Genomic DNA, 115,343 nt, shown 5'->3' with positions numbered 1-115,343 from the left:
ATGCGGGCCCCCGGCGAGGCACCCGGCATGTACGCCCTGGAGTCCGCGCTGGACGAACTCGCCGACGCGCTCGGCATGGACCCGGTGGAGCTGCGCGTACGCAACGAACCGCGGCGGGAACCGGAAAGCGGCAAGCCGTTCAGCAGCCGGCACGTCGTGGAGTGCCTGCGCGAGGGCGCCCGCCGCTTCGGCTGGGCCGGCCGCGACCCGCGCCCCGGCGTGCGCCGCGAAGGCCCGCTGCTCGTCGGCACCGGCGTGGCCGCCGCCACCTACCCCGTCCAGGTCGCCCCGTCCACCGCCTCCGCCGAGGCCCGGCCCGACGGCACCTTCGTCGTCCGGGTCAACGCGGCCGACATCGGCACCGGGGCCCGTACCGTCCTCGCCCAGATCGCCGCGGACGCCCTCGGCGTACCCCTGGACCGGGTGCGCACCGAGGTGGGCCACAGCGATCTGCCGCCGGCCCCGCTGGCCGGGGGGTCCTCCGGCACCGCCTCCTGGGGCTGGGCCGTGCACGAGGCGTGCGCCCGGCTCGCCGCCCACCCCGAGGAGGGGCCGACGGTCCGCGCGGACACCACCGGGAAGGCCGACGCCGACAGCCCCTACGCACGGCACGCGTTCGGCGCCCACTTCGCCGAGGTCGCCGTCGACACCGTCACCGGCGAGGTCCGGGTCCGCCGGCTGCTCGGCGTCTTCGCCGCCGGCCGGATCCTCAACGCCCGCACCGCACGCTCCCAGTTCACCGGTGCCATGGTCATGGGCCTCGGCATGGCCCTCACCGAGCACAGCACCCTCGACGCAGCCTTCGGCGACTTCCCCGAGGCCGACCTCGCCTCCTACCACGTGCCCGTCCAGGCCGACGTCCCGGACATCGAGGCCGACTGGATCGACGAGGACGACCCCCACCTCAACCCCATGGGCAGCAAGGGCATCGGTGAGATCGGCATCGTCGGCACCGCCGCCGCGCTCGGCAACGCGGTCCACCACGCCACCGGCATCCGCTTCCGCACCCTCCCCCTCACCCCCGACCGGATCCTCGCCGCCCTGCTGTGCGAGGGGTGACGGTGACCGGCCCCACCTGGGAGTACGAGGGCTACCGTCCCGCGGAGGAACGCCTGCGGGAATCCCTGTGCACCCTCGGCAACGGCTACTTCGCCACCCGCGGGGCGCTGCCCGAGTGCACCGCGGACGACGTCCACTACCCGGGTACCTACGCGGCCGGCTGCTACAACCGGCTCACCTCCGAGGTGGCCGGGCGCCGGGTCGAGAACGAGGACATGGTCAACCTGCCCAACTGGCTGCCCCTGCGCTTCCGGCCCGCGGGCGGGAACTGGCTCACCCCGGACTCCGCCGCCGTCACCGAGCACCACCAGGTCCTCCTGCTCGACCCCGGCCTGCTGGAGCGCCGCACCCGCTACGCACTCGACGACGGCACACTCCTCGTCCGCCAGCTGCGCCTGGTCCACCTGGACGAGCCCCATCTCGCCGCCCTGCGCACCGAGTTCACCGCCACGGGACACCCGCTCGAGCTGGAGGTGGAAGCCGCGCTCGACGGCAGCGTCACCAACGCCGGTGTGGCCCGCTACCGGGACCTGGACGGCCGCCACCTCACCCACGTCCAGGTCGGCACCTCCGCACCCGGCACGGTCTGGCTGCGCTGCCGTACCCGCACCTCCGACATCGGCTTCGGGCTGGCCGGCCGGCTGACCGCCGACGCGCCGGTCACCCACGCGAACGAGGTCCACCGCGCCGTACAGCGCCTGCGGCTGAGCCTGCCGCCGGGCCGGGCCGTCACCGTCGACAAGGCCGTCGCCCTGCACACCTCCCACGACCCGGCCATCAGCGACCCGCTGCGCGCCGCCGTCGACCGGGTCACCGCCGCGCCCGGCTTCGCGGAACTGCTGGAGACGCACCGCGCGGCCTGGGAGCAGCTGTGGCGGCGCACCGTGCTCGACGTGCCCGGCGAGGCGGGCAGCATCCTGCGCCTGCACCTGTTCCACGTGCTCCAGACCCTCTCGCCGCACACCGCGGACCTGGACGTCGGCGTCCCCGCCCGCGGACTGCACGGCGAGTCCTACCGGGGCCACGTCTTCTGGGACGAACTCTTCGTCCTGCCCTACCTGAACCTCCACCTCCCCGAGGTCTCCCGCGCCCTGCTCCGCTACCGCCACCGCCGCCTCGACGCCGCCTGCCACGCGGCCCGCGACCTCGGCCGGCGCGGTGCGCTCTACCCGTGGCAGAGCGGCAGCGACGGCCGCGAGGAGACCCAGCAGCTGCACCTCAACCCGCACTCGGGCCGCTGGCTGCCGGACCACTCCCGGCTCCAGTACCACGTCGGCTCGGCCGTGGCCTACAACATCTGGCAGTACTGCGAGGCGACCGGCGACACCGACTTCCGGCACGGCGAGGGCGCCGACATGTTCCTCCAGATCGCCCGCTTCTGGGCGGACTCGGCGACCTGGGACGACCGCCTCGGCCGGTACCGGATCCGGGGCGTGATGGGCCCCGACGAGTACCACGACGCCTACCCCGGCGCGGACCGGCCCGGCCTGGACGACAACGCGTACACCAACGTCACCGCCGCCTGGGTGCTCACCCGCGCCCTGGAGCTGCTGGACGCGCTGCCCGAGCCGCGCCGCCGTGAACTCGCCGAGCACACCGGTCTGGCCGAGGACGAGCCCGCCCGCTGGGAGGAGGTCTCCCGCCGGTTGCGCATCCCGTTCCACGACGGGGTGATCAGCCAGTTCGAGCGCTACGGCGACCTGGCCGAGCTGGACTGGGACGACTACCGCAAGCGGTACGACGACATCCGGCGCCTGGACCGGATCCTGGAGGCGGAGGGCGACACCGTCAACCGCTACAAGGCGTCCAAACAGGCCGACGTCCTGATGCTCGGCTACCTGTTCTCCTCCCGCGAACTGCGCTCCCTGTTCCAGCGGTTGGGGTATCCGCTGGACGAGCACACCTGGTCCGCGACCGTCGACCACTATCTGCACCGCACCAGCCACGGCTCGACCCTCAGCGGCCTGGTCCACGGCTGGATCCTGACCCGCGCCCGCCGCGCCGCCGCCTGGGGCTTCGTCCAGGACGCGCTCCGCGGCGACATCGCCGACCTCCAGGGCGGCACCACCGGCGAGGGCATCCACCTCGGCGCGATGGCCGGCACACTCGACCTCGTCCAGCGCGGACTGACCGGCCTGGAGACCGGCGGCGGCGCCCTGTGCCTCGACCCCGTCCCGCTGCCCGAGCTGTCCTCGTACGGCTTCACCATCCGCTACCGCGGGCACTGGGGCGTCCGGTTGCGCCTGCGCAGCGGCCTGCTGGAGATCGACGTGCCGGCCTCCGGCCGCTCGCCCATCGGCATCCGCCTGCGGGACCGGGCGCTGCCCGTGCGGCCGGGTGAGACCGCCCGGCTGGTGCTGCCGGACTGAGACGTTCGCTCGCATACGCGTTCGGCGTGGCGCGAACTGGCGGCGAATCATTGCAAAATTCCCGGACATACGCATAAATGTCGTCCACCGCTTCGAGATGTCACCGGCAGACGGGGCCACAGGATGAGCACGGACGACCGCGTCGCGGTGACGCCCGGGATCGCGCGACTGCACGCGTCGCCCGGACGCGCCGGTCCGGGCCGGCTCGGACTGGTGACCAACCACACCGGGGTCCTCCCCGACCTGCGCCCGGCCGCGACCGCGCTGCTGGAGGCCGGCGCGCGGCTGGTGGCCCTGTTCGGTCCCGAGCACGGGCTGCACGGGACCGGCCAGGCCGGCGAGGGCGAGGCCGCCCGGACGGACCCCGCCACCGGCCTGCCCGTCCACGACACCTACCGGTGCGGCGGCGAGCGCCTCGACCGGCTGCTGCTCGACAGTGGCGTCGACGCGCTGGTGTACGACCTCCAGGACATCGGCGCCCGGTTCTACACCTACGTGTGGACCATGTTCGACCTGATGGTCTCGGCGGCCCGTACGGGCGTGCGGTTCGTGGTCGCCGACCGGCCCAATCCCCTCGGCGGACTCGTCAGCGAGGGACCGCTGCTCCAGGAGGAGTGGGCGAGCTTCGTCGGGCGCGCGGCGGTACCCGTCCGGCACGGCCTGACCTGCGGCGAACTCGCCCGGCACCTCAACGCCTCGGCCGTGCCCCGGGCGGCGGGCCGTGCCGCTGACCTGACGGTGATCGAGGCCGTCGGGTGGCGGCGCGCCATGGACGCGGAGACCACCGGCCTGCCGTGGGTCGCGCCCTCGCCGAACATGCCCACGCCCGCCACCGCCGCCGTGTATCCCGGCACCTGTCTGTTCGAGGGCACGAACCTGTCGGAGGGCCGCGGCACCACGCAGCCCTTCGAGATCGTCGGGGCGCCGTACATCGACGCCCGGTTCGCGCCCTCGCTCGCCGAACTCGCCCTGCCCGGAGTGCACTTCCGTGATCTGTGGTTCGTACCGGCCTTCCACAAGCACGCCGGACGGCCGCTGCGCGGGGTCCAGCTCCACGTCACCGACCGCCAGGCGTTCACGCCCGTGCGCACCGCGGTGGCGATGCTCGCGGTGCTGCGCCGGCTGTACCCGGACGGCTTCGCCTGGCACACCGCCGACGCCGGCGCGGAGGGCACCGGGCACCGCCACTTCGTCGACCTGCTGTGGGGGTCCGACCGGTTGCGGCGCGCCCTCGACGCGGGCGACGACCCGCTGCCGCTGTGCGCACCGGCGGCGCCGCCCGGCCGGTGGGCGGGCGACGACCTGCTGCTCTACCGGTGAGCCCCGCCGCCGGGGGACCGCGTGCCGGGCCCTGTGTCGAGACCGCGTGCCGGAACCCCTGCCGGGACCACCCGCCGGGACCTCCTGGTGCGACCACCTGCCGGGACCACCCGTCCCGGCCGGCGCCGTCCGCGACCTGCGTATGGAAGGACAACCCCGTCGATGACCGATCGCACGACGACATCCCGGGCCGGGACGCGTGGCTTCCGCGCGGGCGACGGACCGCGGCTGGTGGAGGCGTGGTGCCGCAGCGCGCCGGCCGACCCCGTCACCCCGGAGCGCTTCCGCTCCCTGGTGCTGCTCGACGCCAACTTCGACCCGGAGGGACTCCGGGTCGCCGTCGACGGCGACCGGCTCGTCGGCGCGGCCTACGCCGTGCGCCGTCTGCGCCCGATGGCCGGCACCGACCTGGAGCCGGAGCAGGGCTGGATCCCGTTCTTCTTCGTCGACCCCGCCGCCCGCGGGCGCGGTCTCGGCCGCCGGCTGCTGACCGACGCCCTGGACTGGCTGCACCGCCACGGCCGCACCCGGGTGGACTTCTCCTCGTACACCCCGCACTACGTCTTCCCCGGCCTGGACGCCGAGGCGTACCCGGAGGCGGCCGGGCTCCTGGAGTCCCTGGGCTTTCGCACGCTGTACGAGGCGGCGGCGATGGACCGCGGTCTGGTCGGCTACCGCGTCCCGGAGGACGTCGCGCGCCGCCTGGCCGGACTGACGGCGCAGGGCTACCGGTTCGCCACGCCGTCCGACGACGACCTGGTGGACCTCCTCGCCCTCGCCGGCGGCCACTTCGGCCCCGACTGGGCGTGCACGATCCGGGACTGCCTGGCCGCGGGCACGCCGCTCGACCGGATCGTCGCCGCCCGGGACCCTTCGGGCCGCATGGTCGGCTGGGCGATGCACGGCGCCTTCGAGTCCGTGGACGAGCGCTTCGGCCCGATCGGAGTGCTGGAGGAGATGCGCGGCACCGGACTCGGCGAAGTCCTCCTCCACCTGGTCCTGGAACGGATGCGGGCGCGCCGTGCGCACTCCGCGTGGTTCCTGTGGACCGGCGAGCGGTCCCCGGCGGGCCACATGTACCGCAAGAGCGGGTTCAGCACGACCCGCAGGTTCCGGGTCATGCGCCGGGAGGCCGCCGGATGACGCCGGCCCGCCGCACCGGCGTCATCCGGCCACCGACCCGCCCACGCGGCCTGAGCCGCCGTCACTTCGCGCTCGCGCTCCCCTCGGCGCTCCTCGCCTCCGGATGCGCCGCGCCGCACCAGGGCACCGGACGGCCCGGCGACCCGATCGTCCTCACCCTGCTCTCCCACTACGCGAGCGGCGAACTCAAGGCGGCCCTCCAAGGGCCGGTCGACGAGTGGAACGCCACCCACGACCGGGTCAAGGTGCGGACGAAGGCCGTCGAGTTCACCGACCTGCTGACCACGTTCATGGTCCGGCAGGCCGCGGGCCAGGGCGCGGACATCCTCCACCCGTATTGCCTGTGGAACGGCCAGCTCGTCCGGGCCGGCGTCCTGCGCCCCGCCCCACCCGAGCACGCCGAGGAGATCAGACGCGGCTACGGCGAGGCCGCGGTCGGCGCCGCCTCCGTCGGGGGCGAGGTCTACGGCTATCCGACCGAGATGCAGACCTACGCCCTCTACTACAACAAGCGGCTGCTGCGCGAGGCCGGCGCCGCCGGCCCCCCGCACACCTGGCGGGAACTGGAGGAGACGGCCTACCGCACCGCCCGGCGGGACCGGTACGGCAACACGCTCGTCCAGGGATTCGGGCTGTCCACCTACGACGACTCCACCACCGTCGGCCAGACACTCGCCCTGCTCAACGCAGCCGGCGGACGGTTCGTCGCCGCGGACGGCAGGAGCACCGCCATCGACTCGCCGGCCGGGCGGGCCGTGTTCGGACTGGAGCACCGCCTCGTCACCCGCGGCGCGAGCGCCCCCGGCGTCAACGTCTACCAGGCGTTCCCGTCCGGGCAGGTGGCCATGGTGGTGGGCGCCGGCTGGTGGACCGGCAGCCTGAAGTCCCTGATGGGCAGCGCCTACCGGGACGTCGGCGTCGCGCCCGTGCCGGTCCCCGAGGCGCACGACGAACGCGCCACGCTCTGCACCGGCTTCATGCTGGGGGTCAACACGGCCAGCAGGTTCCCGCGCGAAGCCTGGCAGTTCCTGAGCTGGCTCAACGCCCGGAAGGCGGGCGTGAAGGGCGCCTCGAAGGGCGCGAGAGCGACCCGGATGAGCACGCTTCAGGTGTCGGTCGGCTCCCTGACCGGCCGCGCCGACGACATGCGCACGCTCCTCGGCGCGGGCGGCGACCCGAACCTGCGCCCGTTCCTCGACGCGCTGGCGTACGCGGTGCCGGAGCCCAACGTGCCGGGCGCGCAGCAGGCCAAGTCGCTGCTGCGGAAGAACATCGAGGCGCTGTGGACCGGTCAGCAGTCCGTCGACGAGGCACTGCGCACCACCCGCCGGCAGGTCGACCAGGAGGTGGCGCGCTCATGGTGAACACCCTGGCGCCGGAGACGACCGAGCGGGCCCCGCACCCCACGCGGGCCGCCGCCGGCGCCCTCGGCGGCCGCGGCCGGGCCCGGCGCCGCCAGGCCGTCGTCGCCTACCTCTTCCTGGCGCCGGCGCTGCTGTTCTTCGCGGTCTTCCTGGCCCTGCCGCTCGGCTTCGCGCTGCTGCTGTCGATGTCCCGCTGGACCGGGTTCGACCTCGGCGACATCGACCCGGTCGGCCTGGACAACTTCACCGGCCTCTTCGCGGACGGATCGACGTTCCTTACGCCGATCCTCACCAACACGCTGCTGTTCGCCCTGGGCACCGTGGCCCTCGCGCTCGCCGGCTCCCTGCTCGTCGCCACCTGCATCGACAAGCTGCGCTTCCAGGGGCTGTGGCGCACCCTGTACTTCCTGCCGATCGTCACGACCGTCGTCGCCGTCGGCAACGTGTGGAAGTACATGTACGAGCCGGGCGGCCTGGTCAACGGCGTCCTCAACGCCCTCGGGCTCGGCTCGGTGGCGTTCCTCCAGGACCCGGACACCGCGCTGCCCGCGGTCGTGGTCGTCCAGGCCTGGGCCTCGGTAGGCTCGGCGATCCTCGTCCTGACCGCCGGGCTGAAGTCCATTCCCGGGTCGTACTACGAGGCCGCCGCACTCGACGGCGCCGGCCCCGGCACCGTCTTCCTGAGGATCACGCTGCCGCTGCTGCGCCCGGCCCTGCTGTTCGTGTGCGTCACCCAGTTCCTCACCGGGCTCCAGTCGTTCGCGCTGATCATCGTGATGACCAAGGGCGGCCCGGGCGACGCGACCGACGTGGCCGCGCTGGAGATGTACCGGCAGGCCTTCAGCCACGGTGACTGGGGCACCGCGAGCGCCGCCGCGTTCGTGCTGTTCACGGTGGTCCTCGCGATCACCCTGGCACAGTTGTGGATCTTCCGGCGCAAGGGGGAGGACGCATGAACCGCCGCCGCTTCCCGTGGCTGTCGTACCTGCTGGTCGCAACCGGCGCGGTGCTCACGGTGGTGCCGTTCCTCGACATGGTGATGACGTCCTTCAAGGGGCCCGGCGAGGCCGGCACACTGCCGTACCGGTTCCTGCCCCGGGCCTTCGACCCGTCCAACTACCGGGCGGCGGTCGATCAGCTCGACCTGCCGCTGCTCTTCCGCAACAGCGTCGTCGCCACCGCCCTGATCACCGGATCGGTGCTGCTCACCTCGTCGCTCGCCGGCTACGCGCTCGCCAAACTCCGCTTCCCCGGCCGGGACTTCGTCTTCCGGCTCGTGCTGTCGACGATGATGTTCCCGCCGTTCCTCTTCTTCGTCCCGCACTTCCTGATCCTGGTGCACTGGCCGCTCGCGGGCGGCAACGACCTGCTCGGGCGCGGCGGGGCGGGCCTGACCGTCAGCATCGTGGCGCTCGCGATGCCGTTCCTCGTCAACGGCTTCGGGATCTTCCTGACGCGCCAGTTCATGATCGCGATCCCGGACGAGGTCCTGGAGGCCGCGCGCATCGACGGCGCCGGCGAGTTCGCCGTGTGGTGGCGGATCGTCGTCCCGCAGACCAAGCCGGTCGTGGTGACGCTCGGACTGCTGACCTTCGTGGACGCCTGGAACGAGTACATCTGGGCGCTGCTCGTCTCGACGGCCGACCCGGACGTGATGACCCTGCCCGTCGGCATCCAGCTCCTCCAGGACCACGTCGACCCGACCCGTACGATGCCCGTCGTCATGGCCGGACTCGTCCTGAGCGTCCTGCCGGTCCTGATCCTCTTCCTGCTGCTCCAGAAGCACTACATCCGCGGCGTCATGCTCAGCGGCCTCAAGTAGGAACGGCAACCCGGGGAGCACGGCCCGGTCACGGCCGGGACACACCGCCGTCCGTGATCTCGACGGCGGTGACCGGCGGGACCACCATGGAGGAACGGTCGAGGACGAGGGGAGCCGCCGGAGATGAGGGTGACCGACGTGCCCTTGCGCGTCCTGGCCGTGGACGACGAGAGACCCGCGCTCGACGAGCTGCTGTACCTGCTGGGGGAGGACCCGCGGGTCGGTACGGCGGTGCCCGCCCTGGAGGCCACCGAGGCGCTGCGCCGGCTGAGCGGGGCCATGGCGGAGGGCCCGGACGGCACACAGGGCTTCGACGTCGTCTTCCTCGACATCGACATGCCCGGCCTGAGCGGCCTCGAACTGGCCCGGCTGCTGGGCGGGTTCGCCGCGCCGCCGCTGGTGGTCTTCGTCACCGCGCACGAGGACTTCGCCGTGCGCGCCTTTGACCTCAAGGCCGTGGACTACCTGCTCAAGCCGCTGCGCAAGGAGCGCTTCGCCGAGGCGGTACGACGGGTCGCCGAGCTGGTCCGGGCCGGGCAGGGGCCCCGTCCGGCCGTGCTCGCGCCCGCCGCCCCCGCCGTCGGCGACCAGGTGCCCGTGGAGCTGGGCGGGGTGACCCGGTTCGTGCCCCTCGCCGACATCACCTATGTCGAGGCACAGGGCGACTACGCGCGGCTGCACACGGGCCGCGGCAGCCATCTGGTGCGGATACCGCTGTCCACCCTGGAGGAGCAGTGGCGCTCGCGCGGATTCGTCCGGATCCACCGCAGCCGTCTCGTCGCCCTCGGCCGGATCGAGGAACTCCGGGTGGAGGGCGGCAACCTGACCGTCCGGATCGGCGACCGGGTCCTCGCCGTCAGCCGGCGCAACGCCCGGGAACTGCGGGACCTGCTGGCCGGCCGTGCGACGGACCGCGTCCGCTGAACCGGGCGGGGGCCTGGCCGGGTCCGCCGAGCCGGGCGGGCACCTAGCCGGGTCCGCCGAGCCTGACGGACGCCCGTCCGCGTCCGCCGAGCCGGGCGGGCACCGGGCCGGGTAACCGTGCGGTCGCCTCAACCAGGCCTGTCCCACCAGTAGTTGCCGTCCCGCCGGGGCCGCCGGGCCCGTGTTAGGTTGGGTCGATGGACGCAGGACGCCCCACGCGGGCCGAAGCGGCCCGTGCCGCGGACGACGGCCCGGCCTTCCCCGCCCGGCACGGCTCGTTCTCGGTCGGTCTGAGCTTCACGGTGCCGCGGGCCGAGGTCTTCCGCGGGTTCGCCGACCCATCCCTGCGGAGCCGCTGGTTCCGCCTGCCCGGCGGGTCCGCCACCGCCGAGCACGCACTGGACTTCCGGGTCGGCGGCGGCGAGGAAGCCCGTAACGTCTTCGTCTCCGCAGACACCGAGGAGCGCCTCGCCTACCGCTCCCGGTTCCTGGACATCGTTCCGGACACCCGGATCGTCCACGTCTACGAGGCCGAGGTCGACGGCAGCCGCCGCTGGATCTCCCTCGTCACCGTCGAACTGTCCGACGAGGCCGGCGGCTCCCGCCTGACCTGGACCGAGCAGTACACCTGGCTCGTGCCCACGGGAGACGGCACCCAGGACGCCGCCCATCTGCGCGGCGGCACCCGCCTCCTGCTCAACGGCCTGTCCACGGTGGTGAACCCGGACCGCCACGCCGGCCTGTCCGCGCGCGGGCAGGCCGACGGTGCGGCGTCGGGCAAGCCGGGCGGCTCAGCCCCGTAGCGCCGGCGCCGTCCCCCTGACGAGGTCGGCCGCCTTCTCCGCGGCCATGACCGTGGGCGCGTTGGTGTTCCCGCGCGGCACCGCCGGGAACACCGAGGCGTCGACGACCCGCAGGCCCGACACGTCGAGCACGCGCAGCTCGGGGTCGACCACCGCGCCGATGGCACAGGTCGACGTCGGGTGGTACAGGGTCTGCCCGGACCGCTGTGCCCAGGCGAGGAGGTCCGCGTCGGAGTCCGAGGCCGCCGGAGCGTCGCCGTACGGCCCCGTCACGAGGTCGGCCACCGCCCGCTGCGCCGCGATGTCCAGCGCGAGCCGGACACCGGCGACGAGACACGCCCGGTCTTTTGCCGTCGTCAGGTAGTTGTGCACGATCCGGGGTGCCACGTCCGGGCGCGATGAGCGCAGGGTCACCGCGCCGCGGCTGGTCGGGGCGAGCACGCACGGGCCGAAGGCGAAGCCGTGCTCGGTGGCCGGACCGAGCCCCTCCTGGTGGAACAGCACGGGGGCGGCGTGGAACTGGAGGTCCGGTGCGTCCAGCGCGTCACGGCTGCGGAAGAAGCCCCCGGCCTCACCGATGTTGGAGGTCAATGGGCCCCGCCCGGCACTCTCCAGGAGCGCCGCGTTGTCCGGGCTCGCCGCGCTGATCAGCGACTCCTGATCGGTGCGGAAGTTGAGCAGCGTCATGTAGTGGTCCTGGAGGCCCAGGCCGACCGGCAGATCGCGGATGACGGTGATGCCGAAGGCGGACAGGACCGCGGCGGGCCCGACCCCGGACAGCATCAGCAGCTTCGGGGACTCGTAGGTGCCGGCGGACAGGATCACCTCGCGCCCGGCGCGGATCACCTCGACGGTGCCGCCGCGCTCCACCTCCACGCCCGTCGCCCGGCCGCCCTCGATCACCACGCGGTGCGCGCGGGAGGAGGGGAGCACGGTGAGGTTCGGCCGTGCGAGGGCGGGGCGCAGATAGGCCACGGCGGTGCTGCAGCGCAGTCCGTCGCGCTGGGTGAGCTGGTAGCGGCCGACGCCCAGTTGGGTCTCCCCGTTGAAGTCGTCGTTCGCCTTGTGGCCGGCCTGCTCGGCGGCCCGTACGAAGGCCGACGCGAGCGGGTGGCCGGATCGGCCCTCGCTGACCGTCAACGGCCCGCCGACGCCGTGGAATTCGTCCTCGCCGCGCTCGTTGTCCTCCGCGCGCCGGAAGTACGGCAGCACCTCGTCGTACGACCAGCCGGTGGCCCCGGCCGCGGCCCAGCCGTCGTAGTCGGCACGGTTGCCGCGGATGTAGATCATCGCGTTCATCGAGCTGCAACCGCCGAACATCCTGCCGCGGGGCAGGTAGGTCCGCCGGCCGCCGATGCCCGGCTCGGGCTCGGAGTCGAGGTCCCAGTCGAGGTCGCTCTTGAACAGCTGGGGGAAGGCGGCCGGGACATGGATCTCCCGCGCGGAGTCGGGGCCGCCCGCCTCGATCACCGCCACCCGCACCTCGGGGTCCTCCGACAGACGTGCCGCCAGCACACAGCCCGCGGACCCGGCGCCGACGACGACGTAGTCGTACTCGCTCATTCCATCCCCTTTGCTCGGAAGGCACTGCTGAAGAGGTGATCGAGAGGCACTACCGAAGAGGCAAGACCGAAACGGCGATACAGGGAAGGCGTTTTCACGCCCCGCGGTTGCAGGACACACGGGAGGAACCGGAGCCGGCCGGCCGACGCTCGCCGCTGCCCGGCCCGTGGCGGACGTCGACGTGACCGACGGGGGAACGGCCGGCCCCGGCGGGGCCCTCCGGGGGCGGACCGCGGTCTCCGCGCCCGGCCAGGCGGCAGCCCCGGGAGCCGGGGCGGGGCGGACCGAGGCCGTGGGTGATCGGGACGGGTCAGCTCAGGTCGGGCCGAGGCCGTGGTGATCGGGTCAGTTCAGGTCGGGCCGAGGTCGTAAGTGATCGGGGCAGGTCGGTCGAGGCCGCCGGTGATCCGGGTGGTCAGCTCAGGCCGAGGCCGCGGGCGATCAGGCCGCGTTGCACGTCGTTGGTGCCGCCGCCGAGGAACGCGAGGACGGACAGGCGCAGGCCCTGCTCGAAGATGCCCCCGCCGGGCGCGTCCGGCGCGCAGAGGGCCGCCGCGGGGCCGAGGATCTCCAGCGCGTCGCGGCTGAGCCGCTCCGCCACCTCCGCGGCCAGCACGCCGGCCATCGCCGAGGTGAGACGTGCGGTGTGCACGGCGCTGGACTCCGCCTTCGCGGCGGCCTCGGCGAGCAGCAGGTTCACCGCCTGGACCCGGACGGCCATGCCGCTCAGCCGGGCCCGCCCGTCCGACCCGGACGGGCCCGCCGCGCCGTCCGGATCGGCGCGCACGGTTGCCAGCAGCTCGTCGAACTGCCGACGGGACATCCCGGCGAGTTCGGTGGCCAGCAGCAGCCGTTCGCTGGTGAGCGTGTCCGTGATGACCTGCCAGCCGCGGTTGACCGGGCCGATGCGCGCGGAGTCGCTCACCCGGACGTCGTCGAAGGTCACCGTGGAGCAGACCTGCCCGGACAGAGCCCGGTGCGGCTCCGTCCGGATCCCCGCGGACGCCATCGGGACCATGAACATGCTGATCCCGGCCATCGGCGGCTTCGCGTCCACGTCCGTGCGCACGGCGAGCCAGATGTACTCCGCCGTGTGGGCGTTGCCGATCCACGCCTTCGTCCCGTTGATCACCCAGTCGTCGCCGTCCCGCACGGCGGTCGTCGTCAGCGACGCGAGATCGGAGCCCGCCTCGGGCTCGCTGTAGCCCAGGCAGAAGGTCAGTCTTCCGTCCCTGATCCGGGGCAGGTACCTCTCCTTCTGCTCGGCCGTCCCGTGCTTGACGACGGGTGCGCCGACCACCGAGACGGCCCCCATCGCGTTGGCGACCGGCAGTTGGTGGTAGGCGGTCTCGTCCTGTAGCGCGAGCTGCTCGGTGAGGCCGGCCCCGCGGCCGCCGTCGGCGGCGGGCCAGGTCATGCCGAACCACTCGCGCGCGGACATCGCAGCCACCACGGCAGGGTCGTCGTCCTCGTCCAGCAGCCTCACACGGGAGCGGTGTTCGGCGCAGAAGGAGCGCGCCTGCTCGCGCATCGCCGCCGCCTGCGGAGTGGAATCCACGGCCGGCAGACCCGTGGCGGACCCGATCAGGATGTCGGCGACGGTTCCGCGCGGTGCCGGACAGGTGGGCAGCAGCGCGATGTCGGCGTGGACCCGGCGGAAGAGCCAAGGGGCGTCGTGTCCCTCGAAGTACCCGCCCGCCCCGAGGGTCTGATGGGCGCTGATCTGGATGCGCGGTGCCACTGCGGCCGCATGGGACACCGCCAGCTCCGTGGCGAGGATCCGGTCCGGTGCGTCGCCGGCGTGCCTGCGCACGGCATCCTCGATGAGGAGTTCACCCGCGACGAGTTCGATCTCCCGGGTCGCCGTGCGCTGCTGGACCGCGCCGAACCCGCCGATCGCCCGGCCGAACTGCCGGCGGACCTTCGCATGGGCGACGGACTGCTCGTGGGACCGCCGGGCGGCCGCCGTCGCCCGTACCGCCAGGCCCAGCCTGAGCAGGGAGAGCGCCTGGGCGGCCCGCTCCGGATCGACGTCGACGACGGCCTCCGGTCCGCCCAGGTGCAGCCGGGACCAGGCGGGCTGTGCCAGCCCGGGCTGCGGGACGGCGAACTCCACGGGCCGTACCGAGGCGCGTCCGCCCGCGGGCGGCAGGACCAGGACGTGTGAGGCGGCCGTCCCGCATTCCGCGAACTGCACCGTCCCGGCCGCCGGGTCCCCCGCCGCCACCAGGATCCGGACGTCCCCGGCGGCGATGCCGGCCACGATCTCCGGGGCCGTCGTCAGCAGGCCCGCGGCGACGAAGCCGTCCATCACGGGCAGCGGGCAGGCGGCCGCTCCGGTGGCCCGGACCAGCGCGACGGTGCCGGCGAGGCTGCCGCGGTCGAACCAGCCGAGGGCCGCGGCCGGTTTCCACAGCCGGGCCAGGGCGGCCTCGTCAGCCAGATCGGGGAAGTGCCACTGCCGGGTCAGCAGTTCGGTGGTTTCATCCATGCTGAGCATTCGCCCGTCCCGCCTGCGGTGTCCGCTGCCACGCCGTCGAATCGAGCGTAGGGAGACGGGCCGATGCCGGGCAATGCGGAAGCGGCACGATAAGGGTTTTCTAGGGGTTCGCCGCACCGGGGCCGGGGATAAGGTCGGATGCGCCTCGAGGATCGGCTGTTTGTGCTGCGCTGAGGAAGGTGATGGCAGTGGAATATACCGACGGCGACAGTTGGTTCCGCGTCTACCGGGAGGCGCCGGAAGGCGTACGCCTCTTCTGTTTCCCGCACGCGGGCGGTGCCGCCAGTTACTTCTTCCCGTGGTCGAGGTCGCTCCCGGCGGACATCGAGGTGCTGGCCGTGCAGTACCCGGGCCGCCAGGACCGCCGCAGCGAGCCCTGCATCCGCGCCGTTCCCGAACTCGCCGACCGGATCCATGCGGCGATCCGGCCGCGGCTGGCACAGCCGTTCGCGTTCTTCGGCCACAGCATGGGAGCGGTCCTCGCCTTCGAGGTGGCGAGCCGGATCGCCCGGGACGAGGGCGTCGCACCGGCGCATCTGTTCGTCTCCGGCCGGCGGGCGCCCTCCCGTGTCCGGCACGAGGAGCTGCACCGGGCGGGCACGGCCGCGCTCGTCGCGGAGGTGCGCGCACTGGGCGGCACGGACCCACGCGTCCTGGCGGACAAGGACCTGCTCGACCTCGTCCTGCCGACGATCCGCGCCGACTACACGGCCATCGAGACGTACCGGTTCGACTCCGCACCGCCGCTGTCGTGCGATGTCACCGCGATGGTCGGCGACAGCGACCCGAAGGCCTCCATCGACGACACGGCGGCCTGGTCGCAGCACACGCTCGGCCGGTTCGACCTGCGAATCTTCCCGGGCGACCACTTCTACCTGGACGAATGCCGGGCCGGAGTGCTGGACGTCATCGCGTCCGCGCTGTCCGGGGCGCGACAGGAAGCGGGCCGGGGCCGGCCCCGCGGCGAAGCGCGCCCCCGCGCCACGTCGACGGGGGGCTGATCCCGCGCTCTTGGCGCGGCGACCCGGCTGCCGCTGCGTGGGGCGGCGAACCGGCGATCCGGTGCGGAACACGGAGGCGCGCATTGGCGCGCCTCTCGGCATTTCCGGGCGGGATCTCGTGCGGACAGTACGTCGATTGCGTCCCGGCTGACACCCCTACCGTACCCCTAGGCGGGTCCGCCTTTCATAAGGGTGCGGTAAGGGTTGGGGTCCGCCCGGCAGGAACCTACCGTTGCCGAGTGTTCGGACCAGAATAATCAAATGTCGCGGCACCGAAACTTTCTGGGTGCGGTCATAGGGGTGGGATTGAATTGGCACCGGTCGAATACACACCGGAAAACGTCTGATGGACTTCGAGCTGTCACCGCTTCAACGTGAACGGTACGCCGGCATAAACGCGGCTGTCGCAGAGCGTTTCGCCGAGCATGAGACGTGCACCGACCCGGAGCTGGTGCGGCTGGCCTGGAAGGACGCCGCGAGCATCGGCCTGACGGGGATGTGCCTTCCCGAGGAGCACGGCGGTGCGGGCCTGGGGGCTCTGGACACGGCGCTGGGCCTGGAGGCGTTCGGCCGCTCCTGCTCCGACATGGGTCTGGTCTTCGGGGTCGCGGCGCACCTGCTGTCTTGCGCCGTGCCCGTCTGGGAGTTCGGGACGGACGCGGCCCGCGAGCTGCTGGCGGGCATGGCGGCGGGCGACGTGATCGCCGGCAACGCCATGACCGAGGACGAGGCGGGTTCGGACGTCGGACGGATCCGGACCACCGCCAAGGGCTCGGGCGACGCATACGTGCTCGAAGGGGAGAAGTCCTTCGTCAGCAACGCCCCGATCGCGGACGTGTTCGTCACCTACGCGGTCACGGATCCGGCCGCCGGTTTCCTGGGCATCTCGGCGTTCGCCGTGCCGCGGGAACTCGACGGCGTCGTCGTCGGTCCGCCGCTGCCCAAGATGGGGCTGAACGGCTGCCTGGCGGCGCGGGTGCGGTTCGAGGACTGCGTCGTACCGGCCCGCTACCGGCTCGGGGCCGAGGGCAGCGGCGGGGCCATCTTCCAGCACTCCATGGCCTGGGAACGCGGCTGCCTGTTCGCCGGCTACCTGGGGCTGATGGAGCGCCAGCTCGCCGAGTGCGTCGGCCGGACCACCCGCCGGCGCCAGTTCGGGCGCAAGATCGCCGGGTTCCAGGCCGTCTCGCACCGGATCGCCAGGATGCGGCAGCGGCTGGAGAGCGCGCGTCTGCTGCTGTACCGCGCCTGCTGGCTGCTGGACCAGGGCCGCACGGACGTCGGCGCGATCGCGATGGCGAAGACCGCCGTGTCCGAGGCGGCGGTCGCCAACAGCCTCGACGCCATGCAGCTGTTCGGGGCGTCCGGCTACCTGGCCGACGCCGGGATCGAGGAGCAGTTGCGCGACTGCCTGCCCACCACCGTCTTCTCCGGGACGACCGAGATCCAACTGGAACTCATCGCGAGGGAGGCAGGGCTGTGACCCTCCACCAGCTCGTCATCGAGGCCGCCGCACGCCGGCCCGACGCGCAGGCCGTGAGCGGGCCGTCCGGTTCCTTCACCTACGCCGAACTCGACGCCGCCGCCGACGCGATCGCGGCCAGGCTCGGCCGCCAGGGCGTCCGGCGCGGCGACCGGGTCGTGCTCTGGGCGGGCAAGAGCCCGGCGACGGTGGCGGCGATGCAGGCGGTCCTCCGGCTCGGCGCCGCCTACGTGCCCGTCGACGGCAGCAGCCCGGTCGCCCGGGTCGCGGCCATCGCCCGGGACTGCGCGGCGCGCGTCGTCGTCACGAACAACGCCCGGATCCCGCGGATCTCCGCCGAACTCGGCGAGGAGGCCGGCTACGAGGGGCTCGACGGCCCCTACGATCCGGCACCGCCCGTCGACACGGCCACGACCGACTCGGACCTGGCGTACATCCTGTACACATCGGGGTCGACCGGCACGCCCAAGGGCGTCTGCCTGACCCACGGGAACGCCCGGGCGTTCGTCGACTGGGCGCACGACGTGCTGGCACCGGGGGAGGACGACCGGTTCGCCAACCACGCGCCGTTCGCCTTCGACCTGTCGGTGCTCGACCTTTACGTGGCGTTCCGGGCCGGCGCGTCGGTGCACCTCATTCCCCCGGAGCTGTCCTTCGCGCCGATGCAGCTGGTGGAGTTCCTCCACCTTCGGCAGATCAGTGTCTGGTACTCGGTGCCGTCCGCCCTCGCGGTGATGATGCGGCACGGCGGGCTCCTCGACCGTCCGGCGCCCGAGTCGCTGCACACGGTGCTGTTCGCGGGCGAGCCGTTCCCCATCGCGCAGCTGCGCGACCTGGCCGCGTGGACCGGGGCGCGGATGATGAACCTCTACGGCCCGACCGAGACCAACGTGTGCACGTACCACGAGGTCACGAAGGCGGACCTGGACCGCGACCGGCCGGTGCCGATCGGTGTCGCGGCCGGCGGCGACCGGGTCTGGGCGGTGCGCGGCGACGGCGGGGTCGCGGCAGCGGGCGAGGAGGGCGAACTCGTCGCGGACGGCCCCACGGTGATGGCCGGCTACTGGGGCCATCCGCCGCAGAGCGGTCCGTACCGCACCGGCGACCTGGTCCGGGTGCTGCCCGACGGCTCGTTCGACTACCTGGGGCGCCGCGACCAGATGGTGAAGATCCGCGGCCACCGGGTCGAACTCGCCGAGGTCGAGTCGGTGCTGGAGAACCACGCCGACGTCGCGGAGGCCGCCGCGGTGGCGGTGGGCGAAGGAGTCGACACCCGTCTGGTGGCGTTCGTCTCCCCGGAGTCCGGCCGCGATCTCGGGGTCCTGGCCCTGAGGCAGTACCTCACCCAGCGTCTGCCGCGCTACATGGTGGCGGACGAGGTGCGGATCCTCTCCCCGCTGCCCCGGAACGGCAACGGCAAGATCGACCGCCCGGTGCTGGAGGCCCGCGCCGGCGGGGCCGGAACAAGCAGTTCATGAACCGTAGCCGTGACAACCACCTCCCAACGGAAAGGGGCGGCGCGATGACCCTCGACGAGGTCACACCGCGGATCAGGACCTTCATAGCCGAGAGCTTCCTCGACGGTGACCCGAAGGGTGAGCTCACCGAGTCGACCCCGCTGCTCGAGTGGGAGGTCCTCAACTCGATGAACAGTGCGCTCCTGCTGAACTTCCTGCGGGAGGAACTGCGGGTCGAGGTGCCGCTGGCGTCGATCAACGCCGCGAACTTCCGAGACATCACGTCCATCAGCAAGCTCGTTTCCGGCCTGACGGCCGTTCCCGCGGAAGGTGCCTGAGAAGTATGAGTGTCGATTTCGACGTCGTGATCGTCGGCGGTGGCCCGGCCGGCTCCAGTGCTGCCGCCTACCTCGCCAAGGCCGGTATGAAGGTGGCCGTGTTCGAGGGCGACAACTTCCCCCGGCCGCACGTGGGCGAGTCGCTGGTCCCGGCCACCACGCGGGTGCTGCTGGAGACCGGGGCGATGCCCAAGATCGAGTCGGCCGGCTTCCCGCGCAAGTACGGCGCGGCCTGGACGGCGTCCACGTCGCTCAACGTCACCGCCTCTCAGGCCAGCAAGCTCACGCACGAACTCGGCACGGCCGACATCCTGTTCAGCGAGCGCGACCAGCCGGGAGTCGACCGGAACTACACGTTCCACGTCGACCGCAGCAAGTTCGACCTCATCCTGCTCAAGCACGCCGAGAGCCTGGGCGCCAAGGTGTTCCAGGGGATGCGGGCGATGCGCGTCGACTTCGACGACCCCGACAAGGTCACCCTGACCTGCCGGGTGGGCTCCAGCGAGGTGGACATCACCGCCAAGATGATCGTCGACGCCTCCGGCCGCCAGACCATGCTCGGCCGGCAGCTCGGGATCAAGGAGGCGGACCCCGTCTTCAACCAGTACGCCATCCACGCCTGGTTCGACGGCCTGGACCGGTCCGCGGTCGCCAACAGCCCCGAAAAGGTCGACTACATCTACGTGCACTTCCTGCCGATCAGCGACACCTGGGTCTGGCAGATCCCCATCAGCGACACCGTCACCAGCATCGGGGTCGTGACCCAGAAGCACCAGTTCGCCGAGGCGAACATGGACCGCGAGAAGTTCTTCTGGAGCTTCGTGGAGAGCCGGCCCGACCTGTACGAGGCGCTCAAGAAGACGGAGCAGGTGACCGACTTCAAGGTCGAGGGCGACTACAGCTACGCCATGCGGCAGATCTGCGGCGACCGGTACGTGCTGATCGGCGACGCCGCGCGATTCGTCGACCCGATCTTCTCCAGCGGAGTGAGCGTCGCGCTCAACAGCGCACGACTGGCCTGCCACGACATCGTCGCGGCCGCCGAGACCGGCGACTTCTCGCGGGCCAGCTTCGCCACGTACGAGAAGACGATCCGCAACGGTACCCGCAACTGGTACGAGTTCATCTCGGTCTACTACCGGCTGAACATCCTGTTCACCACCTTCGTGGCGGACCCGCGGTACCGGCTGGACATCATCCGGCTGCTCCAGGGCGACCTCTACGACGACGAGGAGCCGGAGGTCCTGCGCATCATGCGGGAGACCGTGACCGCCGTCGAGGAGGACCCCTCCCACCTGTGGCACCCGTACCTGGGCACGCTCCGTGCCCCGGTCATGGCTCCGTCCTTCTAGCCGCGCGGACATGCCGAGGAGACTCGGGCCGTGACCGGTGCCGCCCGGGCCCGTTCAGCCCTCGTCCGCGGGGAGCGCGAGCGTCCGGGGCAGCACCCGGACGCCCGGCGCCCGCACGGTGACGCAGGCGATCACATCCTCCCGGACGGGAACGTCGGTCAGCGACCACTCGGAGACGTCGCCGCACTCGTCGGGAAGCGACACCACAGCGCCGTGGGCCGTCGTGACGATGCCGCGCAGGTTCGTGGCGAGCCCCGTACCGAGGGCCTTCGCCACGGCCTCCTTGCGGGTCCAGAAGCGGAGCAACTGCGCGTCCCTCAGGGGTTCCGGCAGCGCGTCGACGGCCTGCCGCTCGGTCTCGGACAGCGCCGTCCGGGCCAGCGCACCGCGGTCGGCCAGCGGACGCAACCGCTCGACGTCGACACCGACCGGAGCGTCCCACGACAGGGCGGCCGCCACCACGGCCTCGGCGTGACTGAGGCTCACATGGAGGCCGCCCGGGTCGACGAGGAGCGGGCGCCCCCGGTCGTCGCGCTCCCAGGCCTGGCGGTCCGGCGGACATGACGTGTACGCCGTGACCAGCTGCCGGCCGACCCGACGTGCGGTGGCCCGCGCCCGGCGATAGCGCCGGGCGCGCTGGTCCAGATCGAGCGGCTCGCCCTCGGGCGCCGCGCCCACCGCCACCCAGACGGCGACATGGCCGGACCCCGCGGGGTTCGGCTCACCCATCGGTCGCCCCCTCCGGTATCCCCCCCCCCGGGATCCCGATGCCGAAATTGCGGAAGATCATTGTAGAGCAAGGACTATCTTCAATGGCTAAACGACCGCTGACGAGCCCGTACGCCACGCCGATCGCCGTCGTCGGCATCGGCTGCCGGTTCCCCGGCGGCGCCCGCGATCTCGACTCCTTCGGCGCGGCGCTCAGGTCCGCGACGACCGTCTTCCGGGACGTCCCGCCGACCCGCTGGGACCGCGCGGACACCGACCCGGGCGGCTCCGGTTCCGGCACGGCCGGCCATGTCGGAGCCTTCCTGGAGGAGATCGACCGGTTCGACGCCTCCTACTTCGGGATCTCGCCACGCGAGGCGAGCGCGATGGATCCCCAGCACCGGCTGATGCTCGAGGTGGCCTGGGAGGCGATGAGCGACTCCGGGCGGCCCGTGGACGCCTGGCGCGGCACCCGCACCGGCGCGTTCTTCGGAATGTTCGCCCACGACTACGCGACGCTGCACACCAAGACGCTCGGCATCCAGGGCATCGGGCCGCACTATGCCAGCGGCAACGAGTTCAGCTTCGCGGCGGGCCGGCTGGCGTACACCTTCGACCTGCACGGGCCGATGGCCTCCCTCACCACCACCTGCTCCTCCTCCCTGCTCGCCGTGCACCTGGCCGGTCAGAGCCTGCGGTCCGGCGAGAGCGACATCGCCCTGGCCGGCGGCGTCAGCCTCATGATCACGCCCGAGCTGAGCGTCTTCATGAGCAGGATCGGCGCGATCTCGCCGACCGGGCGCTGCCGTCCGTTCGCGGCCGACGCCGACGGCATCCTCCGCGGTGACGGATGCGGTGTCCTCGTCCTGAAGCGGCTGCCCGACGCCCTCGCCGACCGGGACCGGATCTACGCGGTCCTGCGCGCGTCGGTGGCCAACCACGACGGCCGCAGCCTCGGCATCACGGCGCCCAACGGCGCCGCCCAGGCCGAGCTGCTGCGCTCCGCCCTCGACCGCGCGGGGATCGACGCCTCGGACCTCGACTACGTGGAGGCCCACGGCACAGGAACCCCGCTCGGCGACCAGGTCGAGCTGATGGCGCTGGACGAGGTCTACGCCAGGCACCGGGACCCGGGCCGCCCGCCCCTCTACGTGGGTTCCAACAAGGCGGTGTTCGGGCACACCGACGGCGCGTCCGGGATCGCCGGCCTGCTGAAGGGCCTCCACGTCATCAACGCGCGGGAGGTGCCCGCCCAGCCCGACCCCGGCCGGCTCACCTCCGCGGTCCCCTGGGACCGCGGCACGCTGGCGGTACCGCTCAGCACGGTCGCCCTCACGGAGACGGACCGGCCGGTCCGCGTCGGGGTGAGTTCGTCCGGGCTCAGCGGCACGAACGTCCACGTGATCGCGGAAGGCGTCGAGCCCGCGGACGTCGGGCCCGCGGGCGGCCGTCCCGCCGGCCCCTACGTGCTGCTCGCCTCGGCGCACCACCGGACGGGCCTGGCCGACCAGGTCGCCGAGATGGGGAAGCGGGTGACCGGGGAAGCCGACGGACTCGGCGACCTCGTCGCCTCCGCCGCGACCCGGCGCACGCACGAGCGGCACCGGTTCGCCGCGGTCGCGGCGAGGCCGGAGGAACTCACGGCGGCACTGGGCGACATCGATGAGGCACCCGACGGCGCCTACGTCGGTGCCGTGGACCCCGACGGCACCACCGAGCCGGTGTTCGTGTACTGCGGCCAGGGCGCGCAGTGGGCGGGCATGGCGGTGGACCTGTACGACGCCTCGCCCGTGGTCCGGGAGGTCCTCGACGAGTTCGACGCCCTGATCCGGCAGGACCTGCCGTGGTCGCTCGTCGACGAGCTGCGGCGGGGCGAGAAGGACAGCAGGCTCGACCGGACCGACATCGCCCAGCCCGCCCTCCTCGCCGTGCAGACGGCGGTGACGAGCTGGCTGGCCGACTGCGGCATCCGGCCCGAGGCCGTGGTCGGACACAGCGTCGGGGAGATCGCCGCCGCCCACGCGGCCGGTGCGCTCTTACGCGCCGACGCCGTACGGCTGGCCGTCCTGCGGGGCCGGATCCTCCAGGAGACGGCGGGCCGGGGCGCCATGCTGGCGGTCCGAGCGGACCGGGACACGGTCGAGTCGGTGCTGGCCGGCACCGGTCTGCCGGTGGTGGTCGCCGCGGTCAACGGACCGGACGCCGTGGTGCTCAGCGGCCCCGCGGACGCCGTCGACGCGGCCGCGACCGCGGCCGAGGCGCGCGGCCTGCGCTGCAAGCGGCTGCCCGGCGGCTACGCGTTCCACAGCCCGGTGGTGGCCGAGTGCGGCCCGCTCCTGCGGGAGGCACTGGCCGGTCTCACCGCCGCCACGCCCTCGGTGCGGATGATCTCCAGCGTGCTGCCGGACGATCCGGACGTGCGCTTCGACGCCGGCTACTGGGAACGCAACCTCACCGACCCCGTGCTCCTGTGGCCCGCGGTCGACGGGCTGCTCGCCGCCGGCGACCGGGCGTTCGTCGAGATCGGCCCGCACCCCACGCTGATCCGGCAGCTCGCGGACGCCGCCCGCCTGCGGCAGCGCCGCGGGCCGGTCACGGCCACGCTGCGCCGCGGCGAATCCGGGCCCCTCGCCCTGCACAAGACGGTCGCTCAACTCCACGTCGGCGGTGTCGACGTGGACTGGACGAAGATCACCGGAACCCCGGGCCGCTACCGGACGCTGCCGGTGCCGTCCTGGGGCGGCGACCGGTACTGGCTGCCGGGCGTCGAGCCCGGCGAGCAGGGGCGCGGGCCGGCGGGCGCGGCACCGGCGCAGGTACGCCTGAGCCTGCTCGACGGCGACGGCAGGGTGATCAGCGAGATGGTCGCGCACCCGGTGGACGACGCCGCCCCCGAGGCCCGCACCCCGCAGGCCGCACCGGGTGCCCGAGGCACCGGGGCCGCACCGGGAGCGCACGCCACCGGGGCCGTACCGGACGACCACGGCACGGCGGCCGTACCGCCCGCCGAGGCCGTGACGGCTCCGGCGGCGCCCGCCGGACGGCCGCGGGTGGACGGCGGTCCGCTACGGCGCGTCGAGGAGCATGTCGCGGCGGTGCTCGGCCTCTCCGGCGACAAGCGGCCGGCGCGCCGGCGCGGCCTGTTCGACCAGGGCCTGGACTCGCTCACCGCGGTCGAGCTGCGGGACCGCCTGGCCGCCGAGTTCGGCCTGGAGCTGCCCACCACGATCGTCTTCGAGAAGCCGACGATCGAGGCGCTCGGCGCGTACCTCGCGGAAGCCGCCCCGGAAGCCGCCCAGGAGGCCGCCCCGGACGCCGGCGACCAGGCCCGGACGACCTCGCCAGCCGTGCCGTCCGGCGGACCGGCGGACGACGACAGTGCGCACGACGACCGGGCGGACGAGGACGGGGCGGACGACGCCATCGCGGTCGTCGGCATGGCGTGCCGGCTGCCCGGCGCGAGTTCGCCGGACGAGTTCTGGGAGCTGCTGGCCGAGGGCCGCCACGCGGTCCGCGACCTGCCGGCCGCCCGCCGGGCCGACCCCATCTGGGCGGAGGCCGGACCCGAGGTCCCCATGCGCGGCGGCTTCCTCGACGAGGTGTCCGGGTTCGACGCGGAGTTCTTCCGGGTCTCGCCGCGCGAGGCGAAGTCCCTCGACCCCCAGCACCGGCTGCTCCTCGAAGTCGCCTGGGAGGCGCTGGAGGACGCCGGTCAGCCCGCGCCCGCGCTGGACGGCCGGGCCGCGGGGGTCTACTTCGGCCTCAACACCACCGACTACCAGCAGTTGCTCACCCGCGACATGGGCGACGTCAACCACTTCTACGGCACCGGCACGTCGTTCGCCGCGTCCGCCGGACGCCTGTCGTACTTCCTCGGGCTGAGCGGCCCCAGCATCGCCGTCGACACCGCCTGCTCGTCCTCCCTCACCGCGGTCCACCTGGCCTGCCAGGGACTGCGCCAGGGGGACTGCGAGATCGCCGTCGTCGGCGGGGCCAACGTGATCGTCGCCCCCACGGTGTCGGTCTCCATGTCGGGAGCCGGTGCCCTGGCCCCCGACGGCCGGTGCAAGACCTTCGACGAGGCGGCCGACGGCTACGGCCGGGGCGAAGGCGCGGCGGCCCTCATCCTCAAGCCGCTCGCCGCCGCGAGGCGGGACGGCGACCGCGTCTACGCGTTGATCCGCGGAACCGCGGTCAACCAGGACGGCGCCAGCGGCGGCTTGACGGTCCCCAACGCGTCCGCGCAGGTCGCCGTCATCAAGCGGGCCGTCGCGGCCGCGGGCTGGGCCCCGCACGACGTCGACTACGTCGAGGCCCACGGCACGGGAACACCCCTCGGCGACCCGATCGAGGTCCGCGCGCTCGCCGAGGCACTGGGACCGGGGCGCGCGGCGGACGAGCCGCTGCTGATCGGCGCGGCCAAGGCCAGCATCGGCCACCTCGAGGCCGCGGCCGGCGTCACCGGGCTGCTCAAGGCGATCCTCGCGCTCCACCACGGGGAACTCCCGCCGCATCCGCTGAACCGGCCCTCGACGCACATCGACTGGGAGAGCCTTCCGGTCTCGGTGGTGACCGAGCGGCGCCGGTGGCCGCTTCGGGACCACCCGCGGCGGGCCGGCGTCAGCTCGTTCGGGTTCACCGGCAGCAACGCGCACGTCGTCGTCGAACAGCCGCCGGAGGTTCCGGAACCGGCGGCCGCCCCGCCGCGCCGGGCCCCCTACGTCCTGATGGTCACCGCGGCCGCGGAACCCGCGCTGCGCCAGGCGGCCGGCCGCCTCGCCGCCCGGCTGCGCGAGACGCCGGACGACCTGGACGACATCGTCTTCACCACCGCCTACCGGCGCTCCTGGCTGAGCCACCGGCTCGCCGTCACCGGCCGGGACGCCGCCGAGATCGCGACGGCCCTGGAGGCGGCGGCACGAGGGAACGACACGCCCGCCGCCCACCGGGGACAGGTGCCCGAGGGCACGGAACGCACCGTCGGATTCCGGTTCGGGGCCGAACCCCCGTCCGCCGCCCTGCGCGACCGGCTGGCGCAGCTGCCGGAGTACGCCGCCGCGCTGCGCCACTGCGCCGAACGCCTCACCGCGCTGACCGGCGTGAGCGTCGACCCGTTCGCCGAGCCACCGGCCGGGCGGCCGGCGGCCTACCTGCTGTGCCACCACGTCGCCGCGACCGGTCTGTGGGCCACCGTCGGACTGGCGCCGGAGGCCGTGATCGGCTTCGGCGCGGGACTGCTGGGCGCCGCCTGGGCGGCGGGACGGCTGGACCTGGAGGACGCGCTGCGCCTCGCGGCCGGGCAGGAGTCCGGCGTCGCACTGCGGCCGGGCCGCATCCCCGAACTGCCGGCGGACGGCGAGGACCCCGCCGTGTCGGCCGGCGACCTGGCCAGGCGCGCACACCGCGACCTGCCCGCCGGCCTGCCGGAGGGCCCGGCCGACGACATCTCGGCCGCCGGCGTGGACACGCTCGTCGACGTCCTGCCGCCGGACCGGCCCGAGCCGCCGGCCGACCGCTTCGGCGTCGGGACGGACGCCGGTGACCCGGTGGACCGGCTCGCCGCCACCGCGGCGGAACTGTTCGCCACCGGCGCCGCGCCCGCCGCGGCCAAGGCGCGGCGCCGGCCCGTCAGCCTGCCCGGCTACCCGTGGCAGCACCGTCGCTTCTGGTACCGCGAACTCGCCGACCTGCGCACCGGCCGGCCCGCGGTCCCGTGGGTGCTGTCCGCCGCCAGCGACACCGGGCTGCGGGCACGCGCCGCCGCCGTACGGGACTTCACGGCACTGAGCCCGGACCTCGGCGTCCTCGCCGTGGGAGCCTCCCTGGCCGCGCTGCCCGGCTCCGCCGCGCACCGCGCCGTCGTACTGGCCGGCGATCCCTCGGGCTTCGGCGACGCACTGACCGCCCTCACGGACGGCCGGACCGCGGCGGGCCTCGTCCGGGGCAGGGCCGTGACCGACCCGAAGACCGCCCTGGTCTTCCCGGGTCAGGGCGCTCAGTGGCCGGGCATGGCCGCCGAACTCATGGCGGCCGAGCCGGCCTTCGCCGAGCGGATGCGCGCGTGCGGCGAGGCGCTGGCCGAGTTCACCGACTGGTCGCTCGACGCGGTGATCGCCGGCGAGCCCGGCGCGGCCTCGCTCGACCGGGTCGACGTCGTCCAGCCCACCCTCTTCGCGGTGATGGTCTCGCTGGCCGGACTCTGGCGCTCCTACGGCGTCACGCCCGCGGCCGTGGCCGGTCACTCGCAGGGCGAGATCGCCGCCGCGTACATCGCCGGCGCCCTGTCGCTGCGGGACGCGGCCCGGGTCGTGGCGCTGCGCAGCGCCGAACTGTCGCAGCTGTCCGGCCGGGGCGGCATGGCCTCGGTCGCCCTCGGCGCAGACGCCGTCACCACCCTGCTGGGCCCCTTCGCGGGCCGGCTGTCGATCGCCGCGATCAACGGTCCGGCCAGCGTGGTCGTGGCCGGGGACGTCGGTGCCCTGGACGAGATGGCGGCCGTCTGCGAGCGCGACGGCGTCCGGTTCCGGCGCGTCGACGTGGACTACGCCTCGCACTCGCCGCACGTGGAGCGGATCCGCGAGCGGCTCGGGCACGTCCTCAAGGGAATCAAGCCCCGCACGGGCAAGGTGCCGTTCTACTCGTCGGCCACCGGCGGCCTGCTGGACACCGCCGAACTCGGCGCGGACTACTGGTACCACAACCTCCGCGAGCGGGTGCGGTTCGAGGAGGCGGTCCGGGCGCTCCTCGCGGACGGCCACAACCTGTTCATCGAGGCCAGCCCGCACCCGGTGCTCACGCCGGCGATCGAGGAGACGGTCGAGGACGCGGGGGGCGACGCGCGGGCACTCGGCACGCTGCGCCGCAACGACGGCGGCACCGGGCGCTTTTCGACCTCCCTCGCCGAGGCGTACACGCTGGGCGCCGAGGTGGACTGGCAGCGGGCCTTCGCCGGCCACGACGCGGAACCGGCCGCGATCCCGGACGTCGCCGGCCATGAACTCGACGCCTGGCGCTACCGCGTCGACTGGCGGCCCGCCGCCGATCCGGGAGAGCCTCCGCTGAGCGGGGACTGGCTGGTCCTGGCTCCCGGCACCGGCCCGGGGCACGACTGCGCGCAGGCCGTGTCCGCGGCCCTGACCGCACGGGGCGCGAACGTACGGCCGCTCACGCTGGACCCGGCGCGCGACGGCCGGGAGCACATCGCCGGCCTGCTCCGCGACGCGGCGGCCGCGGACGCGGCGGGTGTGCTGTCGCTGCTGGCGATGGACGAACGCCCGCACCAGGAGTTCCCGGACGTGCCCGCGGGGACGTCCGCCACCCTGGCCCTCGTCCAGGCGCTGGGCGACGCGGCGGCCGACATCCCGATGTGGCTGGTGACCGGCGGTGCGGTCCACGCGGACGGCGACGACCTGCACTCGCCCGCACAGGCCCAGGTCTGGGGCCTGGGACGGGTCGCCGGCCTGGAGTTCCCGCAACGCTGGGGCGGTCTGATCGACCTGCCCGCCGCACCCGGCGAGGACGCCCTCGCTCGGCTGTGCGGCGTGCTCGGCGGCGGCCTGGGCGCGGAGGACCACGTGGCCGTACGGGACAGCGGCGTCCACGTGCGACGGCTCGTGCGTGACCCGGTGTCCGACCGGCCCGCGCCGCGGACCTGGCAGCCGGACGGCAGCGTGCTCGTCACCGGCGGTACCGGCCGGCTCGGCCGGCGCCTGGCCCGGTGGCTGGCGGCCTTTGGTGCCGAGCACGTCATCCTCGTCGGCACGCGGGGCCGCAACGCGCCCGGCGCCGCCGAACTCGAGGCGGAACTGGAGCAGTCCGGTACCTCGGTGACGCTGGCGGCCTGCGACGTGGCCGACCGCGCCGCGATGGAGGGCCTCCTGCACGAGGCCCGGTCCGCCGGGCGGCCGGTCCGTACCGTCATCCACGCCGCGGTCGTCCCCGAGCCCGGCCCGCTGTCCGGCACCACGCCGGCCCGGCTCGCCGGCACGCTGCGCGCCAAGGTGACGGGTGCGCAGGTCCTGGACGAGCTGCTGAGCGAGGACTCCGTGGACGCGTTCGTCCTGTTCTCCTCCGTCGCGGGCGTGTGGGGCGCGGCCGAGAACGGCGTCTTCGCGGCCGCCGACGCCCACCTGGACGCACTGGCCGTCCAGCGCCGGGCCAGGGGCCGGTCCGCCACCACCATCGCCTGGAGCTTCTGGAACGCGTTCGGGGAGGACTCCGACGATCCCGCGGTGCGGGACATGTTCACCAGCCAGTCGGAACGGCAGGGCCTCCCGCTCCTTGAGCCCGGACAGGCGCTGCGCGCCCTGCGGCACGTCCTCGACCAGGACGAGACATCCGTGGCCGTCGCCGATGTGGACTGGGAGCGGTTCGCCCCGCTCTACACGGCGGCCCGCCCCCGGCCGTTCCTCGACGAACTGCCCGACGTGCGGGGCGTCGCGGGCGGGGCACCGGGTCAGGGCGAGCAGGAGGCGGGGGACAGCGCTCTCGCCCGGCTGCTGGCGCGGACGCCCGAGTCCGAGCGCGAGTGGGCGGTGCTGGACCTGGTCCGGACCGAGGCCGCGGCCGTACTGGGGTACGGCCGCGCCGACGAGGTGGACCCCGACCGGCCCTTCAGCGAGATGGGATCCGACTCCGTCACCGCGGTCGAGTTCCGCACCCGGCTGAACGCGGCCACCGGGCTGCGCGTGCCGGCCTCCGTCGCGTTCGACTACCCCACCGCCACGGCCGTCGCCGGCTACCTGCTCGACCTCGCCCCCGGCGAGTCCGCGGCACCGGCCGTCGTCGCCGAGAACACCGCCGCGCTCGACGAGCCGATGGCGATCGTGGGCATGGCGTGCCGGCTGCCCGGAGGCGTGACCTCGCCGGACGAGTTCTGGCGGCTGCTGGCCGAGGGCCGGGACGCGGTGTCCGGGTTCCCGGCCGACCGGGGATGGGACCTGGCCGGGCTGTTCGATCCGGATCCGGACCACCTGGGGACGTCGTACGTCCGCGAGAGCGGGTTCCTGGACCGGGTCGCCGAGTTCGACGCGGAGTTCTTCGGGATCTCCCCGCGCGAGGCGGTGACCATGGACCCCCGGCAGCGGCTGCTGCTGGAGACCTCCTGGGAGCTGTTCGAGAACGCCGGACTGGATCCGCTCGGCCTCAAGGGAAGCCGGACCGGGGTCTTCGTCGGCGCCGGACCGACGGACTACGCGACCGGGGCACCGCTGGCGCCCCGCAGCGCCGAGGGCTACGCGGTGACCGGAAGCACACCGGCCGTGATCTCGGGGCGCGTGTCGTACTTCTTCGGGCTGGAGGGCCCGGCGATCACGGTCGACACGGCGTGTTCGTCGTCCCTGGTCGCCCTGCACATGGCGTGTCAGGCGGTGCGGTCGGGCGAGTGCTCGATGGCGGTGGCCGGCGGCATCTCGGTGATATCGAGCCCGAAGGTGTTCGTCGAGTTCAGCCGGCAGCGCGCGCTGTCGCAGGACGGGCGGTGCAAGGCGTTCGCCGACGCCGCCGACGGGACCGGCTTCGCCGAGGGCCTCGGCCTGCTGCTGATCGAGCCGCTGTCGCAGGCCCGGCGCCAGGGGCACGAGGTGCTCGCGGTCATCCGCGGCTCGGCGGTGAACCAGGACGGTGCGTCGAACGGGCTGACGGCACCGAACGGGCCGTCCCAGCAACGGGTGATCCGACAGGCGGTGGCCAACGCCGGCCTGACGCTGCGCGATGTGGACGCGGTGGAGGCGCACGGCACGGGCACGACCCTGGGCGACCCGATCGAGGCCCAGGCGCTGCTGGCGACGTACGGGCAGGACCGGCCCGACGGAAAGCCGGTACTGCTGGGATCGGTGAAGTCCAACATCGGTCACACGCAGGCGGCGGCGGGTGCGGTCGGCGTCATGAAGATGGTGCTGGCGATGCGTCACGGGGTGGTGCCCGCGACGCTGCACGTCGACGAGCCGAGCCGGAACGTGGACTGGACGGCGGGCGAGGTCGAGCTGGCGGTGGAGGCGATGCCGTGGCCCGACAGCGGCCACCCGCGGCGCGCGGGAGTGTCCGCGTTCGGAGTCAGCGGCACCAACGTGCACCTCATCGTCGAAGAGCCACCGGCCGGGCAGCGGGAGCGGGGCGACGACACCGGTCCCGGTTCGGCGGCCCCGCCGGTTCCCTGGCCCGTCTCGGCGGCGTCCCCGGCCTCGCTGCGGCAGCAGGCCGGCCGGCTGGGCCGGCTGCTCGCGGACGAACCCGGCGCCCGGCCGCGCGACATCGGCTGGAGCCTGGCCTCCACCCGGGCGGCGCTGCCGCACCGCGCCGTGGTGCTGGGCGCCGGCCGGGACGACTACCTCCACCGGCTCGGCCTGCTGGCCGCCGACGAACCGGACTCCGCACTGGTCCGCGGCACCGCACGGCGCAAGCCCCGGGCCGTCTTCGTCTTCCCCGGACAGGGCAGCCAGTGGTCCGGGATGGCCGCGGAACTGCTGGACGACTCTCCGGAGTTCGCCGGCTACATCCGCGAGTGCGAGCAGGCGCTGGCTCCGTACACCGACTGGTCGCTGACCGAGGTGCTCCGCCGGGCGGACGGGGCGCCCGGCCTGGACCGGGTCGACGTGGTCCAGCCCGCCCTGTTCGCCGTGATGGTCTCGCTGGCCCGTCTGTGGCAGCACTACGGCGTGAGCCCCGCGGCCGTGGTCGGACACTCCCAGGGCGAGATCGCCGCCGCGTGCGTGGCCGGCGCGCTGTCCCTGGACGACGCCGCCAAGGTCGTGGCCGTACGGGCGTCGGCGCTGGCCAGGCTGACCGGCTCCGCCGGAATGGCGTCGCTGCACGCCGACGAAGAGCAGGCGGCGGCGCTCCTCGCCCCGTGGCAGGGGCGGGTGTCGATCGCGACCGTCAACAGCCCCACACAGGTCGTCGTGGCCGGTGACACCGGCGCGCTGGACGAACTGACCGCCGACTGCGAGCGGCGCGGGATCCGGATCCGCCGGATCGAGGTCAGCTACGCCTCGCACTCGCCGCAGGTCGAGCCGATGCGCGACGACCTCCTGGCGAAGCTGGACGGCATCACCCCGCAGCGGGCACGCATCCCGTTCTACTCCGCGGTGACCGGAGAACCGGCCGACACCACCGGGCTGGACGCGGAGTACTGGTACCGGAACCTGCGGGAACCGGTGCTGTTCGCCCGCGCCACCCGCAAGCTGCTCGACAACGGCTTCACCATGTTCGTCGAGGCGAGCCCGCACCCCGTGCTGACCGCCGCGGTGCTGGACACCGCCACGTCGGCGGACGACGCCGCCGAGCCGGTCACGGTGGGCTCGCTGCGCCGCGACGAAGGCGGGATGGCCCAGTTCACCGCCGCACTGTCCCTGGCCTGGGTGAACGGCGCGGACCTCGATTGGGACAGGCTGATCCCCGGCGGCAGCCGGGTCCCGCTGCCCACGTACGCCTTCGACCCGCAGCGGTTCTGGATGGACGACGAGAGCGCCGCCGCGGACCCGGCGGCCCTCGGCGTGGCGGCGCCGGACCATCCGCTGCTCGGTGCCGCGGTGGAACTGGCGGACAGCGGCGGCCTGGTGCTCACCGGGCGGCTGTCGGCCGGCACCCGGCCGTGGCTGGCCGACCACGCGGTCAACGGAGTGGCCCTGCTCCCGGGGACCGGCTTCGCCGAGCTGGCGCTGCGCGCCGGTGCCGAGGCGGGCTGCCCGCAGGTCGAGGAACTGACCCTGGAGGCACCGCTGCTGCTGCACGGCGCCGATCCGGTGAGCCTGCAACTGGTGGTGGGCCCGCCCGACGACTCCGGGCACCGGTCACTGGCCGTCTACTCCCGGCCGGACGGGCAGAACGGCCGGGGCGCCGAATGGACGCGGCACGCGTCGGCGGTCCTCGCGGCAGCCGGCGACACCGCCCCGGCCTCGCTGGCCGCCTGGCCGCCGCCCGGCGCCGAACCGGTGCCGATGGAGCCGGGCGCCTTCTACGCTGCGGGAGCCGAGGCCGGCTACACCTACGGGCCGTCGTTCCAGGGCCTCGCCCGGGCGTGGCGGAACGGCGACGAGGTCTACGCCGAGGTGTCGCCGCCCGCCCAGGTGCAGGACGAGGCGGACCGGTACGGCATGCACCCCGCGCTGCTCGACGCGGCGCTGCACGCGATGGTGCTCGCCCCGTCCGCCGAGCAGGGCGAGGGCCCGGGCAGGACGGTGCGGCTGCCGTTCAGCCTGGCGGGCGTGTCGCTGTTCGCGCCCGGTCCGCGAACCCTGCGCGTGCGCATCTCCCCGGCCGGTCCGGGCGCGGTGGCGCTGACCGCGGCGGACGAGACCGGCGCCCCGGTGCTGGCGATCGAACGCCTGGTGACCCGGCCGGTCTCGGCCGAGCAGCTCTCCGTGGCCGCGGGCCCGGCCAACCGGTCCCTGTTCCGGCTGGACTGGGTCCCGCTGCCGACGCCCAGGACGCGCGTCGACGGCGACTGGGCCGTCCTCGGTGAGGACACCTTCGGCCTGGCCGACTCGCTGCCGGCGTCGGGGATCCCGTTCCGCTCCCACCCCGACGTGGCCGCCCTGCTCGGCGCGCTGGCCGACGGCGCGCCGGCCCCCGGCGTCGCGGTGCTCCCCTGTGCGACGCCGGCCGGCGCCGGGCTGCCCGGTTCGGCCTTCGACCTGACCAGCACGGTGCTGCACGACGTCCAGACCTGGCTGGCCGACGACCGGACGGCCGACACGCGGCTGGTCGTGGTCACCCGCCGGGCGCTCCCGGCCGGGGACTCCGGCGACGTGCACGACCTCGCCGCATCGCCGGTGTGGGGGCTGGTCCGCTCGGCGCAGGCCGAGCACCCGGGCCGGATCGTCCTCGTCGACCTGGACGAGGACGACGGCACCGACCTGCTCGCGCATGCGCTGGCCGGCGACGAGCCGCAGCTCGCAATCCGGCAGGGCGCGCTGCTCATCCCCAGGCTGGCGGCGACGGGTACACCGCAGGGCAGGCTGACACCGCCCCTCGGCGGCAGGTGGCGGCTCGAACCGGACCCGGCCGGCGTGCTGGACGCCATGACGGTGGCGGCGTGCCCGGAGACGGGAGAGCCCCTGGCGGCGGACGAGGTACGGGTACGGGTCCGTGCGGCCGGGATCGCCTTCCACGATCTCCTGGTCGCTCTGGGACTGCCCCCGGACGACGGCCTGTTCATCGGCGGTGAAGGCGCCGGCGTGGTGCGGGCGGTCGGTTCCGGTGTGACCGGGCTGAAGCCGGGCGACCGGGTCATGGGGCTGATGCCGCGCGCGTTCGGCACCGAGACGGTCACCGACCACCGCTGGCTGGTCCCGGTCCCCGAGGACTGGTCGTTCGAGCAGGCGGCCTCGGTCCCCTCCGCCTATCTGACCGCCTACTTCGCCCTGAACGACGCGGCCGGTCTGCGCCCCGGGCAGCGGGTCCTCATCCACGCGGCGGCCGGCGGAGTCGGTACGGCGGCCGTCCAGATCGCCCGCCACCTCGGCGCCGAGGTGTTCGCCACGGCCGGCCCGGCCAAGCACGACGCACTGCGGCTCATGGGCCTGGACGACGCCCACATCTCCTCGTCGCGGGACTCCGCGTTCGCCGACCGGGTGCTCGACGCCACGGACGGTGCGGGGGTCGACGTGGTCGTCAACTCGCTGACCGGCGAACTCGTGGACGCCTCGCTGCGCCTGCTGCCCAAGGGCGGTCACTTCGTCGAGCTGGGCAAGACCGACCGCCGGGACCCGGAACGGGTCGCCGACGCACATCCGGGTGTGGTGTACCGGACGGTGGACCTGGTGCCCGACCTGAGCCCGGAGTCGGTCCGGACCATGCTGACCGAGGTCGTCCGGCTGCTGCGGGACGGCGCCGTGCGGCCGCTGCCCGTGCGCACGTGGGACGTCCTGGACGCACCCGAGGCGTTCCGGTACATGGCCCAGGCCAAGCACGTCGGCAAGCTCGTACTGACGATCCCGCCGGTCCCGGACCCCGACGGCACGGTGCTCGTCACCGGCGGCACCGGAACGCTGGGCGCCCTGGTGGCCAAGCACCTGGCCGGCCCCTGGGGGATGCGCCACCTCGTGCTGGCGAGCCGTCAGGGCGCCGACGCGCCCGGTGCCGGGGAACTGTGCGCGGAGCTGGCCGGGCTGGGCGCCGACGTGCGGCCGGCCGCCTGCGACATCGCCGACCGCGAGGCCCTGGCGGACCTGCTGGCCGGGATCCCGGCGGAGCACCCGCTCACCGCGGTGGTCCACACGGCGGGCGTGCTGGACGACACGGTGTTCACGTCCCTCACCAGCGAGCGCCTGGCGCCCGTGCTGCGTCCCAAGGTCGACGCCGCCGTGCACCTGGACCGGCTCACCGCCGGCCTTGACCTCGGCATGTTCGTCATGTACTCGTCCGCCGCCGGTCTGCTCGGCAATCCCGGGCAGGCCAACTACGGTGCGGCCAACGTGTTCCTCGACACGCTCGCCGCGGTGCGGCGCTCGCGCGGACAGGCGGCCACGTCGATCGCCTGGGGCCTGTGGGCACCCGACAGCGCGCTGACGGGCCAGATGAACGCCCTGGACCGGGATCGGCTCTCCCGGTCCGGAGCGCAGGCCATGTCCGCCGCGGAAGGCCTCGCCCTGTTCGACCAAGGGGCCCGGGCCGGCGAGCCGCTGGTCGTGGCGGCGCACATCGACCGTGAGGCGCTGCGCGCCCAGGACGCCCAGGGGACGCTCCCGCCCGTCATGCGCCTGCTGGCGCCGCGCCGCGGCCGGCCGGACCGCGGTGCGGGCGCCGGCGGCACCGCCGCGCAGGGAGCCGACCAGTTCGCCGGGATGTCGGCGGCCGAGCGGCGCCAGGCGCTCGTGCTGCTGGTCAGGAAGCAGGCCGCCGCGGTGCTGGGCCATGGCTCGGCGACCGCGCTGGACGTCGACCGCGGGTTCGTCGAGATGGGATTCGACTCGCTGACCGCCGTCGAACTGCGCAACCGGCTGGCCACGGCCACCGGTCTGCGGCTGCCCGCGACCGTCATCTTCGACTGCCCGACGCCCGCGGACCTCGCACGCCGGCTCGACGAGCGGCTCGCTCCGGCGAGCGACGCCCCGGGCGCGGCGGACGACGGCGACGACGGCCACCGGCAGCCCGTCGACGACGAGACCAGCACCGTCGACGACATGGACGTGGACGAACTGATCCGCGCCGTGCACGGTGACGACGGCCATGAGCGGAACTCCGGAGAGTGAGGTCCCGATGACTGCATCAATCGAAGAGATCACCAGGGCGCTGCGGGAATCGGTCAAGGAGACCCGCCGGCTGCGGGCACGCAACGACGAGCTGGAGGCGACGCTCCGCGAGCCGGTGGCGATCGTGGGCATGGCGTGCCGGCTGCCCGGCGGTGTGACCTCGCCGGAAGGGCTGTGGCGGCTGCTGGCCGAGGGCCGGGACGCGGTCTCCGCGTTCCCGGCGGACCGTGGCTGGGACCTGGGCGGCCTGTACGACCCGGACCCGGATCACCTGGGGACCTCGTACGTCCGTGAGGGCGGGTTCCTGGACGACGTGGCGGGGTTCGACGCGGAGTTCTTCGGGATCTCCCCGCGCGAGGCACTGGCCATGGATCCCCGGCAGCGGCTGCTGCTGGAGACCTGCTGGGAGCTGTTCGAGGGCGCCGGAGTGGATCCGCTGAGCCTGAAGGGGAGCCGGACCGGGGTGTTCGTCGGCGCCGGCCCCACGGACTACCCGCGCGGCGTGGAGGGGTACGCGGTCGCCGGGACCACCCCGAGCATCCTGTCGGGCCGGGTGTCGTACGTGTTCGGGCTGGAGGGCCCGGCGGTGACCGTCGACACGGCGTGTTCGTCGTCCCTGGTGTCGCTGCACATGGCGTGCCAGGCGCTGCGTTCGGGCGAGTGCTCGATGGCGGTGGCCGGCGGGGTGACCGTGATGACGAGCCCGCGCGTGATCGTCGAGTTCTGCCGGCAGCGCGCGTTGTCGGTGGACGGGCGGTGCAAGGCGTTCTCCGAGGCCGCCGACGGATTCGGGTTCGCCGAGGGCGTCGGCCTGCTGCTGGTCGAGCCGCTGTCGCAGGCCCGGCGCCGAGGCCACGAGGTCCTGGCGGTGATCCGGGGCTCGGCGGTGAACCAGGACGGTGCGTCGAGCGGACTGACGGCGCCGAACGGCCCCTCGCAGGAGCGGGTGATCCGCCAGGCGGTGGCCAACGCCGGCCTGTCGCTGCGCGATGTCGACGTCGTGGAGGCGCACGGCACGGGCACGACGCTGGGCGACCCGATCGAGGCGCAGGCGCTGCTGGCGACGTACGGGCAGGACCGGCCCGCCGGGAAGCCGCTGCTGCTGGGGTCGGTGAAGTCGAACATCGGCCACACACAGGCGACCGCGGGTGCGGCCGGTGTGATGAAGATGGTGCTGGCGATGCGTCACGGGGTGGTGCCCGCGACGCTGCACGTCGACCGGCCCAGCCGCCATGTGGACTGGACGGCGGGCGAGGTCGAGCTGGCGGTGGAGCCGGTGCCGTGGCCCGACGGCGGGCATCCGCGGCGCGCGGGAGTCTCCTCGTTCGGGGTCAGCGGCACCAACGCCCACCTCATCCTGGAACAGCCCCCCGCCCCCGACGGCGCGGCCCCGGCCGCCCGGCCGTCCGGACCCGGGGACGCCCCGCCGGTGGTGCCGTGGGTGCTGTCGGGGCGGGGCGAGCGGGGCCTGCGCGGGCAGGCCGCCCGCCTGGCGGAGTTCGTCGCGGCCCACCCGGAGCTGGACGCGCGCGACACCGCGGGCTCGCTGGCCCGGCGCGCGGCCCTGTCGCACCGGGCCGTGGTACTCGGCAACGACCGGACCGGACTGCTCGCCGGACTGCACGCCCTGGCCGAGGGACAGCCCGCGCCGGGGCTGGTGCAGGGAGTGGCCCGCAACCGGTCGGGCGAGGCGGTGCTGGTCTTCCCCGGGCAGGGGTCCCAGTGGCCGGGGATGGCGCTCGGACTGCTGGAGGCGGCTCCGGTGTTCCGCGACCGGCTCACCGCCTGCGACGAGGCGCTGGTCCCGTTCACCGGCTGGTCGGTGCGCGACGTGCTGCACGGCGCACCCGGCGCCCCGGACCTGGAGCGGGTGGACGTCGTCCAGCCGGTGCTGTTCGCGGTCATGGTGTCGCTGGCCGCCCTGTGGGAGCACGCGGGCATCGTGCCCGCGGCCGTCGTCGGTCACTCCCAGGGCGAGATCGCCGCCGCCTGCGTGGCCGGCGCGCTGTCCCTCCAGGACGCGGCACGCGTGGTGGCGCTGCGCAGCCGCGCCCTGGTCTCGCTGTCCGGGCAGGGCGCGATGGCGTCCCTGGGCCTGGGCCGCGACGAGGCCGAGGCGCTGCTGTCCCGCTGGTCGGGCCGGCTCGCGATCGGCGTCGTCAACGGGCCCGGTTCGGTGGTGGTGTCGGGCGACAGCGCCGCGATAGCCGAGCTGGTGGCCGAATACCGGGGCTCCAAGGTCCGGGTACGGCAGCTCCCGGTCGACTACGCCTCGCACTCGCCGCACGTCGAGCGGATCCGGGACGAACTGCACGCGCGGCTGGACGGCATCACCCCGGGCCCCTCGCGGATCCCGTTCTACTCCGCGGTCACCGGCGGGCAGCTGGACACCACCGGGCTCGACGCGGACTACTGGTACCGCAACCTCCGGCAGCCGGTGCGCTTCGACGAGGTCACCCGGACCCTGATCGAGCGCGGATACGAGCTGTTCGTGGAGGCGAGCCCGCACCCGGTGCTGACCATGGGGCTGGAGGAGACGATCGCCGCCGCGGACGCCGCCGCGGTCGTCCTCGGGACGCTGCACCGCGGCCGCGGCGGCCCGGACGACTTCCTCGGCTCGGTCGCGCAGGCCTACACCGGCGGCGTGCCGGTCGCCTGGGAGAGCGTCCTCGGCCACCGCGGGAACGCCACCGCCGGCCTTCCGCCGTACGCGTTCCAGCGGCAGCGCTACTGGCAGGACCCGTCGGCGCCGTCCGGCGACGCCCTCGGCAAGGCAGGCTTGCGCGCCGGTGAACACCCCATGCTGGGCGCCGCGATCGACGTCGCCGGCAGCGGCGCCGTGGTGCTGTCCGGCCGTCTGTCGCCGCAGACCCACGGGTGGCTGGCCGATCACGCGGTCGACGACCAAGCACTGCTGCCCGGCACGGCGTTCGTGGAGCTGGCGCTGCGCGCCGCGACAGAGACGGGCTGCTCCGGCATCGAGGAACTCACGCTGGAAGCACCCATGGCGATCCCGTCGGCGGGTGCGGTCCAGGTCCAGGTGGTCGCCGGCGCCCCCGACGACGCGGGCAAGCGCCAGGTGACCGTGTACTCGCGGCCCGAGGACACGTCCGTCGACGGCGAGTGGACCTCGAACGCCGTCGGCGAGCTGACCGGCTCGCCGGCCACGGAGGACTTCGGCGACCTGGTGATCTGGCCGCCGGCCGGCGCGGAGCCGCTGCCCACGGACGGCCTCTACGAGGGGTACGCGGAGCGCGGGTACGCGTACGGATCGGCCTTCCGCGGGATCCGCCGGGCCTGGCGCCTCGGGGACGACGTGTACGCCGAGGTCGGCCTGCCCCCCGCGCAGCGCGGCGAGGCAGCCCGGTTCGGGGTCCACCCCGCCCTGCTGGACGCGGCGGCCCAGGCGGCCGGCATCCTCATGGCGCAGGAGGGCTCGCCGGCGGACACGGGACTGTGGCTGCCGTTCCTGTTCAGCGAGGTGGCCCTCGTCAGCTCGGGTGTGGCGGACCTGCGGGTCAAGGTACGGCGCATCGGCCCGGACCGGGTGACGCTGACCGCCGCGGACCTCGACGGGCGCCCCGTCGTCTCGGTGGGCGCGCTCGTCGTACGGCCGGTGTCGGCCCGTCAGCTGCGCGCGACGAACGCGGCGGTGCGGGACGCGCTGTTCCGGCTCGACTGGGTGCCCGCCCCCGGGCCCGCGTCCGGGCCGGGCACCGACCGGCTGCGCTGGGCGGTCCTGGGCGAGGACGGCACGGCGGTCGCGGAGCGGCTCGAAAGGTCCGGTGCGGTCGTCGGCACGTACGGCGACCTGGCCGGGCTCCGCGCGGCGATGGCCGGGGGAGCCCCGGCGCCCGACCTCGTGGTGTGGTGCGGCGCCGGGCTCGCCGGGCCCCGTCCCGGCGACGGCGATGCCGACCTGGCCGCTCGCGTCCGGACGGTCACCGCGCAGGCGCTGGCCGTGCTTCAGGAGTGGCTGGCGGACGACGACCTCGGCGCCGGCCGCCTGGTGGTCAGGACCCAGGGCGCGGTCGCGGCCGACGGCGGGGAGGACATCGCGAACCTGGCCGCGGCCGCCGTCTGGGGGCTGCTGCGCGCCGCGCAGACGGAACACCCGGGCCGCTTCGTCCTGGTCGACGACGGCACCGGCCCCGACGACGCCGGGCCGGGGGAGGTCTGGGCCGCGGCAGCGGCCTGCGGGGAACCGCAGCTCGCGGTCCGCTCCGGCGCGCTGCTGGTGCCGCGACTGGCCCGGGCCGACGGCGGCGAGAGCCTCACGCCCCCGGCCCACGCGGCCGCCTGGCGCCTGGAGTGCGGCGGCACCCGGACACTGGAGGAACTGACGCTGGCGGAGTGCCCGCCGTCGACCGGCCCGCTCGGTCCGCGTGAGGTGCGGGTGGCCGTGCGCGCGGCCGGGCTCAACTTCCACGACGTGGTCGTCGCGCTGGGGCTGATCCCCAACGAGGCGGTCCTCGGCGGCGAGGGCGCCGGAACGGTGACCGCCGTCGGCGGCGACGTGACCGACCTGGCGCCCGGTGACCGCGTTCTGGGGCTGCTGCCCAGCGCGTTCGGCCCGGTCGCGGTGACCGATCACCGGCTGCTCGCCAAGATCCCCGAGGACTGGTCGTACGAGCAGGCCGCTTCCGTGCCGGTGGCCTTCCTCACCGCGTACTACGCGCTGTCCGACCTGGCCGGGCTGCGACCCGGTGAGTCCGTGCTCGTGCACGCGGGGGCCGGCGGCGTCGGATCGGCGGCGATCCAGCTGGCCCGGCACCGCGGGGCCCGGGTGTTCGCGACCGCGAGCCAGGGCAAGTGGCCGGTCCTGAAGGCCGCCGGGCTGGACGACGCGCACATCGCGTCGAGCCGCACGCTCGACTTCGAGGGGGCGTTCGCCGAGGCCACCGGCGGGCAGGGGGTCGACGTCGTGCTGAACTCGCTGGCCGGGGAGTTCGTCGACGCCTCACTGCGGCTGCTGCGGCCCGGCGGACGCTTCGTCGAGATGGGGAAGACGGACGTCCGCGACGGCGACGACGTCTCCGGCCGCCACCCCGGGACCCGCTACCGGGCGTTCGAGCTGGACGACGCGGGACCGGATCGCATCAAGGAGATGCTGACCGAGATCATGTCCCTGTTCCGCGCCGGTTCGCTGGAGCTGCCGCGGGTGACCACCTGGGACGTCCGCCACGCGATCCGGGCCTTCCGGTTCATGAGTCGGGCCCGGCACGTCGGCAAGATCGTGCTGACCGTTCCGCAGGCGCCGGACCCCGAGGGGACGGTGCTCGTCACCGGCGGCACCGGCACGCTGGGCGGTCTCGTCGCCCGTCACCTCGCCGAGCGGGGCGCCCGGCACTTCCTGCTGGTGAGCCGCCGCGGCCCCGACGCGTCCGGTGCGGAGCGGATCCGCGCCGAACTCACCGGGCTGGGCGCCCGGGTGGAGATCGTCGCCTGCGATGTCGCCGACCGGGCGGACCTCGCCAAGGCGCTGGCCGCGGTTCCGGTCGAGCACCCGCTGACCTCGGTGGTGCACGCCGCCGGAGTCCTCGACGACGGGATCCTGCCCTCGCTCACCCCGGAGAAGATCGACAAGGTCATGCGGCCCAAGGTCGACGCGACGCTGCACCTGCACGAACTCACCGCGGGGGCCGGCCTCGCCGAGTTCGTGATGTTCTCCTCCGGCGCCGGGCTGACCGGCGCGCCGGGACAGGGCAACTACGCGGCCGCGAACGTGTTCCTCGACGCGCTCGCCGGCCACCGGAGGGCCACGGGCCTGCCGGCGACGTCGATCGCGTGGGGCCTGTGGGCGGAGACCAGCGAGCTGACCGCCGGCATCACCGGCTCCAACCGGGCGCGCATCACCGGGTACTTCACGCCCTTGGCCACCGAGCAGGCGCTGACCCTGTTCGACGCCGCGCGGGGCTCCGCCGAACCCGTTCTGCTGGCCTCCGGCATCCGTGCGGACCGGCTCCGGTCCCTCGCCCGTGACGGTTCGCTCCCGGCCCTGTGGCGCGGGCTGATCAACGCGCCGGTCCGGCTCCGGGTCGCGGCGACCGACCCGGCCGCCGGCCTGACGATGCAGCTGGCCGCGCTGGGCGAGGCCGAGCAGAAGGAGTTCCTGCTCGACCTCGTGCGCTCGCACGCCGCGATCGCGCTGGGCGCGGGTGACGCGCAGGCACTGGACCCGGACACACCGTTCCGCGATCTCGGGTTCGACTCCCTCACCGCCGTCGACGTCCGCAACAGGCTGACCGCCGCGACCGGCTACCGGTTCCCGGCGACGCTGGTCTTCGACCATCCCACTCCGGCCGAACTCGCCGGTCACCTGCGCACCAGGCTCGCCTCCGGGGCGGCGCCGCGGTCCGCTCCGGTGCTCGACGAGATCGAGAGCCTCGAGAAGGCCCTCCTGCGCAGTGAACCGGAGGAGGAGCTGCGGGGCAGGATCACCAGGCGTCTGCGGACCCTGCTGAGCCGATGGGACGACGCCCACCCGGACAACGGGGTGCCGTCCCCCGACGAGGCGGAGTTCGCCCTCGACACGGCCACGGACGACGAGCTGTTCGCACTCCTCGACGGAGAACTGCCCGACGCCACGTGACCGTTGCCGCTCCCGGCGAGGTCTGCCCCGTCCGCCGTTCCGGCACGGGGCAGACCTTTGCCGCGTTCGGTACCGGGGCAGGTGCGGGGAGCGGCTGTCACCGGTGCGGCCGGCCCGCGTTCGTGGCACCGCGAGGACCGCCGGACGGCCGGACCGCTTCCGCACGGTCGTCCCGGCCGGCCGGGAGCGCTAGGGCCTCTCGTTTGGATCATGCCGGGCTCGGCCTGATCCAAACGAAAGACCCTAGCGGCACGTGCCCCGGGCCGGGCATGGCGTCGCCGGGCAGGCGGGGATCCGACGGCGGGGCCTAGCGAGAGGTCTCGCCGCCGCAGAGGCGCAGCGTGCTCTCCAGGCACAGCTTCTCCGCCTCGTGGGTGGTGGCGCGCCCGGCCGCGACCTGTGCCGCGGCGATCTGCTGGAGCCCGATGACGGCGTCGGCGAGCCAGGCGGCGGGGAGGGACGCGCCGAAGTCGCCCGTGCGCTGGCCCCGCAGGATGAGCCGTTCGAGGCGCGGGGGCACGACGTCGGAGAGCGCGTTGCTGTTGGGCCGCGGAGCCCCGGGCGCGGTGGGGCTGAGCAGCAGCGGGTGGCGGCGGAGGAACTGCCAGCCGGCGTCGAGGAACCGGGCCAGCGCCTCGGCGGGCGGGGCGGTGTCGAGGTCGGCGGCGTCGAGCGTGGCGAGGTACTCGGCGGCCGCGGCCTCGATGAGGGCGACGACCAGGGCGTCGCGCGAGGGGAAGTGCGCGTACACGGTCTGGCGGGTGACGCCGGCCGTGGCGGCGATGTCCTCCATGCTCGCGTCCGGTCGTTCGCCGAGCACGACTCGGGCCGCGTTGAGGATCGCGTCGATGCTGCGCCGGGCATCGGACCGGCGGCGGCGTGGCGGCGGGGCGGCTTCGGACGAGTCGATCATGCCGAGAATCCTAGGCTCCGTCCGCAACCTTGACAACCTGTAAGAGATAGCTAAATCTTACAGCATGTCAAAAATGAGCTTAGGTGAAGATCATCCGGCGATCGAGGCGCGCGGCTTGGTCAAGGCCTACGGGGAGAAGCGGGCGCTGGACGGGATCGATCTGACGATCCGTCGCGGTCAGGTGTTCGGCTTCCTCGGTCCCAACGGAGCGGGCAAGACCACCACGATCCGCATCCTGGCCACGTTGACCCGCCCGTCGGGCGGCACGGTCCGCGTCCTCGGTCACGACGTGCTGACCGAGGCGGACAAGATCCGCACCCGGGTGGCGGTGACCGGCCAGTTCGCCTCCCTCGACGAAGACCTGACGGGATACGAGAACCTGCTGATCCTCGGCCGGCTCCAGGGCCTGTCCCGGGCCGCCGGCCGGCAGCGCGCCGACGCCCTGCTCGCCGCGTTCGACCTGACCGGAGCGGCCGACCGCCCGGTCGGCGGTTACTCGGGCGGCATGCGCCGCCGGCTCGACATCGGCGCCAGCCTGATCGTCACTCCCGACCTGCTGTTCCTCGACGAGCCGACCACCGGTCTCGACCCGCGCAGCCGCAACCAGGTGTGGGAACTGGTCCGCCGGGTCGCCGCGGCCGGCACCACGGTGCTGCTCACCACGCAGTACCTGGAGGAGGCCGACCAGCTCGCCGAGCAGATCGCCGTCATCGACAACGGCCGGATCGTGGCCGAAGGCACCAGCGCCCAGCTCAAGTCCCGCGTCGGCTCGGGCACCTTGAACATCCGGCTCCTCGACGGCGAGCAGCGTCCGCAGGCGCTGCAGATCCTGGCCGGCGCCCTGGAGGGGACGGTTCGGCTCGCCACCGACCCGCTCGCCCTGACCATGCTCCTCGCCACCCGGCCCGCCGCGACGGACACGGGCCGGCTGGTCGGACGCGCCATGACCCAGCTCGCCGAGGCCGGCGTGGGCATCGCCGACTTCTCCCTGGGCCAGCCCAGCCTCGACGAGGCATTCCTCGCCCTGACCGGCCATCGGGCCGCCACGGACACCAACGACCACGAGGAACTGAACGCATGAGCACCCATGCCGTCTCCACACCCCCCACCGCGGTGGAGGACCCGATCGACGCCCTGCTCGCCGCGGGACGCGAACGCCGCCGTGCCGGGGCGCTCACCGCCTCGGCCGCCTTCGGCAGGCGCGCCATGCTCAAGCTCAAGCACGACCCCAAGCAGCTCGTCGACTCGGCCGCCATCCCGATCCTGTTCACCGTGCTGTTCACCTACCTGTTCGGCGGTGCCATCAGCGGTTCGACCAGCGAGTACCTCAAGGTCCTGCTGCCCGGCGTGCTCAGCATGAGCATCGCCATCGTCACCATGTACGGCGGTGGCCGTCTCGCCCAGGACGTGCGCAGCGGGGCCTTCGACCGCTTCCGCGGCCTGCCGGTCTGGCGCGGCGCCTTCGTGCTCGGCGGCCTGCTCAGCGATGTCGCCCGCTACCTGTTCGCCTCGGCCATCGTGGTGGTCCTGGGCCTGATCATGGGCTACCGCCCCGACGGCGGTGTGCCGGGCGTGCTCGCCGCTGTCGTCCTCGTCATCGCCTTCGGGCTCGCGCTGTCCCTGGTGTGGGCCGCGGTCGCCCTGGCCGTCAAGGACCCGGCCGTCGTCATCAGCATCGCCAACGCCGTGCTGATGCCGCTGTCGTTCGCCAGCAACATCTTCGTCCAGCCGAGCACCATGCCCGGCTGGCTCCAAGCCGTCGTCGACGTCAACCCGCTCAGCCATGTCGCGAGCGCGGCCCGGCACCTGATGAACGACACCGGAGGGGGCGGCGGCGACATCGCCTGGGCGCTCATCGCGACCGCGGTCATCACCCTCGTGTGCGGCCCGATCACGCTCCGCCTCTACAGCAAGCAGGGCTGACCGGCGGTCCACCGGGTTCCGTGCCGGGCCCGCCGGCACGGAACGGCACACCGCGCCGCACCGGGACACACGCGGCGACGAAAGGGAGTCGCGCCGTCTCCATCGCCGAGGCCGGGCCCGGGGCGGGGGTGAGGCACGTGACGGAAGAGCGTGACCGGTGTGACGTCCCGTGAGGACCACTGCGGTGCAGCCCTTCCGTGACCGGCCGGGGCCGGGGTCACCGGAGGTGTCTACCCGGGTGACCCCGGCCCCGGCCGGCCATGTGCGGGAGCGGCCTCAGGAGTCCGGCGACGGCAGCGGCGGCAGCGGCGGCCGCTCGATCACGTCTACCGGCCCTCGGCCCGTATGACGGCGGCCAGCCGCGCGACCGTGGGGTTCTCGAAGAGCCTGCGCAGACCGTCGTCCTGACTCCCGGACGTGCCGAACTCCTTGCTCATCCGTTCCAGGACACCGATCGCGTGCAGGGAGTCCCCGCCGAGTTCGAAGAAGTTCTCCTCCGTCCCGAAGTCGTCGCGCTCCAGGACCTCCTGCCAGAACCGCAGCAGCGTCCGCTCCAGATCGTCCTGCGGGACGGACGTCGTGCCGGTGGCCTGCTGGTCCCTCGGGGCGGGCAGCGCCGACACGTCGACCTTCCCGTTCCCGCTCAGCGGCACCCTCGGGATGACGAGGTAGTGACGGGGCACCATGTACTCCGGGAGGACCTCCTCGAGCGCGGCGCGCAGCGCGCCGGCGTCGGGATGCGTCCGCCCCGCGGTGACCTCTCCCTCCTCGGGCACCAGGTAGGCGACCAGCTGGCGGCGGCCCGTCCTGGGGTTGGCGTCCACCGTGACCAGTGCGTCACGGACGCCCGGCTGCCGCCGCAGCGGGGCCGCGATCTCGCCCAGTTCGATGCGGTAGCCGTTGAGCTTGATCTGCGAGTCCTCGCGCCCCAGGAACTCGATGTCCCCGCCGGGGAGATAGCGGCCGAGGTCGCCGGTCCGGTACAGGCGGGCCTTGGTCCGGGGATGTACGACGAACCGCTCCGCGGTCCGCTCGGGATCGGCCCAGTAGCCGCGGGCCACGCCGGTGCCGCCGATGTAGATCTCACCCGTCGCCCACACCGGGCTCGGTTCGAGCCACTGGTCGTACACGTGCATGGTCTGGTTGGCGAGCGGCTTGCCGTAGGGGATCCGCGACCACTCCGGGGGCACCGCGCCGATCGGGTAGTGAATCGACCAGATCGACGCCTCGGTGGCGCCGCCCAGGCTCATCACCTCGGCAGCGGGATAGAACGCGCGGATCCGGTCCGGCAGGGCCACCGGGATCCAGTCACCGCTCATCATGACCAGCCGCAGCCCGTGTCCGGGCGGGGGAACGTCCGGATCGTGCGCGTCGATCCACGCCCGCATGAGGGCCGGCACGGTGTTCCAGATCGTCACCCGGTGCCGGTCCATCAGCTCGGTCCAGTGCCGCGGCTCCTGCGACCTGCCCGGCTCCGGCACGACGACGCTGCCGCCCGCCGCGAGGAGACCGAAGATGTCGTACACCGAGAGGTCGAAGCTGAGGGCGGACAGCGCGAGCACCCGGTCGTCCGGGGTGACACGGTAGCGGTCGTTGAGGTCCTGGATCGTGTTGGCCGCGGCCCGGTGGTCGATCATGACGCCCTTCGGCGTGCCGGTCGACCCGGAAGTGAAGATCACGTACGCCAGGTCGGCCGGGTCGGGACCGGTCGACGGCGGGGTGGGCGGCGCGGACCGCACCTCGGCGTCGGCGAGGGTCACCAGCCGGATGCCGTCGGGCCAGGCCAGCTCGTCGCGCAGTCGCGGTGTGGTGACCACCACCCGGACCCGGCCCTGCCGCAGGAGCTGCTCCCGCCGGGCGGCCGGCCAGCGCGGCTGGACCGGCAGGTACGCGGCCCCGGACCGGGTGACGCCGAGGGCCGCCGCCACCTGGTCGTACCCCTTCTCGGCGATGATGCCGACCAGCGTGTCCCGGCTCGCCCCGGCCGACTGCAGGACGTGGGCCAGCCGGTGGGCGTCCTCGACCAGTTCACGGTAGGTGTGCTCGCCGTCGGCCGAGATCACGGCGATCGCGTCCGGTGTCCGGCCGGCCTGTTCCTCGACCAGTTCGCAGAGCGTCCGCTCGGCGATGGGGGTCTCGGTCGCGTTGACCTGGCGGCGTTCGTCGGCCTGCGCGTCCGGGAGCGCGACCAGCTCGCGCTCGTCCCACGCGGCCTCGCTCTCGCCGAGGCGTTCCAGGCACGCGCGGTGGGCGAGGAACATCTCCTCCAGCATGCCGTCGGGGAAGAGTCCGTCGACGAAGTCCCAGTTGATCAGCAGATCGCCCCGGTCCTCGAGCACCTGGTAGTCCAGCCAGACCTGGGGCGTCTGGCTGACGCCGTACACGACCTCGCCGAACATCCGGGCCTGTTCGGTGAGGCTGGACGCGGAGTCGAAGCCGATCATGCTGGTGAACACCACCGGCATCGCGGCCCCCAGCCGGCCGCCCAGGCGCCTGGCGCGCTCCCGCAGGACGCGGACCCCGGAGTAGCCGGAATGCCCGAGATCCTCCATCAGCTGGTGGTGCAGGCGCTTGGCCCGCGCGGCGAAGGAGTCCTCCGGCTCGGGCCGTGTCTCGAGGAGGACCAGCGAGGTGAAGTCGCCGATCACCTCGCCGATCTGCGGATGGAGCGGCGGCCGGTTGAACAGCGTCAGGTTGAGGGTGAGTTCGGGCCGCTTCGACCAGCGCCGGAGCACATCGGCGTAGGCGCCGACGAGCACGGCGGACGGGGTCAGACCCCGGCGGCGGGCGGTCTCCTTGATGGCGGACCACCGCTCGCGGGGGAGGCGGGCGTGGTGCCGGTCGAACTTCGGGCGGGAGAGCTGCCCGGGCTGGACGGCCAGGGGCAGTTCGGGAGCGGGCGGCAGCCGGTCGAGCCGGTCCAGCCAGTACTGCTTGTCGGCTTCGAACCGCTTTTCGCTCTGCTGTCGTCGCTCGGCGAGGACGTAGTCGCGGAAGGTGACCTCGATGGGCTCGGGCGGGGCGTCCGGCCGGCTGTAGAAGCCGAACCAGTCGCGCTGGAAGATCCCGAAGCTGAACCCGTCCATGACCAGCATGTCCAGGCTGAGGTGCAGGCGCCACCGCCTGTCGTCCAGCCGGGTCGCGCGGACCTCGAACAGCGGCCAGCGGTCGGCGGGCAGCACCTGGTGCGCCAGCTCTTCCCGGATCCGCGCGATCCCGGCCTCCTGCGCCGCCTCGTCGACGCCGGACAGGTCCGTGACCCGGATGTCGTACGGCGGGACCTCGGGCAGGACGCGCTGACTGCCGTCGGGCTGGATGACCGCCCGGAGCATGTCGTGGCGCCGGACGACCTCGTCGAGGCTCCGGCCGAGCCTCGGGACGTCCAGGTCGGCGGCGTCGAACTCGAGGTAGCAGTGGGTCGAGTTGCCGCCCAGCTCCACCGCCGGTGTCCGGCCCACCCAGTACGCCTGCTGGATGTCCGTCAGCGGGAACGGGTCGTGCCGCTCCTCGGGCCGGAGAACCAGGGCCGCCGGCTCGTCCGCGCCCTCGGAGCGCGAGATGATCTCGACGAGTTCGTCCCGGCGGAGCCTCATCTCCTCGCGCAGTTCGGAGGTCAGGGCATCGGGCGGGGCCGTCACGTGGAGCCGGCCGTCGACCAGCCGCAGTTTGACCCCGCGACGGTACAACTCGGCGAAGAGATCCGTGGTCATCGTGCCTGCCTTCCTGGCGGGTTACAGGATGAGTTCTTCGATCGGTCCGGTGGCCTCCGGCTCCTCGTCGCCGGTCACGACGAGGCTCCGGGCGGCGAGGGACCGGCAGACCAGGTCGACGATGTCCGCCACGGTGGTGTCGCCGAGGAGGCGCTGCGGCGGCACGTCCACGAACAGCCCCGTGCGGAACTGCTCCCTGAGCCGCATCGCGCGCAGCGAGTCCAGGCCGAGATCGCCCAGCCGGGTGCCGGCGAACCGTGCGCGCAGGCTCTCCCGGTCGTCCGCGAGCCCCTCGACCAGAGCGGTCACCCGGGCGAACACGATGTCCGTGAGCGCTTGCCGTGCCGCTTCCGGATCCTCGACGGCGAGCCGCGACAGCTCGTCGGCGTCCCACGGCCCGGCGGCATCCGGCTCCGCGTCGGCCGCGGCCCGCTCGGCCAGGTCGGACGCGGCGTGCGTGAGTCCCGCGAGGGTGACGAGCGGTTCGCCGGTGCCGGAGAACAGCTCGAGGTCGAGCGCACCGGCCTGGGTACGGCGGACATGGCACCACAGCCGCCGTGGCAGCTCGCGGTGGCAGGTGAGACGGGACAGGCCCGCCGGCAGCCACAGACCGGTGTCGGCGACGAGCGGCAGGGCGGTCAGCAGGCAGGCCTCCAGCACCACGGGGTGGAGGACGTACGGATCGGCGGCGGCCACATCGGTCTCCAGGACGGCCAGCGCCTCGTCGTCGGCCCGCCACCAGCCGCGGGTGACCTGCCGGAACGCCGGGCCGCAGGCGATTGCGGCGTCGTCGAGCCGTGCGAACAGCGCCGCGGGATCCTGCTCGGTCATCCGGGCACGCAGCCCGTCGAGGTCAGCGGCGGAGGGCGCAGGCGGGATCTGCGCGGTGACCGAGGCGGTGAACCGGAGGGTCCAGCCGCCGTCGGCGTCCTCGGGATCGGCGCTGAATCCCCTGATCCGGCGGGCCGCGCCGTCGGTTTCGGCCGCTGTCTGCAGGCTCAGCGCCGGTGTGCCGGGCAGCGTGGTCGGCGCACCGAAGGTGAGGTTCTCGACCGTAAGGACCCCGTCGCCGCCGTGGGCTCCGTGCCGCGCGGCCGCCAGGGCCCATTCGGCGACGGCGGCCGGCGGCAGGGCGGGCGTGCCGCGCAACCGGTACTGAGCGACGTACCAGGGCTCCCGCGCCGTCAGTGTCCGGGTGAACCGCCGTTCGGCGGAGCCGGCGAGGTCGATCGCGCCCCCGAGCAGCGGGTGAACGGACTGCCGGACCGCCTCGTGCCCGCCCCGGCCCCGGGTGACCGGCGCGTCGAGCCAGTACCGCTTGCGCTGGAACGGGTAGCCGGGCAGGCGGACCCGGCCGGCGCCCGTGCCGGTGAAGACGGCCTCCCACGACACCGCCGTTCCGGCCGTGTAGGCCGCCGCCAGGCGTGCCGGCACCCCGTCCTCGCTGACGACGGCTTCGGGGTCCAGCTCCAGACAGGCCGTCGCCCCTCGCGACCGCACGGCGGCCAGGACGTCCCCGGTGCCGGGCCGCAGGAAATCGCCGGCCGCCCAGTGGTCCGGGCGGCCGGGTTCGCCGGGGGAGACGAGCGCGATGTCCGGCTTCGCGTAGCCGATCCGCTCGGCGGTGGCCCGCAGTTCGTCCGCGGCCCCGTCGCCCGGGGCGCCGGACGCACGCGCGGCGGCGGCCGCGAGCGCTGCGGCATCGTCCAGCGACAGCACGCCGGCCGCGTGAGCCGCGGTGATCTCGCCGATTCCCGAACCGGCGACGAGGTCCGGCACCACACCGCACGAACGGATCAGGCGGTACAGCGCCACCTGGAGGGCGAACACGGCGGCCCGCGGGTACTCCGGCAGCGGCCGGTCCAGCAGGGCCTCCAGACGCGCGCGGACGTCGTCGTACGCCTCCGCGAAGGCGGGGAAGCGTTCCGCCTGCCTCCGGACCGGATCACCGGCCCCCGGCTCGGAGCCGGTGAACACCACGGCCGTTCTCGCGGCGGTGACCGCACCGGTGAACAGGCCGGGTGCGTCCTCGCCCCGGGCCAGAGCCGCGAGCGCGGCGAGGTGCTCGCCGGCCGAGGCGCCCACGCTGACCGCGCGGTGTCCGAACCCCGCCCTGGTACGGGCGAGCGCGATACCGACCTCCGCGACGGGAGCCGGCCGAGCGGTGAGGGCATCGCGGAGTTCCGCGGCCATGGCGCGCAGCGCCGGCTCGGTCTTCGCCGACAGCACCCAGGGTGTGGAGACTGCGCCGGCGCCGGCCGGTGCCGGGGCGAAGGCGCCGTCCGCGGCGGCCTCCTGCTCGAGGATCAGGTGCGCGTTGGTGCCGCTGATGCCGAAGGAGGACACGCCCGCCCGGCGGGGCCGGCCGTCGGCGGGCCACGGAACCGCCTCGGTCGTCAGCGCGACCGTCCCGCCGGACCAGTCGACATACGAGGACGGCTTGTCGATGTGCAGCGTCCGCGCATGGGTCCCGGCGCGCATGGACATGACCATCTTGATCACGCCGGCCACCCCGGACGCGGTCTGGGTATGGCCGATGTTCGATTTCACCGAGCCCAGCCGCAGGGGCCGGTCGGCCGTCCTGGTCTCGCCGTAGGTGGCGATGACGGCCTCGGCCTCGATCGAGTCGCCCAGCGGCGTGCCGGTCCCGTGCCCCTCCACCGCGTCCACCTGGTCGGGGGTGAGCCCGGCGTTCGCCAGCGCCTGCCGGATCACCGCCTCCTGCGCCGCGCGGCTCGGTGAGGTCATCCCGTTCGTCGCGCCGTCCTGGTTGACCGCCGACCCGCGGATGACCGCGAGCACGGAGTGGCCGTTGCGCCGCGCCACGGACAGGCGTTCCAGCACCAGCAGCCCGCCGCCCTCGCTGAACCCCATGCCGTCCGCGGCGTCCGCGAAGGGCTTGCACCTGCCGTCCCCGGCGAGAGCGCCGCGGTGGCCGAACTCGATGATGACGTCCGGCGTGGCCATGATCGTGACGCCGCCGGCCAGCGCGAGTTCGCAGTCGCCGCGCCGCAGTCCCTGGCAGGCCAGGTGGATGGCCACCAGCGAGGACGAGCAGGCCGTGTCGATGCTGATCGCGGGTCCGTGCAGCCCCATGACATAGGCGACCCGGCCCGACGCCGTACTCGGGGCGCCGCCGATGATCAACTGGTCTTCCACGCCGGCCGGGAGCGCCGCCTGCGGCCCCGCGCCGTAGTGGCAGTAGGAGACACCGGCGTAGACGCCCGCCCCGGTCCCGCGCAGGCCGGCCGGATCGAGGCCGGCGTGTTCCACCGCCTCCCACGCGGTCTCCAGGAGCAGCCGCTGCTGCGGATCCATCGCCAGCGCCTCGTGTTCGCCGATCCCGAAGAACCCGGCGTCGAACCGGTCGGCTCCGGCGACGAAGCCCCCCTGGCGCGCCGACGGTTCCGGCATCGCGTCGGTGCCGCCGGGCACGCCGACGGCGCCCCATCCCCGGTCACCGGGGAACGGCGAGATGCCGTCGCCCTCGCCGGACACGAACCGCCACAGATCCGCCGCGGAGCGGAGATCGGGCGGAAAGCGGCAACTCATACCGACGATCGCGATGGGCTCGGAATCCCTGAGTTCGGCCTCGTGCAATTTCCGGGCGGTCCGCTGCAGCTCCCCGGTGGCCTTCTTCAGGTATTGACGCAGCTTTTCTTCATCAGCCATCAACCGTACGGCTCCCCGTGGTATTCAATCTCTGTGTGTGCCCGGGAACGGATAGACTTCTTTTCTCAGTCTAATTCTGGCCCGACCTTACTGGGCGGGCGTGACCCCTGAAACCCCACCTCTACCCCTACGAACCCCTAGTGGGAGCGGCTAAGGGTGCGATAGGGGTTGATGCGTCACCGGGGCTCCGGTAATACAGGGACGACGGCAGGGTGAGCTGCGGCGGACATACTCGGGGAAGTGCGTTTCTCATATTCCGTGGGGCTTTTCCCGTGGGTACCGTGGCCGACGTGCCCAAGTCGCGGAGTCACCCGGGCTCTCCTCCGGGAAGGGGGCGAGAAGCCCTCGTTCCCCCGCAGGCGCACCATCCTCGTCCGTGCGGCGACGTGAACGAGCCCGGTGAGGTCGGCACTCCTGCCCCGGACAGCGGATTTACCTTCTCCTGCACGATCGTCGGACGGTCGGTGAACTGAATCCGAACCATTGCCTCGCCGTCGCGGCCGGCCTCGGCGGGGCGATAAGTCATGCCCGTGCACGAAATGAAGAATGCACGGGCAAATGTGCGGCATCAACCTGCCCCGTCGAGCGGCCCCGCTGGTACCGTCGACGGAGTTCGTTGACGATCATTGTGCCGATCCTGCCTCGGGAGATGGATTGTGTCGGGCCAACCTGTAGCGGTGGATACGCCCTGGGAAAGGGTTGCGCAATCCATCGAATTCATTCCCGCCCCTTATTCCAGCAAGCGCCAGCCGGAATCGGTGGCGCAGGAGATGCTGCGCTGCGGGCCGGCGGAGATCGACCGGCTCGTGGCGGCCGGGCTGCCGTTCGAGGAGCGGTCCGGTGTCCGTCACTTCGACCCCAACGATCTCTACAACCTCGGCATGTACTCGAACACCGCGAAGACACAGCCGGAGCTGACGTTCCGCATGCTCTTCCGGTTCGCGAGCCGGCCGGTGGACGACCTGCTGCGCACGAAGACCTGGGACTTCCAGGTCCGGCTGGAGTGCACGGACTGCGCCGGTGAGGCTCCGTGGCGCCTGGAGGAACCGGACATCGTCCGCTACGGCGGGAGCGTCGCCGACGTCACGGAACCGGCCCCGGGTACGGGGTCGGCGACGTACGCGGCCACGATCACCACGACCGGTGCGCTCACTCCGGTGCTCTCGCCGGTGCTGCGGCGGCTGACCGGCGAATACCTGTCCGCCGGCTACCGCTGGCAGATGATCCCCGTGCCCATGCAGGCCGACTACGGGCTGGTGCACGAGCTCGGCGCGACGAGCTGCATCGCGGCCAGCCTGCTGCTGGCCGAGCGGTTCCGGAACGCGGGGTACCGGGCCGAGGCGAAGCGGGGCTGGTTCTGCGGCGTGCTCGGCGGCGCCCTCGACCTGCCGCATGCCTGCGTCGAGGTCGAGGACGACGACGGCAGGCTCAAGACCATCGACATCGCCAAGGCCCAGCTGGCCGCGCGGCTCTCCGCGAGCACCAGCGCATTCCAGGAACTGTGCCTCGGGTCGATCTACAACAAAGTGATTCCGTCCACCGCTTCCGGCAACGCGGCCCTGGCCTACCACGAGTGCGGCTCACCGACGCCGGTCCAGGTACGCGCGGATATCCGATCGGTGCGTTGAGGAGACGACTGAACATGGCTGTACGCGGAATCGAGCCGATCCTGCTCGATCTGGACCGGCTGGAGCAGTTGGCCGAGTCCGGCTACTACAACCCGTATACGATGTTCGACTGGCCCGACGCCATCGAGCCCGACCTGCCGTGGATGAGCGAGAGCCTGACGACGCTCGCCGGCACGCCGATGTGGGACGAGCTGACCCGTGAGCAGCAGATCGCCCTCACCAAGTACGAGGCGATCAACTTCTTCAGCCTCAACATCCACGGCATCCGTGAGCTGATGAGCGAAGTCGTGATGCGCATTCACGAGCGGGCGTACGCGGATGTCTCGGAGTTCCTGCACCACTTCATCGGTGAGGAAAACGAGCACATGTGGTTCTTCGCGCAGTTCTGCCTGCGCTACGGCGGCAAGCTGTATCCGGCGCAGCCGTCGCTGAAGGCCGATTCGGTCGAGCATCTCTCGCCGGTTGCCCGCGAGATGATCGTGTTCGCGCGCATCCTCATCTTCGAGGAGATCGTGGACTACTACAACGCGCACATGGCCACCGACCAGTCGCTCCCGGCCATCGCCCGCGAGATCAACCGGGTGCACCACCAGGACGAGAGCCGGCACGTCGCGTTCGGCCGGATGATCTTCACTCACCTGCTCGGCCAGGTGGCCAGGCGGGATCCGGACGAGGTGCCGCTGGTGGCCGCCTACCTCGAGGACTACCTGCAGTACAGCATCGCCACTCTCTACAACCCGGCCGCATACCGCGATGCCGGCATCCCGGACGCACTCGCACTGCGGCGACGTGCGCTGGAGCACCCCGCCCGGCACGAGGCGCACGAGCAGTTGCTGAAGCGGACGAGGAAGTTCCTGTCGAAGGCAGGCGTGGGCAGGGAGCTGATCAAGTGACGACCGAGCCGATGCAGGCGGTCCGGGAGTTCATCCTGGGGCGCAATTCCGAGATCCAGCAGCTGGACGGCGATCTCGACCTGATCGACAGCCGGGCCATCAACTCGCTGGCCTTCGTCGAATTCATCTTCCTGCTCGAGGAGTTGACCGGCGAGCCGATCGACCCCGAAGAAGTGGACCTGGACGACTTCCGCACTCTCGACGCGATCGAAGAGCGATTCTTCAAGCAGAAGGCAGCGTGATGACCACAGCATCCGACAACGGCCTGAGCGTTCTCGACGGTGGCCAGCTGCGTCTGTTGCGGGCGCTCGACTCCGTGTTCCAGCGCTACGCCGAAGACCGGCAGGCCCCGGAGTTCCGGTTCCCGTTCCTGATCCGGTGCCAGGACCTCGACACCTTCGACTACTTCGACAACTTCCCGCACCTGGGCCTGGCCGCGACCCGGCTCGAGCCGCACCGCCTCGGCAAGCTGCTGACCGAGGCCGAGCGGCCGCTGGACCGCGTGCCGCCCGAGATCATGGAGCCGACCGCCTTCGCGCTGCCGTCGGCGGCCTGCTACGCCATCTACCTCGACCTGGCCGGCACGACACTGCCCGACGCCGGGGTCATGCGGACCACGGTCGCCACCTGCTTCCGCAACGAGGACCACTACGACGGCCTGCAGCGGCTGCTGGGCTTCTCCATGCGGGAGATCGTCTTCATCGGGCCGGAGGAGGGGGCCAAGCAGCATCTGGTGAGCGCCAAGGACACCGTGCTCGGGCTCTGCGCCGAACTCGGACTGGACGTCGAGGTCGCGGTCGCGACCGACCCGTTCTTCGACAAGAACAGCAGCAAGGCCAAGATGCAGCGGCTGTTCCCGGTGAAGGAGGAGTTCGTCGTGGGCGGCCTGGCGATCGGCTCCGTCAACTACCACCGGAACTTCTTCGGTGAGCGGTGCTCCATCCGGTCCGCCGACGACACGGCGCACACCAGCTGCCTCGCCTTCGGCCTGGAGCGGTGGGTCCACACCCTGACGCAGCGCTTCGGCGACACCGCCGCCGCGCTGTCCGCGCTGGAGAGCCTGAGCTGATGCGCACCACCTTGGCAGAGGTGCTCGGCATCGAAGTGAGCCTGCTCCAGTCGGGAATGGGCGGCGTCGCGGGTCCGGAGCTGGCATGCGCGGTGTCCGAGGCCGGCGCGGCGGGTTGTGCGGGCGGCTACAAGCTGTCGGGAGACGCGCTGTCGGCCATGCTCAAGCGGCTGGTCGCGGGAACCGGCCGCCCTGTCGGCGTGAACCTGATCCCGGAGGTCGTCGGACCGGACGAACTCGACCGGCAGCTCGCGCAGGTGCTCGACGAGACGCCGCGGCACGTGTACCTCTCCCTGTTCGGCATGGCCGACGACGCCGTGCTCGACCGGATCACCGGCGCGGGACGGCAGCTCGTCGTCCAGGTCGGGACCGTCCAGGACGCCGTACGCGCGGCCGAGCGGGGCGCGATCGTGGTGGTCCAGGGCACCGAGGCGGGCGGCCATCTCCTCGGGACGGCGCACCGGGACGAGCTGGTCGCCCAGGTGCGTGCTCTCGTGCCCGCCGCCTGTCTCGCCGCGGCGGGCGGGATCGGCTCGCCGGCCGAGGCGGCCCGGGCGATCGCCGCCGGCACCGACGGCGTGCTGCTCGGCACCGCCTTCGTGGTCGCCCGGGAGTCGATGGCCCACCCGCACTTCAAGACCGCGGTCCGCACGTCCGGCGCGGCCGACACGGTGATCAGCGAGGTGTACGAGATCGGGTGGCCGGGCCGGCGGCACCGCGTGCTCACGACGGACGTCACCCGCAACCCCGACCAGCCCAAGAACTTCATCGGCCGCACGGTCGTGGAGGGAAAGACGTACCTGGTCCCGCGGTTCAGCGCCGCGGTGCCGACCGTCACGACCAGTGGCCGCATCGAAGAGATGGCGATGTACTGCGGACTGTCCTGCGGCGCCATTTCCGAAGAACTCCCGGCGGCCGAGATCGTCGCCGGATTCGCCCGTGTTCTGCCGGGTGCCCACGCGGTTGGAACAGAGAAGGTGGAGGAATCGCATGGCAAGCTATGAAGAGCTGTCCCGGCTGGACATGACCTACCACGACGACGTCCCGCGCATTCCCACCAGGGAGGGCGTCGAACTCTATTACGAGTCCCGTGGCGAGGGCACCGACATCACGCTGCTCAACACCTTCTTCCTCCCCGTCCCGGCCTGGCGGGTGTACACCGGGGAACTCGAACAGCACTACCGCGTCCTGAGTTTCGACCTGTGCAACCACGGCCACTCCTCGAAGGTCGAGGAGGAGCCGACCTGGGAGGAGCACGCGGCCGACCTGATCGCCCTGCTCGACGCCCTGGAGATCGAGTCGACCTATCTGGTCGGCCTGTCCACCTCCACCGTGTTCGCCAGGGACGTGGCGCTGCGGTACCCCGAACGCGTCAAGGGACTGGTGCTGACGGGACCGGCCTTCGGCCCGCGCGGCATGCGGCGGCAGCGGCAGATCCAGCGGGCGTGGCTGCGGACGCTGGAGAGCCACGGCCTCGAGGGCCTGTACGAGCACCTGTACCCCGAGGTGTTCAGCGCGGAGATGAACGAGGCGATCGGTGCGCCCGGCTTCCTGGGCTTCCGTGAGAGCTTCAGCGCGCTCGCCACCGTCGAGGAGATGACCAACGGCCTCAAGCGCGCCATGCAGGACAAGAGCAACCCGGAGATGCTGGCCAGGGTCCAGGCGCCGACGCTGGTCGTCGTCGGCGACGACGACTTCCTGCTCAGCCCGACCGGCGCCAGGGAACTGGCCGCCCTGTTCCCGGACGGCAGTTGCGAGATCATCCCGAAGGCCGGCCACATCCCCTTCATCGACGATCCGGAAGGCTTCCAGTCGATCGTCCGGAAGTTCGTCGAAGAAGTGGAATCACGTGCCTGACGCAGCGTCCGAGGTGCGGCAGAGCATTCGTGAACTGCTGCGGGAGCAGCAGGGCGGTGACCGGTTCGTGAGCACGGTCTCCGACACCGAGTCGCTTCGGCAGGCGGGAATGTCCTCCAACGCCCTGGTCGCCCTGCTGGTGGCGATGGAGGACGCGTTCGACTTCGAATGGGACGACGACGTCCACCCGGAGGTGTTGCGCTCGATCGAGTCGCTGGCCGACCACGTCGTGGCACTGCGCGGTTGAAGGCCTCACGTGGCCGTCGAGCCGGCGGTCCCCGGCCGCGTCGCCACCGGGATGCGGACCGAATGGCGTGCGGTGCGGCGGCCGTACGGGCCGCATCAGCAGTCCGCGGCCGGCCGGCGGGCGGCCGCGGCGGCGCTGGCCGCGGCCGGTTCGGCCGACCGGACCGTGCCCCGTGACCCCGACGGCCGGCCGCGTTTCCCGCCGGGATTCGCCGGATCGATCTCCCACACCGACCGCCTGGCCGTCGCGGTGGTGGTTCCCGGTGCCGCGGCGGTCGGCGTCGACATCGAAAGCGCGGCCGTCGGCCCTCGTATGGCCGGATTCGTGCTGAGCAGGCGGGAGCGGCACACGCTGCTCCCGCCCGTCTGGGAACGCACCCCACGGGAACTCTTCTCCGCCAAGGAGGCAGCTTTCAAGGCACTGAACGGCAACGGTGAACTGGACGATTTCCTGTTCTGGAAGATCGAACTCAGTCGGTCCGGCGATGCGCTGATCGCGTCCTGCCGCGGTGCGACGGTTCCGGTGTGGGTCCGCTCCGCGGAAGGCATTTCCTGCGCCGTCGCGATCCGGTGGTGAACAATTCCGACGTCGCGAGTTCACTGCCGCAAGTTCACCACGGTACGTGAAATTCTCACTGTTCATTGTGGTTGACCGCCATGGTAGCTTGCATTTTGGGCGAGGGAAGTTCCGGTCCGCTTTCTCGGGTCGAGTAATTTCGAGCGTTGAGATGCCGCGGTCTCGGCGGAGGTGCCCGATTTTCTGTTTATTCGCTTGACGGCTGCCTTTTGTATGCACGTTGCAGCGAAATATTAAATCGTGCGCATCGTTGCTCACTCGGAGTGAGCATGTGTCAGGATTCTGGGAGGAGAGACTCGTGGGCGATCTTGGGAACTGCGCGGCAATCGTGGGTGTGGGCTGCCGGCTACCGGGCGGCATCACCAACCTGGATCAGCTGGAGGCGGCCCTGTTCGCCGGCCAGGACCTGGTGACCGAAGTTCCGCCGGACCGGTTCGACCCGGCGCTGTGGTGTGCCCCGGGGGAGGAGCCCCGCCCGGGCATGAGTTACACCAAAGCCGGCGGGTTCCTCCAGGACATCACCGGTTTCGACCCGGGCTTCTTCGGGATCTCGCCGCGTGAGGCGGCCCAGATGGACCCGCAGCAGCGGCTGTTGCTGGAGCTGACGGTCGAGGCGTTCCACCACGCCGGCATCGACCCGGCAGCGGTGGAGGGGCAGGACGGCGGCGTCTACGTGGGGACCTCCACGCGCGGCTACTGGGAGCTGGTGTCCGCGCGGCCCGAGGCGATCGACGCCCACTCGCTTCAGGGCACCCTCACCTGCAACGCCTCCAACCGGCTGTCCTTCCTCCTGGACTGGCGGGGCCCGTCGTACTCGATCGACACGGCGTGCTCGTCGGCGCTGGTCGCCGTGCACCAGGCCGCCCAGGCGGTGACGACGGGGAAGGTGCGCACCGCGATAGCCGCCGGTGTCGGCCTACTGCTGAACCCCGTCGACTACATCGGATTCGCCGAGGCGTCCGTCCTGTCGCCGACCGGACGCTGCCATGCGTTCTCGGAACTCGCCGACGGCTTCGTACGGGGCGAGGGCGCCGGCGTCGTCCTCCTCAAGCGGCTCGACGACGCGCTCGCGGACGGGGACCGGGTCCTGGCGGTCATCGCGGGCTCGGGCACCAACACGGACGGCCGGTCCGTGAACGTGATGAGCCAGCCGTCCCCGGTCACCCAGCAGGCGCTCCTGGAGCAGGTCTACGCGGAATCCGGCGTCAGCCCCGAGGAGCTCGTCTACCTGGAGTGCCACGGGACCGGCACCCCGGTCGGAGACCCGGTGGAATGCACCGCGCTCGGCGCCGCGCTCGGCGCCCACCGGGCCGCGGACCGCCCGCTCCCGATCGGGTCGGTGAAGACCAACATCGGGCACCTCGAGTGCGCCTCCGGAATGGCCGGACTCCTCAAGGCCCTCATCGTCCTCCGCAGCGGCCGGATCCCCCCGTCCCTGCACGGCCTGCCCCGCAACTCCGCCATCGACTTCGACGGGCTCGGACTCCTGCCCACCGACCGGGAGATCCCGATCGACCGGGGCCCCGGCCGCGCCGCGGCAGGCATCAACTCGTTCGGCATCGGCGGCGCGAACGCGCACGTCATCCTCGCCGAGCCGGCGGCGGACCACGCCGGCACCCAGCCGCCGACGACCGACCGGCGGCTGCCGGTGCTGGTCTCCGCCCGCACCCCCGAAGCACTCAACGAGGCCGCATGGGCGATGGCCGAGTACCTGGAGGACACCCCGGACCGCTTCTATGACGCCGCGTTCACCTCGGTGCGCCGGCGCCAGCGCTACGAGCACACCGCGGTGGTGATCGCCGACGACGCGGCCGGCGCCGCCCAGGACCTGTACAGCATCTCCGCCGGGACGCTCCCCGCGGCCGCGGCCCGCTGCGAGGCGGCCGCGGCGGCGGGGACACCCGTCGGTTTCGTGTTCGCGGGCAACGGCTCCCAGTGGGCCGGCATGGGATCGGCACTGATGGGCGCGGGCGCCGGGGCCGACGCCGCCTTCACCGCCGCCGTGCGGGAGGCGGACACGTACCTGTCCCCGCTGCTCGGCTGGTCGGTGGCCGATGCGCTCGCCGATGGACAGTACGACCTGGCCCGCACGGAGGTCGCCCAGCCGCTGCTGTTCGCCGTCCAGGTGGGGCTGGTGGCCTCGCTGCGCGAGCGGGGCGTCACCCCGTCGATGGTCACCGGGCACAGCGTCGGGGAGATCGCCGCCGCCCACGCCGCCGGCATCCTCGGCCTGGAGGCGGCCTGCCAGGTGGTGGCCATCCGCAGCGCCGCACAGGGCCGCACCGCCGGCACCGGGATGATGGCCGCCGCCGCCGTCAGCCTGTCGGACGCGGTCGAGCTGATCGCGGCGAGCGGCACCGACGTCGAGGTGAGCGCCATCAACTCGCCCACCGACGTCACCCTCTCCGGCGACCGCGAAGCACTGGAGGAAATCGGCAGGATACTCGCCGACCGCGGCGTGTTCTTCCGCATGCTGCCCCTCGACTACGCCTTCCACAGCGTCAAGATGGACCCGGTCCGGGCCCAGATCCTCGAGGAACTCGACGACCTCGCGACCGATGACCCGGCGCTGCCCATGTTCTCCACGGTGACCGGCGCGGCCGTGCCGGACGGCCGGACGATGGACGCGGACTACTGGTGGCGCAACATCCGGGAGCCGGTCAGGATGGCCGAGGCCGTCGCAGCGATGGCCGCCGCCGGCGCCGGCGTACTCGTCGAGATCGGCCCGCACCCCGTCCTCGCCACCTACCTGCGCCGGATCTCCCAGTCGCCGGACAGCCCCTCCTTCACCGCGACCGAGACCCTCCGGCGCGACCAGAAGCCGGACCTCGACGCGCACGCCGCGGCGGTTCTCGCGGCCGGCGGCGCCGTCGACATGGAGACCTGGTTCGCCGCACCCGGCCGCGTCGCCGACCTGCCCGCCTACCCGTGGCAGCGGGAGCGGCTGTGGGTCGGCGAACCGTCCTGGTGGGGCCACGGCCCCGGCGACGGCAAGCTCGTGCACCCGCTGCTCGGCGAACGCGTGGCCGTCGCGGAACCGCAGTGGGAGGGAACGGTCGAGGTGGCGCGCGTGCCCTGGCTGAGCGAGCACCAGGTGGCGGGCTCGATCGTCATGCCCGGCGCGGCATTCGCCGAGATGGCCCTCACCGCGGGACCCGCCGCGATCCGCGACCACGCGATCCAGGTCACCGACCTCGCGGTCACCTCCGGCCTCACCATGCCCGCACCCGGCGACCCCGCGCAGGTACACCTCAGCACCGCCGTGTCCGGTGACATGATCACCATCTCCTCGCGGCGTGACCGGCTCGGAAGCCCGGCCCAGCCGTGGCAGCAGCACGCCCGCGGCCGGCTGCGCGCCGTCACGGCCCCCACCCCGCGGGCGCTCGATGTCACGGCCGTCCGCGCCCGCCTCGACGACGCGATGACCCTGAACCACGAAGAGTTCTACGCGATCAGCGACCGGGCGGGCACCGTCTACGGCCCCGGCTTCCGCGCCGTGACCGGCGCGTGGTTCCGCAGCGAGGTGGGCGGGACCGGCGAGCTTCTCGCCGAGTACACCATGCCCGCCGCACCCGCCGCCGAGATGACCGGACCCACCAGCCGCTACATCGCGCACCCCGTGCTCCTCGACGTCGCGCTCCACGCGGGCGGCCCGCTGAACTCCTCCCTGTGCGACGGCTCAATGCTGTTCATGCCCGTCGAGTTCGGCGCGCTCACCGCCTGGTCACGGCCGCCCACACAGGGCGTCGTGCACGTCGTCGCCCACTCCGAGACCGGCCGGGAAGCCGTCTGGGACGTGACGCTGGCCCACCCGGACGGCACCGTCGCCATCACCATCAAGGACATGCGGCTCCGCCTGATCGAGGGCCGCCCGCAGCCCCCGCTGGGCATATGGGCAGCCACCTCGGAGACGGCCGCCTTCACGGACGACTCCGGCACGCCGCTCGCCACGGACACCGCAGGCACCCCGACGGCCTGGACGGTCCTGGCGGACCACGGCGGACTGCCGTTCGCACAGCGGCTCGCCGCCACGCTCGACGCCGCGGCCCCCACGGCCGTCGCCCCCGGCGACACCGCACACTGGACGGACGCGGTCCAGCAGGACGCCGCCGACTCAGCGACCGCGGTCGCACTGGTCCTCTCCGACGACGGCGACGACCCGGTCGCGGCCGCGTCAGACGCCGGACAGATCCTCCGCGACCTGTCGCTCGCCTGGCAGCAGCGCCTCACCGACACCCCCGACGCACGGCTGACGCTCTGGCTGATCACCGGGCCCTGCGGCGCCATGGCACACCCCGGAACCGACGGCGCCGGCAGCATGGCGGCGGCCTCGGCCTGGGGCACGGCCCGGACCATCACCAACGAGATACCCGGCATCACCATCCGCCGGATCGCCGTCGAGCCCTCCTTCGACCCGGCGCTGAGCGACCGCGTCGCCGAGGTCCTCACGGCCGACACCGGCCAGGAGGACGAGTTCGCCGTCCTCCCGGACGAGGTACGCGTGCCGCGCGTCGCCCCCGTGCCGGCGTCCACGGGCGAAGCCGGCCGGCCGCGCACCACGCCCACGGACCAGGCAACGGCCCTCCAGGTGCGCACGATCGCGCTGACACCGCAGTTCGGGCCCGCTGCGATCCCGATGCCCGAACCCGGCCCGGGCCAGGTCGTCATCGAGGTCAAGGCGGCCGCACTGAACTACAAGGACGTCATGCTGGCCACCGGCCTGATGCCCATCGAACCCATGCAGGCCGACTGGCGCGCAGGCGTCAACGCCGGTCCGCTGATCGGCCAGGAATGCGCCGGCGTGATCGCCAGGACCGGCCCCGGCGTCACCGGCCTGAGCGTCGGCCAAGCCGTCATGGCCGTCGGCTGCGGCTCCCTGGCCAGCCACGTCATGGCCGAGGCGGCGGTCACCGTCCCCATTCCCGAAGGCATGGACTTCGAGCACGCCGCGACCATGCCGCTCGTCTACGCGACCGCCCACTACAGCCTCAACGTGCTGGCCGGCATGTCGGCCGGCGAGACCCTGCTCCTGCCCGGCGGCGCCGGCGGTGTCGGCCTGGCCGCCCTGAACCTGGCACGCCTGGCCGGCGTGCGCGTCATCGGCCTCGCCGGTACACCCGAGAAGCGGCAGCTCCTCCTGGACCGGGGCGCCGAGCACGCGCTCGACTCGCGCTCCGACGCGTTCCCCGACCAGGTCCGGGAACTGACCGGCGGACGGGGTGTGGACATCGTCCTCAACTCCCTGACCGGAACCGCCGCCGTGAACTGCCTGGAACTGCTCGCCCCCGACGGACGGTTCGTCGAACTCGGCAAGCGGGACCTGTACGGCGACGCCGGACTGCGGCTGCGCCCCTTCCTGAACACCCTGTCCTACTTCGCCGTCGACCTGGCCCAGCTCATCGACCGGCGTCCCGAGCGAGCCGGCGAGGTCCTGAGCGACATCGCCCGGCTGGCCGGAGAGGGACGTATCGAACCGCTGCCGCACACCGTCTACCCGGCAGCCCGCCTCGATGACGCGTTCAACCGGCTCAAGCGGTCCGAGCACATCGGCAAGCTCGTCATCGACACCACCGGCATCGCCGCCCAGCGCGTGGCGTTCGACCCCGAGGGCGTGTACCTCGTCACCGGCGGAACCGCCGGCTTCGGCGCCGCCACCGCATCCTGGCTCGTCGACCACGGCGCCGGGCAGGTCATCGTCACCGGACGCCGCGAGCCCGCCCAGGAGCCGGACCGCGCCGGCATCACCTTCATGGCCGCCGACGTCACCGACAGGGCCGCCATGACCCGGGTCGTCGACCACGCCCGGACCTGCGCGCCGGGCGGACTGCGCGGAGTGTTCCACTGCGCGGCCCGCTATGACGACGGGCCCGTCGAGGAGCTGACCGGCGACCGGTACGAAGGCGTCCTCGCCCCGAAGGTCGCCGGCGCCCGGCTCCTCGACGAACTCACCAGCGACTGCGACCTCGACCACTTCGTCCTCTACTCCTCCGTCTCCGCGCTGCTCGGGAACCGGCTCCAGGCCTCCTACGCAGCCGCCAACCTGGGCCTGGAGACCCTGGCCCGCCAGCGCCGCGACCGCGGCCAGGCAGCACTCGCCGTCGGCTGGGGAGCCATCGCCGGCACCGGCGTCGTCGTCCGCGACAACCTCTCCGAATCCATGACCAGGCTCGGACTCGTGCCGATCTCCACCGCCGAAGCCCTCGACTCCCTGGGCCGGCTCCTCATCGGCGACGCGCCGCACAGCGCGGTGATCGCACGCGTCGACTGGGAACGGGCCGGCCTCATGTTCCCGTCCAGCGCCGCGGCACGGTTCTCCCAGCTCATCACCTCGGCGTCCGGGCAGCAGGACCGGGCCGGCGGGAGCCTGCGCGAGCAGCTGCTGGCCGGCGACGCGGCCGAGGCGGAGGACCTGGCCACCCATGCGCTCACCGAAGTCATCGCCGCCATCCTGCGGACCGAACCGGAACGCCTTTCGCCCTCGGTACCGCTGAACCGCCTCGGACTCGACTCGATTCTGGCGACCGAGCTGGGCGTCACCCTGCGACGCCAACTCGACCTCGACATCCCCACCCTGGAGATCCTTGCCAGCCAAGGCATACGCGACCTGGCCGGCCGCGCCATGGCCGCCGCAGGGGTCAGCCACGCCAAGGAGCAGCACTCGTGAACGACTGGATCGTCCCCATCGCGCCCGACCCGGACGCGCCGGTCTGCGTGATCGGCCTGCCGCACCCGGGCGGCGGCCCCAACTTCTACGCGCCCTGGGCCGACGTCAGCGGCGTCGAGATCCTCGCCGTCCAGCCCCCCGGACGCGAGGCCCGCACCGCCGAGCTGCCCATCACCGACCTTCCCCGCCTCGTCAGGCAGACCGCGAACGCGATCGCGGGGCTCTGCGAGCGCCGCCCGACGGCACTGTTCGGGCACTCGGGCGGCGGCCGCTACGCCTTCGAGGTCTGCCGGGCCCTGGAGCGCGCCAACCGTGGCCCCGCGCTGCTGTGCCCCTCGGGGATCTCGGCGCCGGACCACCAGTACTGGACCAGCACCGCGCAGACCCTGCTCAGCGATCCCGTCACCGCCTATCTCATGCTCGGCGGTGAGGCTCTCCCGGGACAGATCGAACAGGACCAGGCCACCGTCGACTCCTTCATCTCCCTGATCCGCGCCGACGCCCGGCTGTACACCGGGCTGGGACTCCAGCCGCCCGTCCCGCTGCGGTGCGCCGTCGCCGCCTTCGCCGGCGACGACGACGCCATCGCCGACCCCGGGGACATGGCGGGGTGGGAGAAGTGGGCAGCCGGCCCGGAAGCCTTTACGCTGCACCGCTACCCGGGCGACCACTTCTACATCCGGCACCACTTCCAGGCGGTCCTGGACGACCTGCTCGCCGACCTGACACGGACCGCGGGCCCCGACCCGAGGACCGCACAGCCGACCGCCCTGTCCCACTCCGGGTAGCGGCGGAGGGCGATGCTCCGCGGAGAATCGCTCTTCGGGGAATGCGGTGGCGCGGCAGGGTGAAGCCCGCCCGCCCCCACAGGTGCCGCACGACCGCCCTGGTCCTGGTCCTGAGGTATTCGGTTCCGCCGCCGTGAACCGGAGCGTGAAGGCCGGGACCAGGGCTTTGCGCTGCGCGCCGGGCCCACGGCGCGGCGCGCGGGCATCCTCGGTTCGCGACGGGGGCCGGATTCCGTGGCGGTATTACGCATGGGCCGAGGTTCCGCGATGCGTGTCTTTTCGTTTCTTCGACGACTTTCCACGGAATCCACGGGCGCTGCACCGGTCACCGCATTGAAGTCACACCGCGTGCCGTGAATTTCGCATGCGTCCGCTGCCGTCTCTTCCCGTCGCCGTGCCGGCGAAATAAATTCGGGGAAAGTGCGCCCCGACCCGCCGACCGAATACGGGGGAGAACCGCGATGCCTTTGGACCGTCTACTCCGGCACCTGATCGCCTGGCAGAGTGTCGACGGCCCCCCGGTCCCGGATCGCGAACTGACCATCGAGCAGGCGCGCGAGCGGTACCGGGCGAACGCGGTCCGCCCGGATCGGGACAAGGAAGGTTCCGGCCCGGCCGTGGTCGCGGCCGACCGGACGATCGACGGTCCGGACGGGACGGCGCTCCCGGTCAGGGTCTACACCCCAAAGTCCGCCGGGCAGCGGGTGGTCACCTTCCTGCACGGCGGGGGATGGTCGCTGGGGGACCTGGACAGCCACGACTGGGTCTGCCGGGACCTGGCGGGGTCGCTGAGCGCGGTCGTGGTCTCGGTCGACTACCGGCGGGCGCCGGAGTTCCCCTATCCCGCGCCCCTGCACGACGCCATCGCCGCGGCCCGGTGGACGGCCCGGTCCTTCCCCGGCCGGACGCACGTGATCGCGGGCGACAGCGCCGGCGCCAGCCTGTCCCTGGGCGTCGTCCTCGAGGCGAGCGAACTCCGCTTCGCCGCACAGCTGTTGATCTACCCGCCGGTGGACCCGAGTCTGATCATCGCCTCGGCCGGTGAACGCGGCAAGGGATACCTGCTGAGCGTCGAGGACATGGCCTGGAACTACGCGCAGTACGTGCCCGATCCGCGGCGGCGCGCCGACCCTGCCGTCGACCTGCTGAAGGCGGACCTCCGGAACCTGCCGCCGACGATCGTGGCCACCGCCGAATACGACCCGCTCCACGACGAGGGCGTGGAACTGGTGGCGCGGATGCGCGCCGCGGGGGTCTCCGTACGCCATGTACCGGGGGAGGGGCTGGTCCACGGCTACTTCCTGATGCAGGGCGCCGTGCCGGCGGCGGCCGCGTGCGCCCGGCGGGTGATCCGGGAACTGGACACCCTGCTGAGTTCCGAAGGCGGCAGACCGTCCGGCGGTGTGCCGAGCCACTAGGGTCTTTCGTCCGGATCGGCCCGGTGCGATCCGAACGAGAGGCCCGGGGCGCGCCGTTCGACCGCTGTCGGTTCCCGCTCCCCCTTCCGTCGACGGCCGGCCGGACACTCCACCGGCCGGCGACCGCGGCCCGCACTCCTAGGGAGCGGCGTGGCCGGCTGTTTCCTCCTGCGGCGGAAGGGTCGTCCGGAGCCGGCAGAGCCCGTCGATGAAGATGTTCAGCCCGTAGTCGAACCGTTCCGCCGGGTCCGTGCTCGTCAGCGAGTCGAGTGCCGCCGCGTACTGCGGTGACACCTCGACGTCGAGCCGTTCGGTGTGGGTCCGCCAGTCGTGGCCGGCCGGCAGCCGCAGCTGGGCCTGTTCCTCGATGGTGTGGCCGAGGACGTAGTAGAAGAGGGCGAAGGTGACCCAGCCCGCCTGCGCGGGCGGCAGACCGGCCCCGCAGAGCACCTGGACGGACGTGTCCGAGCCGATGATGGTGTTGGCTCCGGGGGCGAACGTGCCGGCCACGACCCGGGCGCCGTCGCGATGGCTGAGCAGCGCCGCGCGGAGCCGCTTGCCGAGGATCCGGACCTGGTCGGGCCAGGGGACGCCCGGCAGGGGGGCGCCGATGCCCTCGACGATCTTGTCGGCCATGGCGTCGAGCAGGGCCTCTTTGTTCGGGTAGTGCCGGTAGAGAGCGCCACCTTGCACGTTGAGTGCCGCCCCGAGCTTGCGCATCGTGAGCTGGTCGAGGCCCTCGGCGTCCAGGAAGCGCAGCGCTTCCCGGACAACGTCGGCTTTGCGCAGTGGCATTGCGTCTCCCTTGATTGACATCCGCCGGACGACATCGTAACGTGAACGCTGTTCACGTGAACGCTGTTCACGTCAGCGTGGTTCACTCGCGGTCAGTCACTGAGGAGACTCCATGTCCGAGACCCGAGTCGCGTCACCACCCCCTGTTCTCCGGCCCAACCTGCCGCTCGGCGTTGTCGTGGCCATGTCCTGCCTCGCCCTGTTCATGGTCGTCCTCGACTCCACCATCGTGACCGTGGCCCTGCCGGACATGAAAACCGGGCTGAGTCTGTCGACCGATGGGCAACAGTGGGTGGTCAGCGGCTACTTGATCACCTTAGGCGGCTTCCTGCTCCTGGCCGCCAGGGCCGGTGACCTCTTCGGACACAAACGGGTGTTCCTGTTCGGCGCGGTCGTCTTCACCGTCACCAGCCTGATCGGCGGCCTGGCGTCCGACGGCCCCGTTCTGATCGCGGCCCGGATCGCCCAGGGTGCCGGTGCCTCCGCACTGACCCCCACCAGTCTGAGTCTCATCACCGCCAGCCACACCGACGAACGCGAACGGGGGCGTGCCCTGGCGCTGTGGAGCATGATGGGCGGGATCGCGGGCCTGGCCGGCGTGGTCCTCGGTGGTGTCCTCACCGCCGAACTGAGCTGGCGCTGGGTGCTGTTCGTCAACGTCCCGCCCGGCATCGCGCTGTTCGTCGCAGCCGTGCTGTTCCTGCTTCCCACCGCCGCCAAGGAGCGAGTGCGGCTCGACCTGCCCGGTGCCCTCTGCGTCACCCTCGGGATCGGCGCGCTCACCTACGGGCTGTCGGAGGCCTCCAGCGAGGGCTGGGGCTCGGCGAACACCCTGGTGCCGCTGAGCGCGGCCGCCGTCCTCATCGCCGCGTTCCTGGTGGCCGAGGCCAAGGGCTCCAGCCCGCTCATCCCGCTCGACCTGCTCAGGCCGCGGACCCTGCGGGTCGCGAACGTGCTCATGTTCTGCCTGGGCGTGACGCTGACCGCCCTGATGTTCTTCATGTCCCTGTACTGCCAGCAGGTCCTCGGCTACAGCGCGCTGCGCACCGGTATGGCCATGCTGCCGGTCACCGTCATCTTCATCGTCGGTGCCATCGTCGCCCGCCAGCTCGTCCCCAAGGTCGGCCCCCGGCCGCTGCTGGTGGCCGGCGGCCTCATCGCCGCCGGGGGCATCGCCTGGGTCGCCACCATCCCGACCCACAAGGCCTACGTGACCCACATCCTCCTCCCGAACCTGACCGGCGGGTTCGGCGTCAGCATCATGCTGCTCGCCGTCACCATCAGCGGCACCGCGGGGGTCGATCCCCGCAACGCCGGTGCCGCCTCCGGCCTGCTCAACACATCCCGTCAGATCGGCGGAGCCGTCGGTCTCGCCGTGCTCGTGAACATCGCGTCCCGCGTGACCTCTCATGCGAGCCATGACAAGGGCCGTCTCGACGCGCTGGTGCAGGGCTATCGCGCCGCCTTTCTCGTGAACGCCGGTCTCATGCTCCTGGCCGGGCTGGCTGCTCTCGCATTGCCGGCCATGGCGTCGGCCGAACGGGAAACCCAGGAATCGCTCGACGGCCGGACGGCGTCCACGCGGGCGTAACCGGAAGACTATTTGCAATTTGCCCCTCGGAATGAGCCGGACACGGAGACGTGTCCGGCTCGTTCTTTTCCGGCCGAGTCGGACGATCACGGAGACGGGCTGCGCCGGGCCGGCGGGGCGGGGCTGCCGGGCTTGCCGTGCCCCGTCGCGGGCCGGCGGCGCCGGGGGCCGGTACTGGCCCGTGCCGCGCCCGTACCGGCCCTCCACGGTGTTGCGTGATCGCGCAGGACGGCGGGCCCCCGTGTTCCGCAGGGCGGAATGTGCGGGATCATCGAGGCGGCACTCCGCTCCCTCTCCGCAGCATTCGGGGCGCTCTCGTCATTGATCTCCGCCCGTTCCGTACCGCGTCCGTCCCAGACCTTCTCGGAGGACGGGGGCCTGCGAGAGAGAGAGCCGTTTGCTCATTTATGCACTGCAAATGATCATTCGGATAAAGATGTAAAGAGCACCCTATTTGGAATCCGCGACTGAAGCAGATGTTCCGGAATCTGCTCCTGATGCGGGCCCAAAGGGGCTTGAGGGTTCAAGGATCGAAAGTTGCAGATCAGTCCGCGCCGACATGCGACATGATCCTGCTGTACGGGCTCACATCACGTTCACCTCGACTCCGACAGGTTCGAACCTCGGATTTAGTCGAAGATCCGCTTTACGCCGACGGACTCGGCCGGCCGGCCGGAGATCGGACCAGGAATTGCGTGCGCGAATCGGACTCGAAAATTCCGACTGTGCGCCGCCATGTGCGACCGAATTCCGGCATTTCAGCGGACGCCGCAGCTCGGGCAAGCTTTGGCCTAAACCTCTTGACCGGTAACAGTTCTATTGACTATCTTCGACCGCTGTCGGCCTCAAACGGGGGAGGTTGCACGGTGTACTTGTCGATCGCCGACTCCGGGCGTATGGCAAGATTTAACCGCTATCGCATGGCCAGGTCGTTTCAACCAGAGGTCGGATTGACTTCCTGCGGGTTTCCGCCGGCCGTACGAATCGGGCAGACGTACCGTCGGCTGCTTCACCGCATCTCGCGGTTCACCAAAGGCACTGGCGTTTCACGGCGCGGGTGCCGGCCGCTCGGACGGCGCGGCAGCTCCCTCGCGGACAGGGTTGTCGGTCTCGGGATAACGGCACTGACCTGCGTAAAGGTGGCCGGGGGCAGCCGGCGCGGCGAGGGGCCGGCGGACGGGCCGCTCTTCGTCGGGGCGTCTGGTGCGTCCGCCGCCGGCCGAGAATGCACCCGTTTCCGCCATACCGGCGACTTTCGGCCGTCGTGGCGGATTGCCTGCGTATCCTCCGGGGCGCCGAGGGTCGAGGCGGTGGCCGGAACCGTGCGCTCATGGAAGCACGAACCGGGCGGAGCCGAGGGGTTTCGGCATCGAGCCGGACGCACCGTCTCCGCACCGAACCACTGACGCGATATTCGACCGGACCTGTTCTCCACCGCCAGCGAGCCTATTCTCACTCAGGGGAATCAATGAGAATCCGAGTGATGGTATCCGACGATTTATTGCTGTCTCGAAGCGCGCTCGCCGCATTAATTGAAAAGCGTGAGGAGCTCCGGATCGTAGGAGCCGTCGGCGGCGACACCGACGCGCTGGAGTTCGCCGAGATCCACCGGCCGGACATCGCGATAATCAGCTTCGACGGCGCGGACAGCAGTGCGATCAGCGTCGCCGAGAAGATCGCGAGTCTCCCGGAGTGCCGGAGCCTGGTCCTGGCCGAGAGCTTCACCCGTTCGATCATCCGCCAGGCCTTCTCGGGCGGGGTCGACGGCATGCTGCTGCGGAGCGTGCCGCCCAACTGGTTCTTCGAGGCCCTGCACCGGGTGCATCAGGGCGAACGCGTCTTCGACGCGGACCTGACGGTCGCGGCCCTCGCCAACGCGGGCTGTCCGCTGACCGCGCGCCAGCTCTCGGTGCTGGAACGCCTCTCCTACGGCGACACCATCGTCGAGATCGCGACCGGGCTGCACCTCTCCGAGGGGACCGTGCGCAACTACCTCTCCTCCCTGGTGACCAAACTCGGTGCCCGCAATCGCATCGACGCGCTGCGGATCGCCAGGGACGCGCATTGGCTTTAACAGTCCAGCTCGCCAGGTTCATCGACCAATTGGGGGGACGGCAATGAACATGGATGTGGTGACGGCCGACGTCGTCGGCGCCATCGCCCTCGTGCTGGGGGTGTCAAGTCTGCTCGGCGCCCTCGCGCGGCGGCTGGGGCAGCCGACGGTGGTCGGTCAGATCGCCGCAGGCATCATCCTCGGACCGAGCCTGCTCGGCAGACTCCCGGGCGATCCGACGGATCACCTCTTCCCGCACGAGGCAGTGCCCTTCATCTCCGTCATCGCCCAGATCGCCGTCGTCATCTTCATGTTCGGCGTCGGATACGAAATCGACCTGCGGTCCGTCCGCAGCCACCGCAGGGCCGTCTCGCTGATCGCCACCGGCGCGATCCTCATCCCGCTCGCCCTCGGTTCGGGCATCGCCATGGCGGTGCAGCACCTCGGCACATTCGACGGCCGGCACACCGACGGCCGCCCCTTCGTCCTCTTCTTCGGCGTCGCGACATCGATCACGGCACTCCCGGTGCTCGCGGCGATCGTCAGGGAACGCGGCATCGCCGGAACCCTGGTCGGCAACATCTCCACGGCGGCCGCCGGGCTCATGGACGTCGCCGCCTGGCTCCTCCTCGCCGCCGCACTCATCGGTACCGATGTGCCCGGAAGCAGGCCCTGGCTCGAGACGGTGCTGCTCCTCGCGGGCTTCATCGCGCTGATGACCCTCGTGATCCGCCCGGTGCTGAAGCGGTGGTTCGAGCGACCGGGCACCGTGCTGTCGAGTGAGGCCCCGGTCGCGTTCGTGCTCGCCGCGGCGGGCGCCTGGGCCACCGCCTCCCTCGGGCTGCACCCGATCTTCGGAGCCTTCGTCGCCGGGTTCGTCATGCCCAAACCGGAGGGCGCGCCGGACGCGGACGTGCTGCGCTCGATGGAACAGGCCGGAGGGATGCTGCTGCCCCTGTTCTTCGTCGTCACCGGGCTGACGATCAACCTCGGTGCGCTGAGCGGCTCCGACGTGGCCCTGCTCGGCGTGATCCTGGTGTGCGGGACCGGCGGGAAGGCCGCGGCGGGTTACGCGATGGCGCGGCTCGGCGGTCTCGGCACCCGGCAGTCGGCCATGATCGGGGCGCTGGTGAACACCCGCGGCCTTACCGAACTCATCGCACTCAACGTGGGGTTGAGCGCCGGCATCATCGACGATCGGCTGTTCACGGTCCTCGTCCTCATGGCCTTGATCACGACCGCCATGACCGGGCCGCTCCTCACCGCGATCGACCGCAGGTACAAGCCGGTGCCGGTGCCGAGCAAGCCGTGCCCGGCGTCGGTCCCCGGAGCGCGGGACCCTTCCTGACATCTCACACACGATCGCCGGCACCCAGTCGGGTGCTGATCAACCCCTGTCCCTGTGCTGCGAGATGGTGAGAAGCGATGGAGAAGCTGGTCGAACGGGATGAGGCAGAGAAGACGCTGGCCCAGGTCTACAGCGAATGTTCCACGGGCCGATGTAGCACGGTCGCCATCGGCGGCCCGCTCGCGAGCGGCAAGACCGCTCTGCTGGACTCCTTCGCCCGCGACGCCGTGGACGCGGGCGCGACGGTCCTCAAGGCCACCGCGGCGAGGTTCGAGCGCTACCAGCCGCTGGGGATCTTGGACCAGCTGCTCCGGGCGCACCGGCTCTTCCCGCACAGCGCCGGCCTCGAGGTCCGCGCGCTGGTGGAGGGCATCGTCGAGGCGGGAGCGCACAGTGAGATCTCCCAGCCGATCCTCGGTCTGCTGCAGAGTGCCTTCCAGCACCTGACCGACAGTCCGCCGCTGGTCGTCTGCATCGACGACGCGCACTTCATGGACGTCGAGTCGCTCCAGTACCTGCTCGCGCTGATGCGCCGGATGGGCAACGCGCCGATGTCCATCGTCCTCACGTACTGCCCGGACATGGGCCGCGACAGCGTCCAGCGCATCCTGCGGGCCGAGTTCCTCCGGCTGCCGAACTGCACCGAGCTGGACCTCGAACCGCTCTCGGAGACGGGCGTCGCGACAGTGCTCGAAGAGTATTTCAACCTCGAGGCATCGGTCCGGATGGCGCCCGAGTGCAGGCAGCTCTGCGGCGGCCGGCCGCTGCTGGTGCATGCGCTGGCCGAGGACTGCACCGGCACGATGTGGGAGCCGGTCGCGCGGCGCCGGCCCATGGCCGGTCCCGCCTTCGGCCGCGCCGTCCTGAGCTGCCTCTACCGGGCCGAACCCGTCGTCCTCGAGATCGCGCAGGCGATGGCCACCCTGGGGGAGTTCCGGTCGGCGGCCGCCGTCGCCCGCCTGTGCGGCATGGACCCGGAATCCGTCGCACGGGTCGCCGCGTCGCCCGGCGTCGGCGGACTGCTGGACCACGAGCTTCTCGGGCAGCCGAGCGTGCGTGAGGCCGTGCTCGGCAGCATCCCCCAGAAGGACCGGCACGCCATGCGGTCCCGCGCCGCACGGCTGCTGCACCACGAGGGCGCCCCCGCCCTGGTGACGGCCGGACACCTGATGCGCATAGACGAAACGATCCCCTGGGCGAAACAGGTGCTGTGCGAGGCCGCCGACCAGGCCCTCGCCGGCGGAGACCACGAGACGGCCATCGGCTACCTGGAGCGAGCCCACCGCGAGTGCGCGGACGGTCGGGAACGGATCGACATCGCAGCCCGGCTCGCCGACGTCGTATGGCGGTACAACCCGGCGGCCGTGAAGGGCTACCTGCCCGATCTGGTCGCGGCGGCCGAGCGGGGCGAACTCTCCGTCCGGCAGGCGGTCCCCGTCGTCCGGAGCCTGCTGTGGAACGGCCAGGTGGAGCAGGCGACACGAGTGACGGCGGGCCTGGGCGCCGGCTCCCGCGCCCAGGCCGGCGAGGACGCCCTGCGGTACGCCGAGCAGCTGCGCCTGTGGCTCCCGCTCACGTACCCGGGAATCGCACCCGCCCCGGGATCGGCGGACGGGGCCCCGCTGGACGACGGCGCCACCACGCCCGAGCACCGGGCCGCCACCGCACTCGGCGCGGTCCTCCGGGGCTCCGGCGAGGAAGGAGCCGTCCCCGCCGCGGAACGCGTCCTCCGGGAGGCCCTGGCGGGAGCGGCGAGCCCGGCGTCGTCGCTCGCCTCACTCATGGTCCTGATCTACTCCGACCACCTCGACAAGGCATCGGTATGGTGCGACGCCCTCCTGGCCTCCATGGGGGAGACGTACGGCCTCGTGTGGAACGCCATGTTCACCTCGGCGCGCGCGGAGATCCACTACCGCCTCGGCGATCTGCGGAACGCCAAGCGGCAGGCGCTCACCGCGCTCGCGCTGATGCCGCGCGAGAGCTGGGGGGCGGCCATCGTCGTCCCGCTCTCGCTCCTCATCCTGACCACCACGGCGATGGGGGACCTCAGGGAGGCCGAGAGCTATCTCGATCTGCCCGTCCCCAGCGCCGCCTTCGGGACCCTGGGAGGAGTGGTCTACCTCGACGCCCGGGGCCATCTCCATCTCGCGCGCGGCCGCCATGACACCGCTCTCCAGGACTTCCTGGCGGCCGGACACCTGATGAAGCTGTGGGAGGCCGACTGCCCGTCCGCGGTGGCCTGGCGCGTCAACGCCGCCCGCGCGTATCTTCACAAGGGTCTCGTGGCCCAGGCGAAGGAACTCCTGACGGAACACATGGCCCTGCTCCCCGCGGGCCATCCGCGCACCCGCGGCCTGAGCTACCGCGCCCTGGCATCCACCCTCCGCCCGGAGGAGCGGCCGCCGGTCCTGCGCAAGGCCGCGAACATCCTCGACCGCTGCGGCGACTCGCTCGACCTGGCGTACACGTTCGCCGAACTCGGCCACGCCTACGAGTCACTGGGCGACTCCGTGCAGGCCCGCCGCCACGCCGACAAGGCGAGGGCACTGGCGGACCGGTGCGCAGCGGCGCTCCCGCCGGCACCGCCGGCAGCGGCGTCCGACGAGCAAGCCGGGACGGAGACCGCCGGCGCGACCGACCTGCCCGTGCCACAGCTCAGCTCGGCGGAGTGGCGAGTGGCGGAACTGGCCGCCCGCGGCTCCACGAACGAGCAGATCGCCCGGAAGCTCTTCATCACCGTCAGCACCGTCGAACAGCACCTCACCCGCGCCTACCGAAAACTCGGCATACGCCGCCGCACCCAACTCCCCTCCTGCCTCTCCGAACTCGTCCCGTGACCACCGCGCCCACGAGCCGCCCGACGACGGGGCACCGCGATCCCGTCGGCGCACGTCGACGAGCACCGCGACGAGACGCCGACGCGGTGCTCCGAAGAGGCGGGGGGCCGGGCTCTGCGCATCTCAATGCCCCGTCCGCGCACCCGGGTTCGGCCGCCGGGCGTCCCGCGGATGAGCGCCCGGGCGTGCCGGGGGCGGGGCATGTGGAGGAGGCGTGTGTGGCCGGGGACGAGTGACTCTTCGTATACACAGTGCGTGTTAGCCTGCCCGCGATCACGATCGAATGCGTACGGGGGAGACACGGTGGGCTCGGACGGCTACCAGGTCAAGGCAGGTATGACCGGCCCGGCCCAGCAACTCGACGACGCCGGGACGGACATGGACGGCGTCAGCTCGGCCGTCAAGTCCCGCGCGAGCTACTCGTACGGCGATGTCGGCGGCGATGACGCCGCGTCGGCGCTGAACGCGTTCGTCAAGGCCTGGGAGGCGGAGGCCAAGACACTGGCTTCGGCGTTGCACGAGCTGGGTGCCAAGGTGCAGTTGGCCAAGAAGACCTACCACGGCACCGACCGCCTGGTGAAGAACCACGCGGACAGCGTCCCCGCCGGCGGCACGAGCAGCCTCACGGACACATCGACGCAGGGCGGGCGCACCTCGGCCCTGTCGAGCTACTGAGGAACGGGCCGGTGTCTTTCTTCTCCTCCCCCTTCGACTCCCCTTCCTTCCGCCTCGCGTTGCTCGCCGGGCTGTCCAAGAAGATGCTCGGGGCCGGCAGCAAGAACGAGCTCCTCGATCTGATCGACAACGCCCTCTCGGTGCCCGAACCGGGCGGTGACCAGGGCGTGCTGGAGGGCCTGGCAAGTCTCTACCGCGGCCAGGTCGACCAGCTCGGCAGCGTCTTCGACCAGGTCGACCGGGTGGGCCGCAAGGGCCTTCCGGAGGTGTGGGTCGGCGACACGAGCGTCCTCGCCTCCGAGGTGGTGAACGCCGCCGGGCGGTCGGTGACCCAGATGAGCGAGGCCTTCCAGGGCTGCGCGACGGTGCTGCTGACGCTGGCCGACGCGATCGGCGCGGCGCAGCGCAAGGACGAGCAGGGCCGCGGACAGCTGCTGGAGCAGAAGAAGACGCTCGGCGGCAGGGACGGTTTCTTCGACGACCTGCACGAGAACGACGAGGAGGAGTGGGACCGCAAGAACGCCGCCCACTTCGGCTCCTACGCGGTCGACCTGATGCACGCCGCCGTCTCCGACGCCCAGGAGGCCACCCGCGTCGCGGCCCGGGACCTGAACAAGTGGGCCGCCGAGGCACGTGCCGGGAAGATGGAGACCAGCGAACTCACCGCCGTCGACAAGCTGATGCTCGCCGACACCGGAGTCGCGGGCGCCGACACCGAGCTGAACGAGATCCTCACGGCCGGCGACCTGACGCGCGCGTCGACGCGTATGGACCAGCTGAGTCTCGACGACGAGACGGCCATGGAGCGGATGCTGGCGAAGTCGGACAACCCGCAGGAGCGGGCCTACCTGATGAAGGCACTGGCCGCCGGCCACAGCGTGGCCGAGATCGGAAAGTTCCAGGACAAGATCCACGGCAAGGACCCCGACTGGCTGCGCCGGCACCTCAGTCCGGTGGTCACGCGCACGGACAGCCTGGCCGACAAGGGTGTGGCGCCGGACGGCTCGAACATCAACAAGGACTACGTGACGTTCGACGGCCAGCGGTGGGTCCAGGGCGGCGACGGCGCCGAGGGCACCTGTGTCGCCTCGTCCACCGTCACGTCCCGCGCCATGGTCGACCCCCTGTACGCGCTCGGCCTCACCGGCGGCCCCGACGGGCAGCAGGACGACCCCGACGCCTTCAAACAGCGCCTGGTGGCCGAGCAGCACCGGCTGCACACCGAGGGCGACGGCGGAAAGAACTGGGGCGGCATGGGGCCCGAGGGACAGGAACGGATCAACGACACCAACGTCGGCAGCGCCACCGGCAGCGACTACGAGCGCCAGGACCTGAACAGCGCCGACGACCGCAGGGCGGTCCTCACCGAGGTCGAGAAGTCGGTGGCGCAGGGGCGGCCGGTACCGGTCGACGTCTCGGGCAAGGAGGGTGCCCACGCGATGACCATCATCGCCCAGGAGGGTGACAAGCTTCAGGTGTACAACCCCTGGGGCTCGACCACCTGGGTCAGCGAGGACGACTTCATCAACGGCCACATGGGCAAGGCTTCCACCAGTGATCTCCCCAACGCGTACAGCGTCTATCTTCCGCGCTAGCAGGGGCGGGGCCGCGGTCGCGGCGACCGCGCTCCTCGCTCTCGCCACGGGCTGCGGCTCGGGCGACGAACCGGCCGGCGGCTCCACGAGCCGTCCCACGAGCACCGCGAGCCGTCCGACGAGCCACCCGGTGAAGGACACCAGCATCACCGCAGAGCCGGGCGAGCGCTTCACGCTCACCGTCGACCAGAACGCCTCCACCCGCGAGTACTGGTACCTGGTCGACCCCAAGCCCGACAGCTCGGTGCTGGTCGGCCGCGGCCAGGACTACACGTCGGACTCCGGCGACGAACCGGGGGCCGGCGCCGGCGGCCGCCTCACCTTCACCTTCGAGGCCAAGGGCAAGGGGACCACCCGGTTCACGCTGCTGCACTGCACCTTCACCACCTGCCAGGGCAACACCTCCACCCTGCCCCCCGCGACGACCGGACCCTCCGCCACCCCGACCACGGGGACGGCCACCCCCTCCCAGGCACCCGAGCGCATCACCTACACCGTCACCGTCGACTGAGTCGCCGACCGAGTCGCAGCCAGCCGGACGAGACGAGACACCCGAGGCCCCGCCATGAACGACGACGCCCCCCACCCGCCGGACCGCACGGACGACGAGCTGGCCCGGCTCGACATCACCGTCCTGCTGCGCTACGGCCTCACCGCCGAGCCCGGCACCCGGCGCACCGCCCTGTTCGGCGACGGCGCCGCGGCCGCGGCCGTCGTCCTCGACCGCCTCGGCACCGAGCCGCGCTCGGTCGCCTTCCTCGCCGACACCGTGCGCGCCGGCGGACTCGCCCGCGCCGCGGAGCTGCCCGAGCCCCTGCCCCGCCGGGAGGCGGCCGTCCTCGTACAGGAGTGGCTGCGGGCCGGCACCGGACTCGCGGGCGGGATCGCCGCCGACGACACCGCCGCCACCTGGCTGCGCGCCGTGGCCACCATCATCGAACTGAAGCAGCTGACCCGGGCGCGGGACGGAAGCACGTGAAGCGTGCCGCCCCGCGCCGCGTCCCGGGCGGCCGGTGAGGGCCGGCCGGGACGTGAGGGCCGACCGGGACGGCCGGCTCAGGCGAGGTCGAACCGGTCGAGATTCATCACCTTGTTCCACGCGGCCACGAAGTCACGTACGAACTTCTCTCCCGCGTCCTGGGACGCGTAGACCTCCGAGACGGCTCGGAGCTGGGAGTGCGCACCGAAGATCAGGTCGACGGCGGTGGCGGTCCACTTGACCTCGCCGGTGGCGCGGTCCCGGCCCTCGAAGACGTTCTCGTCCGTGGCCGACGCCTTCCACTCCGTGCCCATGTCGAGCAGGTTGAGGAAGAAGTCGTTGGTCAGGGTCCCCGGCCGGTGGGTGAGAACACCGTGCCGGGAACCCTGGAAGCCGGTGTCCAGGGCCCGCATGCCGCCGATCAGCACCGTCATCTCGGGAGCGGTCAGCGTCAGCAGGTTGGCGCGGTCCAGCATGAGGGTCTCCGGCGACAGCTTCTCGCCCGCCGGGAGGTAGTTGCGGAAGGCATCCGCCTTGGGCTCCAGCACGGCGAACGACGCCGCGTCGGTCTGTTCCTGCGAGGCGTCCGTACGTCCCGGTGCGAACGGAACCGTGATGTCGTGCCCGGCGTCCCTCGCGGCCCGCTCGACGGCCGCGCACCCGCCGAGGACGATCAGGTCGGCGAGGGAGACCCGCGTGCCGTCGGTCCGGGAGCCGTTGAAGTCCTGCTGGATCTGCTCGAGCGTGCGCAGGACCTCGGTCACCTCGGGCAGGTCGTTGAGTTCCCAGTCCTTCTGCGGCGCGAGCCGGATGCGTGCTCCGTTCGCCCCGCCGCGCTTGTCCGTGCCGCGGAAGCTCGCCGCCGACGCCCAGGCGGTGGTGACCAGCTGGGAGACGGAGAGACCCGAGGCGAGGATCCTGCTCTTGAGGTCGGCGATGTCCTCGTCCCCGACCAGTTCGTGGTCGACGGCGGGGACGGGGTCCTGCCACAGCTGCGGCTCGGGGATCCACGGGCCGAGATAACGCGAGACGGGCCCCATGTCGCGGTGCAGCAGTTTGTACCACGCTTTGGCGAACGCCACCGCGAGTTCGTCCGGGTTCTCGTGGAACCTCTTGGTGATCGGTCCGTAGACCGGGTCCACCTTCAGCGCGAGGTCCGTCGTCAGCATCATGGGGGCGTGCCGTTTCGACGGATCGTGGGCGTCGGGGACGGTGTCCCTGGCGGTGGGATCCGAGGGAGTCCACTGGTGGGCGCCGGCGGGGCTGCTCGTCAGCTCCCATTCGTACCCGTACAGGTTGTCCAGGTAGCCGTTGTCCCACCGGGTCGGCTCGGTGGTCCATGCGCCTTCGAGACCACTGGTGAGCGCGTGGGGGCCCACGCCGCTGCCGTAGGTGTTCCGCCAGCCGAGGCCCTGCTGCTCGATGGCGGCGGCCTCGGGTTCCGGGCCGATATAACTGGCATCGACGGCGCCATGACACTTTCCGAAGGTATGGCCGCCGACGATGAGTGCGACCGTCTCCTCGTCATTCATCGCCATGCGCCCGAACGTCTCCCGGACGTCCCGGGCGGCAGCCAATGGGTCCGGGTTTCCGTTCGGGCCTTCCGGATTGACGTAGATCAGTCCCATCTGCACGGCGGCGAATGGACCGGTGAGTTCCCTGTCTCCGCTGTAGCGCTCATCTCCGAGCCATGTGTCCTCGGGTCCCCAGAAGATCTCCTCGGGTTCCCAGATGTCCTCCCGGCCGAAACCGAACCCGAACGTCTTGAACCCCATGGATTCCATGGCGCAGTTTCCGGCGAAGACCAGGAGATCGGCCCAGGAGATCTTCCGGCCGTACTTCTGTTTGACCGGCCAGAGCAGACGGCGCGCCTTGTCCAGGCTCGCGTTGTCCGGCCAGCTGTTGAGGGGGGCGAAGCGCTGTGCGCCGCTGCCGCCACCGCCGCGGCCGTCCTCGATGCGGTACGTTCCCGCGGCGTGCCAGCTCATCCGGATGAAGAGCGGCCCGTAGTGACCGTAGTCGGCGGGCCACCAGTCCTGGGACGTCGTCATCACCTCGAAGACGTCCCGCTTCAGCGCGTTGACGTCGAGGGTCGCGAACTCTGCCGCGTAGTCGTAGTCCTCGTCCATCGGGTTGGCCCGGGGCGAGTGCTGGTGGAGGACTTGAAGGTCCAGCTGATTCGGCCACCAGTCCCGGTTCGTCCTGGGTCGCCGAGTCGGTGTGGGCGTCGGTGAAGGGATTGCTGGATTCTCGCTTTCACTGCCGGACATGCCCGTCCTTCTTCCTGTCTCGGTGTTCCGTCCGCCGGCTGCCGCTCCTGACGTCGCCGACTTTGCGGGTGCCGAGTACGTCGGCCCACGCGATCAGCGCGCCAGGCGCCCACCGGCTGGAAAAGATGCAGTACCGCGTCAGTATCGTCGCGCACCGCACACCACACCTCTATGAAACACGCAGAGCACCCCCAGTCAATGAATTCACTTCAAGAATGGTGCGAACCGAACTGCCGTGGCGTACCGCTGCTCGGCGATATCGAGACACCGTGAAACCGGAAGGAAACCATGGCCCGGCGAACTCTTGGTCATGGCGTCCGCGGTGCCGGGCAGCAGGTTGAAGCGCCGGGGCCCGGCGTGGCCGAACACACCCCGGCCCTGCCGGTCAGTCGGCTGGACTTCCCTGAATGGATCGCCACGACGGCGGTCTTCTTCGACCTCCGGAGTGACGGAGTGCCCGTGCCGGCACCGACGCGGGCGGCAACGGCCGCCGACGGCGACCGGAATCTGTACATTTGTGCAGTAGGGATCACGGCTGTCGGTCGTGCGGTGGCAGGCCCGTGCTCATGAACCTCGCAGGCGAGGCAGTATGTCCGAGTTGAGTGCGCCGATCGTGGCCACGTTCCTCGTGTACGTGGCCGTCATGATCGGCACAGGTGTCTGGGCCTACCGCCGTACGCATACGTTCGCCGACTTCGCCCTGGGAGGCCGCAGGCTGCCCGCGTTCGTCGCCGCCCTGTCCGCAGGTGCCAGCGACATGTCCGGCTGGCTGTTCCTGGCGTTCCCCGGAGCGGTGTACGCGGCGGGCGTCGGCGCCGGGTGGATCGCGGTCGGCCTGGTGCTGGGTACGTACTGCAACTGGCTGTTCGTCGCCCCGAGGCTGCGCACCTACACCGAGCGTGCCGGGAACGCGGTGAGCCTGTCGGCCTACCTCGAGGAGCGGTTCGAGGACCGCACACGGATGCTCCGGATGGTCTCGGCGGCGGTGACCCTCGTGTTCTTCACCGTCTACGTCGCCAGTGGACTGGTGGCCGGCGGACTGCTCTTCGGGCACATCTTCGGTGCGGGGTTCAGGCTCGGGGTGGCCCTGACCGCCCTGGTGATCGTCGTCTACTCATGCCTCGGCGGCTTCCTCGCCGTGAGCCTGACGCACGTCATGCAGGCCACGCTGATGTTCCTCGCCCTCCTCGTGCTCCCCGTCGTCGGTATCGCGACGCTCGGCGGCTTCGCAGCGCTTCGTGACTCCCTCGACAGCAGGACGCCCAGCCTGTTGGACATGGGGGCCAAGGTCGACTTCGTGGACGGACGGTGGACGGGAGGCGGCGGGTCGCTCGGCGCCGTCGCCGTCATCTCGTTGCTCTCCTGGGGCCTCGGCTACTTCGGGCAACCGCACATCCTGGCCCGCTTCATGGGCATCCGCAGCACCGGCGCCGTCCCCGCGGGCCGCCGTATCGAGACCGGGTGGGTGGTCGTGGTGCTGGCCGGTGCCACGCTCGTCGGCCTGCTGGGCATCGCGCGGTTCGGCACACCGCTCCACGACCCGCAGACGGTGTACATCACGCTGAGCCGGACGCTGTTCAGCCCGTGGGGCGCCGGTGTGATGCTGATCGCGGTGCTCGCCGCGATCATCTCGACCGCGGACAGCCAGCTCCTCGTCTCGTCCGTCGCCCTCACGGAGGACTTCTACCGCGCCTTCGTCAACCGGCACGCTCCGGACCGGGTGCTGGTCTGGGTGGGGCGCGCCGCCGTCGTCGCCGTGACGCTGGTGGCCTCACTGATCGCGCTCAGGGGCGGCGGGCTGCTGGGCATCGTGGGCTATGCCTGGGCGGGCTTCGGCGCCGCCTTCGGCCCGGTGGTCCTGCTGTCGCTCTACTGGCCGCGCATGACCTGGGCGGGGGCCATGGCCGGGATCGTGTCCGGCGCGGTCACGGTGCTCCTGTGGCGCGTGGTCAAACCGCTGCACGGCCCCTTCTGGTCGGGCATCTACGAGATGATTCCGGGCGTCCTGGTCGCCACGGCCGCGGCACTGATCTTCGGCAAGTTCGTCGGCCGGCCTCCGAAACGGGCCTTCTGGCGAATGCCGGGCGGCGGGGTGAGCCAGCTGATGCTCACCCCCTTCCTCAGCCACGCACCGGTCGGTATCGCCGTCCTCGACACGGATCTGCGGTACGTCTGGGTGAACGAGCCGCTGGACCGCCAGATCCCCCTCGAACGACGGCTGGGGCGGCGGATGGCGGAGATCCTGCCGCAAGCCGAGGCCGAGGCCTTCGAGGAGAAGATGCACGAAGTTCTCCGGACCGGCGCGCCGGTGATGGACTTCGAGTACCGCGGTGCCGGCTACACGGTGCACGACCGAAGCCGCGCGATCTCAGCGTCCTTCTTCGCCATGAAGGACCGCCACGACCGGAACGTCGGCGTCTGGTACATGATCATCGACGTCACCGAACGATGGCGGGCGCAGGAACGCCTGGCCCTGCTCAACGACGCCGCCGCACGTATCGGCAGCACCCTTGACGTGACCCGGACCGCGCAGGAACTGGCGGACGACGCGGTGCCGGCCGTGGCCGACTTCGTCGGCGTCGACCTGCTGGACTCGGTCATGCGGGGAGAGGAACCGGCACCCGGGCCGGTCGGCGAGGCGCCCGTCCTCCGCCGAGCGGCCCAGCAGTCGGTCCGTGAGGGCTGCCCCGAGGCGTCACTGGCCGTGGGGGAGACGATCCGGCGTGCGCCCGCGTCGCCCGTGACCCGCTGTCTGCTCGAGAGCAAGACCCTGGTCGAGCGGGTCCTGGACCGCACCAACAGTCCGTGGGTGACCGTGGACGAGACGCTGGGCGCCTCGCTCGTGGACTACGACTTCCGCTCGGTGATGGTGGTCCCCGTGCGGGCGCGCGGCGTCACCCTGGGGGTGGTGACCTTCGCCCGGTCCCCGCGGCTGGGCCCCTTCGAGGACGACGACGTCCGCCTCGCCGAGGAACTCGTCTCCCGTGCGGCGGTGTGCATCGACAACGCACGCCGTTTCACCCGTGAGCGCACGGCGGCCCGTTCCATGCAGCGCTACCTGTTGCCGCAGGACCTGACGGGAGGGTCCGCTCTGGCGGTGGCCTCGTGGTACCTGCCGGCGGATGCCCCCAGCGGTGTGGGCGGCGACTGGTTCGACGTGATTCCGCTCTCCGGAGCACGGGTCGCCCTGGTCGTCGGGGACGTGGCCGGGCATGGCATCAACGCGGCGGCGACCATGGGGCGCCTGCGCGTCGCCGTACGCACGCTCGCCAACCTCGACCACTCCCCGGAAGAACTGCTGGCCCACCTGGATGACCTGGTCATCGGCCTCATGGGGGCGCACGACGTCGATGCCCCGATGGCGGACGAGGGCGAGGCGACCGGCACCGCGTTCCTGGGTGCCACCTGCCTGTACGCCGTCTACGACCCGGTCAGCAGGCTCTGCACCATGGCCCGGGCCGGTCACCTCCCCCCGATGGTCGTCACTCCCGACGGCGCCGTCGCCATTCTGGACCTGCCCGCGGGACCGCCGCTCGGCCTCGGCTACCTCCCCTTCGAGTCCATCGAGACCGAGCTGGAGGACGGCAGCCTCATCGCCCTCTACACCGACGGCCTCGTCGAGTCCGTCGACCGGGACATCGACGTCGGGCTCTCCCGGCTGGGCGATGCCCTCGCGGCGCCCCTGCCGACCCTGGCGGAGACCGGCCGACGAGTGATCGACAGCCTGCTGACGGGTCCGCCCGCCGACGACGCGGCCCTGCTCCTCGCCCGTACCCGGGTCCTGGCCCCGGACCGCGTCGCCTCGTGGGACCTGCCCAGCGATCCGGCTGCCGTCGCGCACGCCCGCGACCTCGCGACTCGGAAGCTGACGGAGTGGGGCATCCCCGATCTGACGTTCACCACGGAACTCATCGTCAGCGAACTGGTGACCAACGCGATCCGCCATGCGACCGGACCGGTCTGCCTGCGCTTGATCCGCGAGCGCGGCCTGATCTGTGAGGTGTCCGACGCCAGCAGCACCTCGCCCCGCCTGCGCCACGCACGTACCACCGACGAGGGGGGACGGGGCCTGCTGATCGTTGCCCAGATGGCCCGCCGGTGGGGCACTCGTTACACGAAGACCGGCAAGATCATCTGGGCGGAGCAGGTCATCGGGGCCGACGCGACCGGCTAGCCCGGCCGCCGCGCTCGGGACCGAGCCCACAGGACCCGCCCTCGCCGGAAGAGGTGGATCTGATGGCTCCGGCAGGCGGGGCAGCGGGGCGACCACCCGGTCAGGACCATCACGCCGCCACCCTCCCGGCCACCCCGACCCGGGCCCACGGCACCTCGGGAAAGGTCCTCGGCGGTACGTCCACGACTACGGCTGCACGAACCGGGCTGCTGGACTCGAGGGAGCCGGTGTCCGACGGCCGACGGCACGGGATCGCGGACGTCGGCTCCCGGCGTGCCCTCACAGCTTGAGGCTGAACCACGTGGTCTTCCCCTCGTCCGTGGGGCGCACGCCCCAGTCGTCGGCGAGGGCGCGTACGAGCAGCAGGCCGCGCCCGGACTCCTCGTCCTCCGCCGCGAGGCGCGGCTGGGGCAGGTGGGGGCTGCGGTCGCTGATCTCCACGGTGAGACCGGTGTCCGTGCGGCACACGTGCACCCCGATCGGGCCCTGGGCGTGCTGCACGGCGTTGGTGAGGACCTCGGAGAGCAGGAGGAGCGCGTCGTCCGTCGAGCCCGCGCAGCCCCATGTGCTCAGTGCCTTGTCGAGGAAGTCGCGGCCCGCCGGCACGGACTCGGGTGCGGAGGGCAGGGATGCGGTGGCCGTGGCCAGAGGCGCCGCGGGCAGCTGGGTCAGCAGCAGCGTGACGTCGTCGTGGCCGTCGGCATCGGGCAGCAGCGTCGACAGGACGTATTCGGCGGCGGCCTCCAGGTCCGGCGTTGCGGCCGGGAGTTCGTCGAGGGTGGTGACGAGCTGGGTCAGCTTGTCCTCGATGTCGCTCTCAGGGGTTTCGATCAGGCCGTCGGTGTAGAGCACGAGGGTGGCGCCGGGCTCGATGCTGCTGCAGCACTGCTCGTAGATCACCCCGCCGACACCGAGCGGGGCGTTCACGGGTGCCGGCAGCGCCTGGGTGCGGGTTCCGGGGACGGCGACGAGAACCGGCAGATGGCCGGCGGAACACACGGTCACCTCCCCGGCGTCGGCGGCGATGACCAGGTAACAGCAGGTGACCAGTTGGTCGGGGACGTCGAGATCGGCGACGACGGTGTCCAGCGCCTGCATCAGTTGCCTCGGCTGGAGCCCGGTCTTGGCCAACGCATGTGCGGCGGAGCGGAGTTGGCCCATGACGGCGGCGGCCTCGAGGCCCCTGCCCATCACATCGCCGATCAGGACACCGACCCGGCCGGCGCCCAGCGGTATCAGGTCGAACCAGTCGCCGCCGACACCGGCTCCCTGGGTCGCGGGCCGGTAGCGGCTCGCAGTGGCGAGGCCGGGAATGGCGGGCGGCGTACCCATCAGGCTGCGCTGCAGGGTCAGGGCGATGTGCCGCTGCTGTTCGTACAGTTCGGTCAGCTCGGCCTCGGCGCGCTTGCGGTCGCTGATGTCCCGGACGATGGCGCACGCCCCGACGACCGTGCCGTCCGCTGCGCGGGTCGGCCACAGGGTGACGTCGACGTCCAGAAGCCCTCCGGAGCGGGTGAGGCGCAACGTCTCGAAGTGCTCGACCTTCTCACCCTCGCGCAGCCGCTCCAGGAGCGCGGTGATCTCGTGCTTTCTCGCGGAGGGCGCCAGCATGGACACGTGCCGACCCAGGACCTCCTCCGCCGTGAAGCCGTACAACCGCTGCGCCGCGGCGTTCCAGTACGTGATCCGGCCGTCCAGGGTCTTCGCGAGGATCGCGTCCTGCGAGGACTCGACCAGTGCGGCGAGCTCGTTGATGCGTTCCTCCGCCGCTTTGCGTTCGCTGACGTCGCGTACTGCGGCGGAGACGAGGAGTCCGTCGGTGGTTTCCAGGGGGCTGAGGCTGATTTCGACGGGGAACTCGGTGCCGTCTTTGCGTAGTCCGTACAGGTCGAGTCCGGCGCCCATGGGGCGGACCTGCTGGTTGTGGGCGTAGCCGTTGCGGTGTTCGGTGTGGTGGGGGCGGAAGCGGCCGGGGACGAGGAGTTCGACGGGGTGGCCGAGGAGTTCTTCGCGCTGGTAGCCGAAGAGGGCTTCCGTCTGGGCGTTGACGAGTCTGATCGTGCCGCTGTCGTCGACGATGACCATGGCGTCCGGCGCCGCCTCCAGCAGCCCCCGGAACCTTTCTTCGGCTGCTTTGCGTTCGCTGACGTCGCGTACTGCGGCGGAGACGAGGAGTCCGTCGGTGGTTTCCAGGGGGCTGAGGCTGATTTCGACGGGGAACTCGGTGCCGTCTTTGCGTAGTCCGTACAGGTCGAGTCCGGCGCCCATGGGGCGGACCTGCTGGTTGTGGGCGTAGCCGTTGCGGTGTTCGGTGTGGTGGGGGCGGAAGCGGCCGGGGACGAGGAGTTCGACGGGGTGGCCGAGGAGTTCTTCGCGCTGGTAGCCGAAGAGGGCTTCCGTCTGGGCGTTGACGAGTCTGATCGTGCCGCTGTCGTCGACGATGACCATGGCGTCCGGCGCCGCCTCCAGCAGTCCCCGGAACCTCTCCTCCGCGGCGCCCGGCACGCCTGCGGAGGCCCGCACCGCGCACCGGCACGTGCCGAGTCCGACCGGGTCGGCGGGATCAGGCGGTGCTGCTTCCACCAAGTCGCTCATGTTCGTTCTTCGCCCCCCGGGCCGATGCTGAGGCAGGTCATCTCAGCGCAAACCGTGCGGCTCCGCGCCGCCAAGTCGTTAAGTGGCCCCACGGTGCCCGAACTTGTCCGCCGACGAGGACGACGTGACCACTTTGTCCGCCGACGAGGATCGCGGTGACCACCTTGTCCGCCGACGAGTCCGCCGGCGACGTCCGCCGAGCGACCGGAGAATCGCACAGGCCAGGCAGGCACTCGCCCGTCTCACAGCCCCGCGCGCTCACACTCCCGGCCGGATCGACCATCGGCGGGGAAGTCGGCCGGGACGCCGCACGCCTTGAAGGCAGCCGACAGTGGCCCCAACGCTGCCGATCTGGCGATGGGCAGGATGGACCACCAGCTCAGCGGCTTCCGCTTCAACCAGGGGCACGACCGGGGGCCTGGTTCACGTAACTATGTGATCATGATATATACGTCCTTCACGTCTTCTTCACTTTCGGTTTCCTAGGCTGGGACTCCTCGTGAGCGCTGCTGGTTCCGGCGGGCGGGTGCACCCCGCCCGCCCTGGTGATCCTTCCCGTGTCGGCCCCTACCGGATCATCGGCCGTCTCGGCTCGGGCGGCATGGGGACCGTCCATGCCGGTCTCACCGCCGACGGGCTCAGGGTCGCCGTCAAGGTGATTCACCCTGCGCAGGCCGAAGACCCGGAATTCCGGGCCCGGTTCCGCCGCGAGGTGCAGCTGTCCGCGCGCGTGCAGGGGCCGTGCCTCGTGCCGCTGCTCGCCGCCGACCCCGAGGCCGACGCGCCCTGGCTGGCGACTGCCTATGCTCCGGGCCCTACCCTCAACCAGTACCTGGCCGACCACGGCCCCCTGACGGGCGCTACCTTGCACGCCTTCGCGACGGGCACGGCCCAGGCACTGGCGGCCGTCCACGAAGCCGGCGTCGTCCATCGGGACGTGAAGCCGCAGAACGTCATCCTCACCCCGGCCGGCCCTCGGGTCCTCGACTTCGGCATCGCCCGCGCCGCCGACGGCACGAGCGTGACCCGGACGGGCGTCATGACCGGTACCCCCGGCTGGATCAGCCCCGAGTACTACCGCACCAGCACCGCCGGGCCGGAGGGCGACATGTTCGCCTGGGGCGCGCTCGTCGCCTACGCCGCCACCGGCCGGCTCCCGTTCGGCACCGGCGCGCCGGACGTGGTCGCGTTCCGTGTGATGTCCGGGGACCCCGACCTGGACGGTGTACCCGAGGAACTGCGCGAAGTCGTGGAGAGCGCCCTCGCGAAGGAACCCGCCGACCGGATATCCGCCGCCTCGGCCGCCCAGAAGTGCTCGGGGTTCCTCGCCTCCCAGGCCACCCAGGTCCTCGCGGGCGGCGACGGACCGGCACCCACCCGGATCGGCGAACTGGTCACAGCCGTATGGGAGATGCCCGCCGTGGACGACCCCACCTGGCACGCCCCCTCCCTACCCTCCCGCAGACGGACCGTCACGACCGTGCTCGTGGCCGCCGCCGTGATCGGTGCTCTCGCCGGGGGCGCCTTGGCCTTGCCGGCCGCCTTCCCGGACGGCGGAGACCGGGGCGGCGCACGGGCCGCCACCGCAGGCCGGACGACCGCGTCCCCGGCCCGGCACGCCGGCGGCGCGACCGGGCCCGTCGGAACCCCTGGCCCCGCTGCGGCGACGCGGACCGCGGCCGATCCGCGCGGGGTCCGCGTACCGACCGATCCGCTGGCCGGCGTGGCCCATCCCGCCTTCACGCGGGCCGGTGACGAGGCCCAGCCGTCGGACGACGAGTGGAGAGCGAGCACCACCGCGGGCGCCCAGGAGGAGAAGGACACCGCCCAGGCCATCGAGGACGACGTGAGGTCCATGCTCGCCACCAAGGGCCTGGATCACCTCACTGCCACGGTCACGTTCAACCGGCGTGCGCAGACCGTGATGGTGACCGGCGGGCCGGTCTCCCAACTGCCGCAGGACGAGCAGGAGGTGTTCCGCAGGGCAGGAGAAGCGGCATCCTGCACCACTCTCGCCCACCGCCTCCAGGCCGGACCTGCCACCTGGCCCTACGGCCGTTACTCCGTCTTCTGGAAGAACTCCGACGTCGACACCGAGGCGGACATCCTCGGCTTCGGCCAGGCCACCGACGGGTGCTACAACGAGGTCGCCGGGCAGTGGCGGGGAGACGAAACCGGTATGGCGACGGCGCAGATACCCAGTACCGACAAGGACGAGATCCGGGTCGCCGACGCCACGGACAAGGCCATCACCGCTGCGTGGAAGACCCGAGTCGCCGAGGACGACGGCGTGGACCCCTCCGCCGCGGACGACGACATCAGCCTCGGGTTCGACCCGGCCGAGAAGGCCGCGTACGTGTGGATCCAGGACACCTATGGAGCGCTGATCGGCCGTGCCCAGAGAGACAACTTCCAGGATGTCGCCCGAAGGACGACCTGCGGCAGGCTCAGGGACGAGTACAGCAGGAACCAGTCCTGGCAGTACATGCGCTGGTCCGTGGCTGTCTACGGCGGGAACATGGGAACCCCCGAGTTCATCGGCTCGGGTGACTGCCTCTCCTGACCCGACCGGACCGCGTCACGGGTGGCGACGGCCTGCCGCCACCTCACGGTCGTAGCGCTCGCGGGCCCGCACGGCGGCCTCGCGGGCGGCCGCTCCGGCCACCGGCGAGGCCGACGGGCAGCGGGGCGCCGGTGAGGGATCCGTCTGCGGCGCGGTGGCGGTTGGCGGTGACCGAAGCGTTCGGCGCCCACCGACTCCGACAGGCCGCCGATGGGACCCCCGCAGCTGAGTCTGGCTTGGGCTCTGGCGGAGGCGCAGGCCCATCATCTCGCGGGGCTGGGGATCTTCGCCCGTGCCGAGCGTTCTGCCGCCAAACAGCGAGCGGAAGCGGACGCGCCCCTCTATCTCGCCGCCGAAGAGGCCCGCCTGCACAGCGTCCACCAGCGGCTCGTCGCCGAGGCCGACCAGTGGCGGCGGTGCCTGCTCGGTAACGACGAGGAAACCGTGTGCGAGACGGTCGACTACGCCTTCTCCGACAACCCCGCCGCAGGCTGTGCGCTGGGAGTGTCCGGGCTGCAGAGTCTCCTCGACCATGCCCAGGACGACCCAGCCCAGGGCGACGCCACCCTGGCCGACCTGGACGGCGACCTCCGCGCCCATGTCCCCGACGCGCACTCCGCTCACTCACCGGATCACTACCGCATCCGCCCCTTCGCCGAGTGGAAGAGTCAGGCGACCCTGTCGCCGTGCATGGCTCCGGGCCACACCGCCGCAACGGCGGGCTTCGTGCCCGCCCCGCCGAGCCACGCCCCTGCCACCGCGCTTGCATCGGCGTGTCCGCAATGCAAGACCTGCCCGGGAACTTCTTGACCAGCCTGGTGGACATCTGCTGAACTCCCGAACCATGAACCCGCGCGTGGACCTGACCCGGCGGCGCCACATCGATCTGGCGCACGTCTCCAGCGCGTTTTGTTGTCGCTGACCCGGGAAGTGCTCCCCGGCGGCGGCCGGTGTGCGCCCATGGCGCGTGCCTGGCAGCGGCGGTGCAAAGCCGCTGACACCGCGATGCCTCCCCGCGGGATCGTCGTCTCCACCTCCTGAGGGCTCCCGCTCTCCTCTCCTTCTCGTGTGAGCCGGGAGCCCGTTCGCGCACGCCGACGCGGTCGCCGAGAGCGCGGCTGTAGCGGTCCTTCGGCCAGGCGCTCCTCTCTCCGGTCCGCCCAGCCCGGCGTTCCGCACGTGGTCGAGCAGTCCTGCGCAGTGCCGGCCCATTTACCCGACGTCCCCATTTCCAGCACCCCTTGGCGTGCCCCATCTGTCCGGGAGGGACCCCCTCATGCCTCCGTCCATCCGCAAACTCACCGGCCGCATCGGCGCGGCCGTCGAGGGCGTCGACCTCACCGCGCCGCCCGACCCCTTGACGGTCACGGCGCTGCGTGACGCCCTCAACGAGCACAAGGCGATCGTGTTCGACGACGTGAACCTCGACCATGCCGGTCAGGAACGTGTGGCCGGTTGGTTCGGCGAACTCACCACCGCTCACCCGAACGTGCCGGCCGCCGACGGTACGACGAACGTGCTCGCCGTCGACAGCGAGACGTCCAAGGCCAACGAGTGGCACACGGACGTCTCCTTCGTGGTCAACCCGCCGCAGGCCACCACGCTGCGGTCGGTCGTGACCACGCCGTACGGCGGCGAGACGCTCATCGCGAACGCTGCCGCGGCCTACCGCGACCTGCCCGAACCGCTGCGGGCCCTCGCGGACTCGCTGCGCGTCGTGCACACCAACCGGTACGACTACGCCCGCCCTTCGGCCACGACGGCACAGCGACAGGAGTACGACCGGATTTTCGTCTCGACGCCGTACGAAGCGGAGCACCCGGTCGTCCGGGTACATCCGCTGACGGGCGAACGCGGGTTGTTCATCGGCGGGTTCGCCAGGCAGATCATCGGTCTGTCGAGCAGCGAGTCGGCCGAACTGCTGCGCCTCTTCCAGTCGTACGTGACCCGTCCGGAGAACATCCTGCGCTGGACCTGGGCGCCCAACCAGCTGCTGATCTTCGACAACCGGATCACCCAGCACTACGGGGTGGACAACTACGACGACCACCCCCGCCGCCTGAACCGGGTGACGATCGCCGGAGACGTTCCGGTCGGCGTCGACGGACGCCGCAGCGAGCAACTCGTCGGCGATGCCTCGCACTACAGCAGCGTGCTGGAGGTGGCGGCATGACCGAACTCAGCCTCAAGGCGCCTGCCGTCGGCGAGAGCCCGGACACCAAGACGACGAGCGCGCGGGAACGCGAGGTGTTCCTACCGCGCGACGCCCGCCGTCGAACGCCGATCAGCACGCTCCTCGAGCGCCTGCGCTGGCCGCTGGGCATCTACACGACTCCCGTCGTGATCCTCATCGCCTGGGAGGTGCTCGCCCGGGCCGGAGTGCTCGCGAAGACCTACGCTCCGGCACCGACCTCCATCGTGAAGTCCGCCGCCGATCTGTGGCAGCAGGGCGTCCTCGGGCCCGACCTGGCCATCTCGCTGCAGCGGGCCGGCACCGGTCTCGCCATCGGGCTGACGGTGGGCGTCATCACCGGCGTGCTCGGCGGGCTGCTGCGCAGCGGTGAATACCTGTTCAACGGCCTGGTGCAGGTGCTCAACACGATCCCTCTCCTCGCGGTGCTGCCGCTGATGATCGTGTGGTTCGGCATCGACGAGCTCACGAAGGTGCTGCTGATCTCCTTCGGAGCCGGCGTCCCGATGTATCTCAACCTGTTCGCCGCGATCCGGGGCGTCGACCAGCGGCTGATCGAGATGGCGCGCACGACGGGCGCGGGCACCTGGCGCCTGGTGACGCGGGTGCTGGTGCCCGGAGCCCTGCCGGGCTTCCTGGTCGGTCTGAGGTTCTCCCTCGCGTACAGCGTGCTGGGCCTCGTCGCCGCCGAAACGGTCAACGCCGACAAGGGACTCGGCTTCCTCATCACCCAGGGGCAGACCTATCTCCAGACCAACCAGGTCTTCGTGGGGCTGGTGGTCTACTCGCTCCTCGGTCTGCTCGCCGACCAGTTCGTCCGGGCTCTCGAGCGGGTGCTGCTGCGGTGGCGACCCAGTTATGAGGCGTCATGAGCAGCGCTGTCGCGACCGAGACCCGTCGGCAGACCGGGGTCGCCGTCGAGCAGGTGGTCCGTCGGTTCGGTGACCGGGTGGTGCTCGACCACCTCGACCTCACGATCGCCGACGAGGAGTTGGTGATCCTGCTCGGCCCTTCGGGCTGCGGCAAGAGCACTCTTCTGCGTCTGCTCGCCGGACTGGACCGGCCCGACGGAGGGCGTGTGGAGGTCCCGGCACGGCGTGCGATCGTCTTCCAGGCCGACCGGCTGCTGCCGTGGCAACGGGTCCTGCGCAACGTCACGCTCGGCCTGCACGGACCCGGCGCCGACCAGCGGGCCCGCGACGTGCTCGCCGAGGTCGGACTCTCGGGCCGTGAGAAGGCATGGCCCAAGGAGCTCTCCGGAGGCGAGGCCCAGCGGGTGTCGCTCGCGCGAGCACTGGTCTCGGAGCCCGAACTGGTGCTGCTCGACGAGCCGTTCGCGGCCCTCGACGCCATCACACGGCTGCGCATGCACGACCTCGTACGCGCGCTGCGGACCAGGCACCACGCCGCCATGCTGCTCGTCACCCACGACGTCGACGAGGCGATCGCCCTGGCGGACCGCATCGTCGTCATGAGCAACGGCCGTATCGGCACCTCACACGACGTGCACCTCTCCGCCGCGGACCGTGAGGCGAGCGTCGCACGCGAGACACTCCGCGCCCGGCTCCTGGAAGACCTCGGCCTCGCCGGCCAGCACTGACTTCCCCGAACACCCTCACCCAGCACAGAAAGCACGACAAACCATGCGAAAGACGACCACCAGACTCATCGGCGCCGTCGGCTCGCTCGCCCTGGCGGGCACCCTGGTCGCCTGCGGATCGTCGTCGTCGGACACCGACGCGCCGCTGAGCAACGCCGCCGACACGAGCGACGCCAAGCACCCCGAGTGGAGCAAGTACACCTTCACCATCGGCGACAACGGCGGTGACGGCAGCCAGGAGCTGGCGAAGCTGACCGGCGTGTTCGACAAAGCGCCCTACAAGGTGAAGTTCGCCCGGTTCACCTACGGCCCGCCGCTCGTGCAGGCCGCCGCCTCGGGCCACATCGACCTCGGCAGCGTCGGCGACGTCCCGCCGATCACGGGTGCCGCGAAGGAATACGGCTTCAAGGTCGTCGCCGTCAACCGCTCGCTCACGCCCGACCAGGCCGTGGAGAACATCATCGTGCCGAAGGGCTCGAAGCTGAACACCGCAGCCGACCTCAAGGGCAAGAGGATCGCCGTCCCGCAGGGCAGTTCGGCCCACGGTCTGGCACTGAACGCACTGAAGAGCGTCGGCCTCACCCCCAAGGACGCCAAGCTGGTCTTCCTCGACCCGGCGGCAGGCGCGACGGCGTTCAACACCGGCAAGGTGGACGCCTGGTCGATCTGGAACCCGCAGTCGGCCATCGCGGTCAAGAACGGAGCGCGGATCCTGGTGAAGGGTCTGCCGCCGATCGACCAGACCAGCAGCTACTACGTCGCCAGTGACACGTCCCTGAAGGACAAGACCAAACGCGCGGCTCTCACGGACGTCCTGAAGAGGCTCTCGCGGGAGTTCGCCTGGGCCGTCAAGAATCCCGACAAGTATGCGCAGGCGCTCTCGAAGGAGCAGGGCATCCCGCTGGACGACGCCAAGGCGTCCCTGGCCGCCTACTCGAACCGGGTGACCCCGGTGGACCAGTCGGACATCGAGCTGGAGCAGAAGCTCGCCGACGCCTTCCTGGAGGCGGGCCAGATCACCAAGAAGGTCGACATCAAGTCGATCACCGACAACCTCCTCCCGGCCGGCTACGACAGCTCCAAGCTGAAGGTCACCTCATGAGCGCGAGACGGCGGCTCCACCTCAACGCCTTCCTCATGGAGGCGGGTCACCATGAAGCAGCATGGCGGCTCCCTGAAAGCAACCCGCGGGCCGACTTCGACCTCCGGCACTGGATCGAGCTGGCCCGGCTCGCCGAGAGCGCCAAGTTCGACTCGCTGTTCCTTGCGGACGGCCCCGCCCTCATCGGAACCGGCGAGTTCCGGCCGCCGGGCCAGCTGGAACCGCTGACCCTGCTCACCGCCCTGTCCCAGGCGACGAGCAGGATCGGCCTTATCGCGACCGTGTCCTCGACCTACAACGAGCCGTACAACCTCGCCCGCCGGCTCGCGTCCGTCGACCACGTCAGCGCAGGCCGCGCCGGCTGGAACATCGTCACCTCGGCCGGGGCTGACGAGGCCGCCAACTTCGGCCTCGACGCCCGCCCGGGCCACGCCGAGCGCTACGCCCGCGCCGACGAGTTCCTGAAGGTCGCCAAGGCGCTGTGGGACAGCTGGGAGGCCGAGGCCGTCCTCGCGGACAGGGCCACGGGACGCTACGCCGACCCCGCGCGGCTGCACCGGCTCGGCCACCATGGCCGGTACTTCAAGGTGGCCGGCCCGCTCAACGTGGAGCGTCCACCGCAGGGCTACCCGCTGCTCGTCCAGGCCGGCTCCTCCGAGGACGGTAAGGACTTCGCGGCCCGCCACGCGGAGGCGATCTTCACCGCCCACACGACGTACGAACGCGCCGCCGCCTTCTATGCCGATATCAAGGCCCGCACCAGGACCGCGGGGCGCGACCCGGACGGTGTGATCGTCCTGCCGGGCATCGTCCCGTACATCGGGTCGACCGAGGAGGAGGCCCGGGAGCTTGCACGGGAGTTCGACGAGCTGCGTGTGCCGGAGTACGGACTGCGCCAGCTGGCCGCCGTGTTCGAGACCGAGCCGTCGGTCTTCGCACTCGACGACCCTCTGCCGGACTCCATCCTCGCCAGGCCGAAGCTGGAAGGCTCGCAGAGCCGTTCCGACCTGATCATCGATCTCGCGGTGCGCGAGCGGCTGACGGTTCGCCAGATCATCTCCCGGCTCGGCGGCGGGCGCGGCCACTTCGAGTTCGTCGGCACGCCCGAGCAGATCGCGGACACGATCATCGCCTGGTTCGAGGGCGGTGCCGCGGACGGGTTCAACATCATGGCGCCCGCCCTGCCGTCAGGCCTCGCGGCCTTCGTGGAGCATGTGCTGCCGATCCTGCGCGGCAAGGGCCTGTTCCGCGAGGAGTACGAGGGCACGACCCTGCGCGAGCACTACGGCCTTCCGGTCCCGGCGAACCAGTTCCACGGCTGAACCGCTTCCCGTGGGCGGCCCGCTCGCGACTGCCGCCGCTCCCACTTCCCGGAGCGGCGGGAGTCCGCCCGCGCCGCGGGCCGAGGGCCTTCTCGGGGCCGCCAGGAGACGGGCGAGCGTGGTCTTGCCGGTGCCGGGCAGGCCGCCCGCCCATGACGATGAGCACAGGGTCATCCCTGCGTCAGCCGTCGCGAAGAAGCGTCGTACGCCTGGGCGTTGCGCACGAAGAGCTCGTGCAGGTCGCGGACCGCCCGCGGAACGGAGCCGGAGTGGCGGCGCTGCAGTACCAGAAGTACATCGGTGGTGTCCCCCGCGAGCGGCCGCACAGTGATCGCGCCCCGTCGCTCCAGAGGGTCGCCGACGACGCTGAAGTCCGGCAGCACCGTGGCCCCCAGCCCCTCGGCCACCATCAGCTTGCCCATCTCCGCGCCGTCGGTGGAGTACGAGAAGGACGGAGCCCGGCCGCGGAGCAGCCGGTGCACGAAACGGTGCATCACATAGCCGGACCGCATCACGACCAGCGGCTCGGCCAGGAGACTGTCCGCGTCCACCGCGTCCAGGGCCGCCAGCGGACTGTCCGGACGCACGCACACCACCGGCCGGCCGCAGAGCAACTCCGTCGTCTCGAAGCCGGGCGGCATGTCGTCGCCCCGGAGGTAGTTCACCAGTCCCAGGTCGAAGGCGCCCTCCAACAGCCCGCGGTGGATGTCGGCCTGCTGCGCGCCGACCAACTCCACCTGGGTCACCGGGTGCGAGGCCCGGAACTCGCGCACGGCCGGGATGACCAGCGGCACGGTAGCCGTGTTCACCGTGCCGAGTCGGACCATGCGGCTGATGCGGTGCTGGTCGCCGGCCGCGCCGCGCAGCCGGTCGACCGCTTCCAGCACGCTCATGATGTGCGGCAGCAGCTCGCGTCCCTCGTCGCTGATCTTCGCCCCGGACCGCTTGCGTTCCAGCAGGTCCACGCCCAGCTCGCGCTCAAGATTGCGTACGGTCTCGCTGAGCGCCGGCTGGGAAAGGTGCAGTTCCTCGGCGGCCCGCCGCAGCGAACCGAGCCGTGTGACAGCAGTGATGTATTCGAGCTGTTCGATACGCACGAACAGGAGACTGCGCCCTCCTGAGGACCGGGTTCAAGGGAATCCCTGTCACAACCTCGTGAATACCGACTCTCAGCATGTGGAATCGCATCCGGGCATTCTTGACCGGCCGGACTCCCTCCTGGTTCGATCGGTGGCATGAAGCGACAGGACCTCACGCGGCGGCGCCACGTCGACCTTGCGCGTGTTTCCAGCGCCTTCTGTCGCTGTCGGGTCTGAGCGCACCCGAGGGAAACCCTCCCACCCGCTCCCTCTGCGACTTCCTGCCGTGAATTCCGGTCCCGGCTCATTTCCGTCGTGACGACGGCTTTCTCGTGAAACGCCGCTCCAGCGTGCCTGAATTCCGCGGAGCTCATTCGTCCTGCCCGCGCAGCATTCCCTGCCAGGAGTTCCCATGCCTGCATCCTCCGCACACCCCGGATACGATCCCGTCCGCTTCGCCTACTGGGTGCCGAACGTCAGTGGCGGTCTGGTCACCAGCAAGATCGAGCAGCGCACCGACTGGGGCTACGACTACAACCGCGAACTCGCCGTCCTCGCCGAGAACAACGGCTTCGACTACGCGCTCAGCCAGGTCCGCTACATGGCGAGCTACGGCGCCGAATACCAGCACGAGTCGACCGGTTTCAGCCTCGCCCTGCTGCTCGCCACGCAGCGGCTGAAGGTCATCGCCGCCGTGCATCCCGGCCTGTGGCACCCGGGTGTACTCGCCAAGTTCGGGGCCACCGCCGACCACTTGTCGAACGGCCGTTTCGCCGTCAACGTCGTCAGCGGCTGGTTCAAGGGCGAGTTCACCGCGCTGGGCGAGCCCTGGCTGGAGCACGACGAGCGCTACCGGCGCTCCGAGGAGTTCATCCGCGCCCTGCGGAAGATCTGGACCGAGGACCACGCCGAGCTCGCCGGTGACTTCTACCGGTTGCGCGACTTCTCCCTCAAGCCCAAGCCACTCAACACCCCCGAGCGCCCGCACCCGGAGATCTTCCAGGGCGGCAACTCCACCGCCGCGCGCGCCATGGCCGGCCGCGTCTCCGACTGGTACTTCTCCAACGGCAAGGACTTCGACGGCGTCACCGAGCAGATCGCCGACGTCCGCTCCTCCGCCGCCCAAGCGGGCCGCGTCGCACCGAAGTTCGGCCTCAACGGCTTCCTCATCGCCCGCGACACCGAGGCTGAGGCCCGCGAGACGCTCCGCGAGATCGTCGCCAAGGCCGACGCCCAGGCCGTGCACGGCTTCCGCGACGCCGTCCAGCAGGCCGGTCCGTCCACCGGCGACGGCAAGGGCATGTGGCAGGACTCCACGTTCGAGGACCTCGTCCAGTACAACGACGGCTTCCGCACGGGTCTGATCGGCACCCCTGAGCAGATCGCCGAGCGGATCGTCGCCTACAAGAGGCTCGGCGTCGACCTCTTCCTCCTCGGCTTCCTGCACTACCTGGAGGAGGTGGAGTACTTCGGCAAGCGGGTGCTGCCCCTGGTGCGCGAACTGGAGGCACAAGAAGCCGCGTCCGAGCCCGCCGCCGCCCACGCCTGACCGCGGCCCGCACACGAAACGACGAACCGAAAGGTCTCCCATGGCCACTGTCCTGTCCGTCTCCGGAAGCCCTTCCGCCACCTCCCGCACCGCTCGGCTGCTGCGCCACCTGGACGAGCGGCTCATCGCGCAGGGGCACGAGGTGATTGCGCTGGATGTTCGTACCCTGCCCGCCGAGGCGCTGCTCGGGGCCGACTTCGGTCACCCGGCGATCCTCCGGGCCACCGCCCTGTTCGAGCAGGCGGACGGGGTGATGATCGGTACCCCCGTCTACAAGGCCGCCTACTCCGGACTGCTGAAGTCCCTGCTCGACCTGCTCCCGCAGTACGCGCTGGCGGGCAAGACGGTCCTCCCGCTGGCCACCGGCGGCTCCACCGCCCACGTCCTGGCCATCGACTACGCGCTGCGCCCGGTGCTGGCCTCCATGGGCCCTGCGCACATCACGCCGGGATGGTTCACGCTCGACAAGGACATCACGGTGGGCGAGGACGGAACACTGACCGTCGCGTCGGCATCGGCCGAGGCTCTCGCGCAGGTGACGGACCGGTTCTCGGCCGCGCTGGGCGGGCGGACGACGCTGCTGGCGGCCGTCGGATGAGCGTCGCGCGCGTCATCGCGGACGACGCCGAGGCCCTTGCCGTGGCTGCGGAGCTGGCCGTGGACTTCCGCAAGGGCGCCGCCGAACGGGACGCGCGGCGCAGGCTCCCGCACGCGGAGCTGGAACGGCTGTCCGCCTCCGGGCTGCTCGCCGTGACCGTGCCCGCCCGGTTCGGCGGCGCGGACGTCCGTGCGGACACGCTCGCCGAGACCTTCCGGCTACTTGCCGCCGCCGACGCCAGCCTGGCCCAGATCCCGCAGAGCCACTTCGTGTATCTCAACGTGCTGCGTCGGCAGGGGACCGACGAGCAGCAGGAGTTCTTCTTCGGCGAGGTACTGGCCGGCAAGCGGTTCGGCAACGCTCAGTCCGAGGCGGGCACCCAGCACGTCCAGGACATCCGCACCCGCCTCGCCCGGCGCCCGGACGGGGCGTACATCCTCGACGGCGTCAAGCACTACTCCACCGGCGCGCTGTTCGCCCACTGGATCCCCGTCCTCGCCCGCTGCGAGGACGACACGCTGCACGTGGCTTACGTCCCGCGCGACGCGCCCGGCCTCACGGTCGTGGACGACTGGGACGGCATGGGACAGCGCACCACCGCCAGCGGAACCGTCCGCCTGGAGTCGGTGCCCGTGCCCGCCGACCGCGTCGTGCCCCACCACCTCACTTTCCAGGGCCCCCAACTCCATGGTGCGGTAGCTCAGTTGCTGCACACGGCCATCGATGCCGGGATCGCCTCCGGGGCCCTGGCCGAGGCGGTGGAGTTCGTCCGTACGAAGAGCCGCCCCTGGTTCGAGAGCGCCGCCGAAGGGCACGCGACCGCCGCGGAGGATCCGCTGTTGATCCAGCGGTTCGGCGAACTGGCGATCAGAGCAAGGGCTGCCGAAGCGTTGCTTCGCGAGGCCGCCCGCGCGGTCGACGAGGCCCGCGCCGATCTGACCGACGACTCGGCCGCCGAGGCATCGATCGCGGTGGCCACCGCGAAAGTGACGGCGGCCGAGGCCGCCCTGGAGGTCGCCAGCGCCCTTTTCGAGGTTTCCGGCACCCGCTCGGCGCTCGACTCCCTGGGTTTGCACCGCTATTGGCGCGACGCGCGCACTCACACCCTGCACGACCCGGCCCGCTGGAAGGTCCAGCACATCGGCCGTTACGTGCTGGGCGGCACCAAGCCGCCCCGGCACGGCCTCCTCTGACGAACGATGACGAACGCCGACGACCACCGATCGGAGCCCCACGTGTCCCTCAGCTTCCACTGGTTCCTGCCCACCAACGGCGACAGCCGCCACATCGTCGGCGGCGGCCACGGCACCCCCGCCACGGAGTCCGGGCGCGACCGGCCGCCGACGGTCGCCTACCTGAGCCAGATCGCCCGCGCCGCCGAGGACCTGGGCTTCGCCGGCGCGCTCACGCCGACCGGTGCGTGGTGCGAGGACGCGTGGCTGACCACCGCCATGGTCAGCCAGAACACCGAGCGCCTGAAGTTCCTCGTCGCCTTCCGCCCCGGCTTCGTCTCGCCGACGCTCGCGGCGCAGATGGCCTCCACCTTCCAGCGGCAGACCGGCGGACGGCTCTTGCTCAACGTGGTCACCGGCGGTGAGAGCCACGAGCAGCGGGCCTACGGGGACTTCCTGGACAAGGATGCGAGGTACCGCCGTACCGGCGAATTCCTTGAAATTGTCCGGGGGTTGTGGGAGGGCAAGACCGTCGACCTGTCCGGCGAGCACCTCCGGGTCGAGGACGCCGGGCTGGCCCGGGTGCCCGATCCGGTGCCCGAGGTGTACTTCGGTGGTTCCTCGGCGATCGCCGGGGAGGTGGCCGCGCGGCATGTCGACGTCTACCTCACGTGGGGTGAGCCGCCGGCGCAGGTCGCCGAGAAGATCGCCTGGATCAGGAAGCTGGCCGCGCGGGAGGGTCGCAGCGTCCGCTTCGGAATCCGGTTGCACGTCATCACCCGCGACACCTCCGAGCAGGCCTGGGCCGAGGCGGAGCGGCTGCTGGCGGGATTCGATGCGGAGACCGTGCGGCAGGTGCAGGCGGGGCTTGCCCGCAGTGAGTCGGAGGGCCAGCAGCGGATGCTGGCCCTGCACGGGGGTGGGAGCCTCCCCCACGCTCGACTTCGCTCGCGCGGGGGGACCCCCACCGGGCTGGAGATCCATCCCAACCTGTGGGCGGGCATCGGGCTGGTGCGGGGCGGGGCGGGGACCGCCCTGGTCGGCAGTCACACCGAGGTTGCCGAGCGGATCAAGGAGTACGCCGCGTTGGGGGTCGAGGAGTTCATCTTCTCCGGGTATCCGCATCTGGAGGAGGCGTACTGGTTCGGCGAGGGCGTACTGCCGAAGCTCCAGGCGCAGGGTCTGTGGCGGCACCCGTACGGGCAGCAGGCGGCCCCCGCCGCCCAGGTCCCCTTCGCCGGCGGCGGGAGCGCGCGATGACCAGGCGATCGCCGACGACGCCGAGGCGGTCGCCAAGTGCCCGCGAGGCCACCGGGCGCGACGCTGACGGCGTCCTGCCGCCCACAGAACTCGGCGAACGGTCGGACTCCGGGATGCCGGGCATCACCGTGCCGCGCTCCGACGGAGATCGCGAGGTGAGTGCCCGCCGACGCGACGCGGCAGGACGTTCCGGCCAGGCGGAGCCGGAGCGCGGGGATCGCCCCCAGCCCGGTCCGGCAGACGGGCAGATCGCTGCTCGTCCCCCGGACCGGTCCAAGGGAGAGAGGGGGCACGGCGGCCCCGGGTCTCTTAGCGCTTGTGGCCGTTGCCGTGTCCGTCGGGGTGCAGGACGACCTTCGTCCAGCCCTCGTCACGGGCGTCGAAGTGCTCGTAGGCGGTGGGTGCCTCGTCCAGGCTCAGCTCGTGGGAGACGACGAAGCTCGGCTTCGCCTTCCCGCCGGCGATCAGGTCCCGCAGCGCCCGGTTGTACTTCTTCACCGGTGCCTGCCCCGTGCCCATGCGCTGGCCCTTGAACCACATCATGCCGAAGTCGATCGGGACCTTGCCCTGGGCCTCCAGCTCGCCCTGGGCCTCCGCGCCGCCGGGGTCCTGGGGCAGGAACACGCCCACCACGCCGATGTCGCCGGTGAACCTGACCGAGTCGATCAGGCCGTTGAGCGTGAGGCTGGCGTCCTCGTGTCCCTGGGGGTCGTGGGCCTGGTAGCCGACGCATTCGCAGCCGTTGTCGGCGCCCAGACCGAGGGTGGCCTCCTTGACGACCTCCGCCGGGTTCTGCTCGGCGGTGTTGATCGGGATGGCCCCGATCTCCTCCGCCTTGCGCAGCCGGTCGGGCTGGTGGTCGGCCGTCCAGACGCGGCCGGCACCCTTGAGGAGGGCGGAGTAGGTCGCCATCAGCCCGACGGGACCGGCCCCGAAGACGATCGTCTGGTCGCCCGGCTTGACGTGGGCCATCTCGGTGGCGTGATAGCCGGTGGGGAAGATGTCGGCGAGCATCACGTAGTCGGTCTGCCGCTCGGCGGCGTCCTCGCCCAGACGCAGCGCGTTGAAGTCGCCGTAGGGCACGCGCAGCAGTTCCGCCTGGCCGCCCTGATAGGGGCCCATGTCGGCGAATCCGTAGGCGGCTCCCGCGAGGGCGGGTTCCGGTTGCATGGTCAGGCAGTAGTTGGTCAGGCCCTGCTCGCACTGCTTGCAGAAGCCGCAGGCGATGTTGAAGGGCAGGACCACGTACTCGCCGACCTGGACCTTGCGGACGGCCGGGCCGACCTCCACCACCTGGCCCAGGTTCTCGTGTCCCAGGGTGCGGCCGGACTCGAACGAGGTGCGGCCCTCGTACATGTGCAGGTCCGAACCGCAGATGTTGGTGGTAGTGATCTTGACGATGATGTCGCAGGGATGTTCGATCTTCGCGTCCGGTACGTCCTTCACTGTGACCGTTCGCGGTCCTTCGTATACCGCTGCTTTCATGGTGACTTCCGTTGATGTCGCGGCATGGCGGTGATGGAGGGGGCGCAAAGAGCCTGACTCTCAAAAAGTGCTGCGACGGGGTCCGTGGCTCCGGCACGCCTCTGCTGGCCGTCTCCTGGATCAGATGGAGCGGTCGTTCTGTCGCCGGCGCCGCCAGGCGGAGCTTCGGCGCTCCGGCGGCGTGCCGTGCGGGTCCCCGTCGACCCCCGAGACGAAACAACCACGCACCGACCGATCAGCGCAATCTCCGGACCCGGACGACCGCCGGCGGCACGCCTCCGACCGAGGTCACCCGCTAGTCACCGCGGTCGTCCTGCAGCATGCTGCGACGCTCCTGTTCGCGCTTGGAGTAGGCGGCTGCCCGGATCGCCTCATCGCTCTCCAGGCCCGATCCCAGCGCGCCGCCCACCGTGGCGACCGAAGCGACGAACCAGGACAGCGTCCAGTACTCCGCGGCGTGCAGCGGCGTTCGGGTCGTGGAAGCGAACACCCGTTCGTTGAGGATGAACAGCGCCCACACCAAGTTGATGACCATCAAACCCACGTAGCAGACGATCACCCCGATACCCACGGTCACGATCGTCGAGGCGTTGTAGAGAGCAGCCCTCTTCCTCGCCTCCGGCGAAACCTCATCCGTTCGATGCCACAGGTTCGCGTCCACGATCAGCCAGCCGATCATGAGAGCGACAGATCCGACCATGGCGATGACCAGGCGTGGCGTGCTCAGGTAGGTGGCCAGGTTCCAGATGGTGGAATTCACGGTGGCGACCGCTCCCGTGGCGAGGGCGGCCGCCAGGGCCTTCGACAAGCCCGGCACCAAGCGCCACGGCCGGTTGGCGCGGACCATACCGCCGAGCACCCTCAGGTAACCGCGCGGCCCACTGACGACGTACCGCAGATCGGCGATCTCCTCCTCACCGATCTGGCCCGGACGGATAGGCGCGAGACGACCGGTGAAGGGTCCCCGCAGCGGCTGACTTCCCGGAGGCTCCTCGGCCCCGGTGGCCTGCGGGCCCGCCAGGCTGAGCACGGCTTCTTCCACGGCCTGGCGGGCCCTGGTCTGCAGCCGGAAGCCCCCCAGCGTGGGAAGGGACAGCAGTATCAAGCCGTGTTCGTGACTCAGATCCGCCGCGAGCTTGTGCCCGTGTGAGTGCAGCGGAAGGTCGGTGAGGGCCACGACGATGTCCCAGTTCCCCTTACTTCCGCGGTCCATGATCCGGCGCATCAATGTGGACAGGTCCTCGGTCCCTGCGGTGAAGGGCTCACTGACCACCTCGACGTCGAAGCGTCGTCCGTGGCCCGACCTGTCGGCGAGCCGATCAGGAAGCGTCTGGGCGATGCGCTGCGCGATCTCCGTCGGCGTATCCGGATCCGCCAGAAGAGCCACGACCGTAACGTCCTGAGACGACACCCGCATGACCGGCCCCTTCCAGTCGGCTGACCCGGCGCTCACCAGTGCCCAGAATGTCCCCGATATAACGCCGACACCGCGTGACACGCTGGTCCGTGCCCATACCATCGGGCCTTACCCGGGAGCGGGGCCCGGTGACGGCACCTGTCGCGCGGTTCGCGGCGCGATCAGGTAATCAGGAACGGTGAACAAGGACGCGACCGACCCCTTCGTGCATGTCCGGGGCGCCGGTGAGAACAACCTGCGGAACATCGACGTCGACGTTCCGCGGGACGCGATGGTCGCCTTCACCGGCGTCTCCGGTTCGGGCAAGTCCTCGCTCGCGTTCGACACGCTCTACGCGGAGGCCCAGCGGCGCTACTTCGAGTCCGTGGCACCGTACGCCCGCAGGCTGTTGCAACAGGTGGGCGCACCGCACGTGCAGGAAATCACCGGACTGCCACCGGCCGTGGCCCTGCAGCAGCGACGTGGGGCGCCCAGCTCGCGCTCGACGGTCGGCACCCTCACCACGCTGTCCAATCTGCTGCGCATGCTGTACTCCCGCGCCGGCACCTATCCGCCCGGGGCCGCACGGCTGGAAGCCGAGTCGTTCTCACCCAACACCGCGGCCGGCGCCTGCCCGGAGTGCCACGGACTGGGTGTCGTGCACGACGTCGCCGAGGACCTGCTCGTCCCGGACCCCTCGCTGAGCATCCGTGAGGGGGCGATCGCCGCCTGGCCGGGCGCCTGGCAGGGCGCCAACCTGCGCAGTGTCGTGAGCGGCCTGGGGATCGACATCGACCGACCGTGGCGCAGGCTCAGGAAGAGGGACCGGGACTGGCTGCTGTACACGGACGAACAGCCCTCGGTGTACATCGAGCCGGAGGAGGGCCGCGTCGACTACGGCTACCAGGGCAAGTTCTGGAGCGCCCGCAAGCACGTCATGCACGTTCTCGCCGACTCCAAGAGCGAGAAGATGCGCGAACGGGCGCTCCGGTTCGTCAGGAGTGTGCCCTGCCCCGCCTGTCACGGCAGCGGACTGCGGCCCGAGGCGCTCGCCGTGACCTTCGCCGGACGTTCCATCGCCGAGATCAACGCGATGCCGCTCACCGAGGTCGTGGCGCTGCTGCGGCCCGTCGCGGGGCGGTCCGAGGCCGACGCCACCACGTCGACCGCCCGATCCGGGGAGACGACCGAGGTCGCGGTCCGGATCTGCGGCGATGTGGTCGCGCGGGTCGACGTACTGCTCGACCTGGGCCTCGGATATCTCAGCCTCGGGCGCCGCTCGACGACCCTGTCGCCCGGCGAGGCACAGCGCCTGCGGATCGCCACCCAGCTGCGCTCGGGGCTGTTCGGCGTGGTCTACGTCCTCGACGAGCCCTCCGCGGGCCTGCACCCGGCTGACGCCGAACCGCTGCTGGACGTGCTGGACCGCCTCAAGGCGGCGGGCAACTCGCTGTTCGTCGTGGAGCACGACATGGACGTCGTACGGCGGGCCGACTGGGTGGTCGACATCGGCCCCGGTGCGGGCGAGGGCGGCGGGCGCGTGCTGTACAGCGGCCCGGTCGCCGGTCTTGAGCGGGTCGAGGAGTCGGCCACCAGTCAGTACCTGTTCGGGCGTGCCCAGCCGCTCGATCACCGCCCGCGCACACCGCACGGCTGGCTGCACCTGAGCGGCGTCTCCCGCCACAATCTGCACGACGTGTCCGTCGACGTACCGCTCTGCGTCCTGACGGCGGTGACGGGCGTGTCCGGTTCCGGAAAGTCGACGCTGGTGACGCAGGTGCTCGCCGAGGTCGTCCGCGGCCACCTCGGACTCGTACCCGAGGAACCCGACGAGGCGCAGCTGGAGGTCGACGTCCAGGACGCGTCGGGAGTCGAGTCGTTCGACCGGCTGGTCCGCGTCGACCAACGGCCCATCGGCCGAACCCCCCGGTCCAACCTGGCCACCTACACCGGCATGTTCGACGCGGTGCGCAAGCTGTACGCGGCGACGGACGAAGCCAGGGCGCGCGGCTACCCGGCCGGGCGGTTCTCCTTCAACGTGCCCGAAGGGCGGTGCGAGACCTGCCAGGGCGAAGGATTCGTCGCGGTGGAACTGCTGTTCCTGCCCGGCACCTACGCACCGTGCCCGACCTGCGAAGGCGCCCGCTACAACGCCGAAACGCTGGAAGTCACCTACCGCGGCAAGAACATCGCGGAGGTACTGGCGCTGTCCGTCGACGCCGCCGCCGAGTTCCTGTCCGCCGTCCCGGCCGCCTCCCGCAGTCTGGAGACGTTGCGCGAGGTGGGACTGGGGTACCTGCGGCTGGGCCAGCCCGCGACGGAACTCAGCGGCGGTGAGGCACAACGCATCAAACTGGCCACCGAACTGCAGCGAGCCCGCCGCGGGCACGCGCTCTACCTGCTCGACGAGCCGACGGCGGGGCTGCACCCCTCGGACATCGCGCTGCTGCTGCGACAGCTGCACCGGCTCGTCGACGCCGGCAACACGGTCGTCCTCGTCGAGCACGACCTGGCCACGATCGCCACCGCCGACTGGGTCATCGACCTCGGTCCGGGCGGCGGCGACGCGGGCGGGCGGGTGGTCGCGGCGGGCCCGCCGGCCAAGGTGGCGAGGGCCCGCCGCAGCGCCACCGCACCCTATCTCGCGGCCCGGCTCGCCCGCTCCTGATCTCGCGGCCCGGCACGCGCGCTCCTGACGACAGAGCCGTGCCGTGGGACCGCACGAGACGTGGCAGGGACCGGCCCGTTGTGACGCGGAACCCCTCACGGCACCGGTGAGCGGCGCGTGTGGCTGCTGACAACCGGTGCCCGGGCGCCCAGGATCACACGAGGTGGACCGTGCGGCCGCTGACCGGTGACTTGGGGCCGTAGCAGTATGCGCCGCGACCCGTGGACAGCAGCGGTGCGCCCAGCGCTTCGGCGAGCAGGCTGGAGGAGCACGAGGCGAGCACCTCGGGACCGACCAGACGGTGGTCGGCGCACTTCGCGTAGGACTGTCCTGCGGTGACCGTCTCCGCCACCGAAGCCACGGGCAGGTCGAACCCGCCCTGCTCGTGGAACGAGCGCAGCTCGCCGGCGGACAACTGCGTATGCTCCGCGTCGCACTCGTCGTCCCAGCACGTGCGCATGGCGGAGGAGACGGCCAGTGCGACGCTCGACGCCACGAGGCGGATCTCGCCACGTAGCGCCGCCGTGCGAAGGACCGCTGCTCGGGAAGAGTGAGACGTTGCTATGTGATAAAGAGCAAACGAGTCAGTGACAGCTGTACTGCCCAGGGCGCCCAAGAGTTCTTCTGGGGTGACCATCGCAGATTCATTCCTCATCGTTGAGTTGAAATGAGTCGGCACCCATACCGCTGTTTACGGATCGGGTGCTTTGCGTGTTTCCGGTGTCAGCCGGCCAGCAGGCCGTAGAGATGCCGGGTGATGTCCTGGACGAGCAGGCGCTCATGCTGGACGACGAAGAAGTGCCCACCCGGCAGCACCGCCTCGCGCACGCCACCGCGGATCACGTCGGACCAGCCGTTCACGTCGTCCGCGTCGGTGCCCGGATCGGCGGAGCCGCGGTAGAAGACGGCGGTGGTGTCCAGTGCCGCGGGTGGCTCCGGGCGACGGTACGTCCGGCAGATCCTGAAGTCGCCGCGTACCGCGGGGAGGGTCACCTCACGCAGTTCCGGGTCATCGAGTACGTGCGTGTCCGGGCTCCCCAGCTCGTGCAGTTTCCGCACCAGGGCCTGATCGTCGTCGCAGTCGACGTCCAGGGGCCGCACCCGGTGGGGGGCCGCGCGTGCGGCCAGGAAGAGCGGAATCCCACCGATTCCGTATGTGCTCTGGAAACGGGCGGCCACCTCGAAGGCCACCGAGGCTCCCATGCTGTGGCCGAACATGGCCAACGGCCGGTCGGCCAACGGCACGAGAGCGGCGGCGACCGCGTCGGCGAGCTCGTCCATGGAGCCGGCACACTCCTCTCCCAGCCGTTCCTGCCGGCCGGGGTACTGGACCGCCACCACGTCGATCTCTGTCGGAACCGACTCGGGCCACGAGCGGAAGAAGCTGGCGGCGGAGCCGGCCGGCGGGAAGCAGACGAGACGTGCCTTCACGTCCCCGGCCGCGGGGCGGTGACGACGCAACCACCGGGAGTGCTCGCCACCGGTCCGTGCGGAAACCGTGTGCGCAACGGCACCGCTCTGACACGTGGTCAGCGCTGTATTCGACGTGCCCACCCCGCTTGTCCCCCTGTTTCTCCCATGCACCCTACCCTGCTCGCCCGAAGGCGCCGGTACCTCCTCGAGGCTACGCTCACTCACTTTTCCTTGACATATCGTCAACTAATCGAAGCCTCGTGCGTCTTCGGGATGGCGAACGAACCTCCCTTGACGCAGCGGGATCACATCCTTATGATCATCCGTCAAGTAGTCAAGACTGTCCGGAAATCTCTCACAGAGGGCGCTGGCAGGGCTTCTGCTGCGGGGGATCAGGGGGACGCGACTACGTCCCTATCGATGTCTGTCCGGACATCTTTCCAGGTGTTGCTCGCCATTCCTGCTGCGCCCTGTCGCCGGACCCATCCACGGCTCAGCAGAACGAGGTTGCGGCATGACCAACCCCTTCGAGGACGCAGACGGAACGTACCTGGTCCTGATCAACGACCAGGAGCAGTACTCCCTGTGGCCCGGCACGATCGACGTGCCCGCCGGCTGGCGGATCGCCCTCGACGCAGCCCCGCGCCAGGAGTGCATCGAGTACATCGACACCCACTGGGTGGACATGCGGCCCAAGGACCTGCGCGAGGCCATGTCCGCCGGTTCCTAGCGCGAGACCGAACCCAGCCGTCGAGGCTGCGGGACTGCACAGTCGCGGCCCGGTGCCCAACGATCAGATCCGCCACCCAGGGCCGCCGACCACAGATCCCCTGGGGAATCACGTTCACTTCAGGGGAAGACTTCAGGTGTCTGGTACTCGCTCGTCCTGGCCCTTGTCCGCCGCTCAGTCGGGCGTCTGGTTCGCCCACCAACTGGGCGTCACGGACCTCGAGTACAACGTGGCGCAGAGTGTCGAGATCGACGGGCCCGTCGATGTGGCGGTCTTCCGGCGGGCCATGGACCAGGTCCTCGCGGAGACGGAGACCTTCCGGGTCGCCTACAGCGAGGAGAACGGAGAGATACGTCAGACCCTGGAGCCGGACCACGGCCCCGGCCTGGTGTTCCACGACCTCTCGGGGGAGCCCTCACCCGACAAGGCCGCCGAGTCACTCGTCCGTGCGGACCTGTCCCGCCGCCTCGACCTCCTGAACGGCGACTGCCAGTACAGCTTCCTCCTGCTGAAACTCGCCGATGACCGCTTCCTGTGGTACCAGCGCAGCCACCACGTCGCCATGGACGGCTACGGCGGCGCCCTGTTCACCCGCCGCCTCGCCGACATATACAACGCACTCATCACCGGCGCCACCCCCGCCGCCACCCCCTTCGCGTCCCTCGGCGACCTCCTCGCCGAGGAGAACGCCTATCGCGCCTCCGACGCCTTCGTCCGGGACCGTGAGCACTGGTCGGCCCGCCTCGCCGGCCACGAGCCCGCCACTGCCGCGCACACCGCGCTCCGCGTCAGGACCGCCGTACCCGACGGAGCCCCCTCGCCGGCCACCGTACGGATCACCTCGCACCTGCCGGCCGCCACGACGGAGGCACTGCGCGCCGTCGCGCGCGAAGCCAGGACCCACTGGTCCGCCGTCATCACCGCCGCCACGGCCGTCTACTTCCAGAGCCTGACCGGATCCCCCGACGTCCTGCTCGGCCTCCCGGTCACGGCCCGCACGAGCGCGACGTCGCGCCGCACCCCCGGCATGGTCTCCAACATCGTCCCCCTGCGCGTGACGGTGCCGGCAAACCACACGTTCCGGCAGGCCGTCGCCGAGACGGCACGCGAGATGAAGGCGGCACTGCGCCACCAGCGCTACCGCCACGAGGACGTGCTGCGCGACACCGGAGCGGCCCCGGGCGACGGCCGCTTCTTCGGCCCCATGGTCAACGTCATGTCCTTCGACGACGACCTGTCCTTCGGCGGGCACCGCGCCACGGTGAACAACCTCGCCAACGGCCCTGTCGACGACCTGTCGTTCGCGGTGTACGGCCGGACCGGGGAGAGCGGCCTGCGGATCGACCTCGACGGCAACACCTCCCGGCACACGGCCGACGAGGTCGCCCAGCACCTGGAGCGGTTCGAGCGTGTCCTCGCCGCCCTCGTCGCCGCCCCGCAGACCCAGGCCGGCCGCGTCGACGTCCTGTCCGACGACGACCGTCGACGCGTCCTGCACGAGTGGAACGACACGGCGACCGCCCACCCCGCGGACGGCTGCCCCCTGCTGTCCGCCCGCTTCGAGTGGCAGGCGGCGCGCACACCCGACGCCACGGCCCTCGTCCACGGGGACACGCGGCTCACCTACGCGGAGCTGAACAGCCGCGCGAACCGGCTCGCCCGGCTACTCGTCGCGCACGGCGCGGGCCCCGAAAGCGCCGTCGGTCTCGCCCTGCCCCGATGCGTGGACCTCGTCGTCGCCATGTACGCGACCGTCAAGGCAGGCGCGGCCTACCTCCCGCTGGACCCCGAGTACCCGCTCGACCGGCTCCACGGCATCCTCGCGGACGCCACGCCCGTCACCGTGCTGGCCTGCGACTCCACGGCCGGCCTCCTCCCCGAGGACACCCACCGCATCCTCCTCGACGACCCGGGGACACGGGCGGCACTTCTCAGCGCCCCCGACGCCGACCTCACCGACGCCGACCGCACGGCACCGCTGCTCCCCTCCCACCCCGCATACGTCATCCACACGTCCGGCTCCACCGGGCGCCCCAAGGGCGTCCTGATCACACAGGAGGCGATCGACAACCGGCTGGCCTGGATGCAGGCCGACCATCCGCAGGGCCCCGGGGACCGCGTCCTGCAGAAGACCCCCGCAGGCTTCGACGTGTCGGTGTGGGAGTTCTTCTGGCCGCTGCGGGTCGGCGCGACACTCGTCCTGGCCGAGCCCGGTGGGCACAAAGATCCCGCGTACCTCGCCCACCTGATCCGCACCGAACGGATCACCACTCTCCACTTCGTGCCGTCGATGCTCGCCGTGTTCCTGGCGGAGCCCACCGCCGCGCGCTGCGCCGACACCGTACGCCGTGTGTTCTGCAGCGGCGAGGCCCTGCCCCTGCACCTGGCCCGAGCCTTCCGCACCACCTTCGGCGACACCCGTCTCGTCAACCTCTACGGACCCACCGAAGCCGCGGTCGACGTCACCGCCTGGGAGTACCAGGAAGGAACCGGAGCCGGGGGCGCGCCGATCGGCCGCCCCGTGGCCAACACCCGCGTGTACGTCCTGGACCGCCGCCTGCGGCCCGTCCCCGTGGGCGTGGCGGGAGAGCTCTACCTGTCCGGCGTCCAACTCGCCCGCGGCTATCTGAACCGCGCCGGCCTGACCGCCGAGCGGTTCGTCGCGAACCCCCACGGCGCGCCCGGCGAACGCATGTACCGCACGGGCGACCTGGCCCGCTGGCGCGCCGACGGCACTGTCGAGTTCCTCGGACGCGCCGACTCCCAGGTGAAGATCCGCGGCTTCCGCGTCGAACTCGGCGACGTCGAGGCAGCCCTGACCGCACTGCGGGGCATCGCCCGAGCCGCCGTCGTGACCCATGACCGGCACGGCGACCGGCACCTCGTCGCCTACGCCGTTCCGGAGCCCGGTGACGCGGCCGACGGCGCCGAACTCCGCAGGGCACTGGGCGAACGTCTGCCGGAGTTCATGGTGCCGTCGGTGGTGGTGGTGTTGGAGGCGCTGCCGTTGACGGCGAACGGGAAGTTGGACCGGCGGGGGTTGCCGGTTCCGGAGTTCGGTGGTGGTGCGGTCTCGCGTGCGGTGCGTTCGGTGCGTGAGGACGTGTTGTGCGGGGTGTTCGCTCAGGTTCTGGGTGTGGAGCGGGTGGGGGTCGAGGAGAGTTTCTTCGATCTGGGTGGTCATTCGCTGTTGGCGACTCGTGTGGTGAGTCGGGTGCGTGCGGTGCTGGGTGTGGAGTTGCCGCTGCGGGCCCTGTTCGAGGCGCCGTCGGTGGCGTTGCTGGCGGAGTGGATCGGTCGTGCGGAGGGTGCGCGGGCCGGTGTGGTGGCGGTGGAGCGGCCGGCGGTGGTGCCGTTGTCGTTCGCGCAGCGCCGGATGTGGTTCCTGAACCGGCTGGAGGGCACCGACGCCGCCACCTACAACGTCGCCTTCGCCCTGCGCCTCGACGGCACGCTGGACCGCAGCGCGCTGGCAGCGGCCCTCGCCGACGTCACCGAGCGCCACGAGTCCCTCCGCACGATCTATCCCGAGGATCCGTCGGGACAGCCGTACCAGCACGTGCTGCCCGCCCACCAGACCGGCACACTCCTGACCACGCTCCTCAGCGACGAGGAGGTTCTACGGCAGGACGTCGTCACGTTCGCCGCGCGCGGCTTCGATCTGACCACTGAGGTGCCCCTGCGCGCCTGCCTGTTCACCAGGCACGAGACGTCACACGTACTGGTACTCGTGCTGCACCACATCGCGGGTGACGGCTGGTCGATGGCGCCGCTGGCGCGGGACATCACGACGGCTTACGGGGCGCGGGCCGAAGGGCTCGCCCCGGAGTGGGAGCCGTTGCCGGTCCAGTACGCGGACTACGCCCTGTGGCAGCGTGAACTGCTGGGGGACGAGTCTGATCCGGAGAGTGTGCTGAGCCGCCAGGTCGCCTTCTGGACGGAGACCTTGGCCGGGG

Annotated in this window: 67 protein-coding genes (1 of these 67 running past the window's edge); 53 read left to right on the top strand and 14 right to left on the bottom strand. The window is 71.8% G+C overall.

What is annotated here, in order from left to right:
- The 9 genes from JK361_RS00330 to JK361_RS00290 all read left to right on the top strand — a co-directional run.
- Window positions 1-1,059, top strand: the 3' portion of a protein-coding gene (locus JK361_RS00330; protein ID WP_201813549.1) for a xanthine dehydrogenase family protein molybdopterin-binding subunit. It extends 1,080 nt beyond the left edge of the window; the window shows 1,059 of its 2,139 coding nt (coding positions 1,081-2,139); its start codon lies off the left edge, out of view; it ends in the stop codon at window positions 1,057-1,059.
- The gene (locus JK361_RS00325; RefSeq protein WP_201813548.1) at window positions 1,056-3,428 is read left to right on the top strand and encodes a glycoside hydrolase family 65 protein; all 2,373 of its coding nucleotides are present in this window, start codon (window positions 1,056-1,058) and stop codon (window positions 3,426-3,428) included. Before JK361_RS00330 ends, JK361_RS00325 begins: the two co-directional genes overlap by 4 nt.
- A gap of 123 nt (window positions 3,429-3,551) precedes the next feature.
- The gene (locus tag JK361_RS00320; protein ID WP_201813547.1) at window positions 3,552-4,748 is read left to right on the top strand and encodes an exo-beta-N-acetylmuramidase NamZ family protein; all 1,197 of its coding nucleotides are present in this window, start codon (window positions 3,552-3,554) and stop codon (window positions 4,746-4,748) included.
- 162 nt (window positions 4,749-4,910) lie between these two features.
- Complete coding sequence (locus JK361_RS00315) at window positions 4,911-5,891, top strand: GNAT family N-acetyltransferase (protein WP_201813546.1); 981 nt, start codon at window positions 4,911-4,913, stop codon at window positions 5,889-5,891.
- On the top strand, window positions 5,888-7,255 hold the full coding sequence (locus JK361_RS00310) for an extracellular solute-binding protein (protein ID WP_236052286.1): 1,368 nt from the start codon (window positions 5,888-5,890) through the stop codon (window positions 7,253-7,255). The genes JK361_RS00315 and JK361_RS00310 overlap by 4 nt, the downstream gene beginning before the upstream one ends.
- Window positions 7,249-8,211 carry a carbohydrate ABC transporter permease gene (locus tag JK361_RS00305; protein WP_201813545.1) on the top strand — a complete coding sequence of 321 codons (963 nt, stop codon included), beginning with the start codon at window positions 7,249-7,251 and terminating at the stop codon, window positions 8,209-8,211. Before JK361_RS00310 ends, JK361_RS00305 begins: the two co-directional genes overlap by 7 nt.
- Window positions 8,208-9,077, top strand: a complete 870-nt coding sequence (locus JK361_RS00300; RefSeq protein ID WP_201813544.1) for a carbohydrate ABC transporter permease — start codon at window positions 8,208-8,210, stop codon at window positions 9,075-9,077. Before JK361_RS00305 ends, JK361_RS00300 begins: the two co-directional genes overlap by 4 nt.
- Before the next feature lie 123 nt (window positions 9,078-9,200).
- Window positions 9,201-10,001 carry a LytR/AlgR family response regulator transcription factor gene (locus JK361_RS00295; RefSeq protein WP_201813543.1) on the top strand — a complete coding sequence of 267 codons (801 nt, stop codon included), beginning with the start codon at window positions 9,201-9,203 and terminating at the stop codon, window positions 9,999-10,001.
- Between the two features lie 197 nt (window positions 10,002-10,198).
- Window positions 10,199-10,804: an SRPBCC domain-containing protein gene (locus JK361_RS00290; RefSeq protein ID WP_201813542.1), complete on the top strand. Its 606-nt coding sequence runs from the start codon at window positions 10,199-10,201 to the stop codon at window positions 10,802-10,804.
- Here the strand turns inward: JK361_RS00290 and JK361_RS00285 are convergent.
- Both JK361_RS00285 and JK361_RS00280 read right to left on the bottom strand, forming a co-directional pair.
- On the bottom strand, window positions 10,793-12,367 hold the full coding sequence (locus JK361_RS00285; protein WP_201813541.1) for a GMC family oxidoreductase: 1,575 nt from the start codon (window positions 12,365-12,367) through the stop codon (window positions 10,793-10,795). The genes JK361_RS00290 and JK361_RS00285 overlap by 12 nt on opposite strands.
- A gap of 415 nt (window positions 12,368-12,782) precedes the next feature.
- A complete protein-coding gene (locus JK361_RS00280) occupies window positions 12,783-14,858 on the bottom strand; it encodes an acyl-CoA dehydrogenase family protein (protein ID WP_201813540.1) in 2,076 nt (691 codons plus the stop codon).
- Between the two features lie 191 nt (window positions 14,859-15,049).
- Here JK361_RS00280 and JK361_RS00275 point away from each other — a divergent pair, with 191 nt between their 5' ends.
- From JK361_RS00275 to JK361_RS00255, 5 genes are all read left to right on the top strand, one after another.
- Entirely contained in the window at window positions 15,050-15,868 is an 819-nt protein-coding gene (locus JK361_RS00275) for a thioesterase II family protein (protein ID WP_201813539.1), read from the top strand.
- A gap of 346 nt (window positions 15,869-16,214) precedes the next feature.
- Window positions 16,215-17,351 carry an acyl-CoA dehydrogenase family protein gene (locus JK361_RS00270; RefSeq protein ID WP_201813538.1) on the top strand — a complete coding sequence of 379 codons (1,137 nt, stop codon included), beginning with the start codon at window positions 16,215-16,217 and terminating at the stop codon, window positions 17,349-17,351.
- Entirely contained in the window at window positions 17,348-18,829 is a 1,482-nt protein-coding gene (locus JK361_RS00265) for an amino acid adenylation domain-containing protein (RefSeq protein WP_201813537.1), read from the top strand. Before JK361_RS00270 ends, JK361_RS00265 begins: the two co-directional genes overlap by 4 nt.
- A 44-nt stretch (window positions 18,830-18,873) precedes the next feature.
- Window positions 18,874-19,146 carry an acyl carrier protein gene (locus JK361_RS00260; protein WP_201813536.1) on the top strand — a complete coding sequence of 91 codons (273 nt, stop codon included), beginning with the start codon at window positions 18,874-18,876 and terminating at the stop codon, window positions 19,144-19,146.
- Window positions 19,147-19,151: 5 nt separating this feature from the next.
- Entirely contained in the window at window positions 19,152-20,498 is a 1,347-nt protein-coding gene (locus tag JK361_RS00255) for an NAD(P)/FAD-dependent oxidoreductase (protein ID WP_201813535.1), read from the top strand.
- A gap of 54 nt (window positions 20,499-20,552) precedes the next feature.
- Here JK361_RS00255 and JK361_RS00250 read toward each other — a convergent pair whose 3' ends face one another.
- A complete protein-coding gene (locus JK361_RS00250; RefSeq protein WP_201813534.1) occupies window positions 20,553-21,227 on the bottom strand; it encodes a 4'-phosphopantetheinyl transferase family protein in 675 nt (224 codons plus the stop codon).
- Between the two features lie 83 nt (window positions 21,228-21,310).
- On the opposite strand from JK361_RS00250, the gene JK361_RS00245 reads away from it, so the two are divergent.
- Both JK361_RS00245 and JK361_RS00240 read left to right on the top strand, forming a co-directional pair.
- Window positions 21,311-36,397 (top strand): type I polyketide synthase, encoded by a 15,087-nt coding sequence (locus tag JK361_RS00245; protein ID WP_201813533.1) that lies wholly within the window; start codon window positions 21,311-21,313, stop codon window positions 36,395-36,397.
- A gap of 7 nt (window positions 36,398-36,404) precedes the next feature.
- Window positions 36,405-42,989 carry a type I polyketide synthase gene (locus JK361_RS00240; RefSeq protein WP_201813532.1) on the top strand — a complete coding sequence of 2,195 codons (6,585 nt, stop codon included), beginning with the start codon at window positions 36,405-36,407 and terminating at the stop codon, window positions 42,987-42,989.
- A 307-nt stretch (window positions 42,990-43,296) separates the two neighbouring features.
- On the opposite strand, the gene JK361_RS00235 is transcribed toward JK361_RS00240, so the two are convergent.
- Entirely contained in the window at window positions 43,297-43,902 is a 606-nt protein-coding gene (locus JK361_RS00235) for a TetR/AcrR family transcriptional regulator (RefSeq protein ID WP_201813531.1), read from the bottom strand.
- Between the two features lie 73 nt (window positions 43,903-43,975).
- Between JK361_RS00235 and JK361_RS00230 the strand changes: the two genes are divergently transcribed.
- The gene (locus JK361_RS00230) at window positions 43,976-44,983 is read left to right on the top strand and encodes an ATP-binding cassette domain-containing protein (RefSeq protein ID WP_236052285.1); all 1,008 of its coding nucleotides are present in this window, start codon (window positions 43,976-43,978) and stop codon (window positions 44,981-44,983) included.
- Window positions 44,980-45,825, top strand: a complete 846-nt coding sequence (locus tag JK361_RS00225) for an ABC transporter permease (protein ID WP_201813529.1) — start codon at window positions 44,980-44,982, stop codon at window positions 45,823-45,825. The genes JK361_RS00230 and JK361_RS00225 overlap by 4 nt, the downstream gene beginning before the upstream one ends.
- Before the next feature lie 326 nt (window positions 45,826-46,151).
- Here JK361_RS00225 and JK361_RS00220 read toward each other — a convergent pair whose 3' ends face one another.
- Window positions 46,152-49,535 carry a non-ribosomal peptide synthetase gene (locus tag JK361_RS00220; RefSeq protein ID WP_201813528.1) on the bottom strand — a complete coding sequence of 1,128 codons (3,384 nt, stop codon included), beginning with the start codon at window positions 49,533-49,535 and terminating at the stop codon, window positions 46,152-46,154.
- Window positions 49,536-49,556: 21 nt separating this feature from the next.
- Window positions 49,557-53,207 (bottom strand): type I polyketide synthase, encoded by a 3,651-nt coding sequence (locus JK361_RS00215; RefSeq protein WP_201813527.1) that lies wholly within the window; start codon window positions 53,205-53,207, stop codon window positions 49,557-49,559.
- 758 nt (window positions 53,208-53,965) lie between these two features.
- Between JK361_RS00215 and JK361_RS00210 the strand changes: the two genes are divergently transcribed.
- From JK361_RS00210 to JK361_RS00160, 11 genes are all read left to right on the top strand, one after another.
- Window positions 53,966-54,835: a hypothetical protein gene (locus JK361_RS00210; protein ID WP_201813526.1), complete on the top strand. Its 870-nt coding sequence runs from the start codon at window positions 53,966-53,968 to the stop codon at window positions 54,833-54,835.
- Between the two features lie 14 nt (window positions 54,836-54,849).
- Window positions 54,850-55,728, top strand: coding sequence for a diiron oxygenase (locus JK361_RS00205; RefSeq protein ID WP_201813525.1), 879 nt, complete (start codon window positions 54,850-54,852; stop codon window positions 55,726-55,728).
- Window positions 55,725-55,970 (top strand): acyl carrier protein, encoded by a 246-nt coding sequence (locus JK361_RS00200; RefSeq protein WP_251095854.1) that lies wholly within the window; start codon window positions 55,725-55,727, stop codon window positions 55,968-55,970. Before JK361_RS00205 ends, JK361_RS00200 begins: the two co-directional genes overlap by 4 nt.
- Window positions 55,970-56,797, top strand: coding sequence for a class-II aminoacyl-tRNA synthetase family protein (locus JK361_RS00195; protein ID WP_201813524.1), 828 nt, complete (start codon window positions 55,970-55,972; stop codon window positions 56,795-56,797). Before JK361_RS00200 ends, JK361_RS00195 begins: the two co-directional genes overlap by 1 nt.
- On the top strand, window positions 56,797-57,801 hold the full coding sequence (locus tag JK361_RS00190) for an NAD(P)H-dependent flavin oxidoreductase (RefSeq protein WP_201813523.1): 1,005 nt from the start codon (window positions 56,797-56,799) through the stop codon (window positions 57,799-57,801). The genes JK361_RS00195 and JK361_RS00190 overlap by 1 nt, the downstream gene beginning before the upstream one ends.
- Window positions 57,788-58,654, top strand: coding sequence for an alpha/beta fold hydrolase (locus tag JK361_RS00185; protein WP_201813522.1), 867 nt, complete (start codon window positions 57,788-57,790; stop codon window positions 58,652-58,654). The genes JK361_RS00190 and JK361_RS00185 overlap by 14 nt, the downstream gene beginning before the upstream one ends.
- Window positions 58,647-58,901, top strand: a complete 255-nt coding sequence (locus JK361_RS00180; protein WP_201813521.1) for a phosphopantetheine-binding protein — start codon at window positions 58,647-58,649, stop codon at window positions 58,899-58,901. The genes JK361_RS00185 and JK361_RS00180 overlap by 8 nt, the downstream gene beginning before the upstream one ends.
- Window positions 58,902-58,910: 9 nt before the next feature.
- A complete protein-coding gene (locus tag JK361_RS00175; RefSeq protein ID WP_201813520.1) occupies window positions 58,911-59,477 on the top strand; it encodes a 4'-phosphopantetheinyl transferase superfamily protein in 567 nt (188 codons plus the stop codon).
- 298 nt (window positions 59,478-59,775) lie between these two features.
- Entirely contained in the window at window positions 59,776-66,141 is a 6,366-nt protein-coding gene (locus tag JK361_RS00170; RefSeq protein ID WP_201813519.1) for a type I polyketide synthase, read from the top strand.
- Window positions 66,138-66,929, top strand: coding sequence for a thioesterase II family protein (locus JK361_RS00165; RefSeq protein WP_201813518.1), 792 nt, complete (start codon window positions 66,138-66,140; stop codon window positions 66,927-66,929). The genes JK361_RS00170 and JK361_RS00165 overlap by 4 nt, the downstream gene beginning before the upstream one ends.
- 461 nt (window positions 66,930-67,390) lie before the next feature.
- Entirely contained in the window at window positions 67,391-68,347 is a 957-nt protein-coding gene (locus JK361_RS00160; protein WP_201813517.1) for an alpha/beta hydrolase, read from the top strand.
- Between the two features lie 138 nt (window positions 68,348-68,485).
- Here the strand turns inward: JK361_RS00160 and JK361_RS00155 are convergent, their stop codons facing one another.
- A complete protein-coding gene (locus JK361_RS00155) occupies window positions 68,486-69,142 on the bottom strand; it encodes a TetR/AcrR family transcriptional regulator C-terminal domain-containing protein (protein WP_201813516.1) in 657 nt (218 codons plus the stop codon).
- Between the two features lie 112 nt (window positions 69,143-69,254).
- Between JK361_RS00155 and JK361_RS00150 the strand changes: the two genes are divergently transcribed.
- The 8 genes from JK361_RS00150 (at window position 69,255) to JK361_RS00115 (ending at window position 80,220) form a co-directional block, all read left to right on the top strand.
- Window positions 69,255-70,733 (top strand): DHA2 family efflux MFS transporter permease subunit, encoded by a 1,479-nt coding sequence (locus JK361_RS00150; protein WP_201813515.1) that lies wholly within the window; start codon window positions 69,255-69,257, stop codon window positions 70,731-70,733.
- A gap of 1,501 nt (window positions 70,734-72,234) precedes the next feature.
- A complete protein-coding gene (locus JK361_RS00145) occupies window positions 72,235-72,807 on the top strand; it encodes a response regulator transcription factor (RefSeq protein WP_201813514.1) in 573 nt (190 codons plus the stop codon).
- 43 nt (window positions 72,808-72,850) lie between these two features.
- Complete coding sequence (locus JK361_RS00140) at window positions 72,851-74,134, top strand: cation:proton antiporter (protein WP_201813513.1); 1,284 nt, start codon at window positions 72,851-72,853, stop codon at window positions 74,132-74,134.
- 77 nt (window positions 74,135-74,211) lie between these two features.
- Entirely contained in the window at window positions 74,212-76,971 is a 2,760-nt protein-coding gene (locus JK361_RS00135; protein ID WP_201813512.1) for a helix-turn-helix transcriptional regulator, read from the top strand.
- A 303-nt stretch (window positions 76,972-77,274) separates the two neighbouring features.
- Window positions 77,275-77,646 (top strand): DUF6317 family protein, encoded by a 372-nt coding sequence (locus tag JK361_RS00130; protein ID WP_201813511.1) that lies wholly within the window; start codon window positions 77,275-77,277, stop codon window positions 77,644-77,646.
- An 11-nt stretch (window positions 77,647-77,657) separates the two neighbouring features.
- On the top strand, window positions 77,658-79,241 hold the full coding sequence (locus tag JK361_RS00125) for a peptidoglycan-binding protein (RefSeq protein WP_201813510.1): 1,584 nt from the start codon (window positions 77,658-77,660) through the stop codon (window positions 79,239-79,241).
- A 130-nt stretch (window positions 79,242-79,371) separates the two neighbouring features.
- Entirely contained in the window at window positions 79,372-79,752 is a 381-nt protein-coding gene (locus JK361_RS40870; protein ID WP_307787091.1) for a protease inhibitor I42 family protein, read from the top strand.
- Window positions 79,753-79,806: 54 nt separating this feature from the next.
- Window positions 79,807-80,220, top strand: coding sequence for a hypothetical protein (locus JK361_RS00115; protein ID WP_201813508.1), 414 nt, complete (start codon window positions 79,807-79,809; stop codon window positions 80,218-80,220).
- Between the two features lie 77 nt (window positions 80,221-80,297).
- On the opposite strand, the gene katG is transcribed toward JK361_RS00115, so the two are convergent.
- Window positions 80,298-82,490 (bottom strand): catalase/peroxidase HPI, encoded by a 2,193-nt coding sequence (gene katG, locus JK361_RS00110; RefSeq protein ID WP_201813507.1) that lies wholly within the window; start codon window positions 82,488-82,490, stop codon window positions 80,298-80,300.
- Between the two features lie 589 nt (window positions 82,491-83,079).
- Here katG and putP point away from each other — a divergent pair.
- A complete protein-coding gene (gene putP / locus JK361_RS00105; RefSeq protein WP_201813506.1) occupies window positions 83,080-86,664 on the top strand; it encodes a sodium/proline symporter PutP in 3,585 nt (1,194 codons plus the stop codon).
- Window positions 86,665-86,943: 279 nt separating this feature from the next.
- Here putP and JK361_RS00100 read toward each other — a convergent pair whose 3' ends face one another.
- Complete coding sequence (locus JK361_RS00100) at window positions 86,944-89,259, bottom strand: SpoIIE family protein phosphatase (RefSeq protein WP_201813505.1); 2,316 nt, start codon at window positions 89,257-89,259, stop codon at window positions 86,944-86,946.
- Window positions 89,260-89,758: 499 nt separating this feature from the next.
- On the opposite strand from JK361_RS00100, the gene JK361_RS00095 reads away from it, so the two are divergent.
- The 7 genes from JK361_RS00095 to JK361_RS00065 all read left to right on the top strand — a co-directional run bounded on the left by JK361_RS00095 (window position 89,759) and on the right by JK361_RS00065 (window position 98,037).
- Window positions 89,759-91,822 carry a serine/threonine-protein kinase gene (locus JK361_RS00095; protein WP_307787089.1) on the top strand — a complete coding sequence of 688 codons (2,064 nt, stop codon included), beginning with the start codon at window positions 89,759-89,761 and terminating at the stop codon, window positions 91,820-91,822.
- Between the two features lie 210 nt (window positions 91,823-92,032).
- Window positions 92,033-92,632, top strand: a complete 600-nt coding sequence (locus JK361_RS00090; protein ID WP_201813504.1) for a hypothetical protein — start codon at window positions 92,033-92,035, stop codon at window positions 92,630-92,632.
- A gap of 466 nt (window positions 92,633-93,098) precedes the next feature.
- Entirely contained in the window at window positions 93,099-93,995 is an 897-nt protein-coding gene (locus JK361_RS00085) for a TauD/TfdA dioxygenase family protein (protein ID WP_201813503.1), read from the top strand.
- Window positions 93,992-94,885 carry an ABC transporter permease gene (locus JK361_RS00080; RefSeq protein WP_201813502.1) on the top strand — a complete coding sequence of 298 codons (894 nt, stop codon included), beginning with the start codon at window positions 93,992-93,994 and terminating at the stop codon, window positions 94,883-94,885. The genes JK361_RS00085 and JK361_RS00080 overlap by 4 nt, the downstream gene beginning before the upstream one ends.
- Entirely contained in the window at window positions 94,882-95,613 is a 732-nt protein-coding gene (locus tag JK361_RS00075; RefSeq protein ID WP_201813501.1) for an ABC transporter ATP-binding protein, read from the top strand. Before JK361_RS00080 ends, JK361_RS00075 begins: the two co-directional genes overlap by 4 nt.
- Window positions 95,614-95,656: 43 nt before the next feature.
- Entirely contained in the window at window positions 95,657-96,715 is a 1,059-nt protein-coding gene (locus JK361_RS00070) for an aliphatic sulfonate ABC transporter substrate-binding protein (RefSeq protein ID WP_201813500.1), read from the top strand.
- Window positions 96,712-98,037, top strand: coding sequence for an LLM class flavin-dependent oxidoreductase (locus tag JK361_RS00065; RefSeq protein WP_201813499.1), 1,326 nt, complete (start codon window positions 96,712-96,714; stop codon window positions 98,035-98,037). Before JK361_RS00070 ends, JK361_RS00065 begins: the two co-directional genes overlap by 4 nt.
- 170 nt (window positions 98,038-98,207) lie before the next feature.
- Here the strand turns inward: JK361_RS00065 and JK361_RS00060 are convergent, their stop codons facing one another.
- Window positions 98,208-99,134: a LysR family transcriptional regulator gene (locus tag JK361_RS00060; protein WP_201813498.1), complete on the bottom strand. Its 927-nt coding sequence runs from the start codon at window positions 99,132-99,134 to the stop codon at window positions 98,208-98,210.
- 138 nt (window positions 99,135-99,272) lie between these two features.
- Here JK361_RS00060 and JK361_RS42555 point away from each other — a divergent pair, with 138 nt between their 5' ends.
- The 5 genes from JK361_RS42555 to JK361_RS00040 all read left to right on the top strand — a co-directional run bounded on the left by JK361_RS42555 (window position 99,273) and on the right by JK361_RS00040 (window position 103,695).
- Entirely contained in the window at window positions 99,273-99,353 is an 81-nt protein-coding gene (locus JK361_RS42555) for a putative leader peptide (protein ID WP_351225063.1), read from the top strand.
- 175 nt (window positions 99,354-99,528) lie between these two features.
- Window positions 99,529-100,665, top strand: a complete 1,137-nt coding sequence (gene sfnG / locus JK361_RS00055; protein ID WP_201813497.1) for a dimethylsulfone monooxygenase SfnG — start codon at window positions 99,529-99,531, stop codon at window positions 100,663-100,665.
- Window positions 100,666-100,705: 40 nt separating this feature from the next.
- Complete coding sequence (gene ssuE / locus JK361_RS00050) at window positions 100,706-101,263, top strand: NADPH-dependent FMN reductase (RefSeq protein WP_201813496.1); 558 nt, start codon at window positions 100,706-100,708, stop codon at window positions 101,261-101,263.
- Window positions 101,260-102,456, top strand: coding sequence for an SfnB family sulfur acquisition oxidoreductase (locus tag JK361_RS00045; protein WP_201813495.1), 1,197 nt, complete (start codon window positions 101,260-101,262; stop codon window positions 102,454-102,456). Before ssuE ends, JK361_RS00045 begins: the two co-directional genes overlap by 4 nt.
- 42 nt (window positions 102,457-102,498) lie before the next feature.
- The gene (locus JK361_RS00040) at window positions 102,499-103,695 is read left to right on the top strand and encodes an LLM class flavin-dependent oxidoreductase (protein ID WP_201813494.1); all 1,197 of its coding nucleotides are present in this window, start codon (window positions 102,499-102,501) and stop codon (window positions 103,693-103,695) included.
- Window positions 103,696-104,004: 309 nt separating this feature from the next.
- Here JK361_RS00040 and JK361_RS00035 read toward each other — a convergent pair whose 3' ends face one another.
- Both JK361_RS00035 and JK361_RS00030 read right to left on the bottom strand, forming a co-directional pair.
- The gene (locus JK361_RS00035) at window positions 104,005-105,180 is read right to left on the bottom strand and encodes a glutathione-independent formaldehyde dehydrogenase (RefSeq protein ID WP_201813493.1); all 1,176 of its coding nucleotides are present in this window, start codon (window positions 105,178-105,180) and stop codon (window positions 104,005-104,007) included.
- 295 nt (window positions 105,181-105,475) lie between these two features.
- Window positions 105,476-106,597 carry a hypothetical protein gene (locus JK361_RS00030; protein WP_201813492.1) on the bottom strand — a complete coding sequence of 374 codons (1,122 nt, stop codon included), beginning with the start codon at window positions 106,595-106,597 and terminating at the stop codon, window positions 105,476-105,478.
- Window positions 106,598-106,775: 178 nt separating this feature from the next.
- Here JK361_RS00030 and uvrA point away from each other — a divergent pair, with 178 nt between their 5' ends.
- Window positions 106,776-109,244, top strand: a complete 2,469-nt coding sequence (uvrA, locus tag JK361_RS00025; RefSeq protein ID WP_201813491.1) for an excinuclease ABC subunit UvrA — start codon at window positions 106,776-106,778, stop codon at window positions 109,242-109,244.
- Between the two features lie 154 nt (window positions 109,245-109,398).
- Here uvrA and JK361_RS00020 read toward each other — a convergent pair whose 3' ends face one another.
- Together JK361_RS00020 and JK361_RS00015 are read right to left on the bottom strand one after the other, a co-directional pair.
- Window positions 109,399-109,740, bottom strand: a complete 342-nt coding sequence (locus JK361_RS00020) for a hypothetical protein (RefSeq protein ID WP_201813490.1) — start codon at window positions 109,738-109,740, stop codon at window positions 109,399-109,401.
- Window positions 109,741-109,967: 227 nt separating this feature from the next.
- Complete coding sequence (locus tag JK361_RS00015) at window positions 109,968-110,675, bottom strand: thioesterase II family protein (protein WP_201813489.1); 708 nt, start codon at window positions 110,673-110,675, stop codon at window positions 109,968-109,970.
- Window positions 110,676-111,171: 496 nt separating this feature from the next.
- On the opposite strand from JK361_RS00015, the gene JK361_RS00010 reads away from it, so the two are divergent.
- Window positions 111,172-111,387: an MbtH family protein gene (locus JK361_RS00010; RefSeq protein WP_201813488.1), complete on the top strand. Its 216-nt coding sequence runs from the start codon at window positions 111,172-111,174 to the stop codon at window positions 111,385-111,387.
- Between the two features lie 136 nt (window positions 111,388-111,523).
- Window positions 111,524-115,343: non-ribosomal peptide synthetase (locus tag JK361_RS00005; protein ID WP_201813487.1), on the top strand; the 3,820-nt coding region annotated here is incomplete at its 3' end.

Source organism: Streptomyces musisoli (assembly GCF_016741855.1).
In the GTDB taxonomy this organism is placed as follows: Bacteria; Actinomycetota; Actinomycetes; order Streptomycetales; family Streptomycetaceae; genus Streptomyces; species Streptomyces musisoli.
This window is presented reverse-complemented; position numbering and strand designations above follow the sequence as displayed.

What these genes read in the sequence shown, in the direction of transcription:
- ssuE (WP_201813496.1), top strand. Translation starts at nt 100,706, where the DNA reads ATGGCCACTGTCCTGTCCGTCTCCGGAAGCCCTTCCGCCACCTCCCGC.
- JK361_RS00220 (WP_201813528.1), bottom strand. Translation starts at nt 49,535, where the DNA reads ATGACCACGGATCTCTTCGCCGAGTTGTACCGTCGCGGGGTCAAACTG.
- JK361_RS00295 (WP_201813543.1), top strand. Translation starts at nt 9,201, where the DNA reads ATGAGGGTGACCGACGTGCCCTTGCGCGTCCTGGCCGTGGACGACGAG.
- JK361_RS00080 (WP_201813502.1), top strand. Translation starts at nt 93,992, where the DNA reads ATGACCGAACTCAGCCTCAAGGCGCCTGCCGTCGGCGAGAGCCCGGAC.
- JK361_RS00185 (WP_201813522.1), top strand. Translation starts at nt 57,788, where the DNA reads ATGGCAAGCTATGAAGAGCTGTCCCGGCTGGACATGACCTACCACGAC.
- JK361_RS00245 (WP_201813533.1), top strand. Translation starts at nt 21,311, where the DNA reads ATGGCTAAACGACCGCTGACGAGCCCGTACGCCACGCCGATCGCCGTC.
- JK361_RS00290 (WP_201813542.1), top strand. Translation starts at nt 10,199, where the DNA reads ATGGACGCAGGACGCCCCACGCGGGCCGAAGCGGCCCGTGCCGCGGAC.
- JK361_RS00275 (WP_201813539.1), top strand. Translation starts at nt 15,050, where the DNA reads ATGGCAGTGGAATATACCGACGGCGACAGTTGGTTCCGCGTCTACCGG.
- JK361_RS00150 (WP_201813515.1), top strand. Translation starts at nt 69,255, where the DNA reads ATGTCCGAGACCCGAGTCGCGTCACCACCCCCTGTTCTCCGGCCCAAC.
- JK361_RS00280 (WP_201813540.1), bottom strand. Translation starts at nt 14,858, where the DNA reads ATGGATGAAACCACCGAACTGCTGACCCGGCAGTGGCACTTCCCCGAT.
- JK361_RS00225 (WP_201813529.1), top strand. Translation starts at nt 44,980, where the DNA reads ATGAGCACCCATGCCGTCTCCACACCCCCCACCGCGGTGGAGGACCCG.
- JK361_RS00190 (WP_201813523.1), top strand. Translation starts at nt 56,797, where the DNA reads ATGCGCACCACCTTGGCAGAGGTGCTCGGCATCGAAGTGAGCCTGCTC.
- putP (WP_201813506.1), top strand. Translation starts at nt 83,080, where the DNA reads ATGTCCGAGTTGAGTGCGCCGATCGTGGCCACGTTCCTCGTGTACGTG.
- JK361_RS42555 (WP_351225063.1), top strand. Translation starts at nt 99,273, where the DNA reads ATGAAGCGACAGGACCTCACGCGGCGGCGCCACGTCGACCTTGCGCGT.
- JK361_RS00315 (WP_201813546.1), top strand. Translation starts at nt 4,911, where the DNA reads ATGACCGATCGCACGACGACATCCCGGGCCGGGACGCGTGGCTTCCGC.
- katG (WP_201813507.1), bottom strand. Translation starts at nt 82,490, where the DNA reads ATGTCCGGCAGTGAAAGCGAGAATCCAGCAATCCCTTCACCGACGCCC.
- JK361_RS00065 (WP_201813499.1), top strand. Translation starts at nt 96,712, where the DNA reads ATGAGCGCGAGACGGCGGCTCCACCTCAACGCCTTCCTCATGGAGGCG.
- JK361_RS00100 (WP_201813505.1), bottom strand. Translation starts at nt 89,259, where the DNA reads ATGAGCGACTTGGTGGAAGCAGCACCGCCTGATCCCGCCGACCCGGTC.
- JK361_RS00230 (WP_236052285.1), top strand. Translation starts at nt 43,976, where the DNA reads ATGAGCTTAGGTGAAGATCATCCGGCGATCGAGGCGCGCGGCTTGGTC.
- JK361_RS00070 (WP_201813500.1), top strand. Translation starts at nt 95,657, where the DNA reads ATGCGAAAGACGACCACCAGACTCATCGGCGCCGTCGGCTCGCTCGCC.
- JK361_RS00305 (WP_201813545.1), top strand. Translation starts at nt 7,249, where the DNA reads ATGGTGAACACCCTGGCGCCGGAGACGACCGAGCGGGCCCCGCACCCC.
- JK361_RS00035 (WP_201813493.1), bottom strand. Translation starts at nt 105,180, where the DNA reads ATGAAAGCAGCGGTATACGAAGGACCGCGAACGGTCACAGTGAAGGAC.
- JK361_RS00215 (WP_201813527.1), bottom strand. Translation starts at nt 53,207, where the DNA reads ATGGCTGATGAAGAAAAGCTGCGTCAATACCTGAAGAAGGCCACCGGG.
- JK361_RS00135 (WP_201813512.1), top strand. Translation starts at nt 74,212, where the DNA reads ATGGAGAAGCTGGTCGAACGGGATGAGGCAGAGAAGACGCTGGCCCAG.
- JK361_RS00010 (WP_201813488.1), top strand. Translation starts at nt 111,172, where the DNA reads ATGACCAACCCCTTCGAGGACGCAGACGGAACGTACCTGGTCCTGATC.
- JK361_RS00075 (WP_201813501.1), top strand. Translation starts at nt 94,882, where the DNA reads ATGAGCAGCGCTGTCGCGACCGAGACCCGTCGGCAGACCGGGGTCGCC.
- JK361_RS00140 (WP_201813513.1), top strand. Translation starts at nt 72,851, where the DNA reads ATGAACATGGATGTGGTGACGGCCGACGTCGTCGGCGCCATCGCCCTC.
- JK361_RS00155 (WP_201813516.1), bottom strand. Translation starts at nt 69,142, where the DNA reads ATGCCACTGCGCAAAGCCGACGTTGTCCGGGAAGCGCTGCGCTTCCTG.
- JK361_RS00260 (WP_201813536.1), top strand. Translation starts at nt 18,874, where the DNA reads ATGACCCTCGACGAGGTCACACCGCGGATCAGGACCTTCATAGCCGAG.
- JK361_RS00310 (WP_236052286.1), top strand. Translation starts at nt 5,888, where the DNA reads ATGACGCCGGCCCGCCGCACCGGCGTCATCCGGCCACCGACCCGCCCA.
- JK361_RS00235 (WP_201813531.1), bottom strand. Translation starts at nt 43,902, where the DNA reads ATGATCGACTCGTCCGAAGCCGCCCCGCCGCCACGCCGCCGCCGGTCC.
- JK361_RS00090 (WP_201813504.1), top strand. Translation starts at nt 92,033, where the DNA reads ATGGGACCCCCGCAGCTGAGTCTGGCTTGGGCTCTGGCGGAGGCGCAG.
- JK361_RS00240 (WP_201813532.1), top strand. Translation starts at nt 36,405, where the DNA reads ATGACTGCATCAATCGAAGAGATCACCAGGGCGCTGCGGGAATCGGTC.
- JK361_RS00285 (WP_201813541.1), bottom strand. Translation starts at nt 12,367, where the DNA reads ATGAGCGAGTACGACTACGTCGTCGTCGGCGCCGGGTCCGCGGGCTGT.
- JK361_RS00255 (WP_201813535.1), top strand. Translation starts at nt 19,152, where the DNA reads ATGAGTGTCGATTTCGACGTCGTGATCGTCGGCGGTGGCCCGGCCGGC.
- JK361_RS00085 (WP_201813503.1), top strand. Translation starts at nt 93,099, where the DNA reads ATGCCTCCGTCCATCCGCAAACTCACCGGCCGCATCGGCGCGGCCGTC.
- JK361_RS00115 (WP_201813508.1), top strand. Translation starts at nt 79,807, where the DNA reads ATGAACGACGACGCCCCCCACCCGCCGGACCGCACGGACGACGAGCTG.
- JK361_RS00205 (WP_201813525.1), top strand. Translation starts at nt 54,850, where the DNA reads ATGGCTGTACGCGGAATCGAGCCGATCCTGCTCGATCTGGACCGGCTG.
- JK361_RS00300 (WP_201813544.1), top strand. Translation starts at nt 8,208, where the DNA reads ATGAACCGCCGCCGCTTCCCGTGGCTGTCGTACCTGCTGGTCGCAACC.
- JK361_RS00045 (WP_201813495.1), top strand. Translation starts at nt 101,260, where the DNA reads ATGAGCGTCGCGCGCGTCATCGCGGACGACGCCGAGGCCCTTGCCGTG.
- JK361_RS00250 (WP_201813534.1), bottom strand. Translation starts at nt 21,227, where the DNA reads ATGGGTGAGCCGAACCCCGCGGGGTCCGGCCATGTCGCCGTCTGGGTG.
- JK361_RS00320 (WP_201813547.1), top strand. Translation starts at nt 3,552, where the DNA reads ATGAGCACGGACGACCGCGTCGCGGTGACGCCCGGGATCGCGCGACTG.
- JK361_RS00030 (WP_201813492.1), bottom strand. Translation starts at nt 106,597, where the DNA reads ATGCGGGTGTCGTCTCAGGACGTTACGGTCGTGGCTCTTCTGGCGGAT.
- JK361_RS00160 (WP_201813517.1), top strand. Translation starts at nt 67,391, where the DNA reads ATGCCTTTGGACCGTCTACTCCGGCACCTGATCGCCTGGCAGAGTGTC.
- JK361_RS00195 (WP_201813524.1), top strand. Translation starts at nt 55,970, where the DNA reads ATGACCACAGCATCCGACAACGGCCTGAGCGTTCTCGACGGTGGCCAG.
- sfnG (WP_201813497.1), top strand. Translation starts at nt 99,529, where the DNA reads ATGCCTGCATCCTCCGCACACCCCGGATACGATCCCGTCCGCTTCGCC.
- JK361_RS00270 (WP_201813538.1), top strand. Translation starts at nt 16,215, where the DNA reads ATGGACTTCGAGCTGTCACCGCTTCAACGTGAACGGTACGCCGGCATA.